76 protein-coding genes, 2 tRNA genes and 2 pseudogenes are annotated in these 88,971 nt (G+C 64.0%); 24 read left to right on the top strand and 56 right to left on the bottom strand.

Translation table 11 applies throughout. The features are described 5' to 3' along the window. Positions 1-248: pseudogene (locus VGC77_RS09625) on the top strand (transposase); the annotation flags it as partial. A gap of 66 nt (positions 249-314) precedes the next feature. Here the strand turns inward: VGC77_RS09625 and VGC77_RS09620 are convergent. From VGC77_RS09620 to VGC77_RS09595, 6 genes are all read right to left on the bottom strand, one after another. After that, positions 315-1,007, bottom strand: a complete 693-nt coding sequence (locus tag VGC77_RS09620) for an NAD(P)H-binding protein (RefSeq protein WP_331171344.1) — start codon at positions 1,005-1,007, stop codon at positions 315-317. A 150-nt stretch (positions 1,008-1,157) separates the two neighbouring features. Further along, positions 1,158-1,982: an alpha/beta hydrolase gene (locus tag VGC77_RS09615; protein WP_331171343.1), complete on the bottom strand. Its 825-nt coding sequence runs from the start codon at positions 1,980-1,982 to the stop codon at positions 1,158-1,160. Between the two features lie 132 nt (positions 1,983-2,114). Next, positions 2,115-2,615 carry a hypothetical protein gene (locus VGC77_RS09610; RefSeq protein WP_331171342.1) on the bottom strand — a complete coding sequence of 167 codons (501 nt, stop codon included), beginning with the start codon at positions 2,613-2,615 and terminating at the stop codon, positions 2,115-2,117. Between the two features lie 191 nt (positions 2,616-2,806). After that, complete coding sequence (locus tag VGC77_RS09605) at positions 2,807-3,742, bottom strand: alpha/beta hydrolase (protein ID WP_331171341.1); 936 nt, start codon at positions 3,740-3,742, stop codon at positions 2,807-2,809. A 44-nt stretch (positions 3,743-3,786) separates the two neighbouring features. Continuing rightward, the gene (locus VGC77_RS09600) at positions 3,787-5,475 is read right to left on the bottom strand and encodes an FAD-dependent oxidoreductase (RefSeq protein WP_414709633.1); all 1,689 of its coding nucleotides are present in this window, start codon (positions 5,473-5,475) and stop codon (positions 3,787-3,789) included. Between the two features lie 79 nt (positions 5,476-5,554). Next, positions 5,555-5,764 (bottom strand): hypothetical protein, encoded by a 210-nt coding sequence (locus VGC77_RS09595; protein WP_331171339.1) that lies wholly within the window; start codon positions 5,762-5,764, stop codon positions 5,555-5,557. A 42-nt stretch (positions 5,765-5,806) separates the two neighbouring features. Here VGC77_RS09595 and VGC77_RS09590 point away from each other — a divergent pair, with 42 nt between their 5' ends. From VGC77_RS09590 to VGC77_RS09580, 3 genes are all read left to right on the top strand, one after another. Continuing rightward, positions 5,807-6,250, top strand: coding sequence for a nuclear transport factor 2 family protein (locus VGC77_RS09590; RefSeq protein WP_331171338.1), 444 nt, complete (start codon positions 5,807-5,809; stop codon positions 6,248-6,250). Between the two features lie 126 nt (positions 6,251-6,376). Then, positions 6,377-6,451: transfer RNA gene (locus VGC77_RS09585), tRNA-Thr, on the top strand. A gap of 211 nt (positions 6,452-6,662) precedes the next feature. Continuing rightward, on the top strand, positions 6,663-6,893 hold the full coding sequence (locus VGC77_RS09580; protein WP_331171337.1) for an AbrB/MazE/SpoVT family DNA-binding domain-containing protein: 231 nt from the start codon (positions 6,663-6,665) through the stop codon (positions 6,891-6,893). A gap of 66 nt (positions 6,894-6,959) precedes the next feature. Here VGC77_RS09580 and VGC77_RS09575 read toward each other — a convergent pair whose 3' ends face one another. The 6 genes from VGC77_RS09575 to VGC77_RS09550 all read right to left on the bottom strand — a co-directional run bounded on the left by VGC77_RS09575 (position 6,960) and on the right by VGC77_RS09550 (position 12,450). Next, on the bottom strand, positions 6,960-7,736 hold the full coding sequence (locus VGC77_RS09575; RefSeq protein WP_331171336.1) for a DeoR/GlpR family DNA-binding transcription regulator: 777 nt from the start codon (positions 7,734-7,736) through the stop codon (positions 6,960-6,962). A 122-nt stretch (positions 7,737-7,858) separates the two neighbouring features. After that, positions 7,859-8,866, bottom strand: coding sequence for a 4-hydroxythreonine-4-phosphate dehydrogenase PdxA (gene pdxA, locus VGC77_RS09570; protein WP_331171335.1), 1,008 nt, complete (start codon positions 8,864-8,866; stop codon positions 7,859-7,861). After that, on the bottom strand, positions 8,863-10,116 hold the full coding sequence (locus VGC77_RS09565; RefSeq protein ID WP_331171334.1) for a four-carbon acid sugar kinase family protein: 1,254 nt from the start codon (positions 10,114-10,116) through the stop codon (positions 8,863-8,865). The genes pdxA and VGC77_RS09565 overlap by 4 nt, the downstream gene beginning before the upstream one ends. A gap of 2 nt (positions 10,117-10,118) precedes the next feature. Beyond that, positions 10,119-11,162, bottom strand: coding sequence for a 2-keto-3-deoxygluconate permease (locus tag VGC77_RS09560; protein ID WP_331171333.1), 1,044 nt, complete (start codon positions 11,160-11,162; stop codon positions 10,119-10,121). Positions 11,163-11,488: 326 nt separating this feature from the next. Continuing rightward, entirely contained in the window at positions 11,489-12,028 is a 540-nt protein-coding gene (locus VGC77_RS09555) for an NUDIX hydrolase (RefSeq protein ID WP_331171332.1), read from the bottom strand. Between the two features lie 215 nt (positions 12,029-12,243). After that, positions 12,244-12,450: a hypothetical protein gene (locus tag VGC77_RS09550; RefSeq protein ID WP_331171331.1), complete on the bottom strand. Its 207-nt coding sequence runs from the start codon at positions 12,448-12,450 to the stop codon at positions 12,244-12,246. Positions 12,451-12,661: 211 nt separating this feature from the next. Between VGC77_RS09550 and VGC77_RS09545 the strand changes: the two genes are divergently transcribed. The 3 genes from VGC77_RS09545 (at position 12,662) to VGC77_RS09535 (ending at position 15,844) form a co-directional block, all read left to right on the top strand. After that, positions 12,662-13,906: an O-antigen ligase domain-containing protein gene (locus VGC77_RS09545; protein ID WP_331171330.1), complete on the top strand. Its 1,245-nt coding sequence runs from the start codon at positions 12,662-12,664 to the stop codon at positions 13,904-13,906. A 57-nt stretch (positions 13,907-13,963) separates the two neighbouring features. Then, positions 13,964-14,962 carry a UDP-glucose 4-epimerase GalE gene (galE, locus tag VGC77_RS09540; RefSeq protein WP_331171329.1) on the top strand — a complete coding sequence of 333 codons (999 nt, stop codon included), beginning with the start codon at positions 13,964-13,966 and terminating at the stop codon, positions 14,960-14,962. 291 nt (positions 14,963-15,253) lie between these two features. After that, entirely contained in the window at positions 15,254-15,844 is a 591-nt protein-coding gene (locus tag VGC77_RS09535; protein WP_331171328.1) for a DUF2478 domain-containing protein, read from the top strand. 329 nt (positions 15,845-16,173) lie between these two features. Here the strand turns inward: VGC77_RS09535 and VGC77_RS09530 are convergent, their stop codons facing one another. After that, positions 16,174-16,380 (bottom strand): TOBE domain-containing protein, encoded by a 207-nt coding sequence (locus VGC77_RS09530; RefSeq protein WP_184258365.1) that lies wholly within the window; start codon positions 16,378-16,380, stop codon positions 16,174-16,176. A gap of 243 nt (positions 16,381-16,623) precedes the next feature. Between VGC77_RS09530 and VGC77_RS09525 the strand changes: the two genes are divergently transcribed. Together VGC77_RS09525 and VGC77_RS09520 are read left to right on the top strand one after the other, a co-directional pair. Continuing rightward, positions 16,624-17,178, top strand: a complete 555-nt coding sequence (locus tag VGC77_RS09525; RefSeq protein WP_331171327.1) for a peroxiredoxin — start codon at positions 16,624-16,626, stop codon at positions 17,176-17,178. Positions 17,179-17,184: 6 nt separating this feature from the next. After that, positions 17,185-17,730 carry a carboxymuconolactone decarboxylase family protein gene (locus VGC77_RS09520; RefSeq protein ID WP_331171326.1) on the top strand — a complete coding sequence of 182 codons (546 nt, stop codon included), beginning with the start codon at positions 17,185-17,187 and terminating at the stop codon, positions 17,728-17,730. Positions 17,731-18,269: 539 nt separating this feature from the next. Here VGC77_RS09520 and VGC77_RS09515 read toward each other — a convergent pair. The 31 genes from VGC77_RS09515 to VGC77_RS09365 form a co-directional block, all read right to left on the bottom strand. After that, complete coding sequence (locus VGC77_RS09515) at positions 18,270-18,566, bottom strand: ferredoxin family protein (RefSeq protein WP_331171325.1); 297 nt, start codon at positions 18,564-18,566, stop codon at positions 18,270-18,272. A 39-nt stretch (positions 18,567-18,605) separates the two neighbouring features. Next, positions 18,606-19,913, bottom strand: a complete 1,308-nt coding sequence (locus VGC77_RS09510; protein ID WP_331171324.1) for an FAD-binding protein — start codon at positions 19,911-19,913, stop codon at positions 18,606-18,608. An 11-nt stretch (positions 19,914-19,924) separates the two neighbouring features. Further along, positions 19,925-21,034: an electron transfer flavoprotein subunit alpha/FixB family protein gene (locus VGC77_RS09505; RefSeq protein WP_331171323.1), complete on the bottom strand. Its 1,110-nt coding sequence runs from the start codon at positions 21,032-21,034 to the stop codon at positions 19,925-19,927. A 23-nt stretch (positions 21,035-21,057) separates the two neighbouring features. Beyond that, positions 21,058-21,903 (bottom strand): electron transfer flavoprotein subunit beta/FixA family protein, encoded by an 846-nt coding sequence (locus VGC77_RS09500; RefSeq protein ID WP_331171322.1) that lies wholly within the window; start codon positions 21,901-21,903, stop codon positions 21,058-21,060. A gap of 346 nt (positions 21,904-22,249) precedes the next feature. After that, on the bottom strand, positions 22,250-22,597 hold the full coding sequence (nifW, locus tag VGC77_RS09495) for a nitrogenase stabilizing/protective protein NifW (protein WP_331171321.1): 348 nt from the start codon (positions 22,595-22,597) through the stop codon (positions 22,250-22,252). A gap of 43 nt (positions 22,598-22,640) precedes the next feature. Further along, on the bottom strand, positions 22,641-23,840 hold the full coding sequence (nifV, locus tag VGC77_RS09490; protein ID WP_331171320.1) for a homocitrate synthase: 1,200 nt from the start codon (positions 23,838-23,840) through the stop codon (positions 22,641-22,643). Then, a complete protein-coding gene (nifS, locus tag VGC77_RS09485; protein ID WP_331171319.1) occupies positions 23,833-25,044 on the bottom strand; it encodes a cysteine desulfurase NifS in 1,212 nt (403 codons plus the stop codon). The genes nifV and nifS overlap by 8 nt, the downstream gene beginning before the upstream one ends. Further along, positions 25,041-26,057, bottom strand: coding sequence for a Fe-S cluster assembly protein NifU (gene nifU, locus VGC77_RS09480; RefSeq protein WP_331171318.1), 1,017 nt, complete (start codon positions 26,055-26,057; stop codon positions 25,041-25,043). The genes nifS and nifU overlap by 4 nt, the downstream gene beginning before the upstream one ends. Before the next feature lie 19 nt (positions 26,058-26,076). Further along, positions 26,077-26,397, bottom strand: a complete 321-nt coding sequence (locus VGC77_RS09475; RefSeq protein WP_331171317.1) for an iron-sulfur cluster assembly accessory protein — start codon at positions 26,395-26,397, stop codon at positions 26,077-26,079. A 391-nt stretch (positions 26,398-26,788) separates the two neighbouring features. Beyond that, positions 26,789-27,496, bottom strand: a complete 708-nt coding sequence (locus VGC77_RS09470) for a nitrogen fixation protein NifQ (RefSeq protein ID WP_414709632.1) — start codon at positions 27,494-27,496, stop codon at positions 26,789-26,791. 27 nt (positions 27,497-27,523) lie between these two features. After that, the gene (gene fdxB / locus VGC77_RS09465) at positions 27,524-27,841 is read right to left on the bottom strand and encodes a ferredoxin III, nif-specific (protein ID WP_331171316.1); all 318 of its coding nucleotides are present in this window, start codon (positions 27,839-27,841) and stop codon (positions 27,524-27,526) included. Positions 27,842-27,907: 66 nt separating this feature from the next. Then, entirely contained in the window at positions 27,908-28,114 is a 207-nt protein-coding gene (locus VGC77_RS09460) for a CCE_0567 family metalloprotein (RefSeq protein ID WP_331171315.1), read from the bottom strand. A gap of 20 nt (positions 28,115-28,134) precedes the next feature. Next, positions 28,135-28,602, bottom strand: coding sequence for a NifX-associated nitrogen fixation protein (locus VGC77_RS09455; protein ID WP_331171314.1), 468 nt, complete (start codon positions 28,600-28,602; stop codon positions 28,135-28,137). Further along, positions 28,595-29,002 (bottom strand): nitrogen fixation protein NifX, encoded by a 408-nt coding sequence (gene nifX / locus VGC77_RS09450; protein ID WP_331171313.1) that lies wholly within the window; start codon positions 29,000-29,002, stop codon positions 28,595-28,597. The genes VGC77_RS09455 and nifX overlap by 8 nt, the downstream gene beginning before the upstream one ends. Positions 29,003-29,048: 46 nt before the next feature. Next, complete coding sequence (gene nifN / locus VGC77_RS09445; protein WP_331171312.1) at positions 29,049-30,422, bottom strand: nitrogenase iron-molybdenum cofactor biosynthesis protein NifN; 1,374 nt, start codon at positions 30,420-30,422, stop codon at positions 29,049-29,051. A gap of 8 nt (positions 30,423-30,430) precedes the next feature. After that, the gene (gene nifE, locus VGC77_RS09440; RefSeq protein ID WP_331171311.1) at positions 30,431-32,101 is read right to left on the bottom strand and encodes a nitrogenase iron-molybdenum cofactor biosynthesis protein NifE; all 1,671 of its coding nucleotides are present in this window, start codon (positions 32,099-32,101) and stop codon (positions 30,431-30,433) included. Positions 32,102-32,126: 25 nt separating this feature from the next. After that, positions 32,127-33,683, bottom strand: coding sequence for a nitrogenase molybdenum-iron protein subunit beta (gene nifK / locus VGC77_RS09435; protein ID WP_331171310.1), 1,557 nt, complete (start codon positions 33,681-33,683; stop codon positions 32,127-32,129). An 81-nt stretch (positions 33,684-33,764) separates the two neighbouring features. Next, complete coding sequence (nifD, locus tag VGC77_RS09430; RefSeq protein WP_331171309.1) at positions 33,765-35,228, bottom strand: nitrogenase molybdenum-iron protein alpha chain; 1,464 nt, start codon at positions 35,226-35,228, stop codon at positions 33,765-33,767. Between the two features lie 79 nt (positions 35,229-35,307). Then, entirely contained in the window at positions 35,308-36,213 is a 906-nt protein-coding gene (gene nifH, locus VGC77_RS09425) for a nitrogenase iron protein (protein ID WP_331171308.1), read from the bottom strand. A gap of 886 nt (positions 36,214-37,099) precedes the next feature. Beyond that, positions 37,100-37,999, bottom strand: a complete 900-nt coding sequence (locus tag VGC77_RS09420; RefSeq protein WP_331171307.1) for an SIR2 family protein — start codon at positions 37,997-37,999, stop codon at positions 37,100-37,102. 30 nt (positions 38,000-38,029) lie between these two features. After that, positions 38,030-38,302, bottom strand: coding sequence for a hypothetical protein (locus VGC77_RS09415; RefSeq protein ID WP_331171306.1), 273 nt, complete (start codon positions 38,300-38,302; stop codon positions 38,030-38,032). 2 nt (positions 38,303-38,304) lie between these two features. Then, positions 38,305-38,508 carry a putative nitrogen fixation protein NifT gene (gene nifT / locus VGC77_RS09410; RefSeq protein ID WP_331171305.1) on the bottom strand — a complete coding sequence of 68 codons (204 nt, stop codon included), beginning with the start codon at positions 38,506-38,508 and terminating at the stop codon, positions 38,305-38,307. A gap of 36 nt (positions 38,509-38,544) precedes the next feature. Then, on the bottom strand, positions 38,545-38,775 hold the full coding sequence (locus VGC77_RS09405; protein ID WP_331171304.1) for a nitrogen fixation protein NifZ: 231 nt from the start codon (positions 38,773-38,775) through the stop codon (positions 38,545-38,547). Then, the gene (locus VGC77_RS09400; RefSeq protein WP_331171303.1) at positions 38,775-39,080 is read right to left on the bottom strand and encodes a nitrogen fixation protein NifZ; all 306 of its coding nucleotides are present in this window, start codon (positions 39,078-39,080) and stop codon (positions 38,775-38,777) included. The genes VGC77_RS09405 and VGC77_RS09400 overlap by 1 nt, the downstream gene beginning before the upstream one ends. A 33-nt stretch (positions 39,081-39,113) precedes the next feature. Beyond that, complete coding sequence (locus VGC77_RS09395; RefSeq protein ID WP_331171302.1) at positions 39,114-39,653, bottom strand: hypothetical protein; 540 nt, start codon at positions 39,651-39,653, stop codon at positions 39,114-39,116. 1 nt (position 39,654) lies between these two features. Further along, positions 39,655-40,011, bottom strand: coding sequence for a HesB/IscA family protein (locus VGC77_RS09390; protein WP_331171301.1), 357 nt, complete (start codon positions 40,009-40,011; stop codon positions 39,655-39,657). An 11-nt stretch (positions 40,012-40,022) separates the two neighbouring features. Further along, positions 40,023-40,247: a 4Fe-4S binding protein gene (locus VGC77_RS09385; protein ID WP_331171300.1), complete on the bottom strand. Its 225-nt coding sequence runs from the start codon at positions 40,245-40,247 to the stop codon at positions 40,023-40,025. 85 nt (positions 40,248-40,332) lie between these two features. Beyond that, positions 40,333-41,889, bottom strand: coding sequence for a nitrogenase cofactor biosynthesis protein NifB (nifB, locus tag VGC77_RS09380; protein ID WP_331171299.1), 1,557 nt, complete (start codon positions 41,887-41,889; stop codon positions 40,333-40,335). Positions 41,890-42,353: 464 nt separating this feature from the next. Then, entirely contained in the window at positions 42,354-42,548 is a 195-nt protein-coding gene (locus VGC77_RS09375; protein WP_331171298.1) for a 4Fe-4S binding protein, read from the bottom strand. Between the two features lie 211 nt (positions 42,549-42,759). Then, complete coding sequence (gene nifA / locus VGC77_RS09370) at positions 42,760-44,505, bottom strand: nif-specific transcriptional activator NifA (protein ID WP_331171297.1); 1,746 nt, start codon at positions 44,503-44,505, stop codon at positions 42,760-42,762. A gap of 274 nt (positions 44,506-44,779) precedes the next feature. Continuing rightward, on the bottom strand, positions 44,780-45,730 hold the full coding sequence (locus VGC77_RS09365) for an SDR family NAD(P)-dependent oxidoreductase (protein ID WP_414709631.1): 951 nt from the start codon (positions 45,728-45,730) through the stop codon (positions 44,780-44,782). A gap of 275 nt (positions 45,731-46,005) precedes the next feature. On the opposite strand from VGC77_RS09365, the gene VGC77_RS09360 reads away from it, so the two are divergent. The 5 genes from VGC77_RS09360 (at position 46,006) to adhE (ending at position 55,762) form a co-directional block, all read left to right on the top strand. Continuing rightward, complete coding sequence (locus VGC77_RS09360) at positions 46,006-46,857, top strand: xanthine dehydrogenase (RefSeq protein WP_331171295.1); 852 nt, start codon at positions 46,006-46,008, stop codon at positions 46,855-46,857. 306 nt (positions 46,858-47,163) lie between these two features. After that, positions 47,164-48,834, top strand: a complete 1,671-nt coding sequence (locus VGC77_RS09355) for a B12-binding domain-containing radical SAM protein (protein WP_331171294.1) — start codon at positions 47,164-47,166, stop codon at positions 48,832-48,834. Between the two features lie 19 nt (positions 48,835-48,853). After that, positions 48,854-49,633: an enoyl-CoA hydratase/isomerase family protein gene (locus tag VGC77_RS09350; RefSeq protein WP_331171293.1), complete on the top strand. Its 780-nt coding sequence runs from the start codon at positions 48,854-48,856 to the stop codon at positions 49,631-49,633. A 168-nt stretch (positions 49,634-49,801) separates the two neighbouring features. Next, positions 49,802-52,891, top strand: coding sequence for an ATP-binding protein (locus VGC77_RS09345; protein ID WP_331171292.1), 3,090 nt, complete (start codon positions 49,802-49,804; stop codon positions 52,889-52,891). 216 nt (positions 52,892-53,107) lie between these two features. Beyond that, complete coding sequence (adhE, locus tag VGC77_RS09340) at positions 53,108-55,762, top strand: bifunctional acetaldehyde-CoA/alcohol dehydrogenase (protein WP_331171291.1); 2,655 nt, start codon at positions 53,108-53,110, stop codon at positions 55,760-55,762. Positions 55,763-55,881: 119 nt separating this feature from the next. Here adhE and VGC77_RS09335 read toward each other — a convergent pair whose 3' ends face one another. Beyond that, the gene (locus VGC77_RS09335; protein WP_331171290.1) at positions 55,882-57,390 is read right to left on the bottom strand and encodes an ATP-binding protein; all 1,509 of its coding nucleotides are present in this window, start codon (positions 57,388-57,390) and stop codon (positions 55,882-55,884) included. A 155-nt stretch (positions 57,391-57,545) separates the two neighbouring features. Between VGC77_RS09335 and VGC77_RS09330 the strand changes: the two genes are divergently transcribed. The 6 genes from VGC77_RS09330 to VGC77_RS09305 all read left to right on the top strand — a co-directional run bounded on the left by VGC77_RS09330 (position 57,546) and on the right by VGC77_RS09305 (position 65,229). Beyond that, on the top strand, positions 57,546-58,394 hold the full coding sequence (locus VGC77_RS09330; RefSeq protein WP_331171289.1) for a class I SAM-dependent methyltransferase: 849 nt from the start codon (positions 57,546-57,548) through the stop codon (positions 58,392-58,394). A gap of 265 nt (positions 58,395-58,659) precedes the next feature. Next, positions 58,660-60,159: a hypothetical protein gene (locus VGC77_RS09325; protein WP_331171288.1), complete on the top strand. Its 1,500-nt coding sequence runs from the start codon at positions 58,660-58,662 to the stop codon at positions 60,157-60,159. A gap of 186 nt (positions 60,160-60,345) precedes the next feature. Further along, positions 60,346-60,609: a hypothetical protein gene (locus VGC77_RS09320; RefSeq protein ID WP_331171287.1), complete on the top strand. Its 264-nt coding sequence runs from the start codon at positions 60,346-60,348 to the stop codon at positions 60,607-60,609. Between the two features lie 918 nt (positions 60,610-61,527). After that, positions 61,528-61,734 (top strand): hypothetical protein, encoded by a 207-nt coding sequence (locus VGC77_RS09315; protein WP_331171286.1) that lies wholly within the window; start codon positions 61,528-61,530, stop codon positions 61,732-61,734. Beyond that, the gene (locus VGC77_RS09310) at positions 61,731-63,950 is read left to right on the top strand and encodes a hypothetical protein (RefSeq protein WP_331171285.1); all 2,220 of its coding nucleotides are present in this window, start codon (positions 61,731-61,733) and stop codon (positions 63,948-63,950) included. The genes VGC77_RS09315 and VGC77_RS09310 overlap by 4 nt, the downstream gene beginning before the upstream one ends. 541 nt (positions 63,951-64,491) lie before the next feature. Next, complete coding sequence (locus VGC77_RS09305) at positions 64,492-65,229, top strand: Bro-N domain-containing protein (protein WP_331171284.1); 738 nt, start codon at positions 64,492-64,494, stop codon at positions 65,227-65,229. A gap of 205 nt (positions 65,230-65,434) precedes the next feature. Here the strand turns inward: VGC77_RS09305 and VGC77_RS09300 are convergent, their stop codons facing one another. Next, the gene (locus VGC77_RS09300; RefSeq protein WP_331171283.1) at positions 65,435-65,605 is read right to left on the bottom strand and encodes a hypothetical protein; all 171 of its coding nucleotides are present in this window, start codon (positions 65,603-65,605) and stop codon (positions 65,435-65,437) included. 269 nt (positions 65,606-65,874) lie between these two features. Between VGC77_RS09300 and VGC77_RS09295 the strand changes: the two genes are divergently transcribed. After that, a complete protein-coding gene (locus VGC77_RS09295; protein WP_331171282.1) occupies positions 65,875-66,417 on the top strand; it encodes a recombinase family protein in 543 nt (180 codons plus the stop codon). A 6-nt stretch (positions 66,418-66,423) separates the two neighbouring features. On the opposite strand, the gene VGC77_RS09290 is transcribed toward VGC77_RS09295, so the two are convergent. The 6 genes from VGC77_RS09290 to VGC77_RS09265 form a co-directional block, all read right to left on the bottom strand. Continuing rightward, on the bottom strand, positions 66,424-66,651 hold the full coding sequence (locus VGC77_RS09290; RefSeq protein WP_331171281.1) for a hypothetical protein: 228 nt from the start codon (positions 66,649-66,651) through the stop codon (positions 66,424-66,426). A gap of 157 nt (positions 66,652-66,808) precedes the next feature. Next, a tRNA-Ser gene (locus VGC77_RS09285) sits at positions 66,809-66,898 on the bottom strand. A gap of 633 nt (positions 66,899-67,531) precedes the next feature. After that, on the bottom strand, positions 67,532-69,004 hold the full coding sequence (gene otsA, locus VGC77_RS09280; protein WP_331171280.1) for an alpha,alpha-trehalose-phosphate synthase (UDP-forming): 1,473 nt from the start codon (positions 69,002-69,004) through the stop codon (positions 67,532-67,534). A 167-nt stretch (positions 69,005-69,171) separates the two neighbouring features. Continuing rightward, on the bottom strand, positions 69,172-70,026 hold the full coding sequence (gene otsB, locus VGC77_RS09275) for a trehalose-phosphatase (protein WP_331171279.1): 855 nt from the start codon (positions 70,024-70,026) through the stop codon (positions 69,172-69,174). Beyond that, positions 70,023-71,510: an MFS transporter gene (locus VGC77_RS09270; protein WP_331171278.1), complete on the bottom strand. Its 1,488-nt coding sequence runs from the start codon at positions 71,508-71,510 to the stop codon at positions 70,023-70,025. Before VGC77_RS09270 ends, otsB begins: the two co-directional genes overlap by 4 nt. Positions 71,511-71,852: 342 nt before the next feature. Continuing rightward, positions 71,853-73,856: a HAMP domain-containing methyl-accepting chemotaxis protein gene (locus VGC77_RS09265; RefSeq protein ID WP_331171277.1), complete on the bottom strand. Its 2,004-nt coding sequence runs from the start codon at positions 73,854-73,856 to the stop codon at positions 71,853-71,855. Positions 73,857-74,192: 336 nt separating this feature from the next. Between VGC77_RS09265 and VGC77_RS09260 the strand changes: the two genes are divergently transcribed. From VGC77_RS09260 to VGC77_RS09250, 3 genes are all read left to right on the top strand, one after another. Continuing rightward, positions 74,193-74,678 carry a (2Fe-2S)-binding protein gene (locus VGC77_RS09260; RefSeq protein WP_331171276.1) on the top strand — a complete coding sequence of 162 codons (486 nt, stop codon included), beginning with the start codon at positions 74,193-74,195 and terminating at the stop codon, positions 74,676-74,678. Positions 74,679-74,769: 91 nt separating this feature from the next. Then, complete coding sequence (locus tag VGC77_RS09255; protein ID WP_331171275.1) at positions 74,770-77,130, top strand: xanthine dehydrogenase family protein molybdopterin-binding subunit; 2,361 nt, start codon at positions 74,770-74,772, stop codon at positions 77,128-77,130. Between the two features lie 144 nt (positions 77,131-77,274). Further along, positions 77,275-78,075, top strand: a complete 801-nt coding sequence (locus tag VGC77_RS09250; RefSeq protein ID WP_331171274.1) for a xanthine dehydrogenase family protein subunit M — start codon at positions 77,275-77,277, stop codon at positions 78,073-78,075. Between the two features lie 437 nt (positions 78,076-78,512). Here the strand turns inward: VGC77_RS09250 and uca are convergent, their stop codons facing one another. The 4 genes and pseudogenes from uca to VGC77_RS09230 all read right to left on the bottom strand — a co-directional run. Further along, positions 78,513-82,061 (bottom strand): urea carboxylase, encoded by a 3,549-nt coding sequence (uca, locus tag VGC77_RS09245; protein WP_331171273.1) that lies wholly within the window; start codon positions 82,059-82,061, stop codon positions 78,513-78,515. Between the two features lie 3 nt (positions 82,062-82,064). Next, positions 82,065-82,703, bottom strand: a complete 639-nt coding sequence (locus VGC77_RS09240; protein WP_331171272.1) for an urea amidolyase associated protein UAAP2 — start codon at positions 82,701-82,703, stop codon at positions 82,065-82,067. Between the two features lie 5 nt (positions 82,704-82,708). Further along, entirely contained in the window at positions 82,709-83,542 is an 834-nt protein-coding gene (locus VGC77_RS09235) for an urea amidolyase associated protein UAAP1 (protein ID WP_331171271.1), read from the bottom strand. A 42-nt stretch (positions 83,543-83,584) separates the two neighbouring features. Continuing rightward, positions 83,585-84,094: pseudogene (locus VGC77_RS09230) on the bottom strand (ATP-binding cassette domain-containing protein); the annotation flags it as partial. Positions 84,095-88,971: the final 4,877 nt, after the last annotated feature.

Below are 88,971 nucleotides of genomic sequence, written 5' to 3'. Positions count from 1 at the left end.
TCTTCGACGCCGACCAGATCGCGACCCTCGACGCCCTCAACCGGCGCTACGAGGCGCAAACCAAACGGCTGCGCAACCCGCATCCGCCCGATCGCCTGGCCTGGGCCGCCTGGATCATCGGCCGGCTCGGCGGCTGGGACGGCTATCCATCGTCCAAACCTCCCGGCCCCATCACCTTCAAGCACGGCCTCGAACGCTTCTCCGCCATCGCCGCAGGATGGAGCCTCAGAGATGTGTGCATGCCTTAGTGCGAACGCAGGGACCCATACGGCGCGGAGCTTCGGCTGGTCCGCCGACCACGTTCCAAAGCGAGGCTAGGGGTGATGGGTCCCTGCGTTCGCAGGGACGACAGCAACCTTGTTGATGTCCTCGCTCTCCAGCTCCGGCGTCGGGTAGCCGTCGCGGGCGACCTTGATCATGGCGCGGCCGAGCTGCTCGGTCGTGGTGATATAGCGCGGCGCGACCTTGTTCAGCCAGCTCCACAGCGGCGCGCCGACGCGATAGACGGTGTTGATCCAGCGGGTTTTCGATTCGATGCCGTGCAGCGGCTGGATCGCGCCGGGCCGGAACAGATAGGCCTGAAACGGCAGCTTCAACAGATCGTTCTCGGTCTTGCCCTTGACCCGCGCCCACATCAGCCGGCCCTGCTCGGTGGAATCGGTGCCGCGGCCGCTGACATAGATGAAGGTCGAAGCCGGGTTGAGCTTCGCCAGCGTGCGCGCCGCCGCCAGCGTGATGTCGTAGGTCAATTGCCGGTAGTGTCGCTCGTTGAGACCGATCGAACTGACCCCGAGGCAGAAGAAGCAGGCGTCATAGCCGGTCAGTTCGGATTCGATGTCGGAGAAATCCAGAAAATCCTCGCGCAGGATTTCGTGCAGCTTGGCGACCTGGCGATGCGTCGGGGAGCGCCCGATGACCAGCAGGCTTTCCACCTCGGCGCTGCGCAGACACTCGCGCAACACGCCCTGCCCGACCATCCCGGTTGCGCCGAACAGGATCACTTTCATGCTGCAGCCCAATCCCTCGCGCGGCACGTTCAGGCGCCTGATGCCATGCCGGCCGCGGCGCAATGTTACGCGAGTTGTCTGCGCAGATATAGCCGCGACGCCGTGAAGGCGTCGCGGTACAACGTTACAACTTTGGCGGGCGAAGGATGATTAGCCGGTGATGAAGGCCAGGATATCGGCGTTGATGGTCTCGGCCTGGGTGGTGATCATGCCGTGCGGAAAGTCCTTGTAGGTTTTCAGCGTGCCGTTCTTCAACAGCTTGGCGCTGAGCGGCCCGGAATCCGCGTAAGGCACGATCTGGTCGTCCTCGCTGTGCTGCACCAGCACCGGCAACGTCAGCTTCTTCAGGTCGTCGGTAAAGTCGGTCTGCGAGAACGCGACGATGCCGTCGTAATGCGCCTTGGCGCCGCCCATCATGCCCTGGCGCCACCAGTTCTGGATGACGCCCTCCTGCGCGGCGACGCCCGGCCGGTTGAAGCCGTAGAACGGCCCGGCCGGCAGATCGCGATAGAACTGCGCGCGGTTGGCGGCGAGCTGCGCCTGCAAGCCGTCGAACACGTCTTTCGGCAGCCCGCCGGGATTGGCCGCGGTCTTCACCATCAGCGGCGGCACCGCGCTGATCAGCACCGCCTTGGCGGCGCGGCTTTCGCCGTGGCGCGCCAGATAGTGCACCACCTCGCCGCCGCCGGTGGAGTGGCCGATATGCACCGCGTCCTTGAGGTCGAGATGCGTAGTCAGCGCCGCGAGGTCGTCGGCGTAGTGATCCATGTCGTGGCCGTCCGCAGTCTGGCTGGAACGGCCGTGGCCGCGCCGGTCATGCGCGATCACCCGGAATCCCTTGCTCAGGAAGAACAGCAGTTGCGGGTCCCAATCGTCCGCCGATAGCGGCCAGCCATGGCTGAACACGATCGGCTGGCCACGGCCCCAATCCTTGTAGAAAATCTCGATGCCGTCCTTGGTGGTAATCGTCGCCATGCAAAGCTTCTCCATTGGTGGTTGCGAAGACGCGTGGTGGGTCGCGGGGGATGGAAGGCGGTCAGCAGAGATGATCGGCCATGCCGGCGGGCGCCGGCATGCGGGGTCGACGACGCCGGTCGATCCGGCGGCTCAGGCGGCGCTGGTCAGCGCCGGTCGGAACCGTCGTGTCGCGAGCACGATCACGACGGCAAAGAACGCCAGCAACGCGCCCTGCGCGGCGAGGAACGGCGGCTCGGTCTGGGTCGGCGCCAGCGCGGTGAGCCACGGGATTTTCACGAAGCCCTGCACCACCAGCACGAACATGTTGAGATACAGCGACAACAACGCGGTCACCACATAGATCGGCCGCCAGATCCCGCCCAGCCGCCGCAGATACAGCGCGATGACCGCCGGCGTCAGCAGCAACAAGGAGATGATGCCGACGATGTGTGACGGCAATAATTGCGCGAAGGGAAAAAAGAACCCGGTGACGCTGGTCAGGATGGTGGTGAGAAGAAACAGCGCGGTCCAGCCGCGCAACGGATTCGAGGTGAGCAGTCCGACCATCGCGATCAGACCCGAGGCAATTGCAACCAGACTGATCAGAACATGAATGAGCGTGAACGTCGACAGACTGAGACCGAGGATCATCGCCGCCTCCCGTCATGCAAACCGATTAAGTAATCCACTTGTAGTCCAAGCGAGGTTAAGTGAAAATTCCGGCGCTGGCTAGTTGCGGCGGCGCACAACGCCGCACAGCTTTGCGGCAGGACGATCAACAAACGTTGAGCATCATGCCACAATTCGTCGCGGCCGCGGGCTTAGGCGCGGCGCGCGGCCGGTTAGCGATCGAGAAACTCGATGAGCTTGGGAATTACCTGCCCCGGCGCCTCTTCCATCAGCCAATGCCCGGCGCCGTTGATCACCACACCGTCGACGTTGTTGGCGACCAGCCGCGCCTGGGTGATCAAGGTCTGCCCGGAGGCTTTCGCGCCGCTCAGCACCAGCATCGGCATCGGTAGCGGCGTTTTGGCAAAGCCTGCGAAATCCGCGGCGTCCTGCTCGAAGGCGCGAAACACTTCGAAGCCCGCGGCCATGTGGCCGGGCTGCGCATAGGCCTCGGCGTAGAATTTGCGATCCGCCTCCGGCACCGATTTGGTCGGATCGGCCGCGAAGTCATTCCAGAAGTGCTCGAGATAGATCCGCTCGCGACCGCTGACCAGCGCCAGCGGCGTCTTGCCGTAGAAATGGAAATGCCACAGGTCGCGCAGCAGCCAGACCTTGGTCCAATCGCCGACACCGGGCAGGAACGCATCCATCAGCACGATGCGCTCGACCTCGGCGGGATATTGCGCGGCATAGCCATAGGCCACCATCAGCCCGATATCGTGTCCGACGATTTTGACGCGCTCGATCTTCAGGCTTTGCAGCAGCGCGTGAACGTCGCGCGCCAGCGCCGCCTTGGTGTAGCCGTCGGCGGGCGCCGCCGAGCTGCCGAAGCCGCGCAGATCCGGCGCGATCACCCGGTGCTTGGCGGCCAGCCTTTCGATCAGCGGCCGCCACATCCGGCTGGTTTCGGCGTAGCCATGCAGCAGCACGATGGCGTCGCCGTGGCCGGCCTCCAGATAGTGCAGCTTGACGCCGTTGACGGTGGCGAATTTGCTCTGCGAGGATTCGGCCTGCGCCGGAAGCGGTGCCGCTGCGATCACGGCGAGCACCGCGATGGCCAGGCCGAGCGCGTTTCCCACGCGGCGAAACATCTTGCTCAGCGACTGCATCGTCCGGCCTCCGTTGTGATTTCGATGTGACGCGCGCGTTGCCGTCACCGCGCGTGGGCCTGCTGTTGGGCCGGCTCCCGACACGGCGTCGCCGCCTCGGCGTCGGCGAGGTAGCCGTGCAGCGCCGCCACCACCTGCGCGCCCTCGCCGATCGCGCCGCCGACCCGCTTGACCGAGCCGGAGCGCACGTCGCCGACCGCGAACACCCCGGGCACCGAAGTCTCCAGCGCCGTTACCGGGCGCTGCTGCTGTTCGGAGGAAGCGCCGGTGACGACGAAGCCGGCGCGATCCAGCGCCACGCCGCAGCCGTCGAGCCAGCCGGTGGCGGGATCGGCGCCGACGAACAGAAACACGTTGCGGATCGCCATCCAGCTCGCCTCGCCGGACAGCCGGCTGCGCAGTTGCGCGCGCTCCAGCGCGGCGTCCGAAGTGCCCTCCAGCGCCACGATCTCGGTGTTGAAGATGAGTTCGATGTTCGGCGTGGATTCGATGCGTTCGATCAGATAGCGCGACATGCTGGCGCCGAGCCCGCCGCCGCGAATCACCATGTGCACCTTGCGGGCATGCGCCGACAAAAACACCGCGGCTTGGCCCGCGGAATTGCCGCCGCCGACCAGCACCACCTCCTGGTCCTTGCACAGCCGCGCCTCGATCGGCGAGGCCCAGTACCACACGCCGCGGCCCTCGAACTTGTCGAGATTGTCGATGGCCGGCCGGCGATAGCGCGCGCCGCTCGCCACCACGATCGCCTTGGCGCGCAACGGCGCGCCGTCGTCCAGCGTCAGCGCGAAGCTGCCGTCCTCGCAGCCGCATTCCAACGACTTCACCGACACCGGGATCATGATCTCGGCGCCGAATTTCTGCGCCTGGTTGTAGGCCCGCGCGGTCAGCGCCAGCCCGGAAATGCCGGTGGGAAAGCGGAGATAATTCTCGATCCGCGCGCTGGCGCCGGCCTGGCCGCCGAACGCCCGCGCATCGAGCACCGCGACCGACAGGCCTTCGGAGGCAGCGTACACCGCGGTCGACAGCCCCGCCGGGCCGCTGCCGACGATCGCCACGTCGTAGAGTTTGTCCGGGCTGACCGCGCCGAGCATGCCCATGGCGCGGGCGATCTCGGCCTCGGAGGGATTGCGCAGGATGCTGCCGTTCGGCGTCACCACCAAAGGCAGGTCGGCGCGCTGCGGCGCCACCCGCGCCACCAGATCGGCGGCGTCTTTGTCCTGCGCCGGATCGAGCAGATGGTGCGGATAGCCGTTGCGAGTGAGGAAGCCCTGCAGCCGCACCAGCTCGCCGGAATTCGGCGCGCCGATCAGCACCGGGCCGCCGACGCCGCCCTGGATCAGGCTGACGCGGCGCAGGATCAGCGCCCGCATGATGCGCTCGCCGAGGTCGGCCTCTGCCACCAACAGCGCGCGCAGCCGCTCCGGCGGGAGCAGGCATTCCACCTCGCCCTCGGCGTGGCCGTCGACCAGCGCGTAGCGGTTGGACAATTGCCCGAGTTCGCCGAGGAACTGGCCGGGGCCCTGCTCCACCACCGGGGTGACGTGGCCGAGCCCGTCGCGCTGGGTGATGGCGACGTGGCCCTCGAGGATGACGAACATCCCAGGCCCGGTCTTGCCGGTCTCAAACAGCGTGTCGCCGTCGTGATAGTGCCTGAGGTCGCCGAACCGCCGCATCCGGGCGATTTCCGCCGGCGTCAGGCTGGGGAAGGTCTGTTCGTGCCGCGGATGCATCGCCGAGCGCGAGGCATTGTCCGGGAGGGTGTCGTCTGCGGTCTGAAGCGACATGGAGCGGCGCACCTCTCGTTAAGCGTTAAGCGTTGTCATCCTTGTGGTCGGGCGATGCGGTCGGGGCCGCCGGCAGGCCGTCGCCGGCGGGGTCGGAGAGCTCGGCGGCGGCGGCCGGCGCGACGCGGCCGCGCAATTGCGATTTGCGCCGTTTCAGGTTTTCCCGCAGCGCGTCGCGCAACCGGCTCTGCCGCGCTATGCTGCCTGGGTTCTTGGGGAGGTCGGGCGCGGTCATGGCGTGGCGGTCGTTCCTCGCTGGCTGCAGGGAAAGGCGATCATGATCCCAACATATGCGCTGGCTGCCGCGCCGCAACAGACCCTCGCGGCGTGGCATCGCTTCGTCACAACCGGGAGCGAGGAGGTGCTGCGGCCGCTGCTGGCGCCGGATATCGTATTCCGTTCGCCTTTCGTACAGGCGCCGATCCCGGGCCGCAGCGCCACGCTCCTGGTGCTGACCACGGTGACGCAGATCTTCGAGCAGTTCCAATATCACCGCACTTTCGTCGCCGGATCGCACGACGCCGGGCTGGAATTCTCGGCGCAGGTCGGCAAATGGCAGCTCAAGGGCATCGACCTGATCACCTTCGACGATGCCGGGCAGATCATCGAATTCGAGGTGATGGTGCGGCCGTTCAAGGCCCTGGCGGCGCTCGGCGAGGCCATGGGGAACCGGATCGGCCCGCAATTGCTGGCGCTGAAGGCGGCGGCGGCCGGCGGTTGAGCGGCGGGCCCCCGCCAAAAGGAGGCTGAAAAGTCCGCTGCTCGCGCTTGCGCCGGCGGATTCAATGTGGCAAGGATCGCCCCGCGTTGCGGCGGCCCTCGGGGCTGATTCCCGCAGCCATGGTATGCTGCCGTAGCTCAGTGGTAGAGCACTCCATTGGTAATGGAGAGGTCCACAGTTCGACCCTGTGTGGCAGCACCAGCCCCTTTCCTTGCAACATCAATCGCTTCTCGAGGCGTTCAGCCGTTGGCGTGGCGCGGGGCTGACGCGGCAACTTCCTTGGATTCCATCGCGAACTAGCTTCGCGCGAAGCCCTGCGACGAACACCGCTTGGCGACCGAGCGCAGTCGCCATTGATATTGCCTAGGATATCGCTGCGCCCATATCATAGGACTTGAATATGGAGGCTGCGATGCAGGTTTCCAAATGGGGAGACAGTCTTGCGGTTCGGCTGCCCAAGGCACTGGTCGACAAGCTGGGATTGAGTGCCGGCGACGAGCTCACCATCGTCGACGTCACCGACCGGACCCTGATCGTGCAGAAGGAGGACCGGCGCAAAACTGCGCTGGAGCGCCTCGCCCAGCTCAACTGGACGCTGCCTGCGGACTTTAAGTTCGACCGCGACGAGGCGAACGAGCGGTGAAGGCGGCCAGAGCGTCGCCAGCCGACGCATCCAAAACCCCTTCATCGACGCGGCGTGATCGCGCAACTACCCGGCCGGGCAGGGTTGCGCGACGATCACCCGCGCCCCGGCTTCGGCGAGGCGCTGGCGTTGCGGCTCGGCGGCGGCGGCGTCGGTGACCAGCGTCCAGCGCGGCGGCAGCGGCGCCCACGCCATCTGCCCGGCGCGGCCGAGCTTGCCGGCGTCGGCCAGCACGATCAGCTCCTTGGCCTGCTGCATCATCAACGTCTTCAGCGCCACCTGCTCGAGATCGGCCTCGCAAAGCCCGCGGCCGGCGACCACGCCGTCGGCGCTCATGATGGCGCGGCCGGCGGAGAGCCGGCGCAACGCCTCGTTGGCGAGCGGCCCCATCGTGCTCATGCTGGTGGAGCGCAGCGCGCCGCCCAGCACGACCAGTTCGATCGCCGGCGCCTTGGCGAGAAACGGCAGCAGCGCCAGATTGTTGGTGATGATGCGCAGCCGCCGCTGCAGCAGCAGGCGGCCGAACGCCGCCACCGTCGAGCCGGCATCGAGGATCAGCGTGTCGCCGTCCTCGATCAGCTCGATCGCGGCGCGCGCGATCGCCTGCTTGGCGTCGCCCTCGACGGCGAGCCGCTGCTCGAAGGTGGTCTCGATGGCGTGGCCGGTGAGAATCGCGCCGCCATAGGTGCGGCGCACCGCATTGGTCTTCGACAGAAGCTGCAGGTCGCGCCGCACCGTGGAAGCCGAGACCGCGAAACGCCGCGCCAAATCGTCGATATCGATCTCGCCGGCGCTAAGGGCTTCCAACAGGCGGGCGTGACGCTCCTTGCTGCGCATCGACATCGAACTTCAGACCCATTCGGCTGGTAACGCCGTGCCGCCGGGCGCCTTGCGGCAAACCCGCGGCACCCAGATTTTGTTAGCACGCGACGTCGGCGCCGTGGAACCCGCGCCGATGCGAACGCTCAAACCGCCTCGGCGACCTGCTTCGGCGCGAGCTCAACCGCCTGGCGCAGCGCCTCGATCAGGCTGCGCTCGTCGGCGATGCCTTTGCCTGCGATGTCGAAGGCGGTGCCGTGGTCGACCGAGGTGCGGATCACCGGCAGGCCGACGGTGATGTTCACCCCGGCTTCCAGCCCCAGCACCTTGATCGGGCCGTGGCCCTGATCGTGATACATCGCCACCACCATGTCGAAATCGCCGCGGCCGGCGAGGAAGAACAGCGTGTCGGCGGGCAGCGGTCCGCGGACATCCCAGCCCTTGCGCTGGCAGGCTTCGACCGCAGGCGTGATCTTCTCGGCTTCCTCGCCGCGGCCGAACAGCCCGTTCTCGCCGGCGTGCGGGTTGATCGCGCAGACCCCGATCTTCGGATGCTTGATGCCGGCGCGCACCAGCACCTCGTGGCCGCGGCTGATCACGCGCTCGACCAGGCCGGGCTCGATCTTGGCGATGGCGTCGATCAGGCCGATATGGGTGGTGACGTGGATCACCCGCAGCTTCGGCGACACCAGCATCATCGAGACTTCCGGCGTGCCGGTAAGATGCGCCAGCATTTCGGTATGGCCGGGGAATTTGTGGCCGGCGGCGTGCAGCGCTTCCTTCGACAAAGGCGCTGTGCAGATGCCCTGGGCGATGCCGGCCTGCACGATCTGCACCGCCTTTTCGATGAAGCGATAGGCCGCTTCGCCCGCGACCGCCGACATCTTGCCGAACGGCAGATCGGCCGGCACGATCTTCAGGTCGACGCATTGCACCGCCTTGGAGACGAAGTCGGCGTCGCGCGCGTCGCTGAGCGAATCCACCGCGAGCGACAGCCCGCAGATCTTGCCGGCCTGGCGCAGCCGGTTGGCGTCGCCGATCACCAGCGCGTTGCAATTCTTCTGCGCGTCGGGATGCGCCAGCGCCTTCATGATCACCTCGGGGCCGATGCCGGCGGGATCGCCCATGGTGATCGCAATGGTCGGTCGGGTCATGTGAAGCTTCCTTTGGTTCGGACCGCGCGCAGCCGTTCGCTGATGCGGATCAGGCTCTGATCGTCGCCGAACGCGCCGGCCTTGGTGGCGATCGGGACGGACAAGTGGCCCAGGGTGAGGCCGAGCGAAACGCCCGGCTCGATTTCATCGGCAAGCCGGATGCCGTTGACGCCGAACCGCGCCAGCAGCGCCGCGGCGGTTTCGCCGCCGGTGGCGGCAAAGGCGCCGATCGACGGCGCCACGGTTTGCAGCGCTTCGGCGAGCCGCTGCGCGAGCTGCGGGCCGAGCGCCATGTCGGGATCGTCGTTCATCATGATCTCGACCAAGGCGTCGCCGCCGCCGGCCAGCCGTTGCATCACGGCGAGCGCGAGTTCGGCGCGGCCGGCGCCGTCGTTGAGCAGGGTGTCGGGCGTCACCGGAAAATGCGCTACGGTGCCGGTCGCCACCAGCTTGCAGGCGGCGGCGCGCGAGGCGCCGGCGAGCGAGCCGACCACGATCAGCGTGCCGTGCGCGCTGGTCGGAATCCGTAAGCTCGCGACGGCGGAATCAGCCTCCAACCCGGCCAGCGCGTGCGCCAGGCCAGCACTGCCGATGAAGAAGGTGGATGGCGCGGCCGGCAGGCTGGCCTGCGCGATCAGGTGCAGGTCGTCGTCGGTCTCGGCATCGCACACCGCGACCACGTCGCCCTGCGCCGCCAGCGTCGCGAAGGCGGCGCGCAGCTCGCCGCCGCGGATAGTCGCAAGCCTCACCTTCACGCCGCGCACGCCGGCGCTCGCCAGCACGTCGACCAGGTCGGCATTGCGATAGGAGTGGTCGCGCTGCCAGACCTCGGCCTGCTCCAGCGGCCGGCCGCCGACCACGATGCGGCCGTCGATCGTGGTGCGGCCGGTGGCGGGAAACGCCGGCGCGAACACGCCGAACGCCGCCCCGGCCTGCGCCTTGAGATATTCCAGCGTCGCCGCGGTCTCCGCCGCGGGCTGGCCGCGCAGCGTGGAGTCGATCTTCTTGAACAGGATGCGCTCCGCCGCGACCAGTTGCGTCAGCACCGCGGCGTGGCGGCGGGCGGCGTCCGCGGCGCAAAGCCCGCGGCTCGCTGCGTCATAGGCCAGGACCGGCAGCCGGCGATCCTGCGCGACGGCGACGGCCTCGCCCCAGCTCACCGCGGCCGCGCGTCCCCTTCGACCGAAGGCGATTGCGCAGTCCGCGGCGCCGGTGAGATCGTCGGCGAGGATCAGCCAGCCATGGGCCATGGTCAGTGACCGGCCACGGGCGCCACCGGCACCACCGGCGTCGGCACGGCCGCGATATCGTCGGCCACCACCAAGGACTCGTCCGCTTCGTCGGCGCCGCGGCCGACGATGCCGGCGAGCCAGGCGGTGACGATCGGGGTCAGGATCGCGGTGACCACGACGCAGGCCGCAACCAGGATGGTCGCCGGCCGCGCCGCATCGGCATAGGCCGGATTGGCCGCGGCGACGATCGCCGGCACCGCCGCGGCATTGCCCGCGGTGGAGGCCGCCGCGACGCCGGCGATGCCGGTGCCGCCGGTGAGCCGATCGGCGAAGAACAGCGGAATGCCGGTGACGATCACCACGGCGACGCCCATGCCGAGGCCGAGCAGGCCGGCCTGCCACACCTTGCTGAGATCAAGCCCGGTGCCGAGCGCGAAGGCGAAGAACGGGATCATCACCGGGACAGCGCGGCTCAAGAAGGCGCGCATCTCGCGGTCGAGATTGCCGATGATCATGCCGACGATCAAAGGCAGGATGGCGCCGACCAGGGTCTGCCAGGGGAACGCCGACAGCCCGGCGACGCCGAGCGTCACCATGGTGAGGAACGGGCCGCTCTCCAGCGTCATGATGGTATAGGCGCCGACGTCGCGCGGCCGGCCATATTGGCCCATCAGCGCCATGTAGAGACCGCCATTGGTGTCGTTCATCGCCGCGACGATCGCCAGCGTGGAAATGCCGGCGAACATCCCGCCGGTGACCGGCGCTTCGCCGAGAATGCGGCCGAACACCACGCCGAGGATGATGGCGACGCCGACCTTGACGATCAACAGCGTGCCGCCCTTCTTGACGATGTAGGGGGTGGAGCGGAAGTCGATGCTGGCGCCCATGCAGACGTAGAACACCGCCAGAATGGTCAAGGCCCCGGAGAACAGCGCGCCGGTGAAGGAGCCGAAGAATTGCGGGGTGCCGGGGGCGAAGGTGGTGATCAGCGCGCCGATCAACAGCGGCACCGTCATCATCCCGCCGGGCACTTTTTCGATCGCTCGCTTAATCGGAATCTGCATGGTGTGACCTTCCCGCGCCGCGCGCATGTTTTGATCAGTTTGCGCAATTTTATGTCGGAAATCGCGCCTGATGGAGGTATTTAGGCTCTGTCTGCGCAAGGCACAAGCATTTCTGCGCAGTTTACGCAAAATACTTGCGCAATTGTGTCATGCGGGACCTTTGATCGCGGCAGCGAGGGGGATGGGGCAACGCGCGGCGGCACGCCCCTTGGAGGGCTCGCCGCGCTGCCCAGCATGCGAGGCCGACAGGTCGTAGGCGGCATCCCGCCGCCGGCGGCAGGGCGCGCGCCGCCGCCACCGCGGCGCTTTCGTTCAGCGTGGAGAATTCAGCTGCCGCCGAGCCAGCGCCACAGCCGCTGCACCGCGGTCAGCGGCGGCGGCGCGGGCGGCGATGGCGCGGGCGGCTCGTGCCGCGGACCGGCGGCGCCGGTCCCTTCGGTCGCGGCCTGCAACGCCAACGGCCCGACATGGGTGAGGAACGCCTGCTCGTAGCCGCGCGACAGCCGCTCCACCGCGACCTCGAGCGGCAGCCACGCCACCTCCTTGACGTCGTCCATCAACGGCAGCGGCGGCTCCGCGGTGGCTTCCATGCGCCAGAAATGCACCACCTTGGAGCGGCCGCCGGTGTTGTAGGCCAGCGTGCCGATGAACTCGTGCACCACCACGCGATGCCCGGTTTCCTCCAGCACCTCGCGTTCGGCGGCCTGCCGCGGCGTCTCGCCGGGGTCGAGCTTGCCCTTCGGCAGCACCCATTGGTTGCGCTTGCGCAGCCGCACGATCGCCACGCGCGGCGTCGCGCTGTTCTGCAGCACGATGCCGCCCGCCGCTAGCGACGGCTCCGCCAAATTACGCCGCTCCGATTTCATGACTCAGTGCCGATCCGCATCAGTGCCATGATGCCCGCAGCAGCGCGGCGGCGCAAAGCCAATTGCGCCCGATCGATCGGGCCGGGCGATCTCACAGCCTGAAGGGTAAGCGTGCCGGCCCATTGCCAGCACGGACTTCACCTCTCCCCGCTTGCGGGGGCGAGGGGACGATGCAGCGCCGCTCCCTCAAACCGCGTGCATTTTGATGCAGCCGCTCAGGGCGCCGGCGGCGGCGCCACCTTCATGTAGGCGCGGTCCGGGCTCAGCATGCAGCGATAGACCCTGGTGGTGGCGGTGTCCCATCGCTCGACGGTCTGCCCGCAACTGGTGCAGACGAAGCTGCCGGGCCGGCCGGCCAGCGTCTCGGATTCGGCGCAGCGATACTGCGCGCCGCACCGGCATTCGATATCGAACATCTTCATGCGAGCGACCTCCAGGCTGGTCCAACCAGCTACGCCGGAATTATGACAGTCAGACGGCACCGCGCCGGGCCAGCCGGCGCGGTGCCGCGTCATCCCCCGCGAACTCGCGGAATCGGCGATAATGCCCTGTTAATCTCGTTTACGTAGCCTGCGCCGACCATCGGATCGGCAGCGCGGAGGCGGCGGCGCAGCGGCGACGCAGGGTTGGACCATGACCGATTTCGCCATTGCGGGCCCTCCCAAATTGCCGGCCACCGTGGCGCCCGGCGTGCGAGCGCTACAGCTGCGGCTGCTGTGGCTGGTCGGCGCCTGCGGCGCCATCGTGTTCATCGAACCGAGCCCCTATGAGGTCGCCATCGTGCTGGCGATGGTGGTGTTCGCCGCCACCGGACTGCGGCTGGCGCCGCCGCTGTTGGTGCCGCTGGCGTTACTGATCGGCATCGGGCTCGGCTATGCGGTCGGCGCCATCGAGCTGATCGACGATCCGGAGATTCTGACCTGGCTGTTGACCTCCTGGTACATGGCGATCACCGCGATGTTCTTCGCGATGCTGACGCTTGAGGACACCGGCGAACGGCTCGACGCCTTGCTGCGCGGCTATCTGGCCGGCGCGATCGTCGCGGCGCTGGCCGGCATCGCCGGCTATTTCGGGCTGATTCCCGGCGCCGACGAGCTCCTGACCTTCGCCGGCCGCGCCCGCGGCACCTTCAAGGACCCCAACGTGCTCGGCGCCTTCCTGGTGCTGCCGGCGCTCTACACCTTGCAGCGGATCATCGAGGGATCGTTGTGGAGCGCGCTGCGCAACGGCGTGGCGTTCGGCATCCTCAGCCTGGCGATCTTTCTGGCGTTCTCGCGCGCCGCCTGGGGCACCTTCGGCGGCGGCGCATTGCTGATGGTCGCGCTGATGTTCATCACCGCGCCGTCGCAGCAGGCGCGCTTGCGCATCGTGACGCTGGCGGCGGTGGCGCTGCTGCTGGCGGCCGCGGCGATCGCCGTGCTGTTGTCGCTCGACCAGGTCGCGGCGCTGTTCAAGGAACGCGCCAGCTTCAACCAGCCCTATGACAGCGGCCGATTCGGCCGGTTCGGCCGGCACTTGCTCGGCGCCGGCATGGCGCTGGACTATCCGACCGGCATCGGGCCGCTGCAGTTTCGGCGGTTCTTCCCGGAAGACACCCACAATTCGTTTCTCAACGCCTTCATGTCCGGCGGCTGGATCAGCGGCCTGTTGTATCCGGCGCTGATCTTCACCACCGCGATCTACGGCCTCCGCAACGTCTTCGTCCGCACGCCGTGGCAGAACGCCTATATCCTGGTGATCTCGACGCTGGTGGTCACCCTGCTGGAAAGCTTCATCATCGATACCGACCACTGGCGGCACTATTTCATGCTGCTCGGATTGACCTGGGGGCTGGCGGTGGTCAGCAACGGCTTTCGCAAGGCCGCCGCAGCGGCATGACCGGCGCACCCGCTCGGGCGCAACACGCCAAAGCAATCATCACAAGGCAATCATCCCATGACTGACCCACGACACATCCTGGTGAGCGGCGGCGCCGGCTATATCGGCAGCCACATGGTGCTGGCGCTGCTGGAAGCCGGCGAGCGGCCGGTCGTGGTCGACGACCTCTCCACCGGGCTGCGCTCAGCGGTGCCGCCGCAGGTGCCGCTGATCGAAGGCAGCAGCGGCGACGCCGCGCTGATCGGCGGCCTGATCGATCGCTACAAGGTCGAGGCGATCATCCATTTCGCCGCCAGCATCGTGGTGCCGGACTCGGTGGCGCATCCGCTGGCCTATTACGCCAACAACACGGTGAACGCCCGGGCGATGATCGCGGCGGCGGTCGAGCACGGCGTGCCGCATTTCGTGTTCTCCTCGACCGCGGCGGTCTATGGCGAGCCGCGTGAGGTGCCGGTCGACGAGGCGCAGCCGACCGCGCCGATCAACCCCTACGGCCGCTCCAAGCTGATGGTGGAGTGGATGCTCGAGGACACCGCCAAGGCACATCCGATCAGCTACGCGGCGTTGCGCTATTTCAACGTCGCCGGCGCCGACCCGCACGGCCGCGCCGGGCAATCCTCACGCGACGCCACCCACCTGATCAAGACCGCGGTGCAGGCGGCGCTCGGCAAACGCTCCGGCATCGACGTATTCGGCACCGACTATCCGACGAAGGACGGCTCCTGCATCCGCGACTACGTCCATGTCAGCGATCTGGTGCAGGCGCATCTCGACGCGCTGCGCTATCTGCGCGGCGGCGCGCCGAGCCTCATCTGCAACATCGGCTATCAGGCAGGGTTTTCGGTGCTCGAAGTGATCGACACCGTCAAGCGGGTCTCCGGCGTCGATTTCGAGGTGCGGCTGCGTCAGCGCCGCGCCGGCGACCCGGCCTGCCTGGTGGCGGCGAACGCGCGGGCGATCACCCGGCTCGGCTGGACGCCGCGCCACAACGATCTCGACAGCATCGTGCGCGACGCGCTGAACTGGGAGCGCCAATTGGCGGCGAGCTCCGACTAAAGCTCTTGCGGTTCTGATAAGAATCAGAACCCGAGTTCTCGATTCTCATTTTGAACGCGTTGTCTTCACGCGATCCGCGATCCACTTGGCTCGAAAACGCGATCACGCCGCGATCGCGGCTTCGCCGCGCGAAGGCTCGGCCATCGCGCCCCGCTATGCGTCGCGCAACACCGTGCCGCGCGCGGAGCGATAAGCTGAAGTTAATGAGATTGATTTGCCGCAAAGCATGAATCCGCGCGGTCTGACACAAATCGGCAAGAATATGTCGCGGGTCTGCATCGGATACAGCGAATGTTTCGCGTGAACAGGATCTCGGCCACTCCCAGGATCCTCGCCATCGTCTACACGGACGGCGGGGCTGCCAGCTCTTACATCGCCGAACTCGGCTATCGGCTTCGCGAGGCCGGCACCTCCATCGCGGGAATCGTGCAGTACAAGCCCACGCTGCCGGCGCCGAGCCGCTGCGCGATCGAGGTCGAAGAACTGACCTCGCGATTCGTGCTGCAGCTGTCCGAGGACGGCGCCGACCAGCCGTTCGGCTGCGGCATCGACCCCGAGGCGCTGGCCGAAGCTGCGGCGCTGATCACCGCGGCGCTGCGCAAGCATCCCGACGTCGTGCTGCTGAACAAGTTCGGGCGGCTGGAAGCCGAGGGCGGCGGGTTGCGCGAGACCATCGCCGAGGCGATCCAGCTCGGCACGCCGCTGATCGCCGGGGTACCGCGGCGCAATCTCGGGCCGTGGCGCGCGCTTACCAAAGGTCTCGCCGAGGAAATCGCGATCGGATCGTCGCGGCTCTATCAGTGGCTCGCCGCGCACCGCATGATGCTGGATTGCGAGATCGCGCTGGCGCCGTCGATGCCGACGATCCGCGCCGCCGGCTGAGCGCTCCGTCCTTCCGTCACAGCCTATGATCGGGGCCGTTGCACGACGTCCTCGGAAGAACGCCGCGTCGACCAGCGCTGATCACCTCTCCCCGCGCGCGGCAGGGCAATCGCATATGAAAGTTGGCGGTTGCTGCGAGGATCACCCTCCCCTGGAGGGGGAGGGTGAAGAGAGCTACGAGGCGATGGCCTGCGAAAATCCATGTGCGATCGCCCTGCCACGCGCCGGGCGAGGGAGCGATGCCGCGCCGCTCGATCACGCTCGACAGCTGTCTGACGAACTCAACCGCCTGACTTCGTCGCAAGGGTCGACGGCTCGGATGCGACGGCTTACTTGCCGATCATCACGTCGGACGACTTGACCACCGCGGACACCGTGTCGCCGACCTTGAGCGCGAGATCGTCGACCGCTTCGTTGGTGATCGCCGAGGTGATGGTGAGGCCGGAGGCCAGCTCGACCTTGACGTGGGCCGTGGTCGATCCCTTGGTGACCGCCACAACTTTGCCGGGAAGAATATTGCGGGCGCTCAGCTTCATCTGTCATCCATGGGCTGCGGGACTATTTTCCCTGGGGATCGCGTTACTACACGAATCGTCCTGCGAAGTCCAAGCGCGCGCGGCCGCTCAGCGCCGCCGCCGCCTCATGCATAGCGGCGATGCTCGCAGGCCATTTACAACGAAGCCGCCATCTGAGCCTCCTGCTCTTGCAATGGCATATCGCTTGCATCTAGCTCAGCAACGTTGTCATCGCCAGACTCAGATCCACAGGGAATTGATCAAATGCTCGGAATTGGTGACCAGCTGCCGTCGTTCGAAGTCGTCGGCGTGAAGCCCGGCTTTCATCTGCACGAAGAAAACGGACAAAGCGCATTCGAGACGCTGACCCAGGCCAGCTTTCCCGGAAAATGGAAGGTGATCTTCTTCTATCCGAAAGATTTCACCTTCGTCTGCCCGACCGAAATCGCCGAATTCGCCCGGCTGTCGAAGGATTTCGCCGATCGCGACGCAGTGGTGCTGGGCGGCTCGACCGACAATGAATTCTGCAAGCTGGCCTGGCGCCGCGAGCACAAGGATCTGCACAAGCTGGCGATCTGGCAGTTCGGCGATTCCAAGGGCTCGCTGGTCGACGGCCTCGGCGTGCGGACGGCGGACGGCGTCGCCTATCGCTACACCTTCATCGTCGATCCCGACAACGTCATCCAGCACGTCTACGGCAACAATCTCAATGTCGGCCGCAGCCCGAAGGACACCTTGCGGGTGCTCGACGCGTTGCAGACCGACGAACTCTGCCCGTGCAACCGCGAAGTCGGCGGCGCCACGCTCAAGGTGGCGTAACGCGGCATGTCGATCGACGCATTAAAGGAGCGGATCCCGGACTTCGCCAAGGATGTGAGGCTGAACCTCTCGTCAATGGCGAGCGACGAGGCGCTGGCGCCGCAGACCAAATACGGGCTGTTCGTCGCCGCCGCGGTGGCGACGCGCAACCCTGAAGTGATCGCGGCGATGCAGGCTTTGGCGCGCGACCACGTCGCGCCGGCGGTGATCGCGGCGGCGAAATCCGCGGCCGCGATCATGGCGATGAACAACGTCTATTATCGCTTCGTGCATCTGGCGTCGAACAAGGACTACGCCACCATGCCGGCGCGATTGCGGATGAACGTGATCGCCAATCCCGGCGTCGACAAGGCCGACTTCGAATTGTGGTCGCTGGCGGTGTCGGCGATCAACGGCTGCGGCATGTGCGTCGATTCGCACGAAAAGGTGCTGCTGCAGGCCGGCGTGAGCACCGCGGAGATCCAGACCGCGGTGCGGTTCGCCGCGATCATCCAGTCGGTCGCGGTGTCGATCGAGGCCGGCGCGATCGAGCTGGCGCTCGCGGCGGAGTAGTTACGGGCGCGGCGCCGTCAACAGCGCGCGGTCGTCACCAGCACGGACTTCACCTCTCCCCGCGTGCGGCAGGGCGATCGCACATGGATTTTCGCAGGCCATTGCCTCGCAGCTCTCTTCACCCTCCCCTGGAGGGGGAGGGTCGGCGGGTATCGCGCGTAGCGCGGTGCACGCCGGGGTGGGGTGAGCCGCGCGCACCGCGGATGAACTCTTCGCCACCCCACCCCGCTCGCTGTGCGAGCGACCCTCCCCCTCCAGGGGAGGGTGATCCTCGCAGCAACCGCCAACTTTCCTATGCGATTGCCCTGCCGCTTGCGGGGAGAGGGAAGATGCCGCATCGCTTCGATTACCACCACGCCGTCATTCCGGGGCGCGAGCACTTGCGAGCGAACCCGGAATCTTGCCGCGCATGGCGAGAGTGCCGCCTCGTCTGATGCGGGATTCCGGGTTCGCTCGAGCTAAACGCTCTCGCGCCCCGGAATGACGGCGTCATATCGGCGGCGGCGGCCGTCAGCGAATGAAACGCCGGATTGAAACGCTCAGCCGAATTTGAACAGCACGCCGTAGCCGCCGCGCGGGTAGTTCCATTCGATCTCGCCGGTGCCTTCGGCGATCACCCGGCAGGTGCCGCATTCCACGCAGCCGTCGGGGGCGACCTCGACCTGGCCGTTGCTGTTGAGATCGTAGCAATGCGCCGGGCAGACCTTGAGCAGCGACAACAGCGCCGGCGACGGCTTGCTGTGCGGCTTGACCTTGATATGCGCCTGGCCGGCGTCGACCAGATAGCGATTCTGGAACAGCTTGTCCTCGACCCGCACTGCCGGTTCCGTTGTCATGGTTTCGACCTCCGAATTGTTCGATCAATCAGTTGCGGCTCAGCGCCACGCCCGGGCGAAGCGGATGGCGTCGCCGAACAGCCCGGTCCAGGACCGCGCCGCCACGAACGACTTCAACGTGGACTTTTCCTTCTCCGCCTTCGGCGTGCCGTCGACGCGGACGAAGTTCTGCAACGCCTTCGACACCAGCTGCGGATAGGTCAGGAAGAAATTCTGCGACTGGATGTGCAGCAGGCCCGGCATGTCCTTGTACTTCTTCAGATCCTTGATCACGAAGGAATCGTCGATCATCTTCTTGTAGAGCGACAGGTTGGACGCGGTCATCGGGTCCTTGCGCGACTTGATCTGGAAGATCGCCTCGCCGGCCAAGCGACCCGACGTCATCGCCAGGTTGGAGCCTTCGCGGTGCATCGCATTGTTGAGCTGGGCCGCGTCACCGACCACCACCCAGCCGTCACCGAACAGTTTCGGAATCGCGTTGTAGCCGCCCTCCGGAATGAGATGGCCGGCATATTCCTTGACTTCGGAGCCTTCGATCAACGGCGCCACCGACGGATGCTTCTTGAAGCGGTCGAGCAGGTCGTAAGGCGTCTCGCCGGTCTTCTGGAAATCCGCCACCAGACAGCCGATGCCGAGCGACACCGATTCCTTGTTGGCATAGATGAAGCCCATGCCGGTCATGCCGCGCGAGATGGTGCCGGCGGCCTCGATCACCACGCCTTCGTCGCCCTTGAGGTTGAACCGCGCCTCGATGGTTTCGCGCGGCAGGAAGTGCATTTCCTTGACCGCGAGCGCGACGTTGTGCGGCGTCGGGCGGTCGCGCAATTCGGCGCGGGTGCCGAGCAGGCCGTTGACGCCCTCGGCCAGCACCACCACGTCGGCATGGACCTGGCCGCCGGCGCGATCGGTCAACACCCCGATCACCTTGCCATAGGCGTCCTTGACCAGTTCCTTGACCGTGGTTTCGCACAATACGATGGCGCCGGCTTCGCGCACCTTGGAGGAGAACCAGCGATCGAACTGGGCGCGGATGATGGTGTAGCGGTTCGGCTTCTCTTCGTTGAAGTCGTCGGAGCGATAATGCAGCCCGGTGTGGGCGCGCTCGTCCATGATCCAGAACCGCTGCTCGACGAGGTGGCGCTCCAGCGGCGCGTCCTCGCGGAAATTCGGCACCAGCTTTTCCAGCATGTCGGCGTACAGGATGGCGCCCTGCACGTTCTTCGAGCCGGGATATTCGCCGCGCTCGATCTGCAGCACCTTCAGGCCGCGCTGCGCCATGGTGAGCGCGGCGGCATTGCCGGCCATCCCGGCACCGACGACGATCGCGTCGAAACGTTCCTCAATCATGGCGATCTCCTCTAACTTGCGATCCGGTCGCGGGTGTGCGGCGACAGCCGCTTGCGGAAGGCTTCCGTCAGCGCCGGCAACAGCCGGATGGCGTCGGTGACAATGGCGAGATGGGCGAAGTCGAAGATCGGCGCGTTCTTGTCGGTGTTGATCGCCACGATCAGATCGGCGCCGTCGACGCCGACGCGATGCTGGATCGCGCCGGAAATGCCGGCGGCGATATACAGCTTCGGCCGGATGGTCTTGCCGGTCTGGCCGATCTGCCGATCCGCGGCGACCCAGCCCTTCTGCACCAGCGGCCGCGAGCAGCCATATTCGGCGCCGAGCACCGAGGCGAGCTGCTTGACGAGCTGGAAGTTTTCCAGCGAGGCGAGCCCGAGGCCGCCGGACACCACGACGTCGGCGAAGGCCAGGTTGGAGGTCGCCTTGTCGCGGTCCGGCACGAAGGCCAGGATCTTGGTGACGATGTCGGCTTCGACCATGCCGAGGGTATGCTCGATGACGCGGCCGATCGGCTTTTCGACGCGATCCGGCATCGGCATCACCCGCGGCCGCACGGTCGCCATCTGCGGCCGGAAGTTCAGCGTGTAGATGGTGCACAGCAGCGAGCCGCCGAAGGTCGGCCGGGTCGCCGCCAGCGAGCCGTCGGTATCGACTTCGAGCTCGGTGCAGTCGGCGGTGAGCCCGGTCAAAAGCGTGGTCGCCACCGCGCCGGCGAGGTCGCGGCCGAGCGTCGAGGCGCCAAGCAGCAGCACTTCCGGCTTGTAGGTGTTGACCATGTCGGTCATCGCCTTGCTGTAAGGCTCGTTGCGATAATCGGCGAGCACCGGGTCGGCGCAGATGTAAGCGAGGTCGGCGCCGTAGCAGAACGATTCGGCGACCGCGGCGTTCAAGGCGTCGCCGGGCGCGCCGATCACCACCGCGGCGAGATCGACGCCGAGCTTGTCGGCGAGCTTGCGGCCGGAGCCCATCAGTTCCCACGACACCGGGTGGACGTGGCCGCGTTCTTGCTCGATGAACACCCAGACGTGCTTGTACTGCTTGAAGTGCTCGGACAGCTCCTTCTTCGCAGCCGCGCGGCCGGCGGGTGCAGGGGTCGGGGTCTTGGTCGGCTGTGCCATCGGAAGCAGCTTTCGTTAGTGTTTCAGAAACCGCGGGCGAGTTCGAACATGTCGTCTTCGAGCTTGGGCCTGAGCTTGAAGATTTCCTCGATCAGCGCGTCGGCCGGGGGCCGGCCGGCCGGATCGACCAGCGCCGCCTTTTCCGCGCGCGGGGTCGGCGCGAACACGCGCTTCACCACGGTCGGCGAGCCGCGCAGGCCGCATTTGCCGATGTCCTCGACGCCGGCGTCCTGGGCGCTCCATTTCACGATCTCGGCGCGCGCCGCGCTGAGCGCGTTGATCATCGAGCCGCGGCGCACCTCGTTGGTGCCCTCCAGCATGGTGATCAGCACCGGCAGCGTTGAGCGCAGCACCTGCACGCCGCCCTCGGAGCGCCGTTCCACTTCGATCGAGCGGCCCTGCAGATCCAGCGTCACCACCTTGGAGACGTAAGTGAGCTGCAGGAAGCCGAGCCGCTTGCAGACGCCGGGGCCGACCTGGGCAGTGTCGCCGTCGATGGTCTGCTTGCCGGTGAACACGATATCGACCGGAGCGAAGCTCGATCCGATCTTGCGCACCGCCGCGGCGAGCGCATAGCTGGTCGCCAGCGTGTCGGCGCCGGCGAAGAAGCGGTCGGTCAACAGCACCGCGCGGTCGGCGCCGAAGGTCAGCGCCTTGCGCAAACTGTCCTCGGCCGAGGGCGGGCCCATGGTCAGCACCGTGACCTCGCCGCCGAACTTGTCGCGCAGGCGCATCGCCTCTTCGAGGGCGAACAGATCATAGGGGTTGATGATCGTCGGCACCCCCTGGCGCATGATCGTGTTGGTGACCGGATGGACGCGGATCTGCGCCGAATCCGGGACTTGCTTGATACATACGACGATATGCATGTGCGGCTCCGAAGCTTTCATCTGGCTTGGTAACAGCAAGCCTCATACCAACTTTTGGCGGCAGCGATTTATCGCGGTACGACAAGGGGTTACTGCAGCGTGGCGGGACCGGCCGCGGCGCCGGCGACAAAGCCCGCGGCCGCGCAAGTCCGACACTTGTCGGGAAGGTGACAGCGCTGCGGGGGAATGGGGACAATGAAACCTCGTGATGCGGGGGTTTTCGGGCCCGCGCGCCGCGCGAGGGTGCCTCAAACGCCGCGAGCGGCGCATCGCCGCGCCGCTCGTGCATGTTCATTCAGGTCAAAAACCGAACCCGCCTGTTCGCGCGGGTACGATCGCGAAGATGTTACTTCAGCGCGTCGAGCGGAACGAAATGGCTTTTCTTCGGCGCCACCGCGTCCTTCAGCACCTTGAACACCCGCTGATCGAGCGGCGTCGAGCTCAGGAAGTCCTCATAGGCGCGTTCCAGCACCGATTTGCAGCGCGCCGCGGCGACCGAATTCGGCATCGCCTCGAGATCCTCGCTGGCGAGATATTGTCCCATCCGCTTCAGGATGTGCAGCCGCGCCACGTCGAGCACCTTGGGGTCGAAGCAGACTCCGAGCAGCGCGAAGAACTCCTCGGCCGAGCCGGCGCGCTTCAGCTGATCGACCACATTGCCGGCGGGGGGATTGGATTGGGTGGGCGAGCACATCATCAGCGTCCTTCTGTTGGGCGGCGGACCGCGCAGCGCGGTTTCAGGCGCAATTCGGCAAGGGTTGATCGCAGACCTCGCGCCAGATCGCGGCGAGGGTTTCGGCTTCGACCGGCCCCTTGTTGGCGACGGCGTGCTGGCGCACCCGGTCGAGAATGCCCTGCAGTTCCGTGGAACTCGCCGGCAGGTTCAACGCCGCCAGCGACGAGGTGATCGCCGCGAGGCCGGAATGCTTGCCGATCACGATGCGGTTGGAACGGCCGAACAGCCGCGGGTCGAGCGACTGATAGGTGCGGTGATCTTTCAAAAGGCCGTCGACATGAATGCCGGATTCGTGGGTGAAGACGTGCTCGCCGACGATCGCCTTGTTGAGCGGGATGGTGCGCGAGGCCGCCGCTGCGACGATCGCGGCGACGCGGCCGAGTTCCGACAGCACGACGCCGGTGTCGCGGCCGTACAATTGCTTCAGCGCCACCGCGACTTCCTCGAGCGGCGCGTTGCCGGCGCGTTCGCCGAGCCCGATCACCGTGACGGAAGCATGGCTGGCGCCGGCCTTGATCGCGGCCAGCGTGTTGGCGGTGGCAAGCCCGAGATCGTCGTGGCCGTGGAATTCCAGTTCGAGATCGGTGGAGCGGCGCAGCGCCGCCATCAACTGGAAGCTGGCGTCGGGATCGAGCACCGAGAGCGTATCGGCGATGCGGAAGCGGCGGGCGCCGGCGGCTTTGGCCTCGGCGATGATCTCGGTCAGGAAGCCGACATCGGCGCGCGAGGAATCCTCGCCGCCAACCGCAACCGAAAGACCCTTGTCCAGCGCGTAGCCGACCACCCGCTTCAGCATCTCGACGGCGTTACTGCGCTTGCCGCCGAGCTTGGCGGCGATCTGCACGTCGGACACCGGGATCGAGACGTTGACCATCGCCACGCCGGCGGCCAATGCTGCGTCGACGTCCTCGGTGCGCATCCGGCACCAGGCGATGGTGGTGAGCGGCAGGCCCTGCTCGACGATGGCGCGGATCGCGGTGATCTCCTCAGCCCCCATCGCCGGGGTGCCGGCCTCGATTTCCGGCACGCCGGCCAGCGCCAGCGCCCGGGCAATCGCCACCTTCTCCGCGGTGGTGAAGGCGACGCCCGGCGCCTGCTCGCCGTCGCGCAGCGTGGTGTCGTTCAGCACAATGCCGGGGAGCGTGGTGGGGCCGGCGGCGGGACGGGTGCGCGGCACGTCAAAACCGAATTCTCTAAACATGCGCCTGGTCGAGCGCTTGCGGCGCCCCCTCCTGTGATCCGAACGGCGAAATCGCCCGCAGCTTGGCGACGATCGGCGGCACCGCGGCGATCGCGCGGTCGATGTCGGCCTCGGTGGTGTCGCGCGACAGCGAGAACCGCACCGCGCCGCGCACCGCTTCCTTGGCGACGTTCATCGCCACCAGCACATGCGAGGGCTCGAACGAGCCGACCGAACAGGCCGAGCCCATCGACACCGCGATGCCGGCGCGATCGAGCAGCAGCACGATGCTTTCGCCTTCGATGAAAGAGAATGCGATGGTCGAGGTGTTGGGCAGTCGCTCGGCGCTGCTGCCAACCGCAACGCATTGGCCGACTTGCGCGAGGATGCTTTGCTCCAGCTGGTCGCGCAGCGCGCGGACCCGGACGTTTTCCTCGTCGAGATGCGCGGCGGCGAGTTCGGCGGCGGCGCCCAGCCCAACGATGCCCGGCATGTTCTCGGTGCCGGGGCGACGGCCGCGCTCCTGATGACCGCCCTTGAGCTGCGGCTTGAAGCGCACGCTGCTGCGCAGATACAGCGCGCCGACGCCCTTCGGGCCATGAAACTTGTGGCCGGACAGCGACAGCATGTCGATCTCGGTCGACTTCAGATCGATCGGCAGCTTGCCCGCCGCCTGCACCGCGTCGGTGTGAAACAGCGCGCCGAATTCCTTGGCCTGCTCGGCCAGTTCCGGCACCGGGAAGATCACCCCGGTCTCGTTGTTGGCCCACATCATCGACACCACCGCAACGCGCTCCGACAGCGCGGATTTGTAGGCGGCAAGATCGAGCCAGCCGTGCCGATCCACCGGGATGATGTGGATGCGGATGCCTTTGTTCTTTTCCAGCCAGGCGCACAGCGCCAGCACCGCGGGATGTTCGACCGCGCTGATGATGATCTCGCGCCGGCGGGGCGAAGCTTCCAGCGCCGACATGATCGCGGCATTGGCGCCTTCGGTGCCGCCGGAATTGAACACAATCTCGGCGGCCTGTTCGGCGCCGAGCAGCGATTTCACCTGCTCGCGGGCGCGCCGCAGCGCCACGCCAGCGGCTTCGCCGAAGCCATGCTTCGACGACGGATTGCCGTAGGTTTCGGTGAACAGCGGCAGCATCTTGGCGACCACGCGTGGATCGACCGCGGTGGTGGCGTTGGCGTCGAGATAGACCATGGGGGCAGCTCCGCTCATGACACCGGCACCACGCGCACCGCCCGCTGCAGCTTCTCGGCGAGCTGCGCCTGCACCCCGGACAGCGTCACCGAGGCCAATTGGCAATCGACGCAATTGCCCGACAGCCGCAGATAGATGGTGTTGCCGTCGACATCGACCAGCTCGCAGTCGCCGCCGTCGCGCTGCAGATGCGGGCGCAGCGCCTCGACCGCCTGCTTGATCAGTTCGAATTGCTGCGGCGTGCCGCGATCGCGGTTCTCCGACGGCGGCAGCACCGGGCGCGGTGCCGCGGCAGTCGGCGCCGGGCGCGGCGGAATCGCGATGTGGCCGGGAATATTGGCGCGCGCGGCGGCGGTGCCCAGCGGCGGCGGCGCGTCGCCGCGCGGCTTCAGCGCTTCGCTCGACGGCGGCAGCGAACCCGGCCGGTAGGCCTGCCGCGGCGCAAGACTGCCCTCGGCGACCATGTCGGCATTGACCCGCGCCAACACGGTCTCGATCTGCTTGTAGCAACTAAAGCAGCCGCCGCCGGCCTTGGTATGAAACGTCACCTGATGCGGATCGGTGAGATGATTGATGCGGATGGTGCGCTCGGCCATCGCCTCAGTGACGCCGAAGCATTTGCAGATGATCGCGGAGGCGGTCGCCGCGGCCGGCGCGCCTTGCCGGCGGTAGCTGGCGATGGCGTTTTGTACGGCTTCGTAGGTCATCACCGAGCAGTACATGCGCTCGGCCGGCAGCCCGCCGAGAAATTCGACGACGTCGGCGGCGGTGATCTCCAACGCCTCGTCGGTGGTCTTGCCGGTAATCATCTCGGTGATCGCCGAGGACGAGGCGATCGCCGAGCTGCAGCCGAAGGTCTGGAACCGGGCCTGTTCGATCCGGTCGGTATCGGGATCGATCTGCAGCATCAGCTTGACGGCGTCGCCCCAGCCCAGCGTGCCGACCGAGCCGACCGCGTTGGCCTGCGCCAGCACGCCGACGTTCCTGGGGTTGCAGAAGTGCTCCCCGAACCTGTCCTGCATGCTTGCCATGGAGCGGCCTCGCGCTGGATTAGCCGAAGGATTTGCCGCAGCCGCATTTGGTGCCGGCATTGGGGTTGTCGAAGGTGAAGCCGGAGCCTTCCAGGCTCTCGACGAAGCCGATCTTCAGCCCGGTGAGCAGCGGCTGGGAGTCCGGATCGAGGAACACTTTCACTCCGCCGGCGTCGATCACCGCGTCGTCGGCGCGCGGCTCGGTGTCGAGCCCGATCAGGTATTTGAAGCCGGCGCAGCCGCCGGTCTCGACCATGACCCGCAGCCCGCCATCGGTCTTGCCGGCCCGCGACATCGCGGCCTTGACGGCGTTACCGGCTTCTTCGCTCAGGGTGATCATGTGCACGCTCCTCTGCATCGCTTGTGATCAACACTAAGCAACTGGCGTGCCACGGCGTTCGCGGGCCGATAAGCCTGCGAAACGCTTGGGTTTTCGATGTTGGCCGGAATGTCGGGATTGCGACAACGAGGCCTGATTGCGACAGCGTCGCAAAGACGACGGCGTGAAGTAGCCACGCTGAAGAGGGTGAAACGAGCCCCAGCGAGACGATACGAGGGTGCTGTCATTCCGGGGCGCGAACGGCGCCAGCCGTGCACGAACCCGGAATTCCGCAACCGGGCGGGCGCTTACCCTGTAGCCAGATTCCGGGTTCGCTCGGCCGTTCGGCCTCGCGCCCCGGAATGACGGCGCCCTTTGTTGAACGCGTCGAAGCAAAAAGGACGAGTTCGAACTAAGACGCCTGCAGCGCCACCGCGCGGCGGCGGTCGGCCATCCTGCTTTCGCCGCTCTCGTCGCCGAAGCAGCGGCTGAAATCGCCGCAATGCGTACACACCGGCGTCGAGCACATCACGATGCCGTCGTCCTCGCAGAGCTTGCGGTAGAAGAACCGCTTCCAGCGCATGTTGCCGGTGTTGCTGTTAGCCAGCGGGGCGAAATGCCGGGTCAACAGCCGCGACAATTCGCTGCGGTCGCGCAGCCCGAGGTCTTCCCACAGATGGTTCGGCTCCATGGCGCGGCGCGCCACCATTGCCGCCAGCCAGCGGCCGATATCGCCGTCGCTGGAGCGATGCGCTAGCAACAGGTCGCGCACCATGCCGGCCTCGTCATCGTCCGCCGGCTCGCCTTCGATCGAGGGGATGAACAGCTTGGCGATATGCGGAAACCAGCGCCCCAGCAGCACCACGAGATCGTCCGCCGCAAGCCCGCTGCGCTCGGCGACCGCGCCGCGCTCGGTCAACGCCACCGCGAGGATCGAGGCCAGCACGTGGCGGTCGAAGTCGCGATCGCTCTCGATCCGGGCGTTCGCCGCGTCGCGGCCGGTGAGCACGCGATAGATCGCGGCGGCCGGCGAGGCCTCGTCGCCATCATCGACAACGATCGGGCGCGACGCGAGCCGCATTGGGCCGGCCGAATTGTGCTGCAGCGCTGCGACGATCACGGGAAAACTCCTTCAGTCCGAGTTCGCTTAGAGTCCGAGTTCGCTGGCCTTGACGTGGGTCTGGCAATCCTTCGGGCAGACCCGGTTGCACGCCGAACAGCCGATGCAATTGCCGGCCTGGTCGAGCACCATCACCTTGCGGACGAATTCCTCATCGTCATCGTCGTCGTCGTTTTCCAACGAGCAGCCGACCAGTTCGCCGTCCTCGTTGACGCCCATCAGATGCATGACGTCGCGCGAACAGACCTTGTGACAGCGGCCGCAGCCGATGCATTTGGCGCCGTCGATCGCGGTGATGTAGGTCGGCTCCCACGGCTTGCCGTCGCGGGTGGAAAATATGCTCATGTCTTCAACTCCTGCTACGCGGCCTTTGGCTGCGCGAAATCGGCACCGGGATCGCCTACCGCGGCCTTAGGCCGCCTTGGCTTCCAGCTCTTTCAAGGTCTTGCGGGCGGCTTCCAGCGCCGCATAGGCGTCGTGGGTTTCCTGCGCCACGGTCATGATGGTCTGCCAGTTCACCGGCAGTTCCTCCGACAGATCGTGCAGGTTCATCTTCGCGTTGATGGCGCGCGACGACAGTTTCTTGATCTCGGCTTTCAGCGTTTCGACGTCAGACATCGGCGGTCTCCGACTGGCTTTTAGATCGCGGCAACTTCGGGATATTTGCGGATCATCTCGATGCCGGAGGTAACGAATTTGTCGCCCTCCTCGGCGAGCTTGCCGAGCGTGTCGAAGCCGAAGCGATGCACGTCGCGCAGCTGCTTGTTGACGACGATCAGCCGGCCGGCGGCCAGGATCATCCGGCCGAAACCTTCGTGGTGCATCTTCATCATCGGCGACACCATCAGGCCGGTCTCGCGCTCGATCGCCAGGCACACCGCGTTGTAGAACAATTCCAGCCGCCACAGCGTTTCCGGATCCGGATCGCCGACGATCGGAATCTCGCGGCGCTTCTCCTTGTTGAGAATGTAGGGCTCGATCAGCTCGAGGTCGCTCTTGCCCTCCCAGGCGCCATGGGTGTCCTGCGCCCGCCACTGCTTGATCAGTTCCTTGACGAACACCGAGTCCAGCGCGGGGTCGCATTCGGCGACGATCGCGTCAACCATGCTCCACCTCCTCGGCGAAATCGAACTTGCGCTCTTCGCCCTTCAAGAGCGCCTTGCGCAGCCACGGCGGCGGATTGCCCTTCAGCACGGCGCAGAGCTTTTCCAGAAGCTCGGCGATCGGCTGCGGCTCGGCCACCTTCATCGGATGGACGTTGGCGGCGACCACGCGGGCGGCGCCGGAGCCGCCGATCGCGGCGACGTAGAGGATCGCGCAATCGCGGATCGCGTCGATCCGCGCCGCCAGCTTGTCCTCGTTGCCATCCTCGATGTCGTCGCCGAATTGCACCGCTTCGAGGAAGCGCGAGCCGTCCGGCGAGATATCGTAGATCGCAATATTCTTGGCCCAGCCGAAATGCGCGTCGACGCGCTTCATGTCCTGGGTGGCAAACGCGACCTTCATGCTGGCTCTCCTTTGCTGGGCCTCCAGTGTGCCGCCTGACTGACCGTTAATGAGTCGCAGGCGTCGCACTGACGGAATCCGTGGTTGTGACGGGCTGTCGCCAGGTACCGACATCCGGTTCGTGGAGGTCGGCGATGAACAGATTGCCGACGGTGAAAATCAGGTCGCGGGTGCCGCGGTAGCCGACCGAGGTTTGATGCGCGGCGCCGAGCCGATCGAAGATCGGCAGGCCGATGCGAAGGAACGGAATGGCGAGCCGCGCGGCGGCCTGGCGGCCGTGCGAATGCGACACCAGGAGGTCGCAACCCTCAGCGCCGGCCTCGAGATCCTCGAGGTCGCCGATCAACACCTCGTCGCAGGGGATCTGGTCGAGCGCCGGCGAGGTGGTGGTGGTCACCGCGCTTGTGATGCGGCAGCCCATGTCGGCGAGCCAGCCGCCGATATTGAGCAGCATGTCGGGCTCGGCGCCGATCGCCACCGACTTGCCGCCGAAGTAGAAATGGCCGTCCAGCATGGCGTCGATCAGCTGGCTGCGCTGGCGGCGGTATTTCGCCGGCACCGGCCGGCCGCTGATCTTGGCGAGACAAGCGATGAATTCGTCGTTCGGCGCGAGGCCCGTCAAGCGGCGGAACAGGGTGAAGGGAATCCCGGTGCGGGCTTCCATCGCCTCGGCGGCGGGGCGCATCTGTTCGCCGATCGCGATGGTGTGGATCGCGGTGCCCATCGCCGCGATCTGCGCCACCGAGACGCCGCCATGGGTGGTCGGGGTGAAGTCGTCGGGAACGTGACCGTCGAGCGAGCCGGAGATATCCGGCAGGAAGGTCGGCTGCAGCCCGAACGCCTCGATGATGTCGCGCAGTTCGTCGAGATCGCCCGGGGTGAGATGGCTGCCCGGCAGCACGTTGAGCCGGCCCTGGCGCCGCGAGGTGCCGGACGCCGGCCGCAGCACCAAGGCTTCGACGAGGCGCGTGGTGGCCTTCGACCAGCCGTCCTCGAAGGCGTCCTTGAAATCCGGGGTGGCGACATTGACCAGCGCCACATTGGCCAGTTCGGGGTGGTTGGCGCGGATGATCTTGATGAAGCCGTCGACGTCGTCGCCCTTGATTTCGGTGACGCCGGTCGAACAGATGCCGATGATGTCGGGTTTGGTACGTCCGACAATGTTGACAATCGCCTGTTCGACATTGTCGAAGCCGCCGAGCACGGTGGCGACCTCACTCATCGCCGTGGTCTGCAGCGGGATGGATTCCCGGAAGTGACGCACAAACAGTACCAAACCGAACGATGTACAGCCTTGTGAACCGTGTAGCAGCGGCATGCAGTTGCGCACGCCCATGAACGCCAGCGCGCCGCCGAGCGGCTGGCTCATTTTCAGCGAGTTGACGGTACAGGACTTGGTGGATGTCTTGATCTTTGCCATAGCCGACCTCATGCGACCTGAACGGAGGGCGCGCCGGCGGCGGAGGCCGCTTCGCGCGCCAACATCGCCGCGATGGTCTCCTTGCAAGATCCGCACCCACCGCCGGCCTGGGTGAGCTGGGTGACTTGCGCGATCACCGTGAGGTCGTGGCTGCGGATCGCATCCTCGATGGTGCCGACGCTGATCTCCTTGCATTTGCAAACGATGCTCGCCCAGCGCTCGGCCTCGGCGCGCTCCGGATCGGCGGCAAGCGCCGCTTCGTCCGCCGCATTGGCGGCGTCGGCGCGGTCCTCCCAGCTCACCTCGTCCCACGGCGGCGGCATCCGGACCTGCGCCCACACCGGGTTGGACAGCGCCTTGTCGATCTGCCGCACCATTTCGATGATGCCGACATAGCCAGCGTAAGCGTAGTGCCGCTCCTGGTTGATATCGAGCCAGGGCATCTTGGCCTTCAGCGCCACGAATTGCGAGCGCCCGCCGGACAGCATGATGTCGGCCTTGGCCTCCTTCAGCATCTTGTACATGTCGCGCGGCCGCAGATCGTCGATCTGGTGGACGTCGGGGCTCATCTCCTTGAGCCGCTCCTTGTCCTCCTTGGTCGACTTCTTGACGCTGGAGCCGACGATGCTGAGCCCTGCCTCCTGCAGCGCCGCAACCACCGACCAGGATTTGACCCCGCCGGTGATCAGCAGCACCTTCTTGCCGGTGAGCCGCGGGGTAAACGCCTTGAGCGCCTCCCAGGCGCGGGCCTCCTCGCGGGCGATCACCGCTTCGACGCGGTCCATCAGCTCGGCGTCGGCGCCGCGCGCGATCAACAGCCTTGCGATCTGCCGCAGCGAATCCGAAGTGTCGGTGATGCCGTAGAACGAGCCCTCGAAATACGGGATGCCGTAGCGCTCCTCCATCTTGCGGGCGACGTTGATCATCGCGGTGGAGCACACCATCATCGCCGCTTTGGCGCGGTGCGAACGGGCGATCTCGTGATAGCGCGCGTCGCCCGACAGGCAGGACAGGATGCGGATGCCGAGCTCGTCCAACAGCGGCTTGACCTGCCACAATTCGCCGGCGACGTTGTATTCGCCGATGATGTTGATGTCGTAAGGGGTGGTGAAGTCGGGCTCTTGCGTGCCTATCACGTAATCCAGCATCGCCTCGCCGGCGAGCTTGTTGCCGAGATTCTTCGGGCCGACGAAGCCCGGCGCGATGATCGGGATGCAGGGCGTGCCGAACTTCTCGGCCGCCACCTTGCAGACCGCGGCGATGTCGTCGCCCATCATCGCCGGCACGCAGGTCTGATAGACGAACACCGCCGGCGGATGATATTTCTCGATGATTTCGCGGATCGACTTGAACAGCCGCTTCTCGCCGCCGAACACCACGTCGTTGTCGCCCATGTCGGTGGTGAAGCTGGTGCGGTACAGCTTGGAGCCCGACGACTTGACGCCGCGGTTGTCCCACGAACTGCCTTCGCAGGCGATCGGGCCGTGCACCAGATGGGCGACGTCGGTGACCGGCTGCAGCGCGATCTTGGCGCCGTCAAAGGCACAGCCGCCGGCGGCGCCGCCGGGCTGCAACGGTTTGCTGCAGCCCTTCTTGCGCTCTTTGGCGGCCTTGCCGGTGTTGGTGGCGCAGCCTGGCTCGTTGAAGACTTCTTGAATCTTGTCGGCCAGGCTGCTCATTTTCGGACGTCCTATCTAACAGACCTCAGCGGATGATGTCGAAGCTGATGTCGTTCTTGCCGGCGACGACGTTCTTGTCGATTTCGTCGAAGATCTTGTCGAGGATCTTGACCAGCACGTTGAGCGACCCCTGATAGCCCCACACCGGGTAGCGATGGTGATGGTGACGATCGGCGATCGGGAAACCGATCCGGATCAGCGGGGTGTTGGTATCGCGCTCGAGATACTTGCCGTAGGTCGAGCCGATCATGAAGTCGACGGGTTCGGTGAACAGCAGCGAGCGCAGGTGCCACAGATCCTTGCCGGGATAGGCCTTGCAGTTGGCGCCGAACGGCGAGGAGGCGAGCAGCTGCCTGACCTTCTCTTCCCACGCCTTGTTGCCGTTGGTGGCGACGATGTGGGTCGGCTCGGCGCCGAGCTCGAGCAGGAACGCCGCCAGCCCGAGGCAGAGATCCGGATCGCCGAAGATCGCGAACTTCTTGCCGTGGATGTGGGCGTTGGAGTCGCCGATGGCATCGACCAGCCGGCCGCGCTCCTTGGTGATCGCCTCGGGGATCGGCTTGCCGGTCAGCCGCGAGACTTCCTGCAGGAACTTGTCGGTGCCTGCGAGGCCGATCGGATGGTTGAACGCGGCGACTTCCTGGCCGTGCGCGGCGATGGTCGCCAGCGTCTTTTCGGTGCAGAACTCCTGCATCGAGATGGTGCCGACGGCGTGGATGGCGTTGGCGGCGTCTTCCAGCGTAGTGCCGCCGTCATACATCCGGAATTCACCGTCCGCCGGGGTATCCCAGACGTCGCTGTTGTCGCCGAAGATGGTGTATTTGATCTCCATCAGGTCGAACAACCGCTTGATCTCGCGCATGTTGCCGACGGTGTAGCCGTCGAAACCGCCGATGAAGTTGATCGAGCCGTTGGGCTGGCGCTCCAGCTTCGGCGTGGTGCCGGCCTTGCCGTCCCAGAAATGCTCGACGATGCCCTTCATCGCGTTGTCGTAGCCGGTGATGTGGCTGCCGACGAAGGCCGGGGTGTGGGCGTAGGTGACGTCGAAATCCGCCGGCACCGAGCCCTTTTCCTTGGCGCCCTTGATGAAGGCGTTGAGGTCGTCGCCGATCACTTCGGCCATGCAGGTGGTGGAGACCGCGATCATCTTCGGCTTGTACAGCGCGTGCGCGTTGGCCAGGCCGTCGATCATGTTGTTGAGCCCGCCGAACACCGCGGCGTCTTCCGTCATCGACGAGGAGACGCAGGAGGTCGGCTCCTTGAAGTGGCGGGAGAAGTGGCTGCGATAATAGGCGACGCAGCCCTGCGAGCCGTGCACGAACGGCAGCGTCTTCTCGAAGCCGACCGCCGCGAACACCGCGCCGAGCGGCTGACAGGCCTTGGCCGGGTTGATGACCAGGGATTCACGCGCGAAATTCTTCTCCTGATATTCCGGCGTCTTGGTCCATTCACGGACGCGGTCGAGTTCGACATCCGAGACCGCGTTTTCGAAGTTCTTGCGCTTGCCTTCCAGCATTTCCTTGTAGTCTGGCTTGGCGAACAGGTCGAAGTGGTCGAGGATCTTTTCTGCGTTCTGGCTCATGACATTTTCTTTCCGAAGAGTTCTGGGCTCCCGGCAAGTCGCGGGAACAATGAGAAGCGGGGCTTGGCCGGGAGCCGTGACTTAGCTCCAGGGAGCCTTGGCCAATTTCCAGACCGGCGCGTTGATTGCGATGTCCATGTCGCGGGCGAAGATCGCGAAACCGTCGTAGCCGTGATACGGACCCGAATAATCCCAGGAGTGCATCTGCCGGAACGGCACACCCATCTTCTGGAACACGTACTTCTCCTTGATGCCGGAGCCGACCAGGTCGGGCTGCACCTTCTCGACGAACTTCTCGAACTCGTAGCCGGTCACGTCGTCATAGATCAGCGTGCCGTCCTTCACGTAATGCGTGGTGCGCTGGTAGTCGTCGTTGTGGCCGAATTCATAGCCGGTGCCGACCACTTCCATGCCGAGGTCTTCATAGGCGCCGATGACGTGGCGCGGACGCAGACCGCCGACGAACAGCATCACCTTCTTGCCCTGCAGCCGCGGCTTGTACTGCGCGATGATGGCTTCCATCCGCGGGGTGTATTTGGCGATGACGCGCTCGGCGCCTTCCTTGATCTTGTCGTCGAAGTGGCTGGCGATTTCGCGCAGGCTGGCCGAGATCTTCGACGGCCCGAAGAAATTGTATTCGACCCACGGAATGCCGAACTTTTCTTCCATGTGACGGGTGATGTAGTTCATCGAGCGGTAGCAGTGCAGGATGTTCAGCTTGGCCTTCGGGGTGGCTTCGAGTTCGGCCACCGAGCCGTCGCCGGACCACTGCGCGATGACCCGCAGGCCCATTTCCTCGAGCAGGATGCGCGACGACCAGGCGTCGCCGCCGATGTTGTAGTCGCCGATGATGGCGACGTCATACGGGGTCTGCTCGAACCGCGCCGGCTTGTCGGCGGACTTTTCGAACACCCAGTCGCGCACCGCGTCGTTGGCGATGTGGTGGCCGAGCGACTGCGAGACGCCGCGGAAGCCTTCGCAGCGCACCGGCACGATCGTCTTGCCATCATACTGCTTGGACTTGGCCTTGGAGACCGCCTCGATGTCGTCGCCGATCAGACCGATCGGGCATTCCGACTGGATCGAGATGCCCTTGTTCAGCGGGAACAGCACTTCGACTTCGTCGATGATCTTGCCGAGCTTCTTGTCGCCACCGAACACGATGTCCTTTTCCTGGAAATCGGAGGTGAACTGCATGGTGACGAAGCTGTCGACGCCGGTGGTGCCGACGTAATAGTTGCGGCGCGAGCCCCAGGAATACTGGCCGCAGCCGACCGGGCCGTGGCTGATGTGGACCATGTCCTTGATCGGGCCCCACACCACGCCCTTGGAACCGGCGTAGGCGCAACCCCGGATCGTCATCACGCCCGGGATCGACTTGATGTTGGACTTGACGCCGCATTCGGCTTTTTCGGAATCGTAAGTGCCAAGATGCTTGGCCCGGCGCTTGGCCGACTTGTCCGGATAGGCCTTGAGGACCTCCCCGATCAGTTCCTTGTTGCGCGCCTTGGTGTCTTCGGTGGTGGCTGCGATCGCAGAGCTCATGGTCATACCTCGTTTCGCGGGACCGCTGATCTGGGCGCCGGCCGCCCGCAGGCAGCCGGCCCCGTCAGACGCGTGTTAATCAGGCGGTGGCTTCGGCGGCGGCGGCTTTCGCCGCTTCCTTGGCGGCCAGTTCGGCGAGCGCCTGCTCGTCGGTCTTCATGATGCCGAAGTCGAGCAGCATGCCTTCCAGCTCTTCCATGGTGATCGGGGTCGGGATGGTGCCCTTGCCGGAATTGGCATGGATCTTCTCGGCGAGCGCGCGATATTCCTTGGCCTGCTGGCTGTCGGGCGCGTATTCGATCACGGTCTGGCGGCGCAACTCGGCGTGCTGCACGATGTTGGCGCGCGGCACGAAGTGGATCAGCTTGGAGTTGAGGCGAGCGGCCAGCGCTTCGGCGAGGTCGAGCTCGCGGTCGGTCTGGCGTTCGTTGCAGATCAGACCGCCGAGGCGGACGCCGCCCGAGGAGGCGTATTTCAGAATGCCCTTGGCGATGTTGTTGGCGGCGTACAGCGCCATCATCTCGCCGGACATCACGATGTAGATTTCCTGCGCCTTGTTCTCGCGGATCGGCATCGCGAAGCCGCCGCACACCACGTCGCCGAGCACGTCGTAGGAGACGTAGTCGACGTCTTCATAGGCGCCGTTCTCTTCCAGGAAGTTGATCGCGGTGATGACGCCGCGGCCGGCACAACCGACGCCGGGCTCCGGGCCGCCGGCCTCGGTGCACTTAATGCCCTTGTAGCCGATCTTCATCACGTCTTCGAGTTCGAGGTCTTCGACCGAGCCGGCTTCAGCGGCGAGGCTGAGCACGGTGTCCTGCATCTTGGTGTTGAGGATCAGGCGGGTGGAGTCCGCCTTGGGGTCGCAGCCGACGATCAGGATCTTCTGACCCATCTCGACCAGTGCCGCGAGCGTGTTCTGTGACGTGGTGGACTTGCCGATGCCGCCCTTGCCGTAGAACGCGATTTGCCGAAGTGCCGCCATGTTTTCTCTCCGTTGCCTTGAACCGTTTGATCGATGTGCGCGGCTGCGCAGTGAGTTTCCGTTGAAGAACCGTCGCACGGCTCCGATGCGGACGTTGCTCCTTGCATTCGCTGCTCAGACAACCATCCATCGCCTTGCTGACCAGTGTTTTGCAACGACCGTGCCAACGCCTTTAGAATTAGAAAAACTCAGCGATTACTTGGTGATAGCGGGGCCAGCTGGCGCTACCGGGGTGTTGTTTCAAACCCGACATCGGCTGTTTCGGGCCGACATCGGCGGCCGGCTCCTGTCCGAAACAAAACAACCGATGCGGCGCGCTATGCGAGAACAGCATGGCGTGCGATTGCGCTGCGACAGCCGAACCCGCCGCTGGTGTCGCGACGATGCGTCTGCGTGTCGTTGCGATGGGAGCCGTCGCCTCGCAAAAGGCTGGCCGAAAAGGCAGCGAGCAAACAGGGGGGTCCTTGCGTGCCGAGGGCGGCGCGCAACGCCGCTTGAGACGCGAAGCAATCCAGGGGCTCATGCGTGGCGCTGGATTGCTTCGTCGCAAGAGCTCCTCGCAATGGCGCGTGAATGCCTGATTTCGTTGGGCGGCCAAGCCGCGGCGCTGCTCACCATCCGGCTGGCAGGGTTCGCGACGGCCGCTTTATTGCAAACGCACGGGTGCGTCCGGCGAGGCGATCGTGTCCCGGACGCGGAGATGTTGTCGGCGCGCCTGCGTTTCTCCTCATCCTGAGGAGCCCGCCGGAGCTCGAAGAGCAAGCCGGGCGTCTCGAAGGATGAGGAGTATGACAAGTTGGCCCGCCTCCTGGTTCGAGACGCGCGGCCAGGCGGCCGCGCTCCCCACCATGAGGCTCCTTGTGGCTGGAGTTATTTAATCGCCCCGTTATGCCGTCGCCGGCTCGTGCTGCGCCAGGGCAGCGCAGGCGTCGGCCAGCGGCAGGGCGATCCGGGTGATGTTCTGCTCTTGCAGAAACTTCGCCTCGTTCTTGGTCAAAGGGTCGGGCAGCACCGCCCAATGCCGGTCCGAGGAGCGCTTCATGATCTGGCGGGCGAACAGCCGGTCGAGCTGTTCGGCGAAACGGCAGCCGAGGAACAGGAAGTGGCGGTCGCTGCGGATCTGTTGCACCGGCTCCGGCAGCGGGGTCTGAATGTCGATCTCGGTCAGCACCTCGACAAAGTCGCTGTCCGACACCAGGAAGTTGGCCGCCGGCGCCACCGAGCCGAGCGGCTGATACAATAGCGTCGACCAGGCCGCCGCCTCGGCCGGGGCCGGTGCGAACAAGGGCATCTCGGCGTCCTCGCCGACGATGCTCGGGGTGTCTTCCGGCACCAATGAGCCGTCGGCGCGGAAGTAATTCACCCAGCGGCCGAAATGCTCGGTCTGGCTGACGCCCTGCGCCATGCCCCAGCCGGCGCGGCCGGCCAGTGCCTTGATCGGTAAATCGTCGTACCAGGCGTTGACCCACAGCGGCAGCTTCGGCTGCGCCGCGAGGAAGCGATGCAACGCGGTCGGCGCCATGTCGGAGCGGAACGCCTCGATCATCGCCTTGGTCAGCGTCGAGCGATGCTTGAAGTTCTCGATGTATTGCGCGGCGCCGGTGAGGTTGTTGCGGACCTTGTGCGGCACCTTGGTCTTGGCGGTGAGCTTACCGACCAGCGCCAGCGGCGAATCCGGCACCACGCAGGCCTCGCCGGCCAGCGCCAGCACGCCGGGGCCGAGATAGGGAATCACCTGGCCGGCGCCCATTCGAGCGGCGATGTCTGCGAAGGTCTGTTCCGTCATGGGTCGAACCTCGTTGTGCCGGCTGCGCGGTTACGCCGCCAGTCTATGCGGCACCACCACCAGGCCGGTGGCGCGCGCGGGATCGGAAGTCAGCTTCCAGCAATGCTCCATGCCGTCGACCAGGTAGAGGTCGAACAGCGGATATTCGCGAAACGCGATCTCGTCGGCCATGTCGGAGGCATCGCAGCGCGTCAGCGACAGTTTCGGAAACCGCCGGCGCAGTTCCGCGACGACCTGCGGGTCGGCCTCGGGCGCGCCGAGCAGCGCGCCGATTTCGCTCAAATCATTCGCCGACAGCGCCATGGCTACATCTTCCGGGCTTCGACGGTGATCGGCAGCTTGGTGTCGGCGGCCATCGCCGGCAATTCCAGCTGCCAGCCATTGGCCAGGGTGATGTGGCCGCCCCACATTTCCGGCTTCTCCATCGAGACGATCGGCTCTTCCAAATCCTTCTTCGGCACATAGGCCGAAAGCTGGCCCTGCGATCCCTTGCGGATCATGATCTTCATGACTTCGATTCCTTGATTGGCCGCCGCACCCGGCAGCTAGAACGCTGCGATTTCATCTTCCAGACAGCCGACCACGCGGCTCGACCCGAATTCCACCAGATAGACCGGCGTATTGCTTTCGACATGGCTGCCGATCTTGACGATCTCGCCGGCGTCGCCGGTCTGTACCAGCAGCGCGCCGTCCGGCTGATCCGGGAACGAGCCGTCGTTGAACAGGTCGATCGCGGCCTTGACCCTTTGGCCCCATTGATACTTCGGTTCCGCCATCACGCCACGTCCTGTTCCGGCTGTGCTTCGAGCTGCTCGATCGATTCGATCTCCCGGCCCTTCATGCCGACCTTGCGGCCCTGCGCGACGAAATCCACGCCGTAGATGTAGAACTGCTGCAGGAAGGTGCCGATCGAGACCACGTAGCCCTCGTCGCCCTTCTTCACCAGCACCTCGCCGATTTCCTTGCCGGGAAAGGTGCCGTCATTGCGGATGTTGAGCCTGGAGCGCACCTTCTCGCCGTATTCGAACGCCGGCGGGCCGTCGAGTTCGACGATGTCGCTGTCGCGGCTGATCTTGCTCATCGTCGCCTCTCCGTCGTGCTGGTGATGGTGATCTCAATCGTCATCGGATTTTCCGATCCGCTGCCAGACGCCGAGCAGCAGCCCGGCATTGACCTTGTCGGTAGGGTCGAGTTCGAGCAGCTTCTGCACCGCGGCGTGGCCCTCGTCGACGTCGCCGAGCCGCATCTGCAGATAGGCGTAGGCCTTGAGCGTGAACAGATAGAACCGCGGCAGCACCGCGGCGTAATCGCTGAAGTCGGCGTCGGAAGGCGTCACGCAATGCCAGTCGGCATTGAGGTTGTTGTCGCGCGCGGCCTTGCCGAGACAGCGGCAGGCGACCTCGAGCGCCTCCTCGAGCCGGCCCTTGTAGAAGTAGAAGCGATACAGCCCGATCAGCACCGCGGCGTGATCCGGCGCCAAGGCCTGCGCCTCGTGCAGATGCTGTTCGGCGAGTTCGGCGCGGTGATACAGCGTGGCGGCCCGATCGAGGTGGCGTTCGGCCTCCGCCGGCAGCCCGGCGCCGAGCAACGCGTCCGCCAGCAGCGACGGCTCCGCTGCGAACATCGGCGGTTCGTTGCCAGCGGCCGGCGCCATGTCAGATCTCCCGCAACTGGTGCAGGCTGACGGTCGGCTTCGGCGCGGCGTCGGGCGCGCAGCCGCAGGCGCTGCGCTTCGGATCGTGCAACACGAAGCCGCTCGAGGTCGGGGTTTCGACGAAATCGACCACCACGCCGTCGAGCAGTTGCCGGCTCGCCGGCGGCAGATAGAACGAGATGTCGCCCACAGTTTCGACGACCTCGCCCGGGCGCACCGCGGGCTCGACGTCGAACTCGGCCGACAGGCCGGCGCAGCCTCCCGAACTCACCGTGAGGCGGAAGCCGCCGGCGCCGGGGCTGAAGCGCAGCATGCGGCGGACGAATTTTTCGGCGGACGGCGTCAGCGTAAAGCTCATGCGCGCCTCCCTTACGCCGGCGCCTGATAGCGCGGCACGGAATTGTCGATCACGCAGGTACCCTCGACCGGGCACACCGCGGCGCATTGCGCCATGTCGAAATGGCCGAGGCATTCGGTGCATTTCTTCGGATTGATGTGGAAGGTGCCGCCCTTCTCGAAGATCGCGACGTTGGGGCATTCCGGCTCGCAGGCCGAACACGCGGTGCACTGGGAGGAGACGATCTTGTAAGCCATGCTAGTTCCGTCCTTCGTCTTCGTGCTTCACGACCGCGCGGACATCCGCACGGCGACTGGTCGAATTCGCGAACCACCTGCCGGCTCATGCCTCGGTGAAGGCGCCCTGGCGGATGTCGGCGTCGCCCTTGGCGCGGTGGCTGATTTCCTTCTTCTCGACGCGCTGCAGATAGTCCTTGAAGTAAGCGATCACCGAGGTCTCGATGAATTCGAAGGCGTAGGTTTCCACCGCCTCGATGCCGGCTTCCTTCAGCGAGTCCTTCGGGCAGATGCCGATCTTGGCGACCAAAACCGCGGTGCAGTCGTTCAGGGCGCGGATGATGGTGGCGGCGCCGTCGGCGGAGGCGTAGCCGCCTTCGCAATACAGGTCGACGCGGCGGTGGCCGACGAATTTGGCGCCCGCGGTAGAGACCTCATAGATCTGGAATTCGTGGGCATGGCCGAAATGCTCGTTGACCCGGCCGCCGCCCTTGGTGGCGACCGCGACCAGGATCTTGATCGCGCTGGTCTCATCCGCGAGCTTGACCAGTTCGGCGGTCTTGGCCTTGGCGATGGCGTCGCGCTCGGCCTCGACCTTGGCCTGATAGGCCTTGCGGGCTTCGAGGTCGTAGCTGACCTGCATCGCCGCGACCTTCTCGTTGGAAAACTCGTCGCTGCGGTCTTCGCCGAGCAGGCCGACGGCATCGGCGCGGCACTGCCGGCAATGCCGCATCATGTTCATTTCGCCTTCGCAGGCGTCCTGCAGCGCCTTCAATTCCTGCGCCGACGGACCGCGCAGCCCGGACAGCCCGTACACGGTGCCGTGCTCCGGCTCGGAGATCAGCGGCATGATGTTGTGCAAGAAGGCGCCGCGCGCCTTCACCGCCTTGTTGACCTCGACCAGATGCTTGTCGTTGACACCGGGGATCATCACCGAATTGACTTTGACCAGGATGCCGCGCGCGGTCAGCATTTCCAGCCCAAGCAATTGCCGCTCCGACAGGATCTTCGACGCCTCGACGCCCTCGTAGCGGCGGTGGTTGTAGAAGATCCACGGATAGATCTTGGCGCCGACCTCGGGGTCAATCATGTTGATGGTGATGGTGACGTGATCGACGTTCATCGCCTGGATGCGGTCGACATGATCCGGCAGCGTCAAGCCGTTGGTCGACAGGCACAGCTTGATGTCGGGCGCGGTGGCCGACACCAGCTCGAAGGTCTTGAAGGTCTTTTGCGGATTGGCGAGCGGATCGCCGGGGCCGGCGACGCCGAGCACCGTCATCTGCGGCACGCTGGAAGCCACCGCCAGCACCTTCTTCGCCGCCTGCTCCGGGGTCAGCTTCTCGCTGACCACGCCGGGGCGGGATTCGTTGGCGCAATCATATTTGCGATTACAGTAGTTGCACTGGATGTTGCAGGCCGGCGCCACCGCGACATGCATGCGGGCGAAATGGTGATGCGCCTGTTCGCTGTAGCAGGGATGGTTCTTGACCTTCTCCCAGACCTCGGGCGGCAGATCGCCCTGCCCGGCCGCCGAGCCGCAGCTCGACTTGCCGCTGCCGCCCTTCGAACTGCAGCCTGCGCTGGCGACCTGCTGTCGAATTTCCTCGAGCGACTTCGCCCCGGGCGTCCCAAACTCCAGCAGTTGTACCAGCTTCTGCATGTCGTCCTCGCTGTTTGCCGCGCGGTGATGGTGCGGGCACGCCCGTCGCCCTCTCGTGGCGCAAGACCGAGCCGGCCTCACGCAGCAACAGCTACGCAACTAACGTGCCAGCGCGCGTGCGAGGAATAGCGCGTTGAAAACATGGCAGTTTCAAAGCCGCGCCCGGTGTCACGATGCCGACAAGGGCGGGCGCGGCGCGATCCCGCGCTGTTACAAAGGTGACATTGTACGCGCGCGCCAATGTCGGATTTCCGGAATGTGCAATGCGCCGCGCAGCGTACGCGGCGGTGCTGAATCGCGGCGCCGCAGATCGCGCGCGCGCCACGCAAAATATCCCGCGCAGCAACCGCGCATCGTCAAGGTGATGCGCGTCGCTGGGCACGGATCGGATGGCTCGACCCCCGGCGCTGCCGCGGGCCCTCGTGGCGTGATGCCGGCGGCAATAACCCGCCGGCCGCAGCGGTTTAGGCCGGAACGCAGGTGTTCTCGACCGGGCACACCGAGGCGCATTGCGGCTTGTCGAACTGGCCTTCGCACTCGGTGCATTTGGCGGCTTCGATGATGTACATGTCGCGCTTCAAGGTGATCGCGGCATTCGGGCATTCGAACTCGCACGCACCACACACCGAACATTGCGAGGCGACAATTTTGTAGGCCATAGGTGACTCCTTAGCTGGCGGATGATGCCTCGCCCTTCAAACCGCGTGCCAATCGGCAAATATTTGATCTAACGCAATTTTATGTGGGGCTTACGGCCGCAGCACTGTCTCGCCTCTGACACCATGTCGCAACTGAGACAGCCAAGTAGCGCCGGCGACGTCGAACCCACAGTGTGATCGCAAATGCTGCAGAGGCGATCAGGCGCTTCGCTCAGAAGTGCTTGACCTCGATGTCGTACTTCTTCAGCGCGTAGCCGATCTGGCGCGGCGTGAGCCCGAGGATGCGCGCGGCCTTGGCCTGCACCCAGCCGGAGCGCTCCATTGCGTCGACCAGCCGCTCGCGCTCCGACATCTCCGCGTCGGACGAAGGCTCGACCCGCGCCGGCGGTTGCTGGGGCGGCGGCGGCGCCGGCGCCCGCGCGGTGACGGCGTTGCGGCTGCCGTCGGCGGGGCCGATCGGCGCCACCGCGAGCGGAATTTCCGGCGGCGGGCGCTGCGCGGTGCGCTCGGTGTGGCTCTTCCACAGGATCGAGGACAGGCACTCGTCGTGATGACAGGCGAAGTCGTCCTGGTGGATCGCCGGCCCCGGCGCCAGCGTCGCGGTGCGCCGCACGCAGTTTTCCAGCTCGCGGACGTTGCCGGGGAACGAACAGCCCTGCAAAAGCTGCATCGAGGCCGGATCGAACTCCAGCTCGCGGTCGTTCTCCCTGTTGAAGTTCTTCAGGAACTCGCTGGCCAGCAGCGGGATGTCGCTGGCGCGGTCGCGCAGCGGCGGCAGCATCATCGGCACCACATTGATGCGGTAGTACAGGTCGGCGCGGAATTCGTTGCGCGCCACCGCTTCCTCGAGATTGCGGTTGGTCGCCGCCACGACGCGGACATTGACCTTGATGGTGTGGTTGCCGCCGACCCGCTCGAACTCCTGCTCCTGCAACACGCGCAGCAGCTTGGCCTGGAACGAGGGCGAGATCTCGCCGATCTCGTCGAGGAACAAGGTGCCCTTGTCGGCCAGTTCGAAGCGGCCCTTGCGCGCCGCGATCGCGCCGGTGAAGGCGCCCTTCTCGTGGCCGAACAATTCGGATTCCAGCACCGATTCCGGCAACGCCGCGCAGTTGATCTTAATGAACGGACCGTTCGCGCGCGACGACAATTCATGGATCGCCTTGGCGATCAGCTCCTTGCCGGTGCCGGACTCGCCGCGCAGCAGCACCGGCGAATGCGATTTGGCGATGATCCCGACCTTGGCCAATAGCCCGCGGATCGCCTGGCTTTCGCCGATGATGCCGTCGACGCGCACCTTCTTGCGGTCGCGCGGCGGCTTCAGCTCGGACAATTGCTTCTGCAAGCGATGGCTCTCGGCCATCAGCCGCTCGCGGTCGCGCGCCACCACGCGGTGCAGCTTGACGGTCTGGCCGATCAGATTGGCGATCATGGTGAGGAAGCGGACGTCGGCGTCGAGCCGGAAGATCGAACGGCCGTCGCGGACCCGGTCGATGGTCAAGGTGCCGACCACCCGGGAATCGATCCGGATCGGCACGCCGATGAACGACACGCGGGTTTCCTGCGACGCGCCGAGCGCGTCGGCGTCGGCGCGCGAGAACATCGGGTGCGAGGAGACGTTTTCCACCACCAGCGGCACCGAGGTGGCGACGATCTGATCGATCGCCTTGGCCGGCAGCCGGGCGCGGTAGCGATCGTCGGTGCCCTCGTTCCAACCGGCGCCGACGGTGATGTCGGGCACGCCATCGTCGGCGAGCAGCGACACCGTGCCATGCCGCATCTGCATGAACGACTGCAGCAGATTGACGACGTTGGCGAGCGTGGTTTCCAGACGCGCCGGCGCGGTCAGGATCTTCGAGATCTCAAAGATACCCGTCAGAGCAATTTCGCTCAGAGGTATCAGAGTGGTCGGGCGCGATTCCTGAGCGTCGGCGACTTGCGCTTCGCGATAGACCATCGTGCTGTCTCCATGCTCCGGACCTTCCCCGCCTATTAAGTAGGAGCGTTTAAGGGATAGTGCCTTGGGTTCAAGCAGATGTCGTGCACAACTTGACCGCAATGCTGAGGAAGTTCACAGCGCCGGCTGCCCACAAATTACCCAACGGCGAGCTGCGGCAACACCATGAAAACGTGTAGTGCGCGACGCTCGTTTTGGAACGCATTGATTTAGCGCAAAAATTTACGCGCAAATAAGCGCCGGCGTCCTATTACCACTCAGTAAGAGCAGAACCTCACACGTGCTGCCCGCCATTGATGTGGATTTCCTCGCCGGTGACATAGCTCGCGGCGTCCGAGCACAGGAAGAACATCACCTTGGCGACTTCGTCGGGAGTACCAATGCGCCGCATCGGAATCGTCGGCGCCAGCCGCGCCTCGGTCTCCGGCGACAGGATGTCGGTCTTGATTTCGCCGGGCGCGATCGCGTTCACCCGGATCCCATAGGGCGCGTAGTCGTGCGCCATTTCGCGGGTCAGGCAGGCCAATGCCGCTTTCGAGGTCGCGTAGGCGGTGCCGGCAAACGGATGCACCCGGGAGCCGACGATCGAGGTGACGTTGACGATCGAGCCGGAACCGGCGCGTAGCTCGTCGAATAGACCTTGCGCCAGCAGAATCGGCGCCAATAGATTGACGTGGAACACGCTCATCCAGGTTTCGACCGGGGTATTCAGCGAGGTCAGGCGGTCGCCTTCCAGACCCTTCGGCGAAATCGCCGCGTTGTTGATCAGCGCGTGCAGCGGCGCGCCGCCGAGCCGCTCCTTCAGCGCCGCAATCGCCCGCGGCAGCGCGCGGTAATCGCCGAGTTCGATCTCGACGTGATCCTCGACGCCGGTGGCCCACGGGCAGCGCTCGTCGTTGAACGGCTGCCGCGAACAGGTCACGATGCGCCAGCCGGCGTCGGAGAACAATTTGCCGGTGGCGTGGCCGATGCCGCGCGACGCCCCGGTGAGCACTAGGGTTTTCTGCTTGCCGACCCGGCTGTCGCGCTGATCGTTGTGGTACGGGCAGGCCGCGGTGGTCCCGCCGCCCGGCGCGCCGGGGTGACGCAACTCAGCCGATCCCGGGTGACGCAGCTCCGCCGCGCCGGGATGGGACAAATCCGCCGATCCCGGCAGATCTGCAGATCCCGGGTGGCGCAGCGCAGCCGTCGACGATTGGTTGACGCTTTCCAATGCTGTCTCCATCGCGCCATCGGGGCGATGGCGGGATCGAGATTGCAGGAATCGGGCCACTCCGGCTGGATGGATTGTCGCAATCCCCGCCGCGCAATGTCGTCAGTTCGACATCCTGGCGCGTCCGAAACACGCCGCGCACGTTGCCTTCTCGACAAATCCGCCCCGGGAAAACCGCCGCGACGGCCGGCCGCGGCCGCCGGCGGCATTTTGACGGTGTTGTGACGGCTGGTCCGCGTCTTGCTTTGAGCGCTGCGGACGTTGGGAATGGGCCTTGGGTGACGCATATGCATCGACCAGCCGACCACAGAAAACACCGCTTCGCCATCGTGCTTGGCACCAACGAGATCGCCTCGGCGGTGGCGGTGTTCCTGCATCGCGCGGATTTCGGCGTGGTGTTGTCGCACGACCCGGATTTTCCGGTGATCCGCCGCAAGATGGCGTTCGCCGACGCGCTGTATCGCGACGACGTCAAGGTCGAGGAGGTTCGCGGCGAACGGGTCGACGACGGTATGCAGGTATTCAAGGGCCTGCGCCTGTTCGACCGGGTGTCGGTGACGCGGCTTGGCCTCGCCGATCTGTTGCCGGTCGGCACGATGGACGTGCTGGTCGACGCCCGGCTGCAACAACATCGCACCACCCCGGATCTGCATCGGCTGGCGAAACTGACGATCGGCATCGGCGCGGGCTTTTCGGCCGCCAATTGCGACGTCGCGATCGACGCCCGTCCGGAGCGCGGCGCCGCCGTGGTCCATGACGGCTGGACCGCGGGCGCCACCTCGACCGAAGCCGGAGCGGCGGTGAACGAGCGTTTTGCCTATGCCGCCGGCGCCGGCCGCTGGCGCAGCGCCGTGGAGATCGGGACGCCGGTGCGGCGTGGAGCCGTTCTCGGCCTGCTCTCCGGCGCCCCGCATCGCGCGCCCTGCGACGGCGTGGTCCGCGGCCTGATCCGCGACGACAGCGAGGTGCCGGCCGGCGCCCGGCTGCTGGAGATCGACCCGCGCGGCCGCCACGCGCAATGGACCGGGATCGACGAGCGCGGACGCAGCATCGCCAAGGCGGTGCTGGACGCCGTGCAGCTGCGCAGCGAACGCCCACGGCCGCCGATGACGGCGTCCGCCTCACCGCCCGCGGTCTGACCCGGCGACCTCCTCGCGTTGCTATCAACGCCGGTGCATTGAACGCGCCAAGCCCCTGCGACGACATAATGCAAGCGACTTGCGGCGGCGTGACGCTATGCTACGCTGGGGCAAGTGTCTGGTAACAGACCGCCGCCATCCGCGCGTAGTTTGGCATGTCATTTGGCGTGTAGTTGGCGTCGTGGATTGGCGTTGGACTTTGGCGTTGGATCAATTGGCGCCGCATCAATCGGCGTCGTATCAATGGCGTCATATTTCGACGGGCGTCATATACGGACTATGCGGGCGTCATAGAGAGAGTTCGCCATGGGGGGTTACGTAACTGCCGATTTGGGCAAGGCGGAGCCGCGGCCGCACGCCGAGCCCGATCCCGCGCCGCCGTTTAAAATCCTGTTTTTGCATCCCAAAACGCTGGTGGATTCCTGGCCGGTGCCGGTGGATACGCTCGGCGAAATCGTCAAATTTCCCAGCGCGGTCTATCCGGTGCTGGCCGCCACCATCAAGCACCTCGCGGTCGAGACCCGGTTTCTCGACGGCTATGTGGCGCGGATCTCGCTGCCGGACTATCGTGCGAGATTGCGTTGGGCCGATGTAATCGCGATCTCCTGCATGTCGCCGCTGAAGGCCCTCGACACCGAACTCACCATCAAGCTGGCGCGCGAGGTCAATCCCGCGGTCAGAATCGTGGTCGGCGGCAATCACGCCACCGCCTGGCCGGAACGCTGGATCGACGCCGGCGTCGATTTCGTCGTCACCGGCGAAGGCGAAGCCGCATTCCGCGCGCTGATCGAAGCCCTGATCGGCGGCGCTACGCGCTTCGACGAGGTCCCCAACCTGTGCTGGCGCGACGGCGAGACGTTCCAGCGCTCGCCGCTGCGGGCCGAGCCGACCGACCTCGAAGCCGCGCCGATTCCCGACTGGAGCGGCTTCGATTTGCGGCCCTACGGGCTCGGCATGAGTCGCGGTTTCGCCGCCGCGGTGGAGATTTCCCGCGGCTGCCCGCATCGCTGCGACTTCTGCAACATCAACACCTTCTGGAGCTACAAGCAGCGCTACAAGTCGGTCGACAAGGTGATCGGCGAATTGCAGGCGCTGAAGGCCGCCGGCGTCGGCGAATTCATCTTCACCGACGACAATTTCGGCGGCGACGAGCGCAAGACCGTGGCGCTGCTCAAGGAGATGATCAACCATGGGCTCGACTTGCGGTTCGGCTGTTTCCTGCGCGGCGACACCGTGCATCGCAACCCGGATTTCGCTCGCCTGGCGCATCAGGCCGGGATGCGGTTCTGCATGATGGGAATCGAAACCCTCGACGCCGAATGGCTGAAGACCCATCGCAAGGGCGTGCGCGCCTATGACGCCATCGCGATGTACAACAAGATCTACCGCACGCTGCGGGCGCAGGGCATCTTCGTGGTCGGGCTGTTCATCATCCCGGCGCAGCGCGGCAAGGCGCGCTACGTGCGGCCGACCGGGATCGTCTGCGACTATCAATTCACCGCCGACCTGGTGGCGCTGCGCGGCAGCGCGCTGTTCGAACAGCACGCCGAAGCCGACACCGTGTCCAAGGACATGTTCTACCACGACTGGAACCTGTCGAGCATTCTGGTCGAGGACGGCGCCGAGCAGCGCAGCGGCAAGTCGTTCTTTCATACCCTGCGCGAGAACCTGTCGTTGCATGCGCTGCGCCAGGCCTTTGCCGGCTCGCCGGTGGCGCGGCGGTTTCGCTGGCGGCCGGTCTGGATCCTGCTCGAGCGCGCGGTCTGTACCAAATTGGCCGACGTCAAACGTTACCGGGTGGCGCGGTCGAAAGCTTTGACCATGCAGCAGAAGCAGGACTACGCTGTGGCCAGCGTGCTCGATCCGGGGCATATCGCCCGGCTGGCCCGCCGACGAGGGTTATTGACGCCGCTCGGGCTGCGCACCAGCCTGTGGACCCGCGCCGATCATGGCCACAGCGTCGCGGCCCAAGACTGATCGCCGCCGAGGAGCACCGATGGAAACGATCGTGGTCACGCGCGCCGGCAGGATTGCCACGGTGACGCTGAACCGGCCCGCGGCGCGCAACGCCATCAACGGCGCGATGCATCAGGAACTGAAGGCGTTCTGGGCGGCGTTCGATCGCGATCCCGAGCTCGACGTCGCGATCCTGACCGGCGCCGGAGCTGACGCGTTCTGCGCCGGCGCCGATCTCAAGGAATACATCCCGCAATGGCTGTCGCGCACGTTCCAGGACGTTCGCGACAATGTCGACAACGGGCTCGGCGGCATCACCCGCGGCCTGCGGGTGAAGAAGCCGGTGATCGCCGCGGTCAACGGCTGGGCGCTGGCCGGCGGCTTCGAACTGGCGCTGGCCTGCGACGTGCGCATCGCCAGCGATACCGCGCGGTTCGGCAGCTTCGAGATTCACCGCGGCTTCCATCACGGCGACGGCGGCATCGTCCGGCTGGTCGCCAGCATCGGCGTGTCACGTACCATGGATATACTCTACACCGGCCGCGAAGTTTCAGCGCAGGAAGCCCACGCCATCGGTCTGGTGGCGCAAGTGGTGCCGCCAGGCGAACTGATGGCGGCGGCGCAGGGCTACGCCGCCCGACTGGTCGAAAAGAGCCAAGTCGCGCTGCACTCGATCAAGGAAACCGTGCTCGAAGTGGTCGGCAAGTCGATGGGCGAGGCTTTGAAGATGGAAGCGATCCTCGGTTATTCCAGCGGCGACGTCGACCACATCCGCCAACAGCTCAGGAAGTTTGCCGAAAAGACCACGATCAAAGCCTGAGCCGGCCGGGCTCGGCCCGCACCCGCCGCTGCCGCGCGGAACCTGGGTGACGCTGCGCCGCATTGGCTTTGAACCAGTCCCTTGATCGAACTCACCGCCTGAGCGACCCTGGCGCATTGCACGCCAGGCCGGAGCCTTTTCGACATGCTGACCTGTCCAGACTGTGCGGTGACCGTGCAACCCACGCAGCGGTTCTGCGCCAATTGCGGCATCGCGCTGTCCGCGGCCAAGTCGGCGGCTACGCCGGTCGCCACGCCCGACATCGCCGAGCACCGGCAGCTGACGCTGATCTTCTCCGACATCGTCGGCTCGACCACCCTGACCGCAACGCTGGGCGCCGAAAGCTATCGCGAATTGCTGCGCAGCTTCCGCGAGATCACCGCGCGGATCGTCAATCAGTATCAAGGCCAGCTCGCCCGCTTCGAAGGCGACGGCATGATGATCCATTTCGGCTTTCCGATCGCGCGCGAGGACGACGCGTTCCGCGCGGTGCAGAGCTGCCTCGACCTGCAGGAAGCGGTCGGCGTGCTCAACGAGCGCTACCGGCCGGCCGAGGCCGGCGAATTCTTCCAGATCCGCATCGCCGTGCACACCGGCACGGTGATCGCTGGCGACATCCAGTCGGAGACCACGCGCGAGCAGATGGCGATCGTCGGCGAGGCCGCCAATATCGCCGCGCGACTGCAAAGCCTCGCCAGTCCCGGCTCCACCATCATCAGCCAGGACACCTACGATCTGGTCGGCGCCAGTTTCGATTGCCGCTATCTCGGCGCGCCGCCGCTGAAGGGCATCGACCGGCCGATCAAGATCTTCGAGGTGCACGTCGCCGAGGCCGGCGAAGAGCTGCGCCGCGGCCCGGCGCCGGGCCGCATGATCGGCCGCGAAAAGGAAATCGCCAGGCTGGAATGCCTGTGGCAGCGCACGCTGACCGGCGAAAGCACGCTGGTGGTGGTGGCCGGCGAGGCCGGCGTCGGCAAATCGCGGCTGCTGCGGGAATTGTTCGCCGCCCTCGGCGACCAGAAATTCCTCAGCGTGGTGCTGAAATGCGCGCAGCTCTATCAGCAATCCGCGCTGCATCCATTCGTGCACTACCTCACCGATTCGCTCGGCCTGTCGCGGGTTCCGCGCGCCGAGAAATTCGACCGGCTGAGCCGCGCGCTACGGCTGCGATTCGCAGATCCCTCCGAGCACATCGCGCTGCTCGCCAATGTGCTGTCGGTGCCGCTGCCCGACGGCTACCAGCCGGCGCGGGACTACACGCCGCAGCAGGAGAAGGCCCGGTTCCAGGAGATCCTCACCGCCTGGCTGCTGCGCGAGACCGAATCGCAGCCGGTGTTGCTGGTGGTCGAGGACATGCATTGGGCCGACCCGTCCACCGTCGAACTGCTGTCGGCGATCCTGCCCCGGCTGAACAACGCCCGCACCTGCGCGATCATGACGTTCCGCGACGATTGCGACCGCACCTGGATCGACCGGCTACAGCCGCGGCTGATCCCGTTGCAGCGGCTCGACGCCCGGCAGACCACCGACCTGATCATGGAGATCGCCCATGGCCGCTCGCTCAGCACCGAGCTCTTGGAAACGCTGAGCGCGCGCACCGACGGCGTGCCGCTGTTCATCGAGGAGATGACCCGTCTGGTGGTGGAGAGCGAGGCCGCCGACGCGCAGACCGGCGAATTGGCGTTTCCGCTGAGCCTGCCGGCGACGCTGCAGCAATCGCTCAACGCGCGGATCGACCGCGCCGGCGCCAACCGGGAAATCCTGCGGCTGTGCGCCACCATCGGCCGCGAGTTCGACCACGAGATGATCGCCGCGGTATGGGACGGCGACCCGGCCTTGCTGGCGTCCGAACTCGACAAGCTGTCCAGCGCCGGCATTCTCGAACCCTCGGGGGTGCCGCCGCGGAGCAAATGGATGTTCCGGCACGCCCTGATCCAGGAGAAGATCTACGAATTCGGGTTGTCGGCGCACCGCCGCGCCGCGCACGCCAAGATCGCCGCCGCGATCGAGGCTCGGCTGCCCGCGATCTGCGCCGACAATCCGGAGATTCTGGCACACCATTATCTTGAAGCGCGGATGGACGCCCACGCCTTCCCGTTCCTCTGCAAGGCCGCCGAGCAGGCGATCCGGCGCTCGGCGTATCGCGAGGCGGCGCATCACCTCAACGCTGCGCTGAAGCTCGTCGCCGCGATGCCGTCCTGCCCGGATACCACCTCGCAGAAGCTGCAATTGCTGCTGCAGACCGGCGTGGTGCAAACCGCAATCGGCGGCTACGCCTCGCCCGAGGTCGGCAACAATTTCGAGCAGGCGCGCGACCTGTGCCGCGAACTGGATCTCTCGGTCGGTCTGTTCCCGGCGCTGCACGGACTGTACCGCTATTATTTGGTCCGCGCCGACCTCCACGACGCCAGCGAAATCGCCAGCGAATTGCTGTCGATCGCCGCCGGCAGCGGCGACCCCGGGCTGCGTCTCGAGGCGCATCGCGCGGTCGCCAATTGCGCGTTCCAGAAGGCCGAATTCCACCGCGCCGCCGAGCATTTCGAGATCAGCCTCAACCTCTATGACGAGGAGCGGCACGCCTCGCATCGCCACACCTACGGCGTCGATCCGTTCGTCGGCGCCTCCTCGGTGGCGGCGATGAACGCGCTGCTATTGGGCGACGCCGATGCCGCGGCTGAGATCAACGCCCGCGGCGTCGCCAAGAGCGAAGGCCTCGGCCATCCGTTCACGCTGTGCTGGGCGCTGAACTACACGTTGGTGCAGTTGCAGCTTGCCGGGCGGACCGACGACGTCAAGGCGCTGGCCGACCGGGTTAGCGCGCTGACCGCGCATTATCGGTTCCCGTTCTGGCAGACCGGCGGACTGATCATGCAGGGCTGGTGGCTGCACGCCACCGGCACCGACCGCGCTGCCGGCATCCAGATGATGACCCAGGCGGTCGACAGCTGGGAACGGCTCGGCGCCATCACTTTCCATGCCTATTACACCTCGCTGCTGACCGAGGCGCATCTGCGCGACCACGACGCGGTCGGTGCGGAGACCATCGCCCGCCAGGCCATCGCCACCGCGCAGCGCAAGGGCGAGAGCTGGTGGATCCCGGAATTAATGCGGCTGTTGGCCTGTGCCCGCGCGCTGGACGGCGGCTCCGGCGGCGAGCCACCCGACGCGATCCTGGGCCAGGCGCTCGACATGGCGCGCCGCCAATCCTCCCGCTTTCTGGAACAGCGGCTGCTGACCACGCCGCTGCTGTGCGGCTGAGCCGGCGCCGTGGCGAAGCCCCTTCCGGCAGCCGGTATCCCGGAGCCGCCCGCTTGACCTCGATCAATCCCGCCGCCGCGAATGCGTCTAAAATTCACGCATTACCGGAACGTCATTTTGTTATATAAGTAACGGGGGTATCTTGGCGTTTAACATCCTGGCGTAAAGTTCCAGAACTGAACTCAACCCTCCCTGCAATCAAAATGGCGGTTCATCGTGACCTTTTCTGCCCAGTCTGACCTCGACCAATTGGTAGCGCGCGTCAAAGCCGCTCAGTTAATCTTCGCTACCTATTCGCAGGAACAGGTGGATCTTATTTTCCGCAGCGCCGCATTGGCGGCCTCCGACGCCCGGATCGCGCTGGCGCAGATGGCCACCGCCGAAACCGGCATGGGCGTCGTCGAAGATAAAGTGATCAAGAATCACTTCGCCTCGGAATACATCTACAATGCCTACAAGGACGACAAGACCTGCGGCATTATCGAGGTGAACGACGAAGCCGGCATCATGACGGTGGCCGAGCCGGTCGGGCTGATCTGCGGCATCGTGCCGACCACCAACCCGACCTCGACCGCGATCTTCAAGGCGCTGATCAGCCTGAAGACCCGCAACGGCATCATCTTCAGCCCGCATCCGCGCGCCGCGCGCTCGACCTGCGCCGCCGCCAAGCTGGTGCTCGACGCCGCCGTCGCCGCCGGCGCCCCGGCCGATATCATTGGCTGGATCGACCGGCCGACGCTGGAACTGTCCAACGCGCTGATGCATCACCCCGAGGTCAACCTGATCCTCGCCACCGGCGGCCCGGCCATGGTCAAGGCTGCCTATTCGTCCGGCAAGCCCGCGATCGGCGTCGGCGCCGGCAATACCCCGGTGGTGATCGACGAGACCGCCGATATCAAGCGCGCGGTAGCCTCAATCCTGATGTCGAAGACCTTCGACAACGGCGTGGTGTGCGCCTCGGAGCAGTCGATCATCGTGGTCGACGCGGTGTACGACGCGGTCCGCGAGCGCTTCGCCACCCATGGCGGCTACATGCTGAAGCCCGCGGAATTGGACGCGGTGCGCAAGGTGTTGCTGGTCAACGGCAACGTCAATGTCGACATCGTCGGCCAATCCGCGTTCCGGATCGCCGAACTGGCCGGCATCTCGGTGCCGCACGATACCAAGATCCTGATCGGTGAGGTGCAGGAGACTCACACCTCCGAACCGTTCGCGCACGAAAAGCTGTCGCCGACGCTGGCGATGTATCGCCGCGACGACTACGCCCATGCGGTGGCGGCGGCGGTGGAACTGGTGGCGCTGGGCGGCATCGGCCATACCTCGGCGCTGTACACCAACCAGGATCTGCAGCCGGAACGCGTCGTCGATTTCGGCAAGAAGATGAAGACCGCGCGGATCCTGATCAACACCCCGTCGTCGCATGGCGGCCTCGGCGATCTGTACAATTTCAGCCTGGCGCCGTCGCTGACGCTCGGCTGCGGATCGTGGGGCGGCAATTCGATCTCGGAAAATGTCGGTCCCAAGCACCTGATCAACAAGAAAACCGTGGCGAAGCGAGCCGAAAACATGCTGTGGCACAAGCTGCCGAAATCGATCTATTTCCGCCGCGGCGCCACCAGCGAGGCGCTGAAGGACCTGGCCGGCAAGAAGCGGGCGCTGGTCGTCACCGACGGCTTCCTGTTCAGCAAGGGCTACGCCGACGACGTCATCCGGCTGTTGAAGAAGAACGGCATGGAGGTCGAAACCTTCTTCCAGGTGGAAGCCGATCCGACGCTGTCGATCATCAAAAAAGGCGTCGAGATCGCCCATGCCTTCAAGCCTGACGTGATCGTGGCGCTGGGCGGCGGTTCGCCGATGGACGCGGCCAAGCTGATCTGGGTGCTGTATGAGCATCCCGACGTGCACTTCGAAGATCTGGCGCTGCGCTTCATGGACATCCGCAAGCGGATCTACAAGTTCCCGAAGCTCGGCCAGAAGGCCGAACTGGTGGCGATTCCCACCACCTCGGGCACCGGCTCCGAAGTCACCCCGTTCGCGGTGGTCACCGATGACGCCTCCGGCATCAAGTACCCGATCGCCGACTACGAACTCACCCCCAACATGGCGATCGTCGACGCCAACTTCGTGATGCATCTGCCGAAGTCGCTGACCGCGTTCGGCGGCATCGACGCGGTGGTGCACGCGCTAGAAGCCTATGTCTCGATCATGGCCAGCGAATTCACCGACGGCCAGGCGCTGCAGGCCCTGAAGCTTCTGAAAGACAACCTGCCGTCGGCCTATGCCAACGGCGCCAAGGATCCGATCGCGCGCGAACGGGTGCACAGCGGCGCCACCATCGCCGGCATCGCCTTCGCCAACGCCTTCCTCGGCGTGTGCCATTCCATGGCGCACAAATTGGGCGCCGCGTTCCACATCCCGCACGGCCTGGCCAATGCGCTTCTGATCTGCAACGTGATCCGCTACAACGCCAACGACAATCCGACCAAGCAGACCGCGTTCTCGCAATACGACCGGCCGAAATCCCGCCACCGCTACGGCGAGATCGCCATCGCGCTCGGTCTGGAGGGCGTCAACACCGCCGCCCGCATCAATCGTCTGCTGGAGTGGCTGGAAGGATTGAAGCAGGAGCTCGACATCCCGGGTTCGATCCGGGAAGCTGGCGTCTCCGAGGCCGACTTCCTCGCCAAGGTCGACAACATCGCGGTCGAGGCGTTCGACGACCAGTGCACCGGCGCCAATCCGCGCTTCCCGCTGGTGTCGGAACTGAAGACCATCCTGCTGGACAGCTATTACGGCCGGCACTTCAGCGAAGCGCACGATGACGCCGAGGTGGTGACGTTGGCGGTGCCCGCGGCCAACGCCGCGGAGTAAGCGCGACGCGCGGGCGCGAGAGCCTTGGCGGCCCAGCGCTTTGCAGAGCTACGATCAGTCGACGCCCGGCGATCCATCGCCGGGCGTCGTCGTTTCAACCGCTGTAACGCGCCGCATCGTCACTCCGACGAGGCGTCGCAGCCTTGCTCCGCCGCCGGCTCATCGGCGTTCGGATCTCCCGGCGCGGTGGCCCAAGCCAGTTCGACCAGCGTGACGATCCGCCGGCCGGCGCCGTCGAGCTGGCAGACGATCAGCCCCTGCTCCTCGATATAGCTCAACAGCCGTCGCGCCCGGCGCAGCGAGTGCGAGCCATAGGCCCGCGCGATCGCCGCGTCGCCCGGGCACGGCCAGCCCTCCTTGGCGGCGCGCGCGATCATCATGAACACGCCCTGCATTTCCTCGGGCAGAATCGAAGCCCGCACCGAGACGTCCTGCCAGGCGTCGTCGTCGGCCATCTCGGAGCCGAGCCCGGCGCGGGCCCGCGTCAGCATGTGACGGAAGCCCGCCAGATCCGGCACGTCGGAGCCCAGCCCGTCGATCCGGCAGCGCACCACGAATTCCTGATACAGCACGCCGATCGGCCGGAACCCGGCGTCGGGCTCGGCCATCACCGCGCGCAGCACGCGGTCAACGCGCTGCTGGCGCTCCGCCAATTGCTCGGCGCTGATCGGTTGCTCGACAGCCTCCGCGCGGCTTTCCAGCGCCGCCGACTTCGCCGCCATCAATTGGCCGAGCAGGTCGGGCTGGGAGCGGCGCTGCGGCCGTTGCGGCTCGGGCGGCGGCGCCGCGAGAATGATGGCGTGGGCCTCGCTGGAGGCCTCCGGCAACGGCAGCAAGCGCGGCGTGGCATTGCGCGGCTGGGTCTCGGTGGGACCGATGCGCAGCGCCAGCGAGCGCCGCGACAGCGCCGGGCCGAGCGCAATGAACTGGCCGCGCTCCAGGTCGCGGAACGCATCGGCCTGGCGCCGCTCCATGCCCAACAGATCGGCGGCGCGCGCCATGTCGATATCGAGGAAGGTGCGGCCCATCAGGAAATTCGACGCCTCCGCGGCGACGTTCTTGGCGAGCTTGGCGAGCCGCTGGGTGGCGATGATGCCGGCCAGGCCGCGCTTGCGGCCGCGGCACATCAGATTGGTCATGGCGCCGAGCGAGAGCTTGCGGGCTTCGTCGGAGACTTCGCCGGCGACCGCGGGCGCGAACAGCTGCGCCTCGTCCACCACCACCAACATCGGGTACCAGTGATCGCGGCCGACCTCGAACAGCCCGTTGAGGAAGGCCGCAGCGCGCCGCATCTGGTTCTCGGCATCCAACCCTTCGAGATTGAGCACGGTGGAGACGCGATGGATGCGGGCGCGCTCGCCGGCGACCTGCAGGCCGCGTTCGGTGTGCACCTCGGCGTCGATCACCAGATGGCCGAAGCTCTCGGCCAGCGACACGAAATCGCCTTCCGGATCGACGATGGTCTGCTGCACCCAGGGCGCGCTCTGTTCCAGCAGCCGGCGCAGCAGATGGGATTTTCCGGAACCGGAATTGCCCTGCACCAACAGCCGCGTCGCCAGCAATTCTTCAAGGTCCAGCGTCGCCGCGGCCCCTGCCGCGGTGTGTCCCATCTCGATCGCAACCGTCATGCCGACTCAAAACCTCCCTGCGGAGAGCGGGCTTATCAACCTCCGCGCGGCGCGTCGAGCCGCGATAGCCGGCGCTGTGAATTGGCGCTACGCTGCGCAGCGGATGTTGACGGGCGCGCAGCGAGCGAGCCCCGCGAACACGGAGAAGGTGCACGATGCCGCAAATCCGGGACACCGCGCTGCTCACCACGGCATTGGCCTGGCTGATCGCTCTGACGCTGGCTCCAGGGTCGCAGGCGGCCGAACCGCAGCCCGGCGACGCCCAAGCGCTGCAAGCGGCGATCGATGGACCGCAACGCAGCGCCCGCTTGGTCGCGCGCGATGCGGTGCGGCATCCGTTTCAGGAATTGACGTTCTTCGAGATCACGCCGCGCTCCACCGTGGTGGAGATCTGGCCCGGCGCAGGATATTGGACGGAAATTCTGGCGCCCTATCTGCACGACCATGGCACTTACTACACCGCCATCGAACCGCGGAATGCCAACAGCGAATCCCCCGACGCGAAAACACCGTTTCAGCTCAAGATCGACGCCGACGCCGCGGTCTATGGCCGCGTCAAGGTGACCGAGTTCGGCCCGAGCCATGCGGCCGCCATCGCCCCCGACAGATCGGCCGATCTGGTTCTCACCTTCCGCAACCTGCATAACTGGCTGAAACAGGGCAACGCCAGCGAGGCGCTCGCGGCGTTCTATCGCGCGCTGAAGCCCGGCGGCATCTTAGGATTAGAGGATCATCGCGGCCAGCGCGACGTCGCGCAGGACCCGCGCGCGCTGGACGGCTATGTCCGGCAGGACTACGCGATCGCGCTGGTCGAGCGCGCCGGCTTCGAATTCGTGGCGGCCTCGGAGATCAACGCCAATCCGAAGGACACCGCGAATTGGCCGAAAGGCGTCTGGACGCTGCCGCCGACCTTCTCGCTCGGCGACCTCGACCGCGACAAATATGCGGCGATCGGCGAAGCCGACAATTTCGTACTGAAATTCCGCAAGCCGCTCGGGCATTGAGCGCGGCCGGCTGCGCGATTCCGCATGAAGCCGGCGACCGGGGCGAAGACTGCCAGCCTTGCGCTCGGGAAAGCAGGGCTGGGAGAGCAGGGTGATGAAGGCCTTAGCGCTTCAGTGGCGGAGAGAGTGGGATTATACGCCAAGCCTGTGCTAAGGGCTTGAACCCCTGTCCTGCAGCGACTTCTTGCATGCCGTTTGGGGGACATCTTGGGGGCCGGAATGGGGGACACGTCGTGTCCACCGCCCCTGCACAGGACGCTAGTTCATGTCGAAGCAGAAGCTCGGGCGTTGGCTCGAATGGCACGGCAACCGAATCCGTGTCGTCGTGCGGGTCCCTCCCCGGCTTGTCGCCACCATAGGCGCCACCAAGCTCCGCGAGGCACTCGCAACGCGCGATCCGATGGAAGCCGAGCGGGAGAAGGTTGACGTGGTCCGGCGACTCAAGGCGAAGCTGCGGGGCGAGAAGGTAGCCGTGGCGGAGCCCTCACTGAACGCGGAGGCGCTGAACTGGCGTGATGCATTTCGTGACGCCGCCCGAGGGGATGGCCCGGACGAAGAGACCGTGTCCGACGCCCTGGGTGAAGCGGTGGGCCGCGTCGAGCGCAAGCACGGTTGGGCTGCGGGCCAGAGTTACGCGGCTGTCGCGCTCGGCAACGCCACGCCGCTCGCCAGCCTGCTGGATCGCTGGTTTGCAGAGAAGTCCTGCTTCTCTGACGGCTACAAGGGCGACATCCGCCGGATGGTCGGGCGCTTGGAGCAATGGTGCCGCGAGAACGCCACATCGACAACGGTCGAAGCCATCACGGGCGACACAGCGGGCCGCTTCATCCACGATCGGTACGTGGTGCCCAAGGTGAACGTGATCACGGCCAACAAGGACATCTCGGCGCTGCATTCGTACTGGCGCTGGATGAAGAAGCGGTGCGGCGTAAAGGCCAACCCTTGGCAAGAACAGCGCCTGGACAAGCCGCAGAAGCGCCAGGAAGCGGCCAGCGACGACAAGCGACCATTCACCGACGACGAGGTGCGGACGCTGCTCGGCGGCGTCAAGCTGCGGCGTGAGTGGGAGTTCTCATTCTTCGCCGCGCTGAGCGGCCTGCGGGTGAATGAGATCGGCGGTCTCCGCGTCAAGCACTGCGAGGCCGGCAAGATCGTGGTGGCGAGGTCCAAGACATCCAGCGGCATGCGAACGATCCCGGCGCATCCTTTGCTCGCGGCGCTGATCGAGCGGCACACCGCCGGCAAGCAGCCCGACGATTACCTGTTCGAGGGCTTGCCAGAGCAGGCCCGCGGCTCGAAGCGGGACCGCGCCGCCCCGGTAAGCCAGTCGTTCACGCGGGAGCGGCGGCGGCTTGGTGTCGAGGAGAAAGCTGCCGAGGGCCAACGACAATCCAACGTGGACTTCCACAGTTGGCGGCGTTGGTTCGTCCGTCGGGCCGTGTCGGCGCTGGAGAAGGGCGGAGTGGGTTACACCGCCTGGACGATTGCCAACGTGATTGGGCACAAGGTCGAGGATGGCACGATTGAGGGCACGGCCTTGCCGCTCGGGATGACGATGGGCGTCTACGCTGGCGCTGCGTCGTGGGAGGCCATGGCCGCCTGCGTGAATGCCGTGGCGTTGCCCGAGAACACGGCGATTGACCGTGCCGATCTGGTGGCGCATCTCCCCGGCGGACGGCGACCAAAGCGAGGGCGACGCTTACGGCTAGGTCACGCCGACGACGCGGGCCACGGCGATGGGCATGTTCCCGCGCTACACGATTGATGGCAAGCCGGGCGACGACAACAAGGGGACGACGTGATGAACGAGAACGAGAGAATTACCCTCGGGGCGCGGCCCGGTGTTCGCCAAGCCCATTGACAGGCCGGCGCGAGCTTGCGATTCTGTGAGAGGCTGCGGCGCCCCTATGATCGTAGATATCCTACGATCAGCAACTATAGGGGAATACCAATGCTGCATCATCAGACGACCGGCAAGCCCTCGACGCTGGCCCTCGTCGCCCGCGATCCGGCGCGGCTGCTCACCGTTCATGAGTATTGGACGGAGTTCGACCAGCCGATTGACCTGTTCGAGTGCCCGGAAGATACGCTTAGAAGTGACAGGGACGACCTGATCAAGATGTGCGAGAGCAACGGCGTGCCGTACCACCGAAGCGGAGAAGGCGATGAACCCGCCTTCCCGGTTTGGATTATCCGGATGGTCTTGCAGGCATAGGCCACTACCGGGCGCCTGATAGGAGCGGCGGGCGCGGCTTCCGATAGCGACAACCACAAGTCGAGCGGCAACGCTCACGGTTGCGCACCAACGAGCCGAGCCCGCCTCTTGCGTATTCATCGCAACAAATCGAATGCACGGCGTATTTGGCCATCGGCACAACCTAGAGGAATAGGTTGCACTCCTCCTATTATCCATCCCTCCGGTTTCCCTATAGGTTAGCTCCAGGGCGCCTCAGGCTCATGTCAGGTTTCCATGAGGTGCCCTGACGTGGGAGAGGAATGATCCCACTCGAACAGCCTGCTCTCTCCGTGCTCCTCAGGCGTTCAGCAGGACCTCTCAGCTCCCCGATGCCATGGCCATTGAACGCGGCACTGCTGGAGCACCTGAGGCGGGCGTCGCGGGCACCGGGTGGAAGGGCCGCCCGAACAAGCTCCCGCTCGGCAGTCTTCCCGATCCCCGGCGGTGGTCCTTGACGGGGTGACGCTCGCGGTCGTGCCCGTGTCCTGGTCGCGTGAACGACGTTCTCATGACGAGCCCGCCCGGAGACCCGACCATCTCCCGACCCAACGCTACCAGCCCCTCACAGCGCCCTGGAGAGGCCAATAGCGCCCTGAGTTCCATTGATGGAACCATGCAGCCTCACCCGCCCATCGACTGCACGGGCGCCCTGAGCGGCCTGGAGGCGCCACGTCGACCACCGGCGAAGCCATGTGTGAGGCTGTTCTAGAGAGGCGATTGCCGGTGGTGGTCCCCCGTGGCCGGCCCATTGCCCACAACTCCCTCTGATGGGCTTCCTGGACATTTATGGGGGCTGGAGAGCGAGTTCTTTCTTCGCCTAGTCATGCGTCAATCGTAGACCATCTATGCACCTCCGGAATAGGTTACACGCCAACCCAAAGAAACCTTGGAGCCATCATGAAGCACTCAGTCACCATCCGCATGGGCGCCCCTGCGTGGGACGCCACCATCAACGATCATCGGGCACAGGCCACCGAGCGCATCAACAGCGTTCAGCAGGCCGCGCAGCCCTCATTCGCCGACGCCGCCATCCGCATCGTCAGCGGGGGCGTTAACGCCATGACCGGCTACAACAAGGCCAACACAATGAACTTTGCATCATGAGCGGGCGCGTACAGGTTCCCGAACTAGCCGGCCCGGTTCCTTTGCAGGGCGGCAACGTGCCGGGCGACACCTTCACGGGCGCCCCTCGGCCGGAAATCGACAACAACCTCACGCACATCGCCGACGCGTTGAGCGGCCTGAACTCCAGCCTTACGGCCTGGGGCTCGCAGGCGGCAGCTCAGCAGAAGGCGCAGGCATCCGCCATGGAGACGGCGCGAGTTGAGGGCCGGCTGGCGGGCATGACCCAACAGGACGTCCTCAACTATCGCCGTAGCCCGGATTACCAACCGATCAATGACCCCCATGCTCGGGGTGTGGAGGCGGGCGCCTACGGTCAAGCGTTCGGCGGCACGGCGAAGTCGGACCTCGACGCACAGATTGCGGCCGGGAAGCTCGACCTCAGCGACCCGAAGAACGATCCCACGGGCCTGCTCCGGCAGCGTGCGGCGGCTGCGGCACAGGAGATCACCAAGCGCTATTCCAGCGACCCGGTGGCCTACAAGCTGGCGATGCAGGGGCTCAAGTCGTCCATGGCGCCGCTCTACACCCAGTACGGGGCGCAGGCCATGAAGGCGCAGAGCGATGCCCTGATGGCTAGTAACACCAACACGGCTCGCAAGTTCATGGAGCAGGCCGGGGAGGGTGACGTAACCCCGGAGCAAGTAGGCAAGGCGTGGTCCTCGATCACGACCGAGCTGGGGCCGAAGGGCTCCGCGAACATCCCGAACGCGACCATGAAGGCCGAGCGCCTCGACATCCTAGAGAGGTGGGCGGCGGACCCTGATAAGGCCAAGCTGGTGCCCGACCTGTTGAAGCAACAGAACCCCGGAGCAGACGGCAAGACCCTCCTGCCATCGCTGCAGGACGATCTTAGCGGCAACGTGGTTGAGAAGGTCACCAACATCCGCCTGACAGCTCAGAAGACGTTCGCCAAGAACTGGTCCCGCGATCAGAACACCGCCAAGGAAGACCAAGCCTTCGAAGCGCTGCGCCGACAGGATGGCTCGATCGCCGCCGTGCAGCCCGAGCGGAAGCAGAACGAGGTGACCAAGGAATGGGAGACCATCGGCGCCGACGCGCAGACGAACGCCGCCAAGCGGTATTTCACATGGTCCCAGCAGGATGCCGCCACCGGCCGCAACCCGCAAATCGTCTTGGACCGTGAGATCGCCGTCGCCCAGCACTCGAACATCCCGATCCCGCATCTCAAGCAGGCCCTCGACGACAGCGTCAATCGCGCCATCGGCGGGGACTTCTCCACCAACTTCCAGAACCGTCAGGCAGTCCTCGGCGCCTACACGACGTGGCAGGGCATGGCCAACAACAACCGGGCCTGGGCCGAAGAGAAGATGGGGCTCACACCGGCCACCAAGGAGTTCTACTCGGTGATGGACGTGGCCACCGGCTCGATGCACCTCGACGCCGATCAGGCGATGGACCTCGCCGCCAACGTGGTGAAGAACCCGATGGCGAAGAATGATCCCGAGGGCCTCAACAAGAAGCTCGCCAGCATTTCCAGCACCGTCGCCAGCTTGCCGCCGGATGGTAGCTGGTTCAGCAGCGACGCCTACAACGCCGGCTTCGCCCGTCAGAAGGTGGATCAGATCGCCAAGCTGCTCGGCAAGAGCGGCCAGATTACCGCCGAGAAGGCCGTCGAACTCGCAACCGACTTCGTCAAGAAGAACACCTTCCAAGTCAACGGCAGCGCATTGTCCACGGTCCCCAACATGGCCACGAGCGATGCGCAGAAGTTCTTGGACGCGAAGATCGATCAGCTCTTGCCGGCGATCCAGTCCCGCCACGACTACAAGGGCGCTACCAAGTCCGACATCGGCGTCTACGATGCTGGTGACGGCACCTACGGGCTCCGCGATAAGCGCACCGGGCTGGAGATCAGGCTCCCCAAGAGGGAACCTGACGGCACTGAATGGCGTGGCAAGGTCACGATCACTCCCCAGGAATTGATGGGGATGCGTGACAAGGCCACTGCTGATCAGCGCAACAGCCTGCAGGACCAGAACTCGAAGAACGCCGTCAAGGCTGTCATCGACGCGCACAACCACCTCGATACTCAGCAGATGGTGCTCGACAAGGGCGCACTCGGCGGTGCGTACCGCGAGGCGCAGCAAAAGCGGATCAACGACGCAAGGGCCAAGCTCCCCGCGAAGCCCGAGGTGCCGGCTGAACCGTCAGCGCCTGGATCACACCGACCATGAGCGCACCGTCCCGCCGGACGCCATTGCTCTAACTACATCCGAGGAGGAGGGCACCCGCTCTCCTCCTACTCACCCTTCAAGGAAAATAGATGGACGACTTAGCAACGGACGTTGGCACGGCCTGGAGGTGCTTTGTCGTTCAAGCGGAGGCTCGACCGCTGGCTAAATGGTGCAGCCGTGTGAGAGGCTGTTTGAGAGAGGCGATTGCCGATGGCATCCCCCGTGCCCGGCCTCGCCTATTGCCACCACCAGCCGGTGACGCCTGCGACCATTTCTTGATGCGATCCGCCTCGCCGTGTTGGAGTGTTCGCGAGGCTCGCCGAGTGGCTCGCGTCCGGGGCTGCCTTGCTGACAAGCAAAAGGGCCAGGCGGTGGATACGCCTAGCCCTCAACTTGCTGCCCTAGCGAGGCAAGGGGTCGGGCTTGCGCCCAGCCTCCGCTCCAAACTTAACCAAACGCCGTCCGCCTCACAAGGACCGCCGCCGCGCCCTGATCGTTCAGCAAGACGTTCGACTTCAACGCCCTGATCGATGGCCTCGACGTGCATCACAAGGTCCGCGTGGTGACCGTTGAGGGTAAGCCGTGGTTCGTCGCGGCGGATGTCTGCCGGGTGCTGGGGCTCAACGACGCCGCCGCCGGGCGCAGCGTCCGGGGCGACGAGAAGGGTCTGCGTCAGGTGCAGACCCCTGGCGGGTTGCAGATGATGACCACCATCTCCCGGCCCGGCCTCTCCAAGCTGATCCTGCGGAGCGACAAGCCGACCGCCGGCCCGTTCCAAGATTGGGTCACCCGCGATGTTCTTGAGGGGGTCTTCGGCGCCGGGGAGTTCAAGCTCCAGCCGGGCGAGGCGATCCCGCTGCCGGCCAGCTTCGCAGACGCCCTGCGGCTGTCCGCTGCGACCATGATCAAGCTCGCCGAGGAGCAGGAAGCCCACGCCGCCACCCAGGCCGAGCGCGACGCTGCCCAGGCTGCCAAGGCCCAGGCCCAGGCCGAGGTTGCACGGCTGGAGCCGCTGGCGGCTGTCGTCGGGAACTTCGACCACAAGATCGGGCAGTTCGCTCGGACGCTTCAGGGCGTCAACTCGCAGCGCATCAAGGCGAGGTCGGGAGCTGGAGCCACCGGCCAGCTCGGTGCCCTCTCCAGCGCCCTCAGAGGCCCCGTTGCGCGGTCAGTTCCACGACGGAACCAAGGTACCGCTGAAGCCGTCCGAGACTCCACGGGGGCCCTGAGTGGCCTGGAGGCGCCTTGCGGATCAACAGGAGCCGGACCGTCCGGCTAAATGGCGCCGCCGTCTGAGAGGCTGTTTGACAGAGGCGATTGCGGCGGTTTCCCCCGTGCCTTTTTTCTGGAGCTTGATTTCGCCGCTTCCCTGACGCCTGCGACAATGCTGATGCGAGCCACCGCGCCGACGCGGTCGAGTGTTCGCGTGGGGGGCCGCGGTGGCAAACGGCGAAAGGGTCCAGAGGTGGCCGGCAGGGCTGTGCTCAGTTCAGCCCTTCAACCCATGCATCTATTGTTGCCCTCGCCTGCTTGATTGCCATCTCCTCGTTCATTTCCACGCCGAAGGTGTTCATCGCTGGAACGCCCCATTCCCATCCCTCCTGTTCACGGAACGGACGTACGTCAAAGGCCAATCCACGGTGCTCAATCGTCATCGAACCTCTCCCAGAGTGAAGCCTGCGCCGAATGGCAGGACCGCCAGATAATACCTAAGTAGCATCTAAAGGCACAAAGAGAGAACAAGTATCCCCGCTAATCACAGGCGTCACTAACGCATGTACGCGCAACCCCGCCTCAATACGGTATAGCCAACAGGGACATTGCGATGAGGCAAAATACGCGTCTCATTTGGGTTGACTTCATCATTCTGAGACGCTACTACATCGTGGTCTAGACCCTAACGAGACACATCAAGGAGCCCGCCATGACCGCCATCGGCTACGCCCGCGTCAGCACCACCGACCAGAACCTCGACCTGCAGGAAGCCGCGTTGCGCCTCGCTGGCTGCAGCATGATCCGATCGGAGAAGCGTTCGGGTACGACCACGGTGGGACGCACGGAGCTGCAGACCGTCTTGGACTTCCTTCGCGCTGGCGACGTGCTCATGGTCACCCGGATCGACCGCTTGGCCCGCAGCATCGGCGACCTCCAGGACATCGTTCGTACCGTCAGGGCCAAGGGCGCGAGCCTTAAGGCCACCGAACAGCCGATCGACACCAGCACGGCAGCAGGCAAGGCATTCCTCGACATGCTGGGCGTGTTCGCCGAGTTCGAGACGAACCTGCGCAAGGAACGGCAGCTTGAGGGCATCGCCGATGCCAAGGCGCGTGGCGTTTACAAGGGCCGCAAGCCCAGCATCGACGCGGCCAAGGTCAAGGCGTTGAAGCAACAGGGCATGGGGCCGTCAGCCATCGCGAAGGCGCTGAACATCGGCCGGGCGTCCGTCTACCGGGCACTGGAAGCGTGAGGCGTCCTAACCAATCGCCAGATTGTATTTAGATCGCAGATCGGGCTGGATGCGCGTGATGATTGCCCGCCGTGCCGCCGCCCCGTCCTGACCTACCGGCTTAGTCAAGTCGGCCGTCCAGTTGCTGGCGCCACCTTCGATATGGCGGATTTCCACGTCGGCGTCCGCGAAACCTTCCCGTCGCAGGCGCGATAGAACTTCGGCCCGCAAGAACGAACTGTCCACATCTTCCATGGTTACATCTTCCGAAGTCGGGCAAGAGCATCCCCGTGGCCCGATCAGTGTTTTTCCGAGCCGTGGGGGCCACATTGGGGGCCATTCTGGGGGCCACCTGAGCTACCGTTCTTGACAAGGCGTTGAAAATAAAGAATAATAGAGAACGATTGAACGGTGGCGGAGAGAGTGGGATTCGAACCCACGGTACGGTTTCCCGCACACACGCTTTCCAAGCGTGCGCCTTAAGCCACTCGGCCATCTCTCCGTGCGCCTTCTCATGACGGGGCGCGGCGATTTTGGCAAGGGATGCCGGCCGGGATCGCGCGGTTTTCCATAAGCCTCTGGTTTATCGTTAAAATCCTGCCGCTGCCGGCGGGGAGCGAGGTCCCGCAACGAGTGGCCGCGGGGCGGCCCGGCCTGATCGCCGCAAATGCGCGGCGATTCCCTGCGAGCTGTCCGCAGCGGCCGCGCCCTGAGCCAAACCGCCGACGTGGCCAGCGCGCGACGGGCCATCTTGCGCAAGACGCAGGACCGTTCCGCGTGGGCAGCGACTGAGCGCATTTCGGTCGGGATTGAATTTTCAGACCCGCATAGAGCCGACCTCCCGGATTGCGAATAGAGCCCACCTCCCGGATTGCGAGATGGCGCAACGAGCCGGTCCCGAATGGATATCCCCGGACCCAATAGGCCCGTAGAGTTTAGCCACCCGACTCCCGCGCAACTGGCGCCGCGGACTCTGGCGTGGGGCGCTTGAAGCGCGGCCTTCCTGGAAAAGTCTCTATAGCGTTTTCGAGTGACGTGGATCCCGGTTCGCGTGAAAAATCCCGGTTCGCGTGAAGCAAACGCGACAAATTACAATCGAGAGCTTCGGTTCTGATCTATCAGAACCAAAATAGTTCTAATGATAGCGGATGATATCGGGGCCGCCGACCGAGCGCAGCGGCCACAGTTCCGGCGGCTCCACCACTTCGATGGCGCGCTCGGCCTGTTCGTTGACGGTATGCGCGCTCTGCAAGGCGGCGAGGAAGTCCGAAAACCAGTTGTGGATCGAGCCGACCCGCAGCTTTTCCATCATCGCTTCCCAGCGCATCCGCCGCTCCACCAGCGGCATCGACAGCGCGGTGGCCAGCGTCCGCGCCATGCCCTCGACGTCGTGCGGGTTGACCTGCAGCGCGGTTTCGAGCTCGTCGGCGGCGCCGGCGAATTTCGACAATACCAGCACGCCGGGGTCGCCGGGGTTCTGCGCAGCGACGTATTCCTTGGCGACCAGGTTCATGCCGTCCTGCATCGGCGTCACCAGGCCGACCTGCGCGGTGCGATACAGACCCGCCAACACGGTCTGATTGAAGCCCTTGTTGAGATAGCGGATCGGCGTCCAGTCCACCTCGCCATGGCGGCCATTGACGTCGCTTACCAGGCGCGCGAGTTCGCTCTGCAGCGTGCCATAGGCTTCGATGGTGCCGCGCGACGGAGTGGCGATCTGCAATAGCGATACCCCGCGCAGCATCGCAGGATGAAGGGTCAGCATCTGGTCGAAGGCGGTGACGCGGTTGACCAGCCCTTTGGAGTAGTCCAGCCGGTCGACGCCGATGATCAGCTTCTCGCCGTTCAAGCTCTTGCGCAGCCGCGACACGTCGGGATGCGACACCGCCTTGGCGGCCTGCTGGGCGAATTTGTCGACGTCGATGCCGATCGGGAATACCCCGCAGCGGGTGGTGCCGTTGGGCGAGCTGATGGCGCGGCCGCAGACTTCGATGCCGAGTTCGGACCCGACATAGCCGAGAAAATTGTCGAGGTCGTCCTCGGTCTGAAAGCCGAGCAGGTCATAGGCCAGCATCGCCTCGATCAATTCGCGGTGGTGCGGCACCCCGCTCATGATGGTGGCGGCGGGCCACGGCGTATGCAGGAAAAACCCGATCGGCTCGGTGACGCCGAGTTCGCGCAGTTCGGCGCCGAGCGCCAGAAAGTGATAGTCCTGTACCCAGAACGCGGCGCCCGGTTTGCGGAAGCGGAGCAGCGCGCGGGCCATGAAGGCATTCACTTCGCGATAGGATTGGTAATCGTCCTGGGTGACCCGGACCAGATCGAGTCTGGAATGCAGCGCCGGCCACAACGCCGAATTGGCAAAGCCTTCGTAGTAACCGGCATAATGCGCCGACGGCAGATCGACCATCGCCAGCGCGCCGGTGCCGAGCGCTTCGACCTCGGCAAAGGGGTCCTTGTGGGCGCCCTCCCGAACGCGTCCGCTGGAACCGACCCAGATCGCGCCGGACTGTTCGACCACTGGAAGCAGCGCCGCGGCCAGCCCGCCGGTCATCGGCTCATTGGCCGCGGCGCGCGCCACCCGATTCGAAACGACGATGAGCTTCACAGGGGTCCCCTCCCGGCCTTCCGAACACAACGGAGTTCGGAAAGATAAACAGCTGTTCATCAATATCGTTCCGGGAACTTCGAGGTCCATTGCGGCGGGTTCAAGCCTCGATTCGGGCGGGAACGCGAAAAATTGATGGGTGAGGCGTGAACATTGAACGCGCCGCTTCAGGCTGGTCGTTGCAATAGGCCGGCGAGCCAGGCCCGCACATCGCGCGGCTGCTCGAAATGCCCGGCCACGCCGCGGCTGTGGCGGCCGACCGAAAACGCCAAACCGCCGAGATCGGGCATGATGGCAAACACCGTTTCGTCGGTGACGTCGTCGCCGATGAACACCGGGCGACGGCCCTTGAACGGCTCATGCCGCATCAGTTCCCGCACCCCGGTAGCCTTGGTAAAGCCGGCATGCTTGATTTCGCACACCGCCTTGCCGGGCAACACCTCGATCGGCGCGCTCGGCAGATCGGCGCGGATCAGCGCCACCGCGTCGTAGATCGCCTGCTCGGCATGCGGCGCCAGCCGATAGTGCAGCGCCAGCGAGTAACCTTTGTCTTCCAAGAGAATGCCGGGGCTGAGCTTGGCGATGGCGGCGAGCCGGCCTTTCAGATCCTTGTCCATCGGCGGTGCCTGCACCGCCATCAATTCGCCCTCGCCGCTCAAGCGCATCTCGGCGCCGTGGCCGCCGACCGCCGGGAACCGGACCGGCGCGAAAATCAGATCGATGTCGTTCAACGAGCGGCCGCTGACCAGCGCCAGCGCGCCGCTGGTCTTGGCCTTCAACCCGGTGAGCGTCGCTTCCAGGCCCGGCGGAACCCAGACCTCGCGCGGGGTCGGCGCAAGGTCGAGCAGCGTGCCGTCGATATCGAGCAGCATCGCGCATTCGGACAGCGGCGGCAGAAGTGCGTGCGGCACCGGGTCGAACCGTAACGCGGCATCCTTGTTCTGCGGAGGAGACTGTTGGCCCAGATCTTGTGGGGCCAGATCTTTTTGGACCAGATCTTTTTGGACGACGTCTTGCTTCATTCCGATGACTCCACGGTGGCCAGCGGACGCGCCACCGACTCTAGCGATTTTCGTTCCGCGGCGATGCCGTAGCGCCGCGCCACCCAGGCGGCCGCGACCATCAATGCCGCGCCCAGAAGATAGCCCGCGAACACGCTGTTGCGCGAGCCGGTATCGACCAGCGCGCCGAACAGCGCCGGGCCGGCAACGCCGCCGATCCCGGTTCCGATGGCGTAGAACAGCGCGATCGCCAGCGCCCGGACTTCGAGCGGAAAGGTTTCGCTGACGGTGAGATAGGCCGCGCTGGCCGCCGGTGAGGCGAAGAAGAAGATCACCATCCAGGCGATGGTCTGGGTTTGGGCGCTGAGCGCGCCGATCGAAAACAGATACCCGGATAAAGCCAGCAGCACGCCGGAGGTTCCATAGGTCAGCGGGATCATCACCCGGCGGCCGAGCGTGTCGAACAATCGCCCGAGCAGCAGCGGGCCGAGACAATTGCCGGCGGCGAACGGCAAAATGTACCAGCCGACCTGATTGGAGGCGATGCCGAAGAAATCCGTCAGCACCAGCGCATAGGTGAAGAAGATCGCGTTGTAGAAGAACGCCTGCGCGGTCATCAGCGACAGCCCGACCAAGGATCGCTGCCGATACAGCGTGAACAGGGTATGCGCGACCTCGCGCAGCGGGGTGTGGCTGCGCATCCGCAGCCGGATGGTCGGCAGCAGCGTGGTCAGCGGCGGCGCATGCGCGGTGCGCTCGATGTCGGCGATGATCTGATGCGCGCGGTCGGGCTGGCCGTGGATCATCAGCCAGCGCGGGCTTTCCGGAATCCACAGCCGCATCACGAACACGATCAGGCCGAGGCAGGCGCCGGTGAGATAGGCCAGCCGCCAGCCGTAATCCGGCGCGATCACCAAGGGATCCAGCAGCACGATCGCCGCCACCGCGCCGAGCGCCGCGCCGACCCAGAAGCTGCCATTGATGACGAGATCGGTGAAGCCGCGGTAGCGCGCCGGCACCAGCTCCTGGATCGTCGAGTTGATGGCGGTGTATTCGCCGCCGATCCCGGCGCCGGTGAGAAACCGGAACAGCGCGTAGCTGCCGACGCTCCACGACAGTGCGGTGGCGGCGGTCGCGGTGAGATACAAGGCCAGCGTGATGAAGAACAGTTTCTTGCGGCCGATGCGGTCGGTGAGCCAGCCGAAGCCGAGCGCGCCCAGCACCGCGCCGGCGAGGTAAGCGCTGTTGGCGAAGCCGACGTCGAAATTCGAGAACTGCAGCCGCGGGCTTTCCTTCAGCGCGCCGGACAGCGCGCCCGCCAGCGTCACCTCGAGCCCGTCGAGAATCCAGGTGATGCCGAGCGCCACCACCACGCGGGTGTGAAAGGTGCCCCAGCGCAGCCGGTCGAGCCGCGCCGGAATGTCGGTCTCGACGATGCGGTCGGAGCCCGGCGCCGTGGCCGGCGCGCCGAGAGGCTCGCTTGCGACGCTGCTTACCCCGGCCATTCGACGTCACCCCCGCAGCGCCTGTGCTTCGCAAGGACGCGTCGTCCTGCTGATTTGCGGGTCAACCGTGCGGCGCGGCATCGGTTCCCGGCACCGGGCGAGCGGTCGAACGGCAACGAGACTTAAAACGAAGGCGTCGTGCCAGGAGGCAGCAGCGCGGCGCGCCGCCGCGGATACCTGATGGTCCCCGGATTTCGCTTCGCTCCATCCAGGCTACAGGCTTTGTCCAAGGCAAGCCGCTCCGCGAGTCGTCCCTGCGCACGCATCCTGCGTGCGCAGGGACGACCCGTGGAAATGCGGACCATCACCATGATCGGCCTACGCGGTGATACGCGCCCCGCGTTACGCCGCGCGGATCGTGGCCATGAAGCGGTCGAGTTCGGCGCGCAGCCGGGCGCTTTCGGCCGACAGGCTCTGCGCCGAATTCAGCACCTGCGCCGAGGCCGCGCCGGTGTCGGCGGCGCCGCGGTTGACCGCGGTGATGTTGCCGGCGACCTGCTCGGTGCCCTGCGCCACGCTCTGCACGCTCAAGGCAATGTCGCGGGTCGCAGCACCCTGCTCGGTGACGGCGCTGGCGATGGTCGCGGCGATCGAGGAAATCTCGCCGATGGTGTCGCCGATCTGCTTGATCGCCGCCACCGACTCCTGGGTGGCGTGCTGCATCTCGGCGACCTGCGCGGAAATCTCCTCGGTGGCCTTGGCGGTCTGGCTGGCCAATGATTTCACCTCGGAGGCCACCACGGCGAAGCCGCGGCCGGCCTCGCCGGCGCGGGCGGCCTCGATGGTGGCGTTCAGCGCCAGCAAATTGGTCTGTTCGGCGATCGCGGTGATCAGCTTGACGACGTCGCCGATCTGCTGCGCGGCCTGGCTGAGCTTGCCGATCCGGCCATCGGTCTCACGGGCCTGGCTCACCGCGCCGCCGGCGATCCGGCTGGATTCGGTGACCTGGCGGCCGATCTCGCCGACCGAGGCGGACAATTGCTCGGTGGCGGTGGCGACCGACTGCATGTTCGACGAGGCTTCCGACGAGGCGCCGGCGACCTGACCGGACAGGCTTTGCGTGGTTTCCGCGGTGCGGGTCAGCGTGCCGGCGGCGGCTTCCAATTGCTCTGCCGAGGCCGAAACATGCGAAACGATGGCGCCGACCGCGGATTCGAATTCATCGGCGAACTTGATCAGTTCGGCGCGGCGCGCGGCACTGGCGGCCTGGTTCTGCGCCTCATGGGCTTCGGCGTCGCGCGCGGCCTTGCTGACCGCCTGGACCTTGAACTCCTCGACCGCGGCGGCCATCTCGCCGAGCTCGTCCTTGCGGCCGAGCCCGGGCAGCACCACGTCGAAATCGCCGCCGGCAAGCTGGCGCATCGCCGCGCACATCGCCGTCATCGGCTTGGAAATGCCGCGGCCGAGCAGCAGCGCCAGCACGCCGCCGAGCAGGAAGCCGCCGATGCCGAGCATCGCCACCAGCCGTTCGGTCGAACTGACGGTGGCGTCGGACTGGCCTTCCAGCCGCTGCTGATCCGCCATCAGGTCGGCTTTCATCGCCGCCGAACTCTGGCTGATCGCGGTGCCCGAGGCAACCATCCTGGTAAGCAGCGCGTCGATCGATTTGGAATTGTCGATCAGCTTGGCCAACGCCTGCTTGTAGCCCTCCAGCAGTTCGCCGATTTCCTTCAGCTTGGCGTCGACGGCCTCGTTGCTGGTGGAGATCGCCCGTAGCGAATTCTCGACGAATTTCAGCCGCGCCACCGCGCTGTCGGCCACCGCGTGGTCGGAATTGATCACGAACGTATTCACCAGCGCCGCCGCGGCGAGGTATTGGCTGGATACCTGCTTGGCGCCGAGTTCGATCGCCGGCAGATCCTCGTCGGCGGCGACGCTCGCCAGATCGTCGAGCTTGTAACGCAGGCTGGTGCCGCCGCGGACCAGCTGGTTCTGCGTCAGCAGCGCGCTGTCGCTCTTGAGCGCGAGAATGTCGGCGAACACCTTGGTGAAGGTGGCGAACTCGGCGGCGAGCTTGGTCACCTGGTCGCGACGGCTGGGCTCGCGCGCGGCCTTCAGCGAGGCGTCGATGGCGTCCTTGAGGCTGGCCTCGGCGGCCAAGGCGGCCTTGGCGTCGTCGTCCTTGCCGCTCACCACATAATAGCGCGTCAGCGCCTGGTAGGAGATCAGTTCGCGGTCGATGTTGCGGGCGAGATCGGATTCCTGCACGCTGGTGCGATAACCGACCACCACCTGCGAGACCCGTTCGAAGCCGAGATAAGCAAGGCCCATGGAGACGGCGGTGATGCCGAGCACTGCCGCAAAGCCGAGCGTGACCTTGCCGCGAAACCGCAGCGTCGGAAGCATCCGCGGCATCGATCCGGCCCCGCCCGCATTTTGCTCCGTCACGTCGCGCTCCCCAGTTCCCAGCAATCTTCGCCCCCCGGACAGCGCCGGCGGATCGGCGGGACGTTAGGTGATAAATGGCTAAAGCGTCGTAAATCGCCGGCCGGCTCCTGGCGCAGCAAGATACCGCCGATCGCGGCGACAGCAGCCGGCGGCGGCCGGTGCGGGCGTCCGTGGCGCCAGCCGAATCAGCCTCTTGATGACGTTGCTGCGACGCCGCGAAGGGAAAGATCCCAGTTGCAAAGTCGCCGCGCAGTGCTTCTAATCAGACTAATTAAAAAGTAGCGGGAGGTTTGGGTGGCCAACGTCAGATTAACGGTCAATGGCAAGGCGGTGTCCGCCGACGTCGAGGACAGAACGCTTCTGGTCCAGTTGCTGCGCGATCACCTGGGACTGACCGGAACCCATGTCGGCTGCGACACCAGCCAATGCGGCGCCTGCGTCGTCCATATCGACGGCCGCGCCGTGAAATCCTGTACCACGCTGGTCGGCCAGGCCGACGGCGCCCATGTCACCACCATCGAAGGCATTTCCAAGGGCGACGAACTGCACCCGATGCAGGCCGCGTTCCGCGATAATCACGGCCTGCAATGCGGCTATTGCACGCCGGGCATGATCATGTCGGCGATCGACATCGTCAACCGCTACGGCGCCGAACTCGACGAGGACACCGTGCGGCACGAACTCGAAGGCAATATCTGCCGCTGCACCGGCTATCACAACATCGTCAAATCGGTGCTCGACGCCGCCTCCAGGATGAAGCTGTCGATCGCGGCGGAATAGTTTTCCACGCGCCGAATACCGCGAAGCAAAAAACAGGCTGCGATCCGCGTCGTGAAAATACGCGCGAGGCAGACCGACAGGGAGAGATGTCATGGGCGTTGAGGGCATTGGCGCGAGCGTGGTGCGCAAGGAAGACCGCCGCTTCATCACCGGCCGCGGCCGCTATGTCGACGACATCAAGGTGATGGGCATGACCCACGCCTATTTCGTCCGCAGCCCGCACGCCCACGCCAGGGTGATCAGCATCGACGTCGAGGCTGCCAAGGCGATGCCCGGCGTGGTCGACGTGTTGACCGGCCAGCAGATCGTCGACGACAAGGTCGGCAACCTGATCTGCGGCTGGGCGGTACATTCCAAGGACGGCTCGGCGATGAAGATGGGGGCGTGGCCGGCGATGGCGCCGGAGATCGTGCGCTTCGTCGGCCAGGCGGTGGCGGTGGTGATCGCCGAGACCCGCAATCTGGCGCGCGACGCCGCCGAGGCGGTGGTGGTGCATTACGAGGAACTGCCGAGCGCCCACCATATCGCGATGGCGATCGCGCCCGGCGCGCCGCAGCTGCACCCGGAAGCCCCCGGCAACATCGTCTACGACTGGTCGATCGGCGAGGAGAAGCCGGTCGACGAGGCGTTTTCCAAGGCCGCCGAGGTGGTGACGTTCGAACTGGTCAACAACCGGCTGGTGCCGAACGCGATGGAGCCGCGCGCCGCGCTCGCCGAATACGACGAGGCCGAGGAGCACTTCACGCTGCACACCACCTCGCAGAACCCGCATGTCGCCCGCCTGGTGCTGTCAGCGTTCTACAACATCGCCCCGGAGCACAAGCTGCGGGTGGTGGCGCCGGACGTCGGCGGCGGCTTCGGCTCCAAGATCTTCATCTATCCGGAAGAGATGGTGGCGCTGTGGGCGGCCAAGAAAGTCCGCCGCCCGGTGAAATGGACCGGCGACCGTTCGGAAGCCTTCCTCACCGACGCCCACGGCCGCGATCACATCTCCAAGGCCGAGATGGCGTTCGACGCCGATCACAAGATCCTCGGGCTGCGGGTCAAGACCCACGCCAATTTCGGCGCCTATATGTCGCTGTTCTCCTCCTCGGTGCCGACCTATCTCTACGCCACGCTACTGTCCGGCCAGTACAATATCCCGGCGATCTATGCCGAGGTGATCGGCGTCTATACCAACACCACGCCGGTCGACGCCTATCGCGGCGCCGGCCGCCCCGAGGCCTGCTACCTGTTGGAGCGGCTGATGGAAACCGCGGCGCGGCAGCTCAAGGTCGATCCCGCCGAACTGCGCCGCAAGAACTTCATCACCAGCTTCCCGCACCAGACCCCGGTGATCATGGCCTATGATATCGGCGATTTCGGCGCCTCGCTCGACGCCGCCTTGACGGCGATCGACTATGCCGGCTTTCCGGCGCGGCGCGAGGCGGCGAAGCGCGACGGCAAGCTGCGCGGGCTCGGCTTCTCCTGCTACATCGAGGCCTGCGGCATCGCGCCCTCGAAGGCGGTCGGCTCGCTCGGCGCTGGCGTCGGGCTGTGGGAATCCGCCGAGGTGCGGGTCAATCCGGTCGGCACCATCGAGGTGTTGACCGGCAGCCACAGCCACGGCCAGGGCCATGAGACCACCTTCGCGCAACTGGTCGCCGACCGCCTCGGCATTCCGATCAGCCAGGTCTCGATCGTGCACGGCGACACCGACAAGGTGCAGTTCGGCATGGGCACCTACGGCTCGCGCTCCGCCGCGGTCGGCATGTCGGCGATATTCAAGGCGATGGAGAAGGTCGAGAAGAAGGCCAAGAAGATCGCCGCGCATCAATTGGAGGCGTCCGAGGACGACATCGTGATCGAGAACGGCGAGTTCAAGGTCGCCGGTACCGACAAGTCGATCGCGCTGCCGATGGTGGCGCTGGCCGCCTACACCGCGCACAATCTGCCCGACGGCATGGAGCCGGGGCTGAAGGAAGGCGCGTTCTACGATCCGACCAACTTCACCTTCCCGGCCGGCACCTATCTTTGCGAAATCGAGGTCGATCCCGGCACCGGCAAGACCAGCATCATCCGCTTCGTCGCGGTCGACGACTTCGGCCGCTTGATCAATCCGATGATCGTCGAGGGCCAGGTCCATGGCGGGCTCGCCCAGGGCATCGGCCAAGCGATCCTGGAATCCGCGATCTACGACGACACCGGGCAATTGATCACCGCCTCGTTCATGGACTACGCGATGCCGCGCGCCGACGATCTGCCGTCGTTCGAACTGTCGCACACCACCACGCTGTGCCCGGGCAATCCGCTCGGCGTCAAGGGCTGCGGCGAGGCCGGCGCGATCGGCGCCTCCGCCGCGGTGATCAACGCCATCACCGACGCGATCGGCAACAACAAGTTGGAAATGCCGGCGACCCCGGACCGGGTCTGGCACGCGCTGCAGGAGCCGCTGCAGCAGGCGGCGGAATAGGACTTGGCGTCATTGCGAGCGAAGCGAAGCAATCCAGGACTCCGAGCACGCGGCCGCTGGATTGCTTCGTCGCTTCGCTCCTCGCAATGACGAGGGAAATCGCTTGACGACATCCTGATTCAATTTGTGCGAGGGAGACACCCGATGTATTCCACCACCTATCACCGCCCGGCCACGGTCGAGGAAGCGGTGGCGCTGTTCGCCAAGGGCTCTGATGCCAAATATCTCGCCGGCGGCCACACCCTGCTTCCGGTGATGAAGCAGCGGCTCACCGCGCCCAGCGACGTGATCGACATCGCGCGGATCCCGGCGCTGATCGGCATCGAGGCCAGCGCCGACACGCTGACCATCAAGGCCGCCACCACCTATTACGACATCCTCAGCAGCGCCGAGGTCAAGCGCACCATCCCGGCGATCGCGCATCTCACCTCGGTGCTCGGCGATCCGGCGGTGCGCTATCGCGGCACCATCGGCGGCTCGGTCGCCACCAACGATCCGACCGCGGATTATCCCGCGGCGGTGCTGGCGCTCAACGCCACGGTGAAGACCAACAAGCGCGAGATCCCGGCGGATCAGTTCTTCCAGGGGCTGTTCACCACCGCGCTGGAGAGCGACGAAATCATCACCGCGATCGCATTCCCGATCCCCGAGAAGGCCGGCTATGCCAAGATGCGCAACCCGGCGTCGCGCTTCGCGCTGACCGCGGTGTTCGTCGCCAAGCTGACATCCGGCGAGATCCGCGTCACCGCCACCGGCGCCTCGCAGGACGGCGTGATGCGGGTGCCGGTGATCGAACAGGCGCTGGCGGCGAACTGGTCGGCCGCGGCGCTCGACGCCGTCACCGTCTCCGAGGACGGGCTGATGGCCGATATCCACGGCAGCTCGGACTATCGCGCCAACCTGATCAAGGTGATGGCGCAACGCGCGGTCGTCGCCGCGGGGTGAGGCGACGCTCGCTTCAATTGCGAGAATCGTCTGCCGTGAGGCGAATATCTTTCGCGGGTCGAAGCGCCTCGCCAAAAAGAAACGTCATTCCGGGGCGCGAGGCCGAAAGGCCGAGCGAACCCGGAATCTTGCCGCAGGTGCCGCGCTCCGCCCGTTGCGAGATTCCGGGTTCACTCGCGGCTTGCGCTGCTCGCGCCCCGGAATGACGGGTGCTATGAGTGACGCTGCTATCAATCCAGCGCATTCGATGCAAAACACCGCGGAGCCCACGCAACGGGCGCGCTCACCTCTCCCATAGGGAGAGGTCGACCCGGCGCAGCGTAGCCGGGTCGGGTGAGGGGTTTCATCCTCTCGACAGTCCGTCCCCCCTCACCCGGGCCCTCTCCCCATGGGAGAGGGAGCGCGCCGCCGGCGGCGAAACGGCGGCCCTCACACCTTCACCCTTGTTCGATCACCGCCACCACGTCGCCGGCGCGCAGCGTCTGCCCCGGCTTGATGCGGATCGATGACAGCCGTCCTGCGACCGGCGCCGGCACGCTGATCTCCATCTTCATCGATTCGATGATCGCCAGCGTCTCGCCGGCCTTAACCGTCGCGCCTTCCTCGACCAGGACCTTCCAGACATTGCCCGGCACGTCGGAAAACACCCCCGTCGCACCGTCAGGAATGTCATCGGGCGCGGCCTCCGCGACAACCGGGTCCTCGTCCTGCACCGCGTCGAGCCGCAACTGTTTCCAGCGCTGCCGTTCGGCCTCGAATGCCGCCTGCTGCCGCGCCTTGAATTCCGCGATGCTGTCGCGGTCGCGCGAAAGCTGGAGCGCGTAGTCGGCATAGGAGAACGTGCTCTCCTCAATGCGCAGCGGGTATTGGCCGTGCGGAAACGCCTCGCGCGCTTCCAAGAGTTCGTCGGCGCTGACCGGAAAGAATCTGATCTGGTCGAAGAACCGCAGCAGCCACGGATGCCCCGGCGTGAATTCCGGCGTCGCGCGCCAGGAATTCCACATCTGGATGGTGCGGCCGAACAATTGGTAGCCGCCCGGCCCTTCCATGCCGTAGATGCACATATAGGCGCCGCCGATGCCGACGGCGTTTTCCGGCGTCCAGGTCCGCGCAGGATTGTATTTCGTCGTCACCAGCCGGTGCCGCGGATCGACCGGGGTCGCCACCGGCGCGCCGAGATAGACGTCGCCCAAACCGAGCACCAGATAGTTCGCATCGAACACGATGCGCTGCACCGCGGCCTCGTCGTCGAGGCCGTTGATGCGGCGGATAAACTCGATATTCGACGGGCACCACGGCGCGTCGGGCCGCACCAACTCCTGATATTTCCGCATCGCCTTGACCGCCTGCGGATCGTTCCACGACAGCGGCAGATGCACGATGCGGCTCGGCACCTGCATGGCATCGACCGCCGGCAGCTCGCGCTCGATTGCTGTCAGCGCATCGAGCAGCTTGCGCCGCGACAGCGTGGCGCTGTCGTAATGGATCTGCAGCGAGCGGATGCCGGGGGTGAGATCGATCAGCCCCGGCAATTTGGCCGCGGCCACCGCATCGGCGAGAAGCTGCACCCGCAGCCGCAACGCGATGTCCAATTCCATCGGGCCGTATTCGACCAACAGATTGTCGTCGCCGGCGCGGCGATACACCACCGCGATCGGCCCGTCGTCGCGGCGCGCCACGATCGCAGCACCAAGATCGCGCGGCGCGGCCTTAACCGTCGGTCCGGCCACGGGATCGTCGGCCCGCGCGAGCGGCACGAAGCGCACCCTATCGCCGGGCTTCAACTGGCCGGTCTTCCACAACTCGTCGCGCGCTACCACCGCGGGGCAGACGAAGCCGCCGAGACTAGGACCATCCGGCCCGAGAATGATCGGCATGTCGCCGGTGAAATCCAGCGCGCCGACCGCATAGGCGTTGTCGTGGATGTTGGAGGGATGCAGCCCCGCCTCGCCGCCATCGGCGCGCGCCCATTGCGGCTTCGGCCCGATCAGGCGGACGCCGGTGCGCGCCGAATTGAAATGCACCTCGTAGTCGGTCGAAAACAAGGTGGCGATGTCGTCGTCGCGAAAGAAATCCGGCGCGCCGTGCGGGCCATAGACCACGCCGATCTGCCAGGCGCGGGTCAACGGCGGCGTCTCGTCGTCGCGCAGCGCGCGCGGCGCGACGAGGTCGGCGCTTTGTGCGATATGCAGCACGTCGCCGGGCTTCAGCGCGCCGGTCGAATGGCCGCCGAACCCGCCCAGCATGAACACCGCGCGCGAGCCGAACAGCAGCGGCGCGTCGAAGCCGCCGCGCACCGCCAGATAACAGCGCTGCCCGGCGCCGTCGATCTTGCCCACCGCCAGCGTCTGCCCCGCCTTCACCGCGACCGGCGCGTGATGCGCGATCGCGACGCCGTCGAGCCTGGCGATCATATGCGCGCCGGCGAGCCCGATCACCGCGTCGGCGTTGAAGCGCAGCGTCGGGCCGTTGACGGTGAGTTCGAGCGCAGCGGTCGTCTCCGGGTTGCCGACGATCACATTGGCGAGGCGGAACGAGCGCTCGTCCATCGGCCCCGACGGCGGCACGCCGACGTGCCACAGATTGAGCCGCCCGGGCAATTCCTGCAGGCCGGATTGCGCGCCGGGCGCCAGCACGTCGATGGTCTTGGGTGAGAATGCGAAGCTCGCCAGCGCATTGGTGGCGACGCGGCCCGAACGAAACAATTCGGAGCCGGCGATGGCGCGCAGATAATCCAGATTGGTCTCGATGCCGGCAACGCGCGAGCGATCCAGCGCGTCGCTGAGTTTGGCAATCGCCTGCTCGCGATCAGCGGCGTGCACGATCAGCTTGGCCAGCAACGGATCGTAGAACGGCGTCACCTCGACGCCGGTCTCGATCCAGCCGTCGACCCGCACGCCGTGCGGAAACGCAACATCGGTGAGCCGGCCGGCGCTGGGGCGAAACCCGGCATTGGGATTTTCCGCATAGAGCCGCACCTCGATCGCGGCACCTTGCGGCGGGCGCGGCGTGTCGTCCGCGAGCGGGCTGTCGCCGGCGGCCTGCCGCACCATCCACTCCACCAGATCGACGCCGAACACCGCCTCTGTCACCGGGTGCTCGACCTGCAGCCTTGTGTTGACTTCGAGGAAGTAGAAATCCTGCCGCGCGACGTCGTAGATGAATTCCACGGTGCCGGCCGACTGATAGGCGACGCTTTGCCCAAGCGCCACCGCGGCGCGATGCAGCCGCGTGCGAAGCTCGTCGCTGAGGCCGGGCGCCGGGGTCTCCTCGATCACCTTCTGGTTGCGCCGTTGCAGCGAGCAGTCGCGCTCGCCGAGCGCAACGACTTTGCCCTGGCCGTCGCCAAAGATCTGCACCTCGATGTGGCGAGCCTGCGCGACGAAGCGCTCGAGATACACCCGCGCGTCGCCGAAGCTCGCCTTGGCGGTGCGCTGCACGGCGGCGAAACGCTCGCGCAGCGTCGCTTCGTCGTGGCAGAGCTGCATGCCGATGCCGCCGCCGCCCGCGGTGCTTTTCAGCATCAAGGGAAAGCCGATCCGCGCGGCTTCCACCATCGCCTGGTCGATGGTGTCGAGCAGCCCAGAGCCCGGCAGCAGCGGCACGCCGCTGTGTTGCGCGAGCTCGCGCGCCTTGTGCTTCAGCCCGAACGCGTCGAGATGCTCCGGCCGCGGCCCGATGAACACGATGCCGTGCTGCGCGAGGCGCTCGGCAAAGCCGCGGTTCTCCGACAGAAAGCCGTAGCCGGGATGTACCGCCTGCGCGCCGGTGGTGCGGCACGCGTCGATGATCGCATCGATGTTGAGATAACTCTCCGCCGCAGGCGAAGGGCCGACCCGCACCGCCTCGTCGGCGTCCAGCACCGGCCGGGTGAAGCGGTCGGCGTCGGAATACACCGCGACCGAGGCGATGCCCATGCGGCGCAACGTTTTGCCGATCCGCGAGGCGATTTCGCCGCGGTTGGCAATCAGGACCTTGTCGAACATGCGCTAGCCCTCGCCCGGCTCGTAAATCACCGCCTCGATCGGCGTCGGGAAGAAGCCGTTGCAGGGATTGTTGATCTGCGGGCAGTTCGAGACCAGGCACAGCACGTCGATCTCGGCGACCATCTCGACATAGTCGCCGGGCTTGGAGACGCCGTCGACCACGGTGAATTGGCCTTGCGGATCGATCGGCACGTTCATGAAGAAGTTCAGGTTCGGCACGATGTCGCGCTTGGTGAGGCCGTATTTGCCGGCCTCGATCAGAAAGTTCTCGCGGCAGGCGTGCAGATACTTCGTCCCGTGGCCGAACCGCACGGTGTTGCTCTCGCAGGAACAGGCGCCGGCGGAGGTGTCGTGCAGGCCGCAAGAATCCGCGGTGACGCGCAGCATCACCCGCCCTTCGTTCGAGATCAGTGCGGTGCCGGTCGAGACATAGGCTGAGCCCTGCGCGCGCAGCGTGTCCTGGCCGCTGTAGCGTTCGGCGAAATCATCGGCCGCGTAAAACAGCGTATCGACCGCCTGCTGGCCGTGGCTGTCGATGATGCGCAGTCGCTGGCCCTTGCGGATGATCGCGGACCACGGCACACGGGCGGCGATGGCGGTCTTCGAGACGATGCGGGCGGAAGCCGGAATGCAATCGGTCATGACGCTCACCCCGCCACGCTGGAATTAAGCCACATCGCGTTGTTCTCGAAGGCGCGCTTCGCCTCGAGACTCACCGTGCGGCACAGATCGTCGGCGGCGACGGCCGGCGCCTGGTAGCGGATCAGCTCGACATCGCCCGGCGCGTAGTCCGGCGATGGATCGAGCGGATGCGGACAGTTCGACAGCGCCAGCAGCAGGTTCATCTCGGCGCGCAGATCGACGAAATCGCCGGCGGCGCGGCGCTCGCCGTGCCATTCGAAGCGACCGTCGGCATCGACGCTGACCGGGGCGAACCACGCCACGCAGGGATGCACGTCGCGGCGCGTGAGCCCGAGCTTGCCGGCGGCGAGCAGCAGATTGTCGCGGCTGTTGCGATAGCCGTCGCCATAGCGCGCGGCGTTGGTCGCGGCGTTGGAGCAGCCGGTCAGCGTGTCATGCGCGCCGCTGGTATCTTCCACGATGCTGATGAGCGCGCGGCCCATGTCGGAGAGGATGACGCGGCCTTTGCGTAACGACGCCGCCCATTGCACCTTGATGGTGTCGGCGTGGTTCAACCGCTCGCTGGGATCACGCGCGTTCCAGGCCTGCAGGCTGACGCAGGCCTTGCCGGTCGTGTTGACGATGCGCAGCGCCTCGCCGCGGTTGAGCTTGGTGACAAAGTACCAGCCGCCCGGCACGGTCTCGCGATGGATGATCGACGCTGGCTTAAGCGGCGCGCCATCGCGCGGCGTCGACGGCGGCAACGCCTTCGGCGCCTGCTGCTGGCCGAGCGCCTTGTGCTGTTCGTAGCGCTGCCGGTTGGCGTCGACGTCGGCCTGTTGCTCCGCGGTGAGGATCATGGATTGCCCTTTCTGAAAGACAACGCGCCGGGCCGTCCCGGCTCATGCTCCTTGTTCGGCCGGGTCGTCCCGGCCGGAGCGAATGAGCGCGTGCACCTGCGCGGTGCGCCGCGGATAGATTTCCAGATCGCGCGAGATGGTGGCGCCGTAGCGCTCGCGCTCCTCCGGGCGATCGCGGTTGCGCTCAAAAGCGATGACCCGGGTGGCAAGGCGAAACGCCTCGGACAGATCATGCGTCACCATCACCACGGTGAGTTCGGTCTCGTTCCACAGCCGCTTCATCAAGACGTGAATATCGGCGCGGATGCCGGGATCGAGCGCGCCGAACGGCTCGTCGAGCAGCAGGATGCGCGGCCGCATCACCAGCGCCTGGGCGATGGCGAGGCGCTGCTGCATCCCGCCCGACATCTGCGCCGGATAGAGGTTGGCGCTGTCGGCGAGGCCGACGTCGGCAAGCGCCGCATCCGCTTTCTCGATCGCGGCGCGCCGCGCCCCGCCGAACAGCCGCGCGGTGATCGGCGCTTCCGCGCATTCGAGGCCGAACAGCACGTTGCGCCGCGCGTTAAGTAGTGAGCTTACTTCCTTGAAAAATTTGCCGAAACACTAACATAATACAACCGTTACACTATTCAAAGAAAAGAAAGTGCTTAAAAGATAAGCTTTCACGTAGAAAATAAAATTAATATATTCCTATGAGATTTTTTTTGTCTTATAATACTTCAAAGAGCAGGTTATTTCGCTGGGGATAAAGGGAAAAAAGCTCACTACCTAACACGGCAGGCAAATGCTTATTGCAACCGAAAAAAATCCCCATGTATTCGAATATATCAAAACTCCTTATAACAAAAACATCGTTGCGAGTTAAAGAGTTCATATAGACGTAGGTGGAGCGGAAAAAATATTGTCAATGCTCAGACGTATATTTCGGTATAATAAAAAAAAATTATTTTAAAATCATTTCGTATTTTATGTACACATCATTTTCAGACATATAAACATATCTTCTATATAATATCGAAGAGCCGTTTTTTTTGGCATTCTTTGAATTTATTTCATGTATAGAGCAGTCTGCTATTAGCAGAGAGAACTTTATTTTATTTCATTCATAATATTATATCAGAAAAGATGCGACACAACAAACCATACCGAAGAGGATGGTTGAATAACAACCACAAAAACACGTTGCATGTACGATATATTATATACTCAGCTATTAACACAAAAAAAAATTCAATTCCGGGAATTTCTATTCATTAAATTCTATGGAAATGGAAAATGTTGCCATTTACAATATATACAAACCGAAAACCCCTAATAGAATTGGCCAAAAATTGTAAATGAAAAATTATTCGAGAATCTATTGTTCATGTGTAGATTACAATAAATTCATGGTGAAAATGTTTTTTTTTTCCTTCTGCATGGAAAAATAATAAGTTGCATATTTTGATGGCAGAAAATTATTTGTCCGTTTTAAGCCACTACTATTAATCCTCTACATGGAACACCTATAGAAAATACTCCAACCGCTGACGATAAAAAAATGTCCATGCAATAAATGCTAACACCGGGCCTGTCTGGAGCCATCATCAAAGTCACAATACCAAGATATTTCTGTTAATTTTTTAATTTAAAGTTCACCTCACTAATTTTTTTGTTTTTCTGCCATAAATATTATGTGCAATTCTTAGCTCCATTATAGTAATCATTAAGATTTTAATGCAAACGTAGAGGTTTTCTCGTGTTCGTTAAAGTTTATCGTGTTTTAAATCTAATGTTTTCTTGTTTCAGCTATTTCAACATCTCTTTATTTGGTGAAATAGTTTAAAGATTAGCTGTTTTAAAAAAAAACTATGTAATTTAAAAACCTCTTACGTTACCAGTCTATCTTAAATTTCGTAATTTAGAGCCGCATACGTGACACTAAACTCCAATTAATTTTCTTCGGCACCAACTTTATTATGTTTCATCTAACTAAGAGATTCAATCTATTGAATTGAATTTAAATCTATTTTTCAAGTATATACACAATAGTTTTTCTAGTTTAGACTTCTAAACGAAGTAGTATCTGGCGACATGATGGCGCTAAAAGCTTTGTTAAAATTAATTGAGTTTTTTTTTTCGGTTTTCGTAATACGTTTCGAGTGAGGTATTTTGCTTCATGTTTGACTGTAGATATTTTGCAATGTAGTTTCCTAGGAACTATGAAAGAGAAACTTTTAAACTTGTCATAACACACCAAGGATGAAAAGATAGTTTCAACTATGTTTTGTATCTAAATACGCCTGTAATTAAAATCATACACAGTTATAATTTGGTGTGTGTTATAACATCGTTTGAAACGAAAAGGATATATATTTATGTATAACTGCACGTTGCTATTTGAAAATGTGTAGCACATTATTTTTATAACACTACCGTCTGATTAATGTTTAATTTTTGGTTTTTAATTCTACATTTAGAAATTATTGTTATTAACTTTCGGAACGGTTGACCTTCTCAGCCGGTATAGATACTTTTCTAATGTGACACTTCACTCCTACAATACGCAGGCTACAATGTCACCAGACTTCATAATCCGGAACAATATTTAACCATAATTCTAATGAAAATATTTGATATGGAATTAAGAGCCGAAAATCAAATATTTTCATAGGAACACAGTTCAATGCCTTTCGGTTATGAAATACGTGACTTCAAAACATTTATATAAATTTGTTCTTGTAAGTATTATTAAATGTATAAATGCATTAGGTTCACAATGGGCCGTCATCGTCGTCGCGTCGCGTCGCAGCACGAATGAATTATTTATTGGTCTTAGAGTGCTTGCTACATCAGCATAATTCTATTACCGTCTGATTGAAATTGCGTTGCTTGAGTATGGAGCCCGCAAAGAGTTCTTAAAAAATCGACGAAATGTTAAACGCCAAAATGCAGCCCGAAAATCGACACTATAAAATGCATAAATAAATGGATTCATAGCGCTATTGAACCAGCCCAGCCATGTTAAACAATTTGTTAAATTAGCACTGTGCGCTTCATGCGGAATAAAGGGGGTAATTAGATAATAAATGAAAAATGGTAGCCAACATACTATAAATCCTCCTACAACTATAGACAGAGTTTGAGTGGTTTTATTTTCACGTTTCAACGATGATATTTTGTTCGATAATGACTTGTGATGGGCTCGTATTTGTTTTGTTGGACAATGTTGTTCACCACATGTCGAAGAATTGTTCTGCTTTATGCTGAACTGATGTGCACAGCTTTTATTATTGCCGGATGGATTGTTATTTGTCTTTTGTTTGTTGCGGTTTATTGATGGCGGTCGTGTTGTGTCCACCAGTTCGTAATGACCATTGCGGTGAACATTCGATTCTTTGTAGCATGGCATTGGATCGGTTGTTGTTGTTGTTGTTGTGGACGCAGTTATAGATGTTGATGATTTCTGGCATATCGATCGCTTCTTGTATGGACTCTGTGATTCCTGTTCCGAAGACGGGTCAACATCCAACTCGACTTCCACTTCGATATCGAAATGCTTGTTGTGTTTCTGGAAATAGAAAAAATTACCCCAATAAGTGCTAACGGAATAACAATAACCATCTGTGTCGTTGCATCTCTAGATAAATTCCTACAAACAGCAAACCTGTACGCAAAACTGTACGCCAATTAAAGTTATACATTTGACAAATAGAATTATCGCTCGATGCATTACAGAAGACTATTAATACGCTTTATAGAACTGCTGTACGTATAAGTGTTTTCTGTATACATTCCTCGATGATGCGATATAATAATTTAGTAAACGTCGAATGAGCTTTGTATTATCATGTACGAGCCAGAAGCAAGAAAATTAATTTAAAAGGAATTTCTTTTTACAATTTTTATCGACAAAGGAAGTTATTCTAAACCTTCGTAGCAAAAATTTATTTACCCTCATTCGCCTCAAAGAGTTGTTGCTATGTAATTATTTTTATCTTTGGTCATTCTAAGAACCAGTGTAAAGTACACACAGTGACGTCTCGACTACATTACAAATTAATAGAGCCTAACGACCACTTGTCGAAACAATTTTTTTACTTTGATGTTTTCGTATAAACTTTAAATCAGTTTTACTGCGACTAGGACGCCCCACACATCTGAAATTTAAGTCGACACCACTGAAGTATATAATAACCGTGTGCAACGCACAAGTTTCAGAAGCACTTTACTTTACATGTCCAAAAACACTTTTCAACCATTTTTATTTTTGTTTAACTTGAACTTCAAAACGATATAATTTTTCTTTTATTTTTATAAACTTTACATTTTCATTGCTGGCTATGTATATTCTACTCATATTCGCTTGTTTATACAGAATACCATCATGGGATAATAAATTAAATGCAAAATTGTGTCATTATTAAGCAAAATTTTCAGTGTGGTGTGCGAAGTAGTTTTTGAAATAATTACTTGGCATCAAAAATCACCATTTTGCTAATGTCATTAAATTGCACCATCCGGAATGAATAATTCCCTTTCAGATTTTCTTTTACTTATTTAAAGTCTCATCACATCTTTAGTCTAAATTAAAAATGAAACAAAACTGAATTAACTGAAAACACTTGCGTCGCGTCATTTTAATCAAGATTGGATTTGATACGGAAATCATTCCTAGACAATTCATAGCTTCGTTCCTTCGTTGGTATTTTACTAAAACATCTTATCTATTCAGTAAATATATGCTTTAGCTTCAAGAATCTTTTACATGGAATGAATGCACATGGCGGATGAAATGGGATTGAGATAATTGGATTTAATTTATCCAAAAGTTTAAAATATTTCAATTTTAAGGAATTCTACAGCTGTGCACATAGGATTTATTTATTCGCAGTGTAGTAGAAGGTGTGGAGTGATGGAATATTTTTTTTTACAGATTTTTATATCCTCCACCGTACACAAATATTTGAAGAAAAAAAAAACTTGTAAACTAACGCGCATTATAAAGTAGAACAAGAAGAAAGACGTTCGTTTTTACTGCTGCTGTTCATAGATGAAGGTATACAAAATGGTTCAATGTAATAAACCAAATAGTAAGACAATCAAACGGATTTAATAAAATTTCGATGCGAAATATAACTGCGGAAAACATATAAAGGTGTTCTTCGACGACATACATTGTCTGAACCAACCGAATTCGTGTACATATATATCCGCGTTGTTCATACATTCAGTATTTCTAGCATTGCAAGAAGCGTATAGTAATTTTATAGCATCCATTCATTTTCTTCAGTTATGAATAAATTAAATATTAAAGTCAAGGCACTTCTCTTTCCTTGCATGTTTTTCCTTTATTTTATTTTGTTCGGATATACATAATATTATTAGATGTGCTTTTATGCGACGTTCTTAATTAAATTTTGTGAGAAATTTTATCAATCAACAAGCGA

Source organism: Rhodopseudomonas sp., assembly GCF_036404135.1.
Classification (GTDB): Bacteria; Pseudomonadota; Alphaproteobacteria; order Rhizobiales; family Xanthobacteraceae; genus Rhodopseudomonas_A.
This window is presented reverse-complemented; position numbering and strand designations above follow the sequence as displayed.

Coding starts and splice junctions, on each gene's coding strand:
- VGC77_RS09270 (WP_331171278.1), bottom strand. CDS start 71,510: ATGGCCGGGGTAAGCAGCGTCGCAAGCGAGCCTCTCGGCGCGCCGGCC.
- VGC77_RS09525 (WP_331171327.1), top strand. CDS start 16,624: ATGCTCGGAATTGGTGACCAGCTGCCGTCGTTCGAAGTCGTCGGCGTG.
- VGC77_RS09535 (WP_331171328.1), top strand. CDS start 15,254: ATGTTTCGCGTGAACAGGATCTCGGCCACTCCCAGGATCCTCGCCATC.
- nifE (WP_331171311.1), bottom strand. CDS start 32,101: ATGAGCAGCCTGGCCGACAAGATTCAAGAAGTCTTCAACGAGCCAGGC.
- nifT (WP_331171305.1), bottom strand. CDS start 38,508: ATGAAGATCATGATCCGCAAGGGATCGCAGGGCCAGCTTTCGGCCTAT.
- VGC77_RS09315 (WP_331171286.1), top strand. CDS start 61,528: ATGAAGCACTCAGTCACCATCCGCATGGGCGCCCCTGCGTGGGACGCC.
- VGC77_RS09235 (WP_331171271.1), bottom strand. CDS start 83,542: ATGATCCTCACCGCGGAGCAACAGGCCGACGTCGACGCCAACCGGCAG.
- VGC77_RS09415 (WP_331171306.1), bottom strand. CDS start 38,302: ATGGCGCTGTCGGCGAATGATTTGAGCGAAATCGGCGCGCTGCTCGGC.
- VGC77_RS09360 (WP_331171295.1), top strand. CDS start 46,006: ATGCATCGACCAGCCGACCACAGAAAACACCGCTTCGCCATCGTGCTT.
- nifU (WP_331171318.1), bottom strand. CDS start 26,057: ATGGCAAGCATGCAGGACAGGTTCGGGGAGCACTTCTGCAACCCCAGG.
- VGC77_RS09395 (WP_331171302.1), bottom strand. CDS start 39,653: ATGGCGCCGGCCGCTGGCAACGAACCGCCGATGTTCGCAGCGGAGCCG.
- VGC77_RS09320 (WP_331171287.1), top strand. CDS start 60,346: ATGCTGCATCATCAGACGACCGGCAAGCCCTCGACGCTGGCCCTCGTC.
- VGC77_RS09590 (WP_331171338.1), top strand. CDS start 5,807: ATGATCCCAACATATGCGCTGGCTGCCGCGCCGCAACAGACCCTCGCG.
- nifS (WP_331171319.1), bottom strand. CDS start 25,044: ATGAGCGGAGCTGCCCCCATGGTCTATCTCGACGCCAACGCCACCACC.
- VGC77_RS09290 (WP_331171281.1), bottom strand. CDS start 66,651: ATGGAAGATGTGGACAGTTCGTTCTTGCGGGCCGAAGTTCTATCGCGC.
- nifK (WP_331171310.1), bottom strand. CDS start 33,683: ATGAGCCAGAACGCAGAAAAGATCCTCGACCACTTCGACCTGTTCGCC.
- VGC77_RS09615 (WP_331171343.1), bottom strand. CDS start 1,982: ATGGCGACGATTACCACCAAGGACGGCATCGAGATTTTCTACAAGGAT.
- VGC77_RS09550 (WP_331171331.1), bottom strand. CDS start 12,450: ATGAAGATGTTCGATATCGAATGCCGGTGCGGCGCGCAGTATCGCTGC.
- VGC77_RS09400 (WP_331171303.1), bottom strand. CDS start 39,080: ATGAGCAAGATCAGCCGCGACAGCGACATCGTCGAACTCGACGGCCCG.
- VGC77_RS09375 (WP_331171298.1), bottom strand. CDS start 42,548: ATGGCCTACAAAATTGTCGCCTCGCAATGTTCGGTGTGTGGTGCGTGC.
- VGC77_RS09310 (WP_331171285.1), top strand. CDS start 61,731: ATGAGCGGGCGCGTACAGGTTCCCGAACTAGCCGGCCCGGTTCCTTTG.
- VGC77_RS09330 (WP_331171289.1), top strand. CDS start 57,546: ATGCCGCAAATCCGGGACACCGCGCTGCTCACCACGGCATTGGCCTGG.
- pdxA (WP_331171335.1), bottom strand. CDS start 8,866: ATGACCCGACCGACCATTGCGATCACCATGGGCGATCCCGCCGGCATC.
- nifH (WP_331171308.1), bottom strand. CDS start 36,213: ATGGCGGCACTTCGGCAAATCGCGTTCTACGGCAAGGGCGGCATCGGC.
- nifB (WP_331171299.1), bottom strand. CDS start 41,889: ATGCAGAAGCTGGTACAACTGCTGGAGTTTGGGACGCCCGGGGCGAAG.
- VGC77_RS09565 (WP_331171334.1), bottom strand. CDS start 10,116: ATGGCCCATGGCTGGCTGATCCTCGCCGACGATCTCACCGGCGCCGCG.
- VGC77_RS09520 (WP_331171326.1), top strand. CDS start 17,185: ATGTCGATCGACGCATTAAAGGAGCGGATCCCGGACTTCGCCAAGGAT.
- VGC77_RS09335 (WP_331171290.1), bottom strand. CDS start 57,390: ATGACGGTTGCGATCGAGATGGGACACACCGCGGCAGGGGCCGCGGCG.
- otsB (WP_331171279.1), bottom strand. CDS start 70,026: ATGAAGCAAGACGTCGTCCAAAAAGATCTGGTCCAAAAAGATCTGGCC.
- VGC77_RS09620 (WP_331171344.1), bottom strand. CDS start 1,007: ATGAAAGTGATCCTGTTCGGCGCAACCGGGATGGTCGGGCAGGGCGTG.
- VGC77_RS09325 (WP_331171288.1), top strand. CDS start 58,660: ATGTCGAAGCAGAAGCTCGGGCGTTGGCTCGAATGGCACGGCAACCGA.
- VGC77_RS09595 (WP_331171339.1), bottom strand. CDS start 5,764: ATGACCGCGCCCGACCTCCCCAAGAACCCAGGCAGCATAGCGCGGCAG.
- VGC77_RS09390 (WP_331171301.1), bottom strand. CDS start 40,011: ATGAGCTTTACGCTGACGCCGTCCGCCGAAAAATTCGTCCGCCGCATG.
- VGC77_RS09300 (WP_331171283.1), bottom strand. CDS start 65,605: ATGACGATTGAGCACCGTGGATTGGCCTTTGACGTACGTCCGTTCCGT.
- galE (WP_331171329.1), top strand. CDS start 13,964: ATGACTGACCCACGACACATCCTGGTGAGCGGCGGCGCCGGCTATATC.
- nifW (WP_331171321.1), bottom strand. CDS start 22,597: ATGTGCTCGCCCACCCAATCCAATCCCCCCGCCGGCAATGTGGTCGAT.
- VGC77_RS09545 (WP_331171330.1), top strand. CDS start 12,662: ATGACCGATTTCGCCATTGCGGGCCCTCCCAAATTGCCGGCCACCGTG.
- VGC77_RS09505 (WP_331171323.1), bottom strand. CDS start 21,034: ATGGCACAGCCGACCAAGACCCCGACCCCTGCACCCGCCGGCCGCGCG.
- VGC77_RS09405 (WP_331171304.1), bottom strand. CDS start 38,775: ATGGCGGAACCGAAGTATCAATGGGGCCAAAGGGTCAAGGCCGCGATC.
- VGC77_RS09420 (WP_331171307.1), bottom strand. CDS start 37,999: ATGACGGAACAGACCTTCGCAGACATCGCCGCTCGAATGGGCGCCGGC.
- VGC77_RS09560 (WP_331171333.1), bottom strand. CDS start 11,162: ATGCAGATTCCGATTAAGCGAGCGATCGAAAAAGTGCCCGGCGGGATG.
- VGC77_RS09500 (WP_331171322.1), bottom strand. CDS start 21,903: ATGCATATCGTCGTATGTATCAAGCAAGTCCCGGATTCGGCGCAGATC.
- VGC77_RS09610 (WP_331171342.1), bottom strand. CDS start 2,615: ATGATCCTCGGTCTCAGTCTGTCGACGTTCACGCTCATTCATGTTCTG.
- VGC77_RS09575 (WP_331171336.1), bottom strand. CDS start 7,736: ATGTCGATGCGCAGCAAGGAGCGTCACGCCCGCCTGTTGGAAGCCCTT.
- VGC77_RS09385 (WP_331171300.1), bottom strand. CDS start 40,247: ATGGCTTACAAGATCGTCTCCTCCCAGTGCACCGCGTGTTCGGCCTGC.
- uca (WP_331171273.1), bottom strand. CDS start 82,061: ATGTTCGACAAGGTCCTGATTGCCAACCGCGGCGAAATCGCCTCGCGG.
- VGC77_RS09255 (WP_331171275.1), top strand. CDS start 74,770: ATGGGCGTTGAGGGCATTGGCGCGAGCGTGGTGCGCAAGGAAGACCGC.
- VGC77_RS09295 (WP_331171282.1), top strand. CDS start 65,875: ATGACCGCCATCGGCTACGCCCGCGTCAGCACCACCGACCAGAACCTC.
- VGC77_RS09355 (WP_331171294.1), top strand. CDS start 47,164: ATGGGGGGTTACGTAACTGCCGATTTGGGCAAGGCGGAGCCGCGGCCG.
- VGC77_RS09515 (WP_331171325.1), bottom strand. CDS start 18,566: ATGACAACGGAACCGGCAGTGCGGGTCGAGGACAAGCTGTTCCAGAAT.
- VGC77_RS09475 (WP_331171317.1), bottom strand. CDS start 26,397: ATGATCACCCTGAGCGAAGAAGCCGGTAACGCCGTCAAGGCCGCGATG.
- VGC77_RS09555 (WP_331171332.1), bottom strand. CDS start 12,028: ATGAAATCGGAGCGGCGTAATTTGGCGGAGCCGTCGCTAGCGGCGGGC.
- nifN (WP_331171312.1), bottom strand. CDS start 30,422: ATGGCAAAGATCAAGACATCCACCAAGTCCTGTACCGTCAACTCGCTG.
- VGC77_RS09580 (WP_331171337.1), top strand. CDS start 6,663: ATGCAGGTTTCCAAATGGGGAGACAGTCTTGCGGTTCGGCTGCCCAAG.
- nifX (WP_331171313.1), bottom strand. CDS start 29,002: ATGAAGGTCGCGTTTGCCACCCAGGACATGAAGCGCGTCGACGCGCAT.
- VGC77_RS09600 (WP_414709633.1), bottom strand. CDS start 5,475: ATGCATCCGCGGCACGAACAGACCTTCCCCAGCCTGACGCCGGCGGAA.
- VGC77_RS09510 (WP_331171324.1), bottom strand. CDS start 19,913: ATGATTGAGGAACGTTTCGACGCGATCGTCGTCGGTGCCGGGATGGCC.
- VGC77_RS09250 (WP_331171274.1), top strand. CDS start 77,275: ATGTATTCCACCACCTATCACCGCCCGGCCACGGTCGAGGAAGCGGTG.
- VGC77_RS09460 (WP_331171315.1), bottom strand. CDS start 28,114: ATGTCTGACGTCGAAACGCTGAAAGCCGAGATCAAGAAACTGTCGTCG.
- VGC77_RS09605 (WP_331171341.1), bottom strand. CDS start 3,742: ATGCAGTCGCTGAGCAAGATGTTTCGCCGCGTGGGAAACGCGCTCGGC.
- nifV (WP_331171320.1), bottom strand. CDS start 23,840: ATGTTTAGAGAATTCGGTTTTGACGTGCCGCGCACCCGTCCCGCCGCC.
- VGC77_RS09365 (WP_414709631.1), bottom strand. CDS start 45,730: ATGGAGACAGCATTGGAAAGCGTCAACCAATCGTCGACGGCTGCGCTG.
- VGC77_RS09455 (WP_331171314.1), bottom strand. CDS start 28,602: ATGGTTGACGCGATCGTCGCCGAATGCGACCCCGCGCTGGACTCGGTG.
- VGC77_RS09265 (WP_331171277.1), bottom strand. CDS start 73,856: ATGCTTCCGACGCTGCGGTTTCGCGGCAAGGTCACGCTCGGCTTTGCG.
- fdxB (WP_331171316.1), bottom strand. CDS start 27,841: ATGAGCATATTTTCCACCCGCGACGGCAAGCCGTGGGAGCCGACCTAC.
- nifA (WP_331171297.1), bottom strand. CDS start 44,505: ATGGTCTATCGCGAAGCGCAAGTCGCCGACGCTCAGGAATCGCGCCCG.
- VGC77_RS09240 (WP_331171272.1), bottom strand. CDS start 82,703: ATGACCGATTGCATTCCGGCTTCCGCCCGCATCGTCTCGAAGACCGCC.
- VGC77_RS09530 (WP_184258365.1), bottom strand. CDS start 16,380: ATGAAGCTGAGCGCCCGCAATATTCTTCCCGGCAAAGTTGTGGCGGTC.
- nifD (WP_331171309.1), bottom strand. CDS start 35,228: ATGAGCTCTGCGATCGCAGCCACCACCGAAGACACCAAGGCGCGCAAC.
- VGC77_RS09350 (WP_331171293.1), top strand. CDS start 48,854: ATGGAAACGATCGTGGTCACGCGCGCCGGCAGGATTGCCACGGTGACG.